Consider the following 115,343-nt stretch of genomic DNA (forward strand, 5'->3'; position numbering starts at 1 on the left):
GGAGGCACCGTCTCGTACGTCAAGCCGCACGGAGCGCTCTACAACACGATCGCCCGTGATGAGCGGCAGTCGAAGGATGTGGTGGCGGCCATCCGCGCGATCGATCCGAGTCTCGTGCTGCTGGGCCTTGCCGGTGGCGTCGTGCTCGACGTCGCCGAGCGCGCGGGCCTCGCGACCGCGGCCGAGGCCTTCGCCGATCGGGCGTATCAGCCCGACGGTCAGCTCGTCTCGCGCACCGAACCGGGCTCTGTGCTGCACGACCCCGCGGCCGTCGCCGAGCGCATGGTGCGCCTCGCGGGCGAGGGCGTGATCCGAGCGATCGACGGCACAGACGTTGCCGTCAGCGCGCAGTCGATCTGCGTGCACGGCGACAGCCCGGGCTCTGTGGCCATGGCCGCGGAGACCAAGCGGATGCTTCAGGACGCCGGCATCACGATCGCACCGTTCGCGGGGGTCTGACGTGAGCGTCGTCGCCACCGCCGGGCAGCTCGCCGACGCACGGGCGGCGCGTGCCGCGATCCGGGCGGGGCACGCCGCGCCGACGAGCGGTGTCGCGGTCGGGCTGACGCAGGCGAACCTGATCTCCGTGCCGGCCGACTGGGCCTTCGAGACACTGCTCTTCGCGCAGCGGAACCCGAAGCCGTGCCCCGTGCTCGAGGTCATCGAACAGGGCGAGGTCGAGTCGAGGCTCGCGCCCGGCAGCGACATCCGCACCGACATCGGTCGGTATCGCATCTGGCGAGACGGCGAACTGGCCGACGAGGTCGCCGATGCGACCGCGGCGTGGGCGGAACATCCCGACCTCGTCTCGTTCCTCATCGGATGCAGCTTCACGTTCGAGTCCGGTCTCGTGCAGGCGGGGATCCCGATCCGCCACCAGGAGCTCGGTCGCAACGTGCCGATGTACCACACCGCTGTGCCCTGCGCCCCGGCCGGCCGGCTGAGCGGCGAGATGGTCGTCTCGATGCGACCGATCTCGGCGGATCGCGTGGCGGACGCTGTGCAGATCTCCGGTCGAACCCCGGCCGTACACGGTGCTCCGGTGCACATCGGCGATCCTGCCTCGCTCGGCATCGCCGACCTGGCTCGTCCTGATTTCGGCGATGCTCCCGAGGTGCGCGAGGGCGAGGTGCCGGTGTTCTGGGCCTGCGGCGTCACCCCGCAGGCAGCGATCATGGCCTCGAAGCCTCCCTTCGCCATCACCCACGCACCCGGCTACATGTTCATCACCGACGTCCCCGATGCGGAGTACCTGGTCTGATGCGCATCCTCACCGCATCCGATCACGCGCTTCTCGTCGAAGCGGCCGACCTCGACGAGGCGATGCGTCTGAACCTCGCCTGGGACGCAGTGCACGGCGTGGTCGAGCGCATCCCCGGTGCCCGCACCGTGCTCGTGCGGTTCGATCCGCTGGCAGTGTCGGCCGCCGAGCTCGCCCATGCACTGGCCGCGACCGAGATCGACACGGCTCATCTGCCGACCACCGGTGAGGTCACGGTGCCGGTGAGATACGACGGGGAAGACCTCGACGAGGCCGCATCCCTGCTGGGCGTGTCTGCCGCTGAACTCGTGAACCGCCACCTCGCTGCCGACTGGAAGGTCGCCTTCTCGGGCTTCGCCCCCGGCTTCGGCTATGTGGTGGGCAGCGATCCGCTGTTCGACGTGCCCCGCCGCTCGTCGCCCCGCACCCGCGTGCCGGCCGGATCCGTGGCACTCGCCGGACAGTTCACCGGGGTGTACCCGCGCGAGAGTCCTGGCGGATGGCAGCTCATCGGTCGCACGGATGCTGTGATGTGGGACATCGACCGCGACCCTCCCGCATTGCTGTCGCCCGGCACGACCGTGCGGTTCGAACCCGAGCGCGAGCAGGTCGTGACGTCGGGCGCCGCAGATGACCGCGCCGCCGCACGGCCTGTCACCGATCGACCCGCCGCCGCAGGTGCGCCGGACCCGGGCTCTCCCAAGCCGGCCGCAGTCGAGATCGTGCGTCCGTCGCTGCAGCTGCTGGTGCAGGATGCCGGTCGCCCCGGTTTCGCGGCACTCGGTGTCTCGGCCTCGGGAATCGCCGATCGTCGTGCGATGCGAGACGCGAACCGTGCGGTGGGCAACGAGACCGGCGCCGCCGTGCTCGAGAGCGTCGGGGGTGTCGTCCTGCGCTTCCGCGGTCCGGGGGTCGCCGCCGTCGCGGGGGCCGTCGGCTCTCTCGACCTGATAGACGCCGAGGGCGTGACGCGTCGCATCGATCACGGAGCGCCTTTCGCCACGGTCGACGGTGACGAGCTCACGCTCGGGCATCCGACCAGCGGGCTGCGCTATGTCATCGCGGTCCGCGGCGGTGTGGACGTGGAGTCGGCCCTCGACAGTCGTGCGAGCGACACCCTCGCCGGCCTCGGACCTGCGCCGCTGGCCGCAGGCGACGTGGTCCGTGTGGGCGATCGCGCACCGCATCCTGTCGAGCCGATCGCCACCCCGCGCACGCTCCCCGCGCCCGGTGACGTCGTCGACCTCGAGATCACCCTCGGGCCCCGCGACGACTGGTTCACGGCGGCCGCCCTCGCGACCCTCACCGGCCAGGAATGGACTGCGACCCCGCGCTCGGATCGGGTCGGCATCAGGCTCGAGGGAGCCGTGCCCCTGGAACGGTCGGTCGGCGGGGAGCTGCCCAGCGAAGGGGCGGTGACCGGGGCGATCCAGGTGCCTCCGGACGGCCAGCCGGTGCTGTTCCTTCCCGACCACCCGCTCACCGGCGGGTATCCGATCGTCGGTGCACTCACCGACCGCAGCCTCGATCTCGCCGGGCAGCTGCCGCCGGGCGCGCGCGTCCGTTTCATCGTCAAGGAGACATCATGACCAAGGTGCTGATCGCGAATCGCGGAGAGATCGCCGTGCGCGTCATCCGCGCCTGTGCCGAAGCCGGATACACGTCGATCGCCGTCTATGCGGATCAGGACGCGGATGCCCTGCACGTGCGCCTCGCCGATGAGGCCCTGGGGCTGGGCGGGGACACCGCGGCGACCACGTACCTCTCCATCGACGCCCTGCTCGCGGCGGCGCGGACCGCCGGCGCGGATGCCGTGCACCCCGGCTACGGATTCCTCTCGGAGAGCGCGGAGTTCGCGCGGGCCGTCGAGGGGGCGGGCCTCATCTGGATCGGCCCCTCGCCCGAGAGCATCGACGCTCTCGGCGACAAGATGACCGCACGTCGGATCGCGCAGCGCGTCGGAGCGCCCTTGGCGGCCGGCACCGATCAGCCGCTGGCCGGGCCGGCCGAGGCGGTGTCGTTCGCCGAGGAGCACGGGCTTCCGATCGCGATCAAGGCAGCGTTCGGCGGTGGCGGGCGAGGGCTGAAGGTGGTGCGAGAGATGTCGGAGGTGGCGGATGCCTTCGACGCGGCGACCCGTGAGGCCATCGCTGCCTTCGGGCGCGGGGAGTGCTTCGTCGAGCGGTTCCTCGAGAGCCCGCGTCATATCGAGGTGCAGGTGCTCGGAGACGGACACGGCGGCGTCGTGGTCGTCGGCGACCGTGACTGCTCGATGCAGCGACGCAACCAGAAGCTCATCGAGGAAGCTCCGGCGCCGGGCCTGACGGACGACCAGCGCACGCGGTTCCACGATGCTGCCCGCGCGATCTGCGGCGAGGTGCGCTACCGGGGTGCGGGAACCGTGGAGTTCCTCCTCGCGGCCGACGGCACGATCTCGTTCCTCGAGGTGAACACCCGACTGCAGGTGGAGCATCCGGTCACCGAGGAGGTCACCGGCACGGATCTCGTGCGCGAGCAGTTCCGCATCTCCTTCGGCGAGGGGATCTCGTTCACCGAGACCCCGACACCGGTGGGGCATGCCTTCGAGTTCCGCATCAACGCCGAGGACCCGGGTCGTGGCTTCCTCCCCAGCCCCGGTCGGGTGGAATCGCTGCGGATACCCGGCGGACCCGGCGTGCGCTGGGACAGCGGCATCGAGGCGGGAGACGCCGTGCAGCCCGCGTTCGACTCGATGATCGCGAAGCTCATCGTGCACGCCGGCTCTCGTGACGCGGCACTCGTGCGGGCACGGCGGGCATTGCGCGAGCTCGTCGTCGAGGGGCCGGCCACGGTGATCCCGTTCGACCTGCTCGCCGTCGACGACGAGGCGTTCGCCACCGAGACCTTCGCGGTGCACACGCAGTGGATCGAGAGCACGCTGTTGCCTCGGCTGGAGCCGCAGCTGCGGCCGAGCCCCGCACCGGATGCGACCCTGCAGCGCTTCCCCGTCGAGATCGACGGACGCCGTGTCATGCTCGGACTCCCCGTCGCCCTGCTCGCGGGGCTCGGGGGGCTGAAGGATGCCGGAAGCACTGCGCCCGCATCCGATCCGACCGAGCTGCGTGCTCCGGCACCGGGCACGCTCGTGCGCTGGCTCGCCGACGACGGCGCGAGCGTCTCGGAGGGCGACCCGGTCGCGGTGCTCGACGCCATGAAGATGGAGACCACGGTCACGGCTCACCGGGCGGGCACGCTCTCGCACCGCGCCGAGCTCTCAGCGGCGATCGCGCCCGACGCGGTGCTCGCCGTCATCGCCTGAGCGCGACCCGCGCCCTGACGCGACGATCCCGGATGCCGCAGCTGCGGCATCCGGGATCTCGTGGTGGTGCGTGGTGCGTGATTACGCGGGGTCGCCGCCCAGCGGGCCCACGGCCTCGAGCGGCTTCGGGTCGTCGGCGCCGGTCTTGCGTGCGCGGGCGATGGCGTTGCCCAGGTGGTAGATCAGGAGTGCCGCGACCGTGCCCAGCACGATGCCGCCGAAGGCGAAGTCGCCGAGCTGCATCGAGAATCCGGCGATGCCGATAACGAGCGAGACGGCCGCCGTGTACTGGTTCACCGGGCGCGAGAAGTCGACCTTGCTGTCGACCCAGATCTTGATGCCGATGATGCCGATCAGGCCGTACAGCGCGGTGGTCGCGCCCCCGAGCACGCCGGCAGGGATCGAGTTGAAGACCTCGCCGACCTTGGGAGAGAAGGCGAGCAGGATCGCGAAGAGACCGGCGACCCAGTAGACCGCGGTGGAGTAGACGCGGGTGGCCGCCATCACGCCGATGTTCTCGCCGTACGTCGTGGTGCCCGAGCCGCCGAACCCGCCGGCGATGGTCGTCGCGACGCCGTCGGCGATGAGCGCGCGACCCGTGTGCTTGTTGATCGCCGGGTCCTCGGTCATGGTCGCGACGCCGCGCACGTGGCCGACGTTCTCGGCGACCAGCACCAGGACGACGGGCAGGAACATCGCGATGGTCGACCAGGTGCCGGGCTCGACGAAGTCGGGAAGCTGGAACTCGGGCAGGCCGACCCAGGGAGCATCCGCGATGAGCTCTGCGGGGGTCTTGCCTCCGCGCAGGGCATTGGGCACCTCGAACGAGCCGGTGAAGGCGGCGTAGATGAAGCCCACCGCGACGCCGAGGAAGATCGAGATGCGACCGAGGAAGCCGCGGAACAACACGGCGAACAGGATGATCGCGACGAGCGTGATGGTCGCGGTCACCGGGTCGAGCTGGAAGTTGTTCCACGCGGTCGGGGCGAGGTTGAAGCCGATCAGCGCGACGATCGCACCGGCGACGACCGGGGGCATCAGGGCGTCGACCCAGCGGAGCCCGGCGAACTGCACGACCAGGCCCACGACGGTCAGCAGGATGCCGACTGCGACGACGCCGGCCAGGGCGGAACCTGTGCCACCCGCCGCGACCGCAGCGGTGATCGGGGCGATGAACGCGAACGACGAACCGAGGTAGCTGGGCAGCTGGTTCTTGGTGATCAGCAGGAAGATGAGGGTGCCGAGACCGCTGAAGAGCAGCGTGGTCGAGACCGGGAAGCCGGTCAGCGTCGGCACGAGGAACGTGGCGCCGAACATCGCGACGACGTGCTGGGCGCCGATCGCGATCGTGGCGGGCCAGTTCAGGCGCTCATCGGGCTTGACGACGGCGCCGGGTTCGACCGTGCGGCCGTTTCCGTGGGTCTTCCACAGGGGCATGCGGGCTCCTCAGGATCGGGGGAGGGGAGTGCTGGAGCAACACTACCGATTCCTGAGTGTTGCCTGGGTGTGCGCGTCAGGCCCCGAGGCGCTCGATCAGCTCGCGGTAGCGGTCGGCGGTGCGCTCGACGATGTCGTCGGGCAGCACGGGCGGCTCGCCCTGCTTGTCCCAGTTCGCGGCCAGCCAGTCGCGCACGATCTGCTTGTCGAAGCTCGCCATGCGCTCCTTCGTCGTCGTGCCGGTGCGCCAGGCCTCGGCGTCCCAGTACCGCGACGAGTCGCTCGTGAGCACTTCGTCGGCCAGGTGCAGGATGCCCTCGGCATCCGTCCCGAACTCGAACTTGGTGTCGGCGAGGATCAGGCCCTTCTCCTCGGCGATCGCGGCCGCGCGGGAGTAGAGCGAGAGAGAGACATCGCGCAGCTCGGCCGCACGGTCGGCGCCGACGAGCTCGACTGTCTGCTCGAAGGTGATGTTCTCGTCGTGCTCGCCCATCGGCGCCTTGTAGGCGGGGGTGAACAGAGGCTCGGGCAGGCGGTCGCCGTTGTGCAGGCCCTCGGGCAGCGGGATGCCGCACACGGTGCCGCTCTCGGTGTACTCGGCCCAGCCGGAGCCGGTGATGTAGCCGCGCACGACGCACTCGACCGGCAGCATCTCGAGCGACTGCGCGAGCATGGCCCGGTCGGCGACGCTCGCGGGGATCTCGCCCTCGGCGAGGTGGTTCGGAACGTCGCTCAGCTGGCTGAACCACCAGCGACTGAGACGCGTGAGCAGCGCGCCCTTCTGGGGGATGCCCGGTGACAGCACGAAGTCGAACGCGCTCACGCGGTCGGACGCGACCACGAGGATGCGGGTGTCGGCGGCGTCATCCGAGGCATAGAGGTCGCGGACCTTGCCCGAGTAGATGTGGCGCCAGCCGGGGATGGTCTGCGCGTTGCTGTCCGAAGGTGTGCTCACCCGCCCATTATCCCGGTAGACGTCGCCGGTGTCGTGTCAAGGGCTGGCGCGAGCCCCGCGGCATCGGCGACCCTCGACGGGAGCGATAGGAGGGAACATGTCGAAGGACCTGTCCACGGGTGACCGGGTGAGCTGGAACACCCCGCAGGGGCGGACGCAGGGTACCGTCGAGGAGAAGCGGACGAAGGACTTCCGGTTCGCCGGGCAGAGCTTCACCGCATCCGAAGACGAGCCCGCGTTCATCGTGAAGTCGGAGAAGAGCGGAGACACGGCGGCGCACAAGGGGTCGGCTCTGCGCAGACTGAGCAGTTGAGCGCGCTGCGGTCGAATGGCCCGAGTGTCGGCGGGGCTGTCTAGCGTGGTGATGTGACTGACGACCTCCTCACCGATCGACTGCGGCTGTCGCGGGCTGTTCCCTCGGATCTCGACGCGGTGTTCGCGATCCAGAGCGATCCGCGGGTGTGGACGCACTATCCGAGCCTCAGGCACACCACTCCCGACGACACGATCCGGATGATGGAGCGGTGGGAGCGCAGTTGGAGCACCGCCGGGCTCGGGTCGTGGGTCGCTCGGCTGCGAGAGACCGGAGAGGTGATCGGCAACGGCGGATGCACGCTGCTCGGGGACGAGGTCTGGAACGTGGGGTACCGGATCGCCGCCGACCACCACGGACGTGGTTTCGCGACCGAGCTGGCCCGCGCAGGCGTCGCGCGGGCACGGGAGACCGACCTCGACCGGCCGGTCATCGCCTACCTCGTCGAGCACAACACCGGGTCGGCACGCGTGGCCGAGAAGCTCGGACTCGAACTCGTGCATCGGGCGCCGGACCTCGGCAATCCCGACCCGTCGGTGATGCGGCTCGTGTACGCAGACCGGGCACTCTCGCCGGCGCAGCTCCGGGCCGCTCTTCAGTGAGCGGAGGGACACCACCGCGACGTTGCCGGAGCACATATCTCGGCGTATAGTCCATATGGACTATTGGAAGGGATGCGCGTGCCGAACGACACCACCGACCGCCTGACCCCGATGGCCGTCATGATCCTCGCGCTGCTGCGCGAGGGCGACATGCACCCCTACGAGATGGTGCGGCTCATGCGAGCCCGGCGCGACGAACGCCTGCTCTCGATCACCAACGGCACGCTCTATCACACGGTCGGACGCCTCCAACGGACCGGTCTCATCGACGAGGTCGGCAGCGATCGTGACGGCAATCGTCCCGAGCGCACGACCTACTCGCTGACGGATGCCGGGCGAGACGCTCTCATCACCTGGCTGCGTCGAGAGCTGTCGATCATCGACCGGCCGACCGAGTTTCGCATCGCGCTCGCCGAGGCCCACAACCTCGAGAGCGCTGACGTGATCGAAGCGCTGCGTCTGCGGCGTGCGGCTCTCGATGAGGGGCATGTCTCGCATCGCGACGGGCTGGTCAGCGCGAGACGCGGCGGCGTCCCCGAGCAGGTGCTCGTCGAGTTCGAGCGTCAGGAGGTGCTGCTCGACGCCGAGCTGCGCTGGATCGACTCCCTCATCGACCGACTCGAGGCCGAGGAGTTCCCCTGGGGCCCCAGTGCCTTCGAGTACTCAGACCGCTACCGCGCACAGCGAAAGGCCGCACAGCAATGACCGATCCTTCCTCGACAGGACGCCAGCCCGTGGCATCCTCGTCCTCCGGTCCCTCGACCGGAACCTTCGCCGCAGGTCATCGACCTGCGAGCCCGTGGCCGGCGCTCTGGGCGCTCGTCATCGGCTTCTTCATGATCCTCGTCGACACGACGATCGTCTCGGTCGCGAACCCCGCCATCAAGGCGGCCCTCGACCCGACGACCAACAACCTCGACAACGTCGTGTGGGTCACCAGCGCCTACCTGCTCGCCTACGCCGTGCCGCTGCTGATCACCGGGCGGCTGGGCGACCGCTTCGGGCCGAAGAACATCTACCTCATCGGCCTCGCGATCTTCACGCTCGCGTCGCTCTGGTGCGGGCTGTCGGGCTCGCTCGAGATGCTGACAGCCGCACGCGCCGTGCAGGGTCTCGGTGCCGCATTCATGACGCCGCAGACGATGGCCGTCATCACCCGCACGTTCCCGCCCGAGCGCCGCGGCGCGGCCATGGGCCTCTGGGGCGCGACTGCCGGAGTCGCGACGCTGGTGGGTCCGCTCGTCGGCGGGCTGCTCGTCGACGGCCTCGGCTGGGAGTGGATCTTCTTCGTGAACATCCCCGTCGGCATCGTCGCGTTCGTGCTCGCCTGGCGCCTCGTGCCCAAGCTGCAGACGAGTCCGCATCGCTTCGACATCCTCGGTGTGATCCTGAGCGCCGTGGCACTGTTCCTCATCGTCTTCGGTCTTCAGGAGGGCGAGAAGTTCGACTGGGGTGTGATCTGGGGGCCGATCTCGGTATGGAGCCTCATCATCGTGGGACTCGTGATCCTCGCGCTGTTCATCGTGCAGCAGTCGCGGACGCGCAGTGAGGCGCTCGTGCCCCTCGCGCTCTTCCGCGACCGCAACTTCTCGGGGGCGAACGTGGCGATCGCCGCGGTCGGCTTCACCGTGACGAGCATGTCGCTGCCGATGATGTTCTTCCTGCAGACCGCGCGAGGACTCACACCGACGGAAGCTGCGCTGCTGCTGATCCCGATGGCCGTGCTGTCGGGCGTGCTCGCGCCGTTCGCCGGCAAGCTGCTCGACCGCGTCGACCCGCGCATCATCCTCATCCCCGGTCTGCTGTGCGTCGTCGTCGCCCTGATCTGGTACTCGGCGCTCATCAACATGGACACCCCGATCTGGATGTTCCTGCTGCCCTCGGCACTGATGGGCATCGGCAACGCGGGCATGTGGGGACCGCTCGCGACCACCGCGACGCGCAAGCTGCCTCCTCGCCAGGCCGGTGCCGGCGCGGGAATCTACAACACCACCCGCACCATCGGGTCGGTGATCGGCTCGGCGTCCATCGCCGCGTTCATGCAGTCGCGTCTCGAGGCGAACCTCCCGGGGCTCGCCGACGCTCCCGCGGGTATCGAGGGAGGCGGATCGCTGCCGCCCGAGGTCGCCGAGGGGTTCGCGGCCGGTATGTCACAGGCGATCCTGCTGCCGGCGTGCGTGATGGTCGTCGCGCTCGTCGCATCGCTCTTCCTCGGGCGCTACGACAAGGCGGATGCCACGGCATCCGCGCAGGCGGAGGCGCCCGCGCCCGCGGCGTGACCCGCCTCTGACGGCGAGCCGGGTCTTCTGCACGATGGTGCGGGAGGCCCGGCTTTCCCGGTTTGCGCAGGTCGCGCCGATGTGATCTCATCGGGCGATGACGATCGAGCTCACGAGGCCCACCACAGACCTGTTCGACTCCTGGGCGGCAGCTGTCGCCGAATTCGGTGACGGGCACATCGACGGGTCGGGTCTGCAGGCGCCTGTCACCCCCGACCGTGCGACGCTCGATGCTCTGATCGAGAAGTCGGACCTCCTCTCCGACACCACCGCCGAGCTGCCTGAGGATGCCGTGCACAACGACCTGTACTGGGTCGTCGACGACGGCGAGGTCGTCGGGTTCCTCTCGTTCCGGCACGAACTGAACGCCTACCTGCGCGAGGTGGGCGGTCACATCGGCTACGCGGTGCGCGAGTCACGGCGTCGTCAGGGGTATGCCGCGGCCGCGCTGCGCCTCGGACTCGAGCGGGCGCGCGAGATCGGACTCGAGCGCGTGATGGTGACCTGCGACGACGACAACGTCGGGTCTTTCCGCACGATCGAAGGTGCAGGAGGCGTGCTGCAGGACGTCCGCGTGCTGCCCGAACACGGCGTCGTCCCGGTGCGCCGGTATTGGATCACGCTCTAGCCGCGAGCGTGCGGTAGCCCTCAGGACACGGCGACACGCCGACGCCGGTTAGGGTGGATGGTCGACGACCATCCCGGTGGCAGCATCCTGTCGCCCATCCGATCCGAGGAGCATCCGTCGTGATCCGAAATCCCTCTTCCGCGTCTGCGCGTCTGCGCACGTTCGGACGCACCGTCGGGGCGATGGCGCTCACGGCGTTCATCGCGGCCGGTGCACTGCTCGGCGGCGCGTCCGCCGCCACTGCGGCCGACGACACCGAGACCTATGTCATCGGTACAGACACGACGTTCGCGCCGTTCGAGTTCACCTCGCCCGAGGGTGACCTCGTCGGCATCGACATGGATCTGCTCCGGGCTATCGCCGAGGACCAGGGCTTCGAGGTCGAGATCCGGCAGCTCGGTTTCGACGCAGCTCTGCAGGCTCTTCAGTCGAATCAGGTGGATGCCGTCATGGCAGGCATGTCGATCACCGACGAGCGTCAGCAGATCTTCGACTTCAGCGATCCGTACTTCACCAGCGGCATCCAGCTGGGCGTGCTCGATGCGAGCGACATCCAGTCGCTCGACGACCTCGACGGAGAGACGGTGGCGGTCAAGACCGGCACCCAGGGGCAGACGTTCGCCGAGGAGAACCAGGACGAGTACGGCTTCCGAGTCACGCCGTACTCCGACACGACGGACATGGTCGACGCCGTCAAGGCCGGTCAGGCCGTCGGCTACTTCGAGGACTTCCCGGTGCTCGCCTACGGCATCCAGCAAGGATCCGGCTTCCGCCTCGTCGGCGATCCCGAGCTCGGTGGCGAGTACGGCTTCGCGGTCAACAAGGGGCAGAACCCCGAGCTGATCGAGAAGTTCAACGCGGGACTCGCGAACCTCCAGGCCTCCGGCGAATACGACGAGATCGTCGACACCTACCTCGCCGGTGGCGAGGAGACCACGCAGGCGACCGATATCTTCTCGGTCGCCGTGAAGTACTGGCCCGCGCTCATGGAGGGACTGTGGCTGACGATCCTCGCGACGCTCGTCGCCCTCGTCGCCGCGTTCATCCTGGGCATCGTGTTCGGATTCGGGCGCATCTCGAAGTTCCTCCCGTTCCGCTGGCTCGCGACCGCGTACGTGTTCGTCTTCCGAGGCACGCCGATCCTCGTGCAGGCGTTCTTCGTGTTCTTCGCCATCCCGCAGCTGTTCCCCGGGCTCACGTTCAACCCGTTCGTCGCCGGAGCCATCACGCTCTCGCTGAACACGGGTGCGTACATGACCGAGATCATCCGCGGTGGCATCCAGGCCGTCGACCCCGGCCAGAACGAGGCCTCGCGCTCGCTCGGTCTCGGTCACTGGAAGACCATGCAGAAGGTCGTGCTGCCGCAGGCGTTCCGCATCATGATCCCGTCGTTCGTGAACCAGGGAATCATCACCCTCAAGGACACGTCGCTGATCAGCGTCATCGGCCTCGCCGAGCTGACGTTCGTGTCTCGCCAGATCATCGCCTCGACGTACCTGTCGGCCCAGGTGCTGACCATCGTCGCCATCATCTACTTCGTCGTGATCACGCTTCTCACGCTGCTCGCGAACCGCCTGGAGAGGAAGTTCAACGCATGAGCAAGATCGAGGTCAGAGACCTGCACAAGTCGTTCGGCGACAACCATGTGCTCAAGGGCATCGATCTGACGGTCGACGACGGCGAGGTCGTCGCGGTCATCGGTCCGTCGGGGTCGGGAAAGTCCACCCTGCTGCGCTGCCTCAACAAGCTCGAGGAGCCGACCTCGGGTCACGTCGTCATCGACGGTGTCGACCTGACCGACAAGAGCGTGAAGCTCGACGAGGTGCGCCAGCGCATCGGCATGGTGTTCCAGCACTTCAACCTGTTCCCGCACATGACCGTGCTCGAGAACATCACGCTCGCCCCGATCGAGCTCGGCAAGCTGTCGAAGGCCGCGGCGAAGGAGCGCGCGCTCGCTCTGCTCGATCGCGTGGGTCTCGCCGAGAAGGCGGATGCGAAGCCGGCATCCCTCTCCGGCGGTCAGAAGCAGCGTGTCGCGATCGCCCGTGCGCTCGCGATGGACCCCGAGATCATGCTCTTCGACGAGGCCACCAGCGCCCTCGACCCCGAGATGGTCGGCGAGGTGCTCCAGGTGATCCGCGACCTCGCGTCGGGCGGCATGACGATGGTCCTCGTGACGCACGAGATGGGCTTCGCCCGCGAGGTGTCGGGACGCACCGTCTTCATGGACGGCGGCGTCGTCGTCGAGGAGGCTCCGCCCGCCGAGCTGTTCGGCGCCCCGAAGAACGAGCGCCTGAAGGACTTCCTCTCGAAGGTGCTCTGAGACTGTCCACGCGGAAGGCCCCCACCCGATTCCGGGTGGGGGCCTTCCGCGTCGTCGGTCGGTGTTACTCCGCGACGCGAGCCGCGATGTCGGTGCGGAAGTGCGAGCCGTCGAGGCGGATGCGGCCGATGGCGTCATAGGCACGGTCGCGCGCGGTGCGGAAGTCGGATGCCACGGCGACGACGTTCAGCACGCGTCCGCCGGTCGCGATGAGCGAGCCTCCCGGGGCGTCAGGGCTGGCGGTCGCGGCATGCACGAGACGGACGCCCTCGACGGCCGCAGCGTCGGCGAGACCCTCGATCGGACGACCGGTCTGCGGTGCCTCGGGGTATCCCTCGCTGGCGAGCACGACGGTGATCGCGACGTCGTCGCTGAAGACGGGCTCCGGCTGATCTTCGAGGGTGCCGGATGCCGCGGCGAGCAGCAGCCCCGACAGCGGTGTGACGAGGCGCGGCAGCACGATCTGCGTCTCGGGGTCGCCGAAGCGGGCGTTGAACTCGATCACGCGAACACCCGCGGGCGTGAGGATGAGGCCGGCGTACAGCAGACCGATGAATGGGGTGCCCTCGCTGTCGAGCTGGCGGATGACGGGCAGCGCGACGTCCCGCGTGACCTCCTCGACGAAGTCCTGCTCGCTGCCGAACTGGTCGGCGAGCCACGGCAACGGCGAGTACGCGCCCATGCCGCCGGTGTTCGGACCCTCATCGCCGTCGAGTGCGCGCTTGAAGTCCTGCGCGGGGCTGAGGGCGCGCACCGTGTCGCCGTCGCTCAGGAAGAACAGCGAGACCTCGGGGCCCGAGAGGAACTCCTCGATCAGCACGGGGCCCGACGGCAGGTAGTGCTCGGCGTGGGCGAGCGCATCAGCGCGGTCGGACGTGACGATCACGCCCTTGCCCGCAGCGAGTCCGTCGGCCTTCACCACGTACGGGGCGCCGAGCTCGTCGAACGCGTCCTCGACCTCGGCGGTGGTGGTGGCGCGCACCGCGCGCCCGGTGGGTACGCCCGCGGCATCCATGATCCGCTTCGCGAACGACTTCGAGCCCTCGAGCTGAGCCGCGGCCTTGCCCGGGCCGAACACGGGGATCCCGTGCGCGCGCAGCACATCGGCGACGCCGGCGACCAGCGGGGCCTCGGGGCCGACGACCACGAGGTCGATGGCGTGCTCGTTCGCGAACGAGGTCACCGCGGCGCCGTCGAGCATATCGACTGAGACGGGAGTCGCATCCTGCGCGATCCCGGCGTTGCCGGGGGAGACGAAGATCTCGTGCTCCGCCTGCTCTGCTCGCAGAGCGAGGATGATCGCGTGCTCACGGGCACCGGAACCGAGGACGAGAATCTTCACGTATCCAGACTACCGACGAGGGCACGCGGGTTTCGGCGGGTTGCGACTCAGAGCTCGATCGGACGCTCGACCGAGGGATCCCACTCCGCCGTCCAGCCGGCTGCGTCGAACAGCGCATCGAGCACCATCGCTGTGAAACCCCAGACGATGGTGCCGTCGATGTCGAAGGCGGGGCCGCGCCAGGTGCGGCCCAGGCGGTGGATGGTCGAGGTGAATCGGATCTCGGGGTCGAGCAGCTGCGCCACGGGCACCCGGAACACGTCGACCGTCTCGGCGTGGTCGACGGCTGCGACCCGCGACGGTGAGCGCCACCAGGCGAGAACAGGCGTGACGACGTGGTTGCTCGCGGCGAGGGGCAGTTCGGGCAGCGTGGCCAAGACCTCGACGCCTGACGGGTCGAGTCCGGTCTCCTCCTCGGCTTCGCGCAGGGCGGTGGCGGCGGCATCCGCATCCTGGTCCTCGCGCCTGCCGCCGGGGAACGACACCTGGCCAGGGTGCGACGACAGAGTCGCGGCCCGGCGCTGCAGCAGCACGTCGAGGTCGGCCGCCACGGTCGCCTCGTCGGTCCGAGCGGGGACGCTGTCGAGTCGGCCGAACAGCACGAGCACGGATGCCGGGTGGGCGCTGCCGACGATCGGCGGGAAAGGTCGCGCCCAATTCTCGCTGCGCTGCGTCGCGGCGAGCAGCTCGGCCCGCGCGCCGTGCAGGGTATCGGGATTCTGGCTCATCGCCTCGAGCCTATGCCTGTGCGCGGGTATGCAGGCGGGCGGCGTGTCCGTCAGCGAAGGAGATCCGCGCTTCGGACGGCCGAATCCGGTGAATCCGTCCTTTCGAAGCGCGAACGTCCTCGCGAAACGCGCGTGCATCCTCGGCGAACGACCCCGGCGTACCCTGGTGCTCATGCCCTCCAGGAAGATCGACATCATCGACGGGCGCGCGGCTCTCGACGCGGTGACTCGCGCGGATGCCGCCGGCGACAAGCCGCAGCGCACCGACCTCGCGACGGCCGTGCGGTACCTGCTGCAGCTGCTCGACGAGAAGGCGCCCGGCAACAGCGTCGAGGTGCGGGTGCCGCCGTTCGGTGCGGTGCAGGTCATCCAGGGTCCCCGGCACACGCGAGGGACACCGCCGAACGTCGTCGAGATGGATGCGGCGACGTGGATCGCCGTCGCCATCGGCGCGGAGCATTGGGCGGATGCTGCGGCATCCGGTCGCGTCAGTGCCTCCGGCACGCGCGCCGACCTGTCGGACGTCCTTCCGCTGCGCCCCTGAGGCGACCGGGCCTGAACCGACCGGGTCAGAGCCCGCGGCGCGCGACCACCAACGGCACGCCCGTCATCGGATGCGGGAACACGTCGACCGGCTGACCGTAGACGTCTTCGATCCTCTCGGCCGTGAGCACGTCGGCGGCTGCGCCCGTCGCGGCCACCCGGCCCTCCGAGAGCAGCGTCACTCGATCTGCGTGCGCGAGAGCGGCGTTGAGGTCGTGCAGCACGATCGCGACGGCGATGCCGGCATCCGCCTGAGAGCGGATCAGGCGCATCACGTCCTCATGGTGTTTGAGGTCGAGTGCGGCGGTCGGCTCGTCGAGCAGCAGGATGCCGGTGCTCTGCGCGATCACGCGGGCCAGCGCCACGCGGGCGCGCTCACCTCCCGACAGTGAGGTCACCGCACGCGTGGACAACGACAGCACCTCGGTCGAAGCCATCGCTGCGGCGACGATCTCGTCGTCGTCCTCCGCGGCCCCGGTGCGTGCCCACGGCGCCCGGCCCATGCGCACGACCTGCTCGGCACTGAACGGGAACGACACCGCGTTCTCCTGCAGCAGCACCGCTCGCGCTCGTGCCATGTCCTGCGCGCGGATGCCGGTGATCGGCGAACCGTCGAGCAGCACCGCGCCCGCGCTCGGGGTCACGTCGCCGGCGAGAACCCCGAACATCGTCGACTTGCCCGCGCCGTTGGGCCCGACCAGCGCGTGGATCTCGCCCGCTCTGACCTCGATCGATGCGTCGTCGAGGATCGCGCGGTCGTCGCCCACGAGCACGGTGACGCCGCTCGCCTGCAGTCGGGTGGCGGTGTCGACGGCGCTCATGCCCATCCTCCCGAGCGTCGGCGCGTGCGCACGAGCAGCCAGAGGAAGAACGGTCCGCCGACGAGCGAGGTGATCATGCCGATGGGCAGATCGGCCAGCGGCACCGCCGTGCGGGCGACGAGGTCGGCGATCGCGATCAGCAGTGCGCCGCCGAACGCCGAGGCGATCGTGAGCGGAAGGTGCGCGGGGCCGATGATCATGCGCATCAGGTGGGGCACGACGAGACCCGCGAATCCGATGATGCCGGCGAAGGCGACGGCGGCGCAGACCAGCACCGCGACCGTGACGATCACGACCATCCGCAGCAGCTCGACGTTGACGCCGAGGTGTCGGGCGGTGCGCTCGCCGAGGGAGAAGAGGTCGAGCTGTGGCGACACGATGAGCGCGACCACGACACCGATGGCGACGAGCGGAGCGACCAGGGCCACGTTCGACCAGAGGGCGCCGTTCAGCGAACCGAGCTGCCAGAACACGATCTGCTCGCGTGTCGACGTCGTGCCGAGGAAGGTGAGGAAGGCCATGCCCGCGCCTGCGATCGCGTTGATCGCGATGCCGGTGAGCAGCAGGGTGACGACCTCGGTGCGCCCGCCCGATCGGCTGATGAAGTACACCGCGAGCACCGCGATCAGCCCGCCGAGGAAGGCGAACGCGGGGGTGGTCCACATGCCGAACGAGGCGAGGCCCAGCGTGATGCTCGCGGCGGCGCCGAGCGCGGCACCGGACGAGACGCCGACGACACCGGCATCCGCCAGCGGGTTGCCGAAGATCGCCTGCATGAGAACACCCGACACGGCGAGGGCCGCGCCGACGAGCAGGCCGAGCACGAGGCGGGGGAGGCGAAGGTTGTAGATCACGCCGTAGTCGGTCGCCTCGGTGGGGGCCCAGGCGGTGTCGATGCCGATGCCGCGCAGCAGCACGCCGATGAGGTCGGAGGGGGAGAGCGAATACTGTCCGCTCGTGATGGATGCGATGCAGGTCACGAGCAGGGCGGCGACGAGGCCGGCGATGACGAGCGCGAAACGCAGCCCGAGGTGTCTCGACGGCGTGCGGGTGACGACCTCGCGGCTCACTTCGCGGGCTCGGCGGTCGCGGATTCCGACGGGGCGTACAGGGCGCGGGCGATCGCCTCGATCACATCCGCAGATCGAGGGCCGAAGCCGAGGATCTCGCTGTCGGCCATGTCGATCACGCGACGGTTCGCTCCGGCGGGAGTCTCGGCGATCGCGGGGATGCGCTCGATGAGTCCGTCGATGCCGTCGACGGATTCGAGTCCGTCGGTCATCATCACGAGCACGTCGGGTCGGGCTGCGACGAGTGCCTCGGCAGTCATCGGCTTCATGCCCTCCCACCCGATCTCTGCGGCGACGTCGACCCCGCCGACGGCGTCGATCAGAGAGTCGGCTCCTGAGTCCTCGCCGAAGATGTAGTAGATGTTCGCGTTGCCGCGCACGTAGAGGAACAGCATCCGCGCGCGGTCGTCGACGTCGGTCGGCACGACCTCGGAGATCTCGGCCAGGGCATCTGCGAGGTCCGCGTCGAGGCGCTCGATCAGGGCCGCACCACGAGAGGGCACGCCGAGAGCCGTGGCGATCTCGGTGACCAGCTCGTCGGTGGTGTCGAGGCGTCGGTCGCTCGAGATGACGACGACCGTGATCCCGGCGTCGTGCAGCTGCTGGCGGATCTCCTTCGGGCCGATGGTCGTGTCGGTCAGGATGACGGTGGGGGCGAGCTCGAGGATCGCCTCGGCGTTCAGCGTGTGCCCCGTCTTCGTGACCACGGGGAGGTCTTCGGTGCCGGCGAACATCGTCGACGAGTCCCGGCCGACGACCTGGTCGCCGAGGCCCAGGGCGAAGACGGTCGAAGCGATCGTGCCCGAGATGTCGATCGGCAGGATGCGGTCGACATCGGTGATCTCGACCTCGCGACCCTCGCTGTCGGTGATCGTGACGGGAAGCGCGGGAGCTGCCTCGTCGGCCACCGGCTCGATCGCGCGGCTCGAGAGGCAGGCCGTGGATCCGCCGGTCGCGCTGCGCACGTCGTCGACGAGATCCAGATCGGCGAGCGGGACGGATGCCTGGGGGCAGGTGTCTGCGGCGTCACTCTTCTGCGGCGCGGCGGAGGCCCCCGGGCCTGCGCACCCGGCGAGGCCGACGGCCAGAACGGCTGCGAGAAGAAGGGCTGAGACGCGAAGCATTAGGCAAGGCTATCCTAAAACTTGACTCGCCCTCGCGACCGCCTCTATTCTCAGGAACGCGGCTTACTTAGCTAAGCCTAACCAACAATCACCCTCTCGCCCGACTGCATTGCGGCACCGCTGGCGCGTCCGTTCCTGCGCGCCCGGAGTCCTGGAGAATCGTGAACGCCACAGCCACAGCATCCACGGGGAGCGGCCGCATACGCGGGCTGCTCGCCGCCCTCGTATCCTTCGTCCTGATCGCGGCGGGCGCGGTGATCGTTCCTCCCGCGCATGCGGCCGGCGGCTCGGTCGCCGCTTCGGTGACATCTGCCGCCACCACCGGCATCACGGTGCAGGTCGATGCCTCGGGGCTTCCGGAGGTCGCGAGCGTCTACGCGGCGCTGATCGTGAAGGGCACCGAGAGCGGACTCTCCGGCCCCGGTGGCGGGTACGCCGCGTTCGCGCAGCCGTTCCCGGCGGTGGCCGCGGGAGCGAGCTCGTTCACGCTGACCGCTCCGGCAGGATCCCTCGATCGCACGAAGGTTTACGAGGTCCTGATCTGGCAGCAGCACTCGGTGCCCAACGCCGAGACGATCTACGCTCGCGGCGATGTCGCCATCTCGGGCGCGCAGTGGGATGCGGTCTTCGGCGCGGAGACGACCGACCCGGGTACGGACCCCGGCACGGATCCGGGCACTGACCCCGGCACGGATCCGGGTACCGACCCCGGCACGGATCCGGGAACGGACCCCGGCACGGATCCGGGCACTGACCCTGGAACCGACCCGGGCGAGGTCGAGCCAGCCGCTCCTTCGATCGAGGTGTTCCTGGCTGACGGCGCCACGCCTGCCGGCACGACCGCGCTGAAAGCCGGTGACAAGGTGGTCGTGAAGGGTTCGGGCTATGACCCGACCGCGAACGTCGGCGGCCGTGGTGTGCCGATCCCGGCGAACCTGCCCCAGGGCACGTACGTCGTGTTCGGCAACTTCGCCGCCACGTGGCAGCCGTCCGCGGGAGCTGCAGGCACCGCTCGCTCGGTCGGCGCGCAGGCGTGGGCTCTCTCGGAGTCCGTGCTCGACCAGGTCCCGACTCAGTACCAGGGAGCGATCCGCTCGCAGTGGGTCGACATCGCCGCCGACGGCACGTTCCAGGCGACGCTGACGCTGAAGGACACTGCGACCACCCCGGGCTCGTACGGCGTCTACACCTATGGTGCCGGCGGCGTCGTCAACGCGGCGCAGGAACAGAGCGTCGCCCTGAACTACACCATTCCGCCGAAGATCACCGTCGCGTCATCGCTCGCGGCGGGCGACCCCGGGATCACCACGAAGGTCACCGGCACCTCGTTCGGCTCGGCGACCGGCGTCTACGCCGCAGTGATCGAAGCGGGCACCGAGGCGAACGTGACGGCCGGCGGCGGATTCGCGGCGATGCAGTTCGTGCGTGGAGTCACGGGTGGAGCATTCACCGTGGACCTCACGGCCAAGGCGGCGGATCTCGATCGCACCAAGACCTACGAGGTGATCGTCTGGACGCAGCACACGCTGCCGAACGCCCAGACGATCCTCGCCCGCGCCGCCGTCACGATCAGCGACGCCGACTGGGACGCTCTCGAGCCTGTCGCTCCTTCGATCGAGGTGTTCCTGGCTGACGGCACCACGCCTGCCGGCACGACCGCGCTGAAGGCGGGCGACAAGGTGGTCGTGAAGGGTTCGGGCTACGACCCGACCGCGAACGTCGGCGGCCGTGGTGTGCCGATCCCGGCGAACCTGCCCCAGGGCACGTACGTCGTGTTCGGCAACTTCGCATCCATGTGGCAGCCGTCCGCGGGAGCTGCAGGCACCGCTCGCTCGGTCGGCGCGCAGGCGTGGGCTCTCTCGGAGTCCGTGCTCGACCAGGTCCCGACTCAGTACCAGGGCGCGATCCGCTCGCAGTGGGTCGACATCGCCGCCGACGGCACGTTCCAGGCGACGCTGACGCTGAAGGACTCCGCCACGACCCCAGGTTCCTATGGTGTCTATACCTATGGCGCTGGCGGCGTCGTCAACGCGGCGCAGGAACAGAGTGTCGCCCTGAACTACGGACTCGCGCCCGCGGTGACTTCGACGATCAAGAGCGCCACCGCGACCGAGGGATTGACGGTCACCGCCGCCGGGTCGGAGCTCGGTGCCATCACGGGTGCGTATGTGGCTCTGATCGAGAAGGGCACCGAGGCCGATGTCACCTCGGGCGGTGGCTTCCTCGGCATGCAGTTCGTGCGCGGCATCACGGGCGGTGCGTTCAGCGTCGACCTGAACGCTGCGGCCGACACGCTCGATCGCACGAAGACCTACGAGGTGATCGCGTGGCAGCAGCACACACTGCCCACGTCTGACACCGTCTACGCGCGCTCGACCGTCTCGATCACCGAGGCGCAGTGGGACGCACTGCTCGGAAAGAAACCCGAAGAGCCGAAGCCCCCGGTCACCACCCCGACGGCCCCTGCGGCGACGGTTCCGGGTGGCTCGATGCGCTGGGGCATCTCCACGTCGTTCACCCAGTACGTGGTCGGCGACATCGCCAAGGGTGCGATCGACGTCTCGGGAGGAGCGACCCGATCGGGCGGACTCTTCCAGTTCGGTCAGACGGTCGGCGGCGACTACAGCACGGCGACGGGCCTCGGCAGCGTCGTGTACCGAGGATCGGTGCGTTTCACCGGCCATGGCGGCGTGCTCGACGTCACCGTGTCGAACCCGCAGGTCAGCGTCACCTCCGCGGGCGCCGCGACCCTGTACGTCACGCACGCCGGCGCCCAGGTGGCGTTCGCGACGCTCGACCTGTCGCGGGCAGTCGTGACCACCGCGAACGGCGCCGTCACCTACTCGGGTGCCCCCGCCTCGCTCACCGCTGACGGACGCAACCGCGTGCTCGCCGGCTTCTCGACGAACCTCGACCCCGTGTCCTTCACGATCGGTTCGGTGGCGGCAGCGCCGTCGGGGACCACCGGCACGGTGGCGGCCGCGGCTGTGAAGGCGAAGGCGACGCTCCCGGCGACCCCGCCGGCGACCACGGGCATCGAGATCGACGAGCAGAGCCTGGCGGCATTGCAGTCCGGCAAGACGGCGACGTTCTCGGCATCCGGGTTCCAGTCGAACGAGACGGGCATCAAAGTCGTCGTGTACTCGACGCCCGTGCTGCTCGACACCATCTCGGCGGACGCCTCCGGCGTCGTGACCTGGACCGGAACGCTGCCGGCGAGCCTCGAGGACGGCGTGCACACGCTGACCCTGCAGGGGTCCGTCGCCCGAGGCCTCGAGTTCACGCTGGCGCGGGCGACCGCGGCGATCGGCGCCTGCACCGTCGACGGTGCCACGCTCGAGTGGGGCTACAAGGAGTCGTTCCGCACCTACATCGAGGGCATCGCCGCCGGTGGATGGACGCTCACCGACGTCGCCTACGACTACCCCGACTACGTGTGGTCGAGCGGCAGCGGCTCGTTCGACCACGAGACCCTCACCGGGCTCGTGACCTTCGGCGGCAGCATCGCCTTCACCGGTCACGGAGGCGCGCTGAACACCACGCTGGCGAACGCGCGCGTCGAGCTCGCCGGAGACACGGGCTACCTCGTGTTCGACGTTCTCGGCACCACGCAAGACGGTCAGGGCGTCGACCAGAAGGCTGTCCGCCTCGCGGAGTTCTCTCTGGGAGACGCGGCGCTGGTCGACGGAGAGCTCTCCCTCGAGGCGATCCCGACGACCCTCACCGAGGCGGGCGCTGCAGCATTCGGCACCTACGCCGCGGGTGAGGAGCTCGACCCGGTGACCGCGCAGCTTCCGGTCGCGGCCGAATGCGGTGTCTCCGTCGAGGAGGAGGAGCCGGCCGAATCCGAGGGCACAGCCGCCGCCGCATCCGTCACGGCCATGGCCGACACCGAGGGCGCCCCGGTCTGGCCGTGGATCGTCGGAGGCCTCGTGATCGTCGTGCTCGCCGTCGGCGGCGGCGTGCTGATCGGACGACGCACCAGGGCGACGGCCGAGAACGTCGAGGTCACGACCGAGCCCTGATCCACCGCAGAACGGCGACGCCCTCCCCGCAGCGGACGCGGGGAGGGCGTCGCTCTGCAGAGGAGGGCGCAACCCGCGGCCAACGGTGGGACAATGGATGCATGTCCTCCCACGATTCCCCCCAGACGGTCGAGGCGACCGTCCGACGCGTGCCGCGATTCGGCGTGTTCATGGGCATCGGCGTCGTGCTCGGCATCATCGCCGCCGGCATCCTGACGATGGTGGGCAGCTACGAGCCGTCCGACGCCGTCAACGTCGTCTACCCTCCCGGCCAGGTCTTCGGATTCCTGCTGCTGTGGACGGTGCCGATCGGCGTCGCGCTCGCGAGCATCGTCGCCCTCATCCTCGAGCGCGTCGCGCGACGCCACGACCATGTCGTGAAGGTCGAGCACGAGACGATCATCGAGAACGACTGACGGCCGCGGTCGGACCGCCGGTCCTGTGACTGCGGTCTCCCGCCCTACGCCAGCTCGGCGATGATCGGACGGATGGCGGCGTCGAACGACACCACGTCGCGACGCAGACCGTCGGTGACGGCCACGGTCAGCGCCCCGATCCACCAGATCCCGCGCTGTGAGAACGGGAGCACCTGCACATTCAGCTCGAACGAGTGCGCGCGTCGACCGATGTCGCGCTCGAACTCGGCGATCGCGCTGGCGTAGGCGCGATACGCCTCACCGCCGATGGTGCCGTTGCCCGACCTGCTCGCCATCGAACTGCGGATCGATGACACGTAGCGGTCGTGCGAGACGCGGGCGTAGTGCAGGGCGGATGCCGCGTGGGGGACGATCGCCTCGGACAGCTCCTCGGATCCCGAGGCGGGCAGAGCGACAAGCGTGTCGAAGCCCTCGATGAGCTCGAGCGGAACTCCGGACGGATGCGCGCGCGGCTCGACCGTCATGTCCCAGTACTCCCGCCACTGCTTCTCGAGCTCGGGGGTGACCTCGGCGGCATCGGGCGCCCTGACGGGCAGATCGCGCAGGCTCGGGAGGTCTTCGGGGGCACGGATTCCCAGCGATTGCCGCAGCGCGAGCGCGACGAGCACCGGAACGCTCGCGTCCTCGCGGATCAACCACTGCGGCTTGTCGGCCATGGCCCCATCGTAGGAGATGGAGGAAGGGGAGAGGAGGTCTCCGCGGGCGGTAGGCTGGACGCGTGGCTGCCTCCCCCACCAATCCCTATTCCGAAGCCGGCGTCGATACCGCTGCAGGCGATCTCGCCGTCGAGCTGATGAAGTCCTCCGTGCGCGCGACGCACGGCCCTGAAGTGCTGGGCGGTGTCGGCGGATTCGCCGGGCTGTTCGACGCGAGTGCACTGCGCGACTTCCGTCGCCCGCTCCTCGCGACCAGCACCGACGGCGTCGGCACGAAGGTCGCCATCGCGCAGGCCATCGACAAGCACGACACGATCGGCCAGGACCTCGTCGGCATGGTCGTCGACGACATCGTGGTGGTGGGTGCGAAGCCGCTCTTCATGACCGACTACATCGCGTGCGGGAAGGTCTTCCCAGAGCGCATCGCCGACATCGTGCGCGGTATCGCCGAGGCATGCACCGCCACGGGCACCGCGCTCGTCGGCGGCGAGACCGCAGAGCACCCCGGTCTCCTCGGCCCGCGCGACTACGACGTGGCGGGAGCTGCGACCGGTGTGGTCGAGGCCGACGGCATCCTCGGTGCCGACCGCGTGCAGGACGGCGACGTCGTGCTCGCCGTGGAGTCCAGCGGACTGCACTCCAACGGCTACTCGCTCGTGCGTCACATCGTCACGAACGCCGGCCTCGGCTACGGCGACAACGCCGCCGATTTCGGCACGACCTGGGGTGAGGCCCTGCTCGAGCCGACCCGTCTGTACACGCTTCCGCTGCTGCGTCTGATCGAGCAGCTCGGCGGTTCGACAGGCGTGGGCGGCGTCCACTCGCTGAGCCACGTCACCGGCGGCGGCATCGCGGCGAACCTCGCCCGCGTGCTTCCGCAGGGCAGCTGGGCCGAGGTCGACCGCAGCACCTGGTCGCCGAGCCCGGTCTTCCGCGTGCTCAGCGACATCGCGGGGTCGACGCTCGAGTCAGCCGAGGGCACCTGGAACCTCGGCATCGGATTCCTCGCGGTCATCGCGGCGGATAAGAAGGATGCTGCGATCGCGGCCCTCGCGGCCGAGGGCATGCCCGCATGGCAGGTCGGAACCGTGGGCTTCGGCGCGCGCCCGGCAGGAGAGTTCGAACAGGGCGCCAAGGGCGTCGACGGTGGAGCAGTGCGCCTGGTCGGCGCCTATGCGGACGGAGCGAAGTAAGAGCCCATGTGCGGCATCGTCGGAATGGTGGGCTCTGCCCCGGTCAATCAGGACATCTACGACGCACTCCTGCTGCTGCAGCACCGCGGCCAGGATGCGACGGGAATCGCCACCGCTGAGGCGAACGGCGTCATGCACAACGCCAAGGCGCAGGGTATGGTCCGCGAAGCGTTCCGCACCCGCGACATGCGCGGGCTCCTCGGGAACGTCGGGCTCGGTCATGTGCGCTACGCGACCAAGGGCACGGCCTCGAACGAAGAGGAGATGCAGCCGTTCTACGTGAACGCACCCTACGGCATCATCCTCATCCACAACGGCAACCTGACGAACACGCGCGAGCTCACGGCTGACATGGCCAAGCGCGACCGCCGTCATCTCAACTCCTCGAGCGACACCGAGCTGCTCCTCAACGTGCTCGCCGGAGAGCTCCAGAACACGACCTCGACTGTCGACCTCGACGCCGAGCGCATCTTCGAGGCCGTCGAGCGCACGCACGAGCGCATCGAGGGCGCGTACGCCGTCATCGCGGTGATCGCCGGATACGGTCTGCTCGCCTTCCGCGACCCGTTCGGCATCCGCCCCCTCATCCTCGGGCGTCGTCCCTCCACCGTCCCCGGCGCTGAGGGCCGCGACGAGTGGGTCGTGGCGAGTGAGTCCCTCGTGCTCGAGAACGCCGATTACGAGGTCGTCCGCGAGGTCGAGCCCGGTGAGGCGATCTTCATCACGAGCGAGGGTGAGCTGCACACCAAGCAGTGCGCCACCGAGACCACGCTCGCGCCCTGCGCGTTCGAGTACGTCTACCTCGCGCGTCCCGACTCGGTCATGAACGGCGTCTCGGTCTACGAGTCGCGCCTGCGCATGGGCGACCGCCTCGCCGACACCATCGCCAAGCACGTGCCGATGGACAAGATCGACGTCGTCATGCCGATCCCCGATTCGGCGCGCCCCGCTGCCATGGAGGTCGCCCGCAAGCTCGGCATCGAGTACCGCGAGGGCTTCTACAAGAACCGCTACGTCGGCCGCACCTTCATCATGCCGGGCCAGGCGGTGCGCAAGAAGAGCGTGCGACAGAAGCTCAACGCCATGTCGACCGAGTTCCAGGGCAAGAACGTGCTTCTGATCGACGACTCGATCGTCCGAGGCACGACCTCGAAGCAGATCATCCAGATGGCTCGGGATGCCGGCGCCACCTCGGTCACGTTCGCCTCGGCGGCGCCGCCCGTGCGGCACCCGCACGTGTACGGCATCAACATGCCGTCGCGTCATGAGCTCATCGCGCATGGCAGGACGATCCCCGAGATCGCCGAGGAACTGGGCTGCGACCATCTGGTCTATCAGGAGGTCGACGACCTCAAGGCGGCGATCATCGAGGGATCCGTGCTCAGCGATCTCGACATGAGCTGCTTCGACGGCCGGTACGTCACCGGAACCGTCTCGGACGAGTACCTGGCGTGGGTGGAGGGGTCGCAGACCTCGTGACCTCGCGTGCGCAGCCGCTCTGGCGCGGACGTGCGCTCGCGCTGATCGGCATCGTCCTGGTCGCGTTCTCGCTGCGATCCGCTGTCGCATCGCTGTCGCCGGTGATCGATCACATCGCCGAGGAGTTCACGGTGTCGTCGGTCGTGGTCGGATTGATCGGCGCCGCCCCGCCGGTGTGCTTCGCGGTGTTCGGCCTGCTCACCCCCATGTTCGAGCGTCGATTCGGGCTCGAACGCGTCGCGGTCGTCGCGATCGGTCTCATCGCGGCCGGGCTGCTGCTGCGAGGCCTCGCAGTCGATTCGACCTCGCTGCTCGCAGCGACCGCCGTGGTGTTCGCCGGCGTCGGTTCGGGCAACGTGCTGCTGCCGCCGTTGGTGAAGAAGTACTTCCCCGATCGGCTCGGGCTGATGATGACCGTGTACTCGACCACCATGGCGGTGTCGACCTTCGTGCCGCCACTGGTCGCGGTGCCGATCGCCGACTCGGCCGGATGGCGTGTGTCGCTGGGTCTGTGGGGCGTGTTCGCAGCGATCGCGCTGGTGCCGTGGGTGGCGATGCTTCTCGCTCATCGGACGGATGCCGTCGCCGCCGCGCCGACCGCATCGCGCACGCTCGAGTCCTCCGACGCCGCGGAGGCAGCAGACGAGTCCTTCGATGCGGCATCGATGGCGACGGGACCGATCGCCACGACCCCGGCGAACCCCCGAGTCTTCGGCCGGCTCTGGCGGCTGCCCATGGCCTGGTCGATCGCGCTGGTCTTCGCGTCCTCCTCGACCATCGCCTACGTGTCGTTCGCCTGGCTGCCCACGATCATGATCGATGTGGGTGGCGTGTCGCCCGCCAACGCCGGACTGCTGCTCTCGCTGTTCGGACTCATGGGTCTGCCGTGCTCGCTGCTGGTGCCGATCCTCATCGTGCGTTTCCAGGCAACACGTCCGGTCTTCTTCAGCGCGATCGCCGCCGGGCTCGTCGGCCTCTCGGGCATGCTGTTCTTCCCGACCGTGGGTATGCCGCTGTGGGTGGCGTTCTTCGGCCTCGCGGCCGCGCTGTTCCCGCTCGCGCTGGTGCTGCTGAGCATCCGTGCCCGCACTCCCGAGAGTGCTGTCGCGCTCAGCGGCTTCGTGCAGAGCATCGGCTACGCGGTGGCCGCGGTGTTCCCGCTGCTCATCGGACTGCTCCACGACGCGACCGACAGCTGGCTGATCCCGCTCTGGCTGCTCGTGGGCGTGCTGATCGCCGTGATCCCCGCGGGGTGGATCGCCGGTCGCCGACGCACGATCGAAGAGGACTGGGAACGCCGACACGGGCGCTGGTGAGCTCGCCGGACGGGTCGCGCAAGGAGCATCGCAGCGCCCGGTGACTTCAGCGGGGGATCACCTCAGTGAGCCGTGACCGCATCTCCGAGACGGATCGTGCCGCCCGCCCAGGGGGTCTGCCCGCCGTCTGATGCGGAGCCGGGGAGGAGCAGCCGCCCGAGGGTGGGCTCGGCCTGCGAGAACGCGGCGGTGAGGGTCGTCAGCACCTTGGCGTCTCGCACCCCGGTGTCGGGATTCGCGTGCGTCGCCAGGCACCGCACGATGGGGCCGGCCGCGTCGAACGAGACGTCCCCGACGGTCACCTCACCTGTCCAGTCGAGCTCCGACCACGCAGCGGCATCGTCGATGACGATGTTCGAGCGGAAGCGACGGTCATCGACATCCATGTCGAGAGCATCTCCCAGAGCGCTCACGCTGTCGCTGCTGTGCACGGAGACGTAGCCGCGCGGGCGATCCTGGAATCTCGAGGTCACGCCGTCTCCGAGCAGGACCAGAGGCAGCCGCCCGGGGCGACGGAGCCTGCGACCCTCAGCGCTCGCGAGGACGAAGTCCGTCACCGCATCCGCCAGCTGCGTGCGACCGTCGTCGTCGAGTCCCGCATCCACGAGGACGGACCCGTGATGTTCGATCCGCACGCGTCCGGCGCGGTCATCGAAGTGGGTGCGCAGCGCGGCGAGCGTCGGGAAGTCCTGAAGCGAGAGGCCCTTCGCCTTCGGCCAGTAGTCGAGGCCGTCGCGATCCTCCGGCGTCGTCGCGTCCGCGAAGCGGAACGCGAGGACTCTGTCGCCCGCGATCCGGCCGTCGGGCTGCACCGTGAGCTCGGCGACGGACTCGGCCGTGAAGCCCTTGATCGGATGCCGGTAGAGAGAGACGACGTGTGGCATGGGGCGATTCTCTCAGGTGCGAGATGCTGCACCGCGATCGACGACGCAGTCCGTGTCACGGTGTCCGGGATTCTGGACACGACGAAACCCCCGTGCGGTGCACGGGGGAGACGAGAGACGGACGAAAGGGCGGTCAGGCCTTTTCGAGTTCGTCCTCGTCTTCGTCTGCATATTCGTCGGCCCACTTGTCGACATATGCGTCTTCAGAGTCGCTCGGGTGCGCGAGTTCGCGCTCGAGCGCCGAGTAATTCACCGACGGACTGAACGACTTCAGTTCGCGGGCGATCTTGGTGTGTTTCGCCTTTTGACGGCCACGGCCCATGCCTGAGACCCCCTCACGAGTTAAGCTGCGGGCAACGACAGGCCCGAGTCATTCACGACACCGGCTGAGGGCCGGTAAGAGTAGCATTCAGAATAGCACGCGGCCAGACCGCACTGGCCCGTTGGCAGCTGGTGAAGGGAGCGATCCTCATGACCGACAACACCTCGACGCCCTCCGACGAGGCCGCGCAGAACGCGACACTGCAGAAAGCAGTGATCGTCGGAATGCAGCCGGGGCAGCCCGTGCGGGTGATCGAAGAGGCCGCACGGTTCGCGAGGCTCCTGCGCGTGCCGCTCGTGGTCGCCCACGTCGATGTCACGCGCTTCGTCACCTACGAAGATCCTGACGGCTACGTGCATTCGGCGCCCATCGACATCAACTTCGACGCCGGCACGGCAGAGTTCGAAGCCGTGCAGGTCGAAGCATCCGCCGCGCTCGACGGCACGGGCCTCACCTGGACGGCCCGTCAGCTGGTCGGTGACCCTGCGCTCGCCATCAAGGCGCTCGCGAACAAGCTCGACGCCCAGTTGATCGTGGTCGGCACGCGCAAGCGCGGCATCGGCGAGTCGATCCGCGAGTTCTTCACCGGGTCTGTCGCCGCCCGCCTGGCACACCGTCAGCACCGCTCGGTGCTGGTCGTCCCGCTGCAGGACCCTGTCCCCGACACGCAACCCGAGATCTGGACCGAGTAGGTCTCGGCATCCCTCGCTGAGCTCCGTTCGAGCGGAGGGCTGGCCGGCCCCCGCCCGGCTGGTCAGATCGGCCGGATGACACAGCCGAACGGGGCGACGCCAGCCGCCTGAGCGGCCGAAGCCCCTCTCGTCGTGTGACGGGAGGGGCTTCGAGTATCTCGGCAGATGTGAGCGGCCGAGCTGAACGGCTGAGGTCAGCGCCCGAGCGACGCCAGCGCGGTGGTGATGCCACGAGCGGCGGCATCCAGTCCGTCCTCCAGCTGCGTGACCACCGATGCCGGCAGCGTGCCGCCCTTCGCGATGTGCGTGCGCAGGTCGGTGCGCACCCGTGCACGGAAGGCGTTGATGACGGCATCCGCTCGGTGCATCTCCTCGCGCGTGATGATGCGCTCGTCGTCGCCCGCAGTGCGGGGGCGGGACTTGGAGGCCGCGCGGTCGTCCTTCTCGGCGGTGGCGAGATCGGCGCGGAGGCTCTTCATCGCTTCTTTGACGCTCTGACGCACCTCGTTGGCGATCAGGCGCACCGAATCGGTGAGCCCTGCCTCGATGCCCGCGAGATCGCCCTCGCGGGATGCGAGCTCTGTGCGTCCGGCGTCCGTGATCGCGTAGATCGTGGTGCGGCCGTCGACGGTCTTCGAGACGAGCCCCTCTTCCTCGAGCTTCGCGAGCCGGGGGTAGATCGTGCCGGCGCTCGGCGTGTACGTGCCACCGGTGCGGTCGGTCAGGGCCTGGATGATCCCGTATCCGTGCTGAGGAGCTTCGGCGAGCAACGACAGGAGGTACAGTCTCAGGTCGCCGTGGGAGAAGACTGCGGGACTCATGCTTCCCACTCCGCATCGTTCGTGATCGAGGCGGGGGTGCGGCGCAGAACGGTGACGCCGCCGGAGACGGAGTTGGCGCGCAGGTCGACGAAGCGTCCTGCGAGCTCGCCGGTGGAGCCCGTGTAGTTGCTGGGCCCGGAGGCGCTGCGCTCGATGCCGTCGATCAGCAGGCGCCCGCTCAGGGATCGCACGACGTAGTTGGCGGCGAGCGACTCGTCGAGGCGCACGGTGGTGCCGCCCGAGACCGAGTTGACGTTGATGGTGTTCACATCTCCCGCGGCATCGACGAGCGTGGAGCCCGAGACGATGTCGACGGTCGCGCGGCGGACGGTGCCGGTGACGGCCACGTCTCCCGAGACGCTGTTCGCGCTGATGGAACCGGTGAGACCGCGCACCTGCACGTCGCCCGAGACCGAGTTGACGGTGAGGTCGCCGATCAGGGTGTCGACGATGATGTCGCCCGAGACGGTGTTGAGGCGGGCATCGTTGCGGATGCCGGAGACCAGCGCGCCGGCGCTGACGACGCCGAGGTTGAGGGCGATCGAACGGGGGACCGCGACGCTGACCTCGGCCTTGGGGCCGCCTGAGCCGAAGTTGCGGAAGACCTCGAGGAAGTTGTCCCAGCCGAGCTGCGGGTGGTCGATCTCGACCTCGCCGTCGTTCGACTCGATGCGGAGGTCTTTGGTGGTGACGCCGTGGACCTCGATGCGGATGCCGGGTTCGTCGTGCGCGATGACGTCGACCTGGCCGCCGACCAGACCGATCTTCAGCCGGGTGACGTTCTCGATGTCGATCACGCGTTCTTCGCCCGGGGCGATGAGCCACTTCTCGGTCATGTCTGCTTCTCCTGTGTCGAGGGAACACGATATATCGTGTGTGGACAGAGTAACACGATATATCTCGACTTTGTCAAGAGGGCGGCCTCGACGCGGGTCACGCCGCCTCAGATGAGGGGCGGGGTGTGCCAGATACGGTCGATGTAGTCGCGGATCGAGCGGTCGGACGAGAAGAAGCCGGTCCGGGCGACGTTGAGGATCGCCGAGCGGGTCCAGGAATCCTGGTCGGCGTATGCGGCATCCACCCGATCCTGCGCGGTAATGTACGACGCGTAATCGGCGAGAACCATGAACCGGTCTTCGTAGAGGAGGTTCGAGACCACCGGCTCGAACACCGAGCGGTCGCCGCGCGAGAAGGCGCCCGATGCGATCAGATCGATCGCCCGGCGGAGGCCCTCGTCGGCCTGGTAGAACTCCTGCGGCCGGTAGCCACGGATGCTGAGCGCCTCGACCTCGGGCTCGCTCATGCCGAACAGATAGAAGTTGTCGTCGCCGACGAGTTCGCGGATCTCGACGTTCGCCCCGTCATCCGTGCCGATCGTGAGCGCGCCGTTCAGGGCGAACTTCATGTTGCCCGTGCCCGACGCCTCTTTGCCGGCGAGCGAGATCTGCTCCGACAGGTCGGCGGCGGGGATCACGCGCTCGGCGAGAGTGACGTTGTAGTTGGGCGGGAAGACGACCTTCAGCTTGCCCTCGAGGCGAGGGTCGGTGTTCACGACCTCGCCCACGGCATTGATGAGGTGGATGATGCGTTTCGCCATCGCGTAGCCCGGAGCTGCTTTCGCCCCGAAGATCGCGGTGCGAGGAATGACGTCCGACACGGCGATGCGCCCCGAGACCACGCCCTCGTAGGTCGTGACGACGTGCAGCACCTTCAGCAGTTGGCGCTTGTACTCGTGCAGGCGCTTGACCATGACATCGAGCATGTGGCCGTCGCCGATCTCGACGCCGTCGCGCTCGCGCAGCACCTCGCTGAGGCGGCGTTTGTTCGCCGCTTTGACCCCGGCGAACGCCGAGCGGAATTCGGCATCCTCGGCGAACGGCTCGAGCTCATGCAGCCGTTCGAGGTCGGTGGTCCAGCCTTCTCCGATCGCCGCGGTGATGAGCGACGAGAGCTCGGGGTTCGCGAGACGCAGGAACCGCCGAGGCGTGACGCCGTTCGTGACGTTCGTGAACTTGCCGGGGAAGAACGCGTCGAAGTCGTGGAGCACCTTGTCGCGGAGCAGCTGCGAGTGCAGCTCTGCGACGCCGTTGACCTTCGCGCCGGCGACCGTCGCGAGATACGCCATGCGCACCGAGCGGACCGGATGCTCGGCGATGATCGACATGTTGCGCACGAGCATCTCGTCGTCGCCGAAACGCTCGCGCACGGCCAGGAGGAATTCGTCGTTGATGCGGTAGATGATCTCGAGGTGGCGCGGCAGCAGTCTGCCCAGCAGCTCGACCGGCCAGACTTCCAGCGCCTCGGGAAGCAGCGTGTGGCACGTGTAGGCGAAGCACTGCTGAGTGATCGCCCACGCGGCATCCCACTCGAGGTGCTTCTCGTCGACGAGCACGCGCATGAACTCGGGCACCGCGATCACCGGGTGGGTGTCGTTGAGCTGGAAGATCACGCGTTCGGGGAGGTTCGAGAGATCGAAGCCGTCGGCGAGCATGTTGTCGAGGAAGTCGTGGATCGAGGCCGCGACGAAGAAGTACTGCTGCTGCAGCCGCAGCTCCTTGCCCTGCGGGGTGGAGTCCTCGGGGTAGAGCACCTTCGAGATGTTCTCGGCGAACGTCTGCGCTCGCACGGCCTCTTCGTAGTCGCCCGAGTTGAAGATGCGCAGATCGAAGGCGTTGGTGGCGACCGCGCTCCAGAGACGCAGCGTGTTGACCCGGCCGTTCCGGTACCCCGGGACCATGTAGTTGTACGGCACGGCCTGCACGTTCCACGCGGGCACCCAGCGGCTGCGGGTGATGCCCTCGTCGTCGTACTTCTCGGTGTGGCCGCCGAACGCGATGGTCTGCGCGTCTTCGGGGCGGGCGAACTCCCACGGGGAGCCGAGAGCGAGCCAGGCGTCCGGCTGCTCGACCTGCTGTCCGTCGACGAACGTCTGGCGGAAGATGCCGTATTCGTAGCGGATGCCGTAGCCGATGCTCGGCACGGCCATCGTGGCGAGCGAGTCGATGAAGCAGGCCGCGAGGCGCCCGAGTCCTCCGTTGCCGAGGCCGGGCTCGACCTCGTGGGCGCGCAGCTCGTCGAGGTCGATGCCACAGGAAGCGAGAGCCGCGCCAGCCACGTCGGTGAGGTCGGCCGCGAGCAGGTTGTTGTCGAGCTGACGGCCCAGCAGGTACTCGGCCGAGAGGTAGCAGACGCCCTTCGCCTGCACCTCCTTCTGGTGCCGCACATCTTCGAGCCAGCGCGCCATCAGGTAGTCGCGCACGGTGTGGGCGAGGGCGAGGTAGCGGTCATTGGCACTGGATGCCGACAGGGCGACGCCGCGCTCGAAGTTGAGGTTGTGCAGGAAGCGCTCCACGAACTCATCCGTGGTGCTCGGGGGAGCGATCACAGGAGCGAGGGCGAGCGGATGCAGGGAGGAGTGTGATTCGGGCACGTGACGACCGTAGCGAGCGCCGGGCCGATTCGTGTGACGGGCGGATGAAGAATATCGGTTGGGGTGATCGCTTGACCTTGACGCAGCGTCAACTTCTACCGTGGAGACATCGAGGAACGGATCCAACGGAAGGAGGACGCGATGACCGGTCGTGATTGGTCGATCCAGGAGATCGCCCGACTCGCGGGCACCACCAGCAGAACCCTGCGTCACTACGACGACGTCGGCCTGCTGCCGCCCTCGCGCATCGCGCACAACGGCTATCGCCACTACGACGAGGCCGCGCTCGTGCGTCTGCAGCGCATCCTGCTGCTGCGCGAGCTCGGACTCGGGCTGCCGCAGATCGCCGAGGTGCTGAGCCCGGTGACTCCGCGGCAGAGCGAGGAGTCCGCTCTCGAGACACACCTTGCGCTGCTGCGCGAGGAGCAGAACCGGCTGGCGCGGCAGATCGCGTCGGTCGAGAACACCATCAACGCATTGAAAGGAGGTGAAGAACTCATGGCAGAGAACATGTTCGACGGTTTCGACCACACCCAGTACAAGGACGAGGTTGAGCAGCGTTGGGGGCGCAAGACCTACGCCGACAGCGACCGCTGGTGGCGCGGGATGACCGACGCCGAACGCGCCGACTGGCAGCAGCGGGTGTCCGACCTCGGTCGCGACTGGATCGCCGCCGCCGAGAGCGGCATCGACCCGGCATCCGCCGAGGCTCAGGATGTGGCTCGTCGCCACGTCGAGTGGCTCACCGGCATCCCGGGAACCCCCGCCGCCGTGCCCGGCGGCGATGCCAAGGGATACGTGATCGGACTCGGTGAGATGTACGTCGCGGACCCGCGCTTCGGCGCGAACTACGCGACGTCGGCCGGCGGCACGCACGGTGCCGAGTTCGTCCGCGACGCGCTCCGCATCTACGCGGACGGCAACCTGTAGCCGGCTTCGCGGCGTCCGCCCCTTCGAGCGCACCCGACGGTGCTGCTCGAAGGGGTGCTTTGCACAGATCGAGACACCAGGGCAAGACCGAGATCGGATGCCGTGGCGGGGCGTATGGTCGGGACATGGCCCCCCGCCGCAGACGCACCGATGCCGCGCCGCTGTTCGCCGCAGCCGCCATCGCCTACAGCGCGAACGTCGCCCTCGGTTCGGCCGTCGCTGCGAAGGTCATCGATACGAGCAGCTTCCGCTGGCTGCACCACGCGATCTACATCGCCACGTGCGCCACCGCTGCGGCCGCGTTCTCGTCATTGCTCTGGGGCAGGCCGAAGCATGCGAGCCGCCGTGCCGCGCTGGCCCTCGCGCCGGCCGCCGCACCGCTCGCCGCCATCCCGTACCTCGGCACGCACAGCCGGCGGCATCCGCTGGTCGCGCTCGCCGCAGCCCCCTTCATCGTCGCGGGCCTCATCTGCTCGCGCCTCGCCACCGACCGGAAGTGAACGCATGGAACTGCTCGACGCCATCCGCCGCCGTAAGACCACGAACGGGCCGTTCCTGCCTGACCCGGTGTCGGAGGAGCATCAGCGCATCCTGCTCGAGGCGGCCGGCCGCGCACCCTCGCAGCTGAACAGCCAGCCGTGGCGGTTCGTGGTCATCGAGAACCGCGACACGATCGATCAGATCGCCCGTATCTCTGGCGACAGCATGACCGAGGCCATGTCGAACGGCACGTTCTTCGAGCGCTACAAGCCGTACTTCCGCTTCAGCCAGGCCGAGATGGAGGAGAAGCGCAGCGGGATGCTGTTCGACAAGCTTCCCGCGGCCCTTCGCCCGTTCACGAGCCAGGTGTTCACCAAGCGCGGTCAGAAGCTGATGAACACGTTCGGGGTGCCCAAGACCCTGGGCGAGGAGAACCACAAGCTCGTCGCCGGTTCACCGCTGCTGCTGGGTGTGATGCTCGACCGCAGCGAGTACCGGCCAGGCCAGCTGTCGTCGTTCTACTCGGTGTTCAGCATGGGCGCCGCGATGGAGAACGTCTGGCTCACCACGGTCGAGCTCGGCATGGGCATCCAGTTCATCTCGTTCCCGATGGAGGTCCCAGGGCGCTGGGACGAGATCGTGAAGCTGCTGCGGGTGCCCGACGACCTCGAGCTCATGGCCGTCTATCGCCTCGGCTACCTGCCGCCCGAGCAGCGGCGCCCGGCCATCGACTGGTCGAGCCACCAGCGCAAGCTCGCGTCGCAGTACGTGTTCCGCGAGAACTGCGACGAGCCCCAGCAGGGCTGGGACGCGCCGCCGCCGGGTGCGGGCGCCCCGCCGGCGAGCTGACCGTCAGCCCCCGCTCTTGCGGGGGAGGGCTTTCAGATCCTGCAGCGCCGGGCCCTCGATGCGAGTGCCGTCCGCTTCGAACCGAGAGGCGTGCAGTGGGCAGTCCCACGTGCACTCCGCGTCGTTCCACGCGAGCACGCCACCCAGGTGCGGGCAGACTGCCGAGACCGAGCGAGTGACCCCGTCGACGGTCGAGATGGCCACCGGGCGGCCACCGCGGTTCGCGACCACACCCTCGCCCTCCGCCGGTCTCGGCACAGGCACGGGTCGGCGCTCGGCCTCGACCCATCCGGTCGTCGCCGCGGCCGCCACCTTCGCGCCCTCGACGGCTCCTCGCGCGAGGTCGGCGGGGACCGTCAGCCTGGTCCCGATCTTGACCATCCACGACGGGCGGTCGTGCCAGTTGGCCCCGAGGATCTCGGCAGTCAGGCGCAGGGCGGCGGCCGGAGCGTTCGACAGCCCCCACTTCGCATAGCCCGACGCGAAGCGGATGACGCCGAGTCCGCGCGGCATCGCTCCGACGAACGGGATCTGGTTGTGCGACTCGTAGTCCTGCGCAGACCAGCGGTGGGTCTCCTCGGCGTCGGGGAAGTACTGTCTCGTCCACTCGACCAGGTCGTCGACCGCGGCGGCCTCGCTGTCGGAGCGCCCGACCGGATGCCCGTTGCCGCCCACGACGAGCCGCGCGTCGCCGCCGGGCCCGTCGGCGTCGGAGACCGGGCGGATCGAGCGGGTGGAGCCGTCGACCGAGATGAACGTCGACGTGGGGAGATCGCCGCTCACCCGGAACGAGACGCAGTACGAGCGGAAGGCGCGCATCTTGGTGAAGTACAGCCCGCGGTCGAGGATCGGATAGCCCGTCGCGATCACGATGTGCTCGGCGAACATGGGTCCGACCGGGGTCTCGACGTGCGGGTCGGGGAGGACGCGGGTGGCGGTGACCCTGACTCCGGTGTGCAGCGTCCCGCCCGCGGCGAGCAGCTCCTCCGCGAGCGCCTGCGTCACCAGCGCGGGGTCGATCGTCACCTGGTCGTCGAGCGCGACCGCACCGAAGACCGGGAACGCCATCGACGACAGCTCGTCGTTCGTGAGCATCCGGGTGGGGAGCCCCGCCTCTTTCGCGGCGTCATGCACCTCGCGCACCGCGTCCAGCCCGCTCGGGTCCTGCGCATAGGAGTGATCGGTGCGGCGTTCGTACGAGACGCCGGCGTGGTCGGCGAACGCGAGCAGCCACTCCATGCCCTCGCGATTGCCGTCGACGTAGGCGTGAACGAGCGAGGCGGGGTGGTGCGCGCGGATCTCGGCGAGGCGCTTGCCCTGCAGCAGCGACAGCTTGCCGGTGTTGCCACCGGTCGCGAGCTCGGCGACCTCTCCCGCTTCGATCACCGCGACGTCGAGACCCGCTCTGGTCAGCATGACGGCGGTGGTCAGGCCCGTGAGGCCCGCACCGACGATGACGACGTCGTGCCGCGCTCCCGGGTCGAACGGCGTGCCGGTGGGCGGGGTCCGGTCGAGCTTCCACAGTGGCTTCATGGCGTCAGTCTTCGCTTCGGCGCCGCTGCGTCACACCCGGTTGACAATCAGCGGATGCGTTGCAACGGCGCGGCTAGAGTTGTCGCGTGACTCTCCGCAGCCTCCTCCTCGTCTTCGCAGGAGGCAGCATCGGCACGGCGGCGCGGCTCGCGTTCGCACTCTGGATCCCGGATGCCGGGGGCTTCCCGGTCGCCACGCTCCTGGTCAATGTGCTCGGCGCGCTGCTGATCGGCATCCTCGCGGCTCGCCTACCACCGACCAACGGCCTGCGGGTGTTCCTCGGCACGGGTGTGCTCGGCGGTTTCACCACCTACAGCGCCTTCATGACGGGCACGGATGCGCTCTGGGCGGATGCTCCGCTGCTCGCGTTCTCGTATGCCGCGGGCAGTCTCGTGCTCGGCCTTGCCGCTGCGGCGCTCGGGCTGCGTCTCGGCCGCCCTCGTTCGATGCCACGTATCGAGGGAGCCCGCTCGTGACCCCGCTGCTGTTCCTCGGGGCCGCGCTCGCCGGAGGGGTGGGAGCCGTGCTGCGGTACCTCGTCGATCTCGGCGTCGCGAAGGTGGCCGGGCGACGCTTCCCCTGGGGCATCTTCGCTGTCAATCTCACCGGATCGTTCGCGCTGGGTGTCGTGACCGCGGCGCTGCCCGACCAGGCATTCCTCCTCGGCGCCGGTCTGCTGGGCGGTTATACGACCTTCAGCACCGCGATGCTCGACACGGTCGCGCTCTGGCGCGACGGCGAGCGCAGGGCATCCGCGTTCAACGCCGTCGGGATGCTGCTGCTCGGTCTGCTCGCGGCCGGCCTCGGGATCGCGCTCGGCTCGCTGCTCTGAGCACGCCGCTCTGACCTCGCCCCCGCGGTGACCTCGCCCCGCGGTGGAGATCCGTGCTTGCGCGCTCCACCTCGGTCGGGCTACTCTCGTGCTAATCGTTTAACTGCTAATCGTTTAACAACAAGATCTGGACGCAGCCACGATCCTTCGCACCCGTCAAAGGAGACACCGATGCCCCGCACCTCCCGTCGCGCCCTCGGCGCCCTCGCCGCCTCTGCGGCTGCCCTCCTCGCGCTCAGCGCCTGCTCGTCCCAGGCAGGGGGTGAGAGCTCGTCCGGTGGAGACGTCACCCTCAGCTACGCGATCTGGGACGAGAACCAGAAGCCCGCGATGGAGGACATCGCGGCGGCGTTCGAGAAGCAGAACCCGAACGTCACGATCGACATCCAGGTGACGCCCTACAAGGAGTACTTCACCAAGCTGCAGACCGCCGCCACCGGTGGATCCGCCGCAGACGTGTTCTGGATGAACGGCCCGAACTTCCCGCTGTACGCCTCGAACGGCCAGCTCGCCCCGCTCGACGACGCCGGCATCGATGCGGCCGACTACCCGCAGGGCCTCATCGACCTCTACACCTTCGACGGAAAGCTCTACGGGGCCCCGAAGGACTTCGACACGGTCGCCCTCTGGTACAACAAGGAACTCTTCGACGCGGCGGGTGTCGACTACCCGACCGCCGGCTGGACGTGGGACGACTTCACCGCGGCCGCCGCGGCGCTCACCGACCCCGCCACCGGGCAGTTCGGCGTCGCGGCGAGCCAGTACGGCCAGGAGAACTTCTACAACTCGATCGCGCAGGCAGGTGGCGAGGTCATCTCGGCCGACGGCACCGAGAGCGGCTACGGCTCGCCCGAGGCGCTCGCGGGCATCGAGCTGTGGACCGACCTGATCGAGGCGGGGTCGTCTCCGACCGCGCAGCAGATGACCGACACCAACCCCGAGGACTTCTTCCTCTCGGGCAAGGTCGCGATGTTCCAGAACGGCTCGTGGGCGGCCATCGCCTACGGGGACAACGCCGACATCGCCGACAAGGTCGACGTCGCGCCGCTCCCCGAGGGTCCGGAGGGCAATCAGAGCGTCATCCACGGTGTGGGCAACGTCGCCAACGCGAAGAGCTCTCATCCGGCCGAGGCCCAGGCGTTCGCCGCCTTCGCGAGCGGCGAGGAGGCGGCACGGATCCAGGCCGAGTCCGGCACCGTGATCCCCGCGTTCAACGGCACCCAGCAGGCGTGGGTCGACGCACTGCCGCAGTACGACCTGCAGGTCTACATCGACGCCCTCGACACCGCCGTGCCCTACCCGGTCTCGAAGAACACCTCGGCGTGGACGAGCATCGAGAGCGAGGTGCTCTCGCAGGTCTGGTCGGGCGCCGTCGCCCCGGCGGAGGGACTGAAGGACCTCGCCGAGCAGATGCAGACGGCGCTCGATGCCGAGCAGGAGTAACCGGACATGACAGCCGTCGCGTCACCCCCGCGTGCGCGGGCCGAGCGGATGCCGGAGGCCACGAGCCCCGGCATCCGCCGCCGCCGGCGCAACCCGGGCGCCTCCCCGTGGTGGGCTCTGGTGTTCATCGGGCCCACCGCTCTCGGCATCGCCGTCTTCTACCTGTGGCCGACCGTGCGCACGCTCATCATCTCGTTCACGAAGTCGGGGCCGTTCGGCGGCGCGGAATGGGTGGGGATCGAGAACTACGTCCGCCTGTTCCAGGACCCTGAGCTGATCGGGGCGCTGCGCAACACCGCCGTCTACACGATCATCGCCCTCATCGGCATCCCGCTGGCCGTCGGGATCGCCGCCCTGCTCAACACCGCAGGGCTCAAGGGGCGCAGCGCCTATCGGACGCTGTACTTCATCCCCGTCGTCACGATGCCCGCAGCGATCGCGCTGGTGTGGCGCATGATCTACAACGGCGACTACGGCGTGCTCAACGCCGCTCTCGGCTCTGTGGGCATCGAGGGCCGGAGCTGGCTCACCGATCCGAACACGGCGCTCGTGGCCATCGCGGTCGTGGGCATCTGGGCGGGCCTCGGCACCAACATCGTGATCTTCCTCGCGGGCCTCCAGGGCATCCCCGACACGATCATGGAGGCGGCCGACCTCGACGGTGCGGGCCCGGTGCGCAAGTTCTTCTCCATCACCATCCCGCTGCTGTCGCCGTCGATCTTCTTCGTCAGCGTCATCAGCGTGATCGGCGCGCTGCAGGTGTTCGACCTCATCTACATGATGCTCGGACGCAGCAATCCGGCCATGCCCAACACCCGCACGGTCGTCTACCTGTTCTACGAAGCGGGATTCCTCGACAACGACCGGGGCTACGCCGCCGCCGTCGCCTTCCTGCTGCTCGTGATCATCCTGGTGCTCACGGTCGTGCAGTTCCGTCTGCAGAAGAAGTGGGTGCACTATGAGTGAGGTCTCGCTCGACACGCGCGCCATCGTCGGCGCTCCGACCGGTCGCTCGGCCGCCCGTCCGGGAAAGCCTCGCAACAGGGGGCTCTGGATCGTCCACGTCGTGCTGCTCGTCGGCGCGATCCTCATGGTCTTCCCGTTCATCTGGCAGCTGCTGACGTCGTTCAAGACGCTGTCGGACTCGGTGCAGGTGCCGCCGAGCCTGCTGCCGCGCGAGTGGGTGTTCACGAACTTCGCCGAGGTCTTCGACTCGATGCCGTTCGCGCAGATGTTCGCCAACTCGGTGCTGCTCACGGTCGGCCGCACGGTCGGACAGGTCGTGCTGTGCACGATGGCCGGCTACGCCTTCGCCCGCATCCCTTTCCCCGGTCGCAACGCGCTGTTCGTGGTGTTCCTGTCGGTGCTCATGGTGCCCTCGCAGCTGTACCTGCTGCCGCAGTACGAGATCATCCAGTCGCTCGGGTGGCTGAACACCCTGCAGGCGCTGATCGTGCCCGGGATCTTCAGCGCATTCGGCACCTTCCTGATGCGCCAGTTCTTCATGTCGATGCCGGCGGAGCTCGAGGAGGCGGCACGCATCGACGGGGCGAATCCGTGGCAGACCTTCTGGCGGATCATGGTTCCGCTCGCGAAGCCTGGCATCATCGCTCTCGTGGTGTTCACTGTGCTGTGGTCCTGGAACGATCTGCTCTGGCCGTTGATCGTGACGACCGACCCCGCCAAGATGCCGCTGTCCGTCGGGCTCTCGCAGCTCGTCGGCATCCACGGCACCGACTACCCGGTGCTGATGGCAGGAGCGCTGCTCGCGACCCTGCCGATGCTGGTGACCTTCATGATCCTGCAGCGGCAGTTCATCCAGGGCATCGCCTTCAGCGGATCGAAGGGCTGACCGATGGCAGAGCGCAGGCAGCAGTCGACGACCTCACGGCGTCCGACTCTCAGGATGGTCGCAGAGCGTGCGGGCGTCTCGACCGCCACGGTGTCGTACGTGTTCTCCGGACGCTCGGGCGCGGCATCGGGGGCGGGCGTCGCCGAGGCCACGGCGGCGAAGGTGCTCGCAGCGGCCGACGAGCTCAACTACCGGCCCAACATCGCGGCGCGGACGATCCGCACCGGGCGCAGCGGCATGGTGCAGCTCTCGCTGCACATGCTCAGCGACCCGTGGTCGCTCGCGGTGGCCGATGCCGTGAACGTCGAGGCGAACAGGCACGGCCTCACGACGCTCATCCTCGCCGACGGGGACTGGCATGCGGCTCTCGACCGGGTCGAGAGCGATGTCGCGTACCTCGACGGCGTGGGGATCGACGAGGATGCCGAGCGCAAGCTCGCCGACCTCGTGCAGCGCGGGCAGCGGCTCGTCGTGTTCTCAGAGCACCTCGAACCCGCGGGCTTCGACGTCGTGCGCTCGGATGCGATCCCGGGGTGCGAGCTCGCGATGGAACACCTGCTCGAGCGCCACACGGCGATCGGGTGCCTTGCCGCGGAGGGCGCCGTGCGCCTCGCGCCGACGCAGGTCACCCGATACACGCCCTACCTCGAGAAGATGGCGGCTGCCGGACTCGAGGTCGATCCCGAGTGGACGGTGACCTACACCGAGGGGCAGGCGAGCGCCTTCGCCGCGGCGGTGCGGCTGCTCTCGCACGACGATCGACCGGATGCGATCTACGCGACGACCGACTTCGCGGCCATCGCGGCCATCAATGCGGCGCACATGCTCGGGCTGCGCGTGCCTCACGACGTCGCGGTGATCGGAGTGGGCAACACCCCCGACGCGCAGCTCATCGCACCCACCCTGACCACGGTCGGACCGACCGACTTCTACGACCGGCAGGCGCGCATCATCATCGACCGCGCGCTCGCGGCGGACGACGCACCCACGCGGCTGCACGAGTTCGCGTGGTCGCTGTTCCCCGGGGCGTCGACGGACCTCGACGCACCCACCGCTCTCGCGCGCTGACGCAGGCGTCCGCGCACATACGACTCGACTCTCAGAAGGACCACCGTGGATCTCACCATCGGAATCATCGGCTTCGGCGCGCGCGCCACACTGCGCGAGGAGGTGCACCGCCCCGGTCAGGGGTCGCGCATCACCGCGATCTGCGACCCGTCGGAGCGTGCGCGTGTCGACGCCCGGCGTCTGCTTCCCGAGGCGCTCGTCACCGACTCGCTCGACGAGCTGCTCTCCTCAGGAGTCGACGCCGTCATGGTGCTGACGCCCGACGACACTCACGCAGCTCTCAGCATCCGCGCCCTCGAGGCGGGTGTCGCGGTGTTCTGCGAGAAGCCCCTCGCCATCGACCTCGCCGACGCCGACGCGATGCTCGAGACGGCGCGGCGCACCGGCAGCCGGCTCTACATCGGTCACAACATGCGCCACATGCCGGTGATCACCCTGATGCGTCAGCTCATCCAGGATGGGCGGATCGGAGACGTCAAGGCCGTGTGGGTGCGCCACTTCGTCGGACACGGAGGCGACTACTACTTCAAGGACTGGCACGCCGACCGCCGCCGCACGACGGGGCTGCTCCTGCAGAAGGGCGCGCACGACATCGACATCATCCACTGGCTCGCGGGCGCCTATACCGAGCAGGTCGCCGCCATGGGCGAGCTCAGCGTCTACGGCGACATCACCGATCGCCGCGATCGCACCGGAGAGCGGATGCCCGACTGGTTCAGCGTCGACAACTGGCCGCCCGCATCGCTCACGGGCCTGAACCCGGTGATCGACGTCGAGGACATCTCGATGGTCAACATGCGCCTGTCGGGGGGCATCCTCGCCTCGTACCAGCAGTGCCATTTCACGCCCGACTACTGGCGCAACTACACCGTGATCGGCACCGAGGGGCGCATCGAGAACGTCGGCGACACCGCCGGCAGCGAGGTCAGGCTGTGGAACCGGCGTCACCGAGGCGCCGCAGACGCCGACGAGACGTTCGTCGTGCCCGCGGCGGAGGGCGCGGGGCACGACGGCGCCGATGCGCTTCTCGTCGCGGAGTTCCTGCGGTTCGTGCGCGACGGAGGGGTCACCGAGACGTCGCCCGTGGCCGCTCGCGAGGCGGTGGCCGCCGGCATCCTCGCGACGGAGTCGCTGCGCGCGGACGGCTCGGCGATCACGATCCCCCCGCTGGATGCCGACCTCGTCGCGTACTTCGAGCGCGGCCAGGTCGAGTAGACCGGATGCTTCCCGCTTCTGCCGGGCAAATCTCCAGGTTCTCGCGGCAGAATGTACAAACGTACATGTACGTGCGTACAGGCATGACAGCGCAGGGGGATCCGCATGAGCGAGGGCACACGCCGCCGCCGTGACCCTGAGGCGCGCCGTCTGGAGATCGTCACCGCCGCCGCAGAGCTCATCATCGAGATCGGCGTCGACGCCCTCACCCACCGCAAGGTCGCCGCCCGCGCGGGTGTGCCGCTCGGTGCGACCACGCAGTACTTCGCCACGCTCGACGACCTGCGCGAAGCCGCCATCGGCGCGCTCGCCGCCGAGATCGAGGCCCGCATCGACGAGACCCGCCGTGCGGTGGTGGTCGAGGGCGTCACGCCCGCCGGCCTCGCGAGACTGGTGCATCAGGGCCTCACGGATGCGCGGGCTATCCAGGCCGACCGTGCCGTCGTCACCGCCGCCGTGCACGACCCGCGTGTGCGGGCGTTCGCTAGGCAGTGGTCCGACGAGGTCGTGGGATTCATCGCACCCGTTCACGGACCCGACCGCGCCAGGGCCGCCGCCGTCTTCATCGACGGCGTACTCTGGCACTCTCAGATCCACGACGAGCCGCTCGACGAAGAGCTCATCCGCGACGCCCTCGCCGGGATCCTCACTCCTTCTCCGGCGTCCCCCTCCGCATCCGCTGCCGCAGCATCCGCCTGATCCGATCGAGAGAGAATCCGCCTTGTCGAACCTCGCCGTCCTGAGTCTCAAGAACCGCGCACTGATCGCACTGATCACGATCGTCGCGGCCGTGTTCGGCGGACTCGCTCTGACGAACCTCAAGCAGGAGCTCATCCCCTCGCTCGAGCTGCCCAACCTGATGGTCATGACGACGTACCCCGGTGCGTCGCCCGAGGTCGTCGAGAACGACGTCTCGACGCCGATCGAGTCGGCGATCCAGGGCGTCCCCGGACTCGAAGGAACCACCGCGACCAGCACGACCAACGCGTCGATCGTGCAGGCGACCTTCGCCTACGGCACGAACCTCGCGACCGCGGAGCAGAAGATCCAGCAGGCGATCAACCGCATCTCGGGTCAGCTGCCCGCCGACCTGAGCCCGCAGGTGCTCGCGGTGTCGATCGACGACTTCCCCGTGATCCAGGTCGCGGTGACCGGCTTCGACGACGCCGAGAACGCGCAGGCCCAACTCACGAGCGTGGCGATCCCCGAGCTCGAGGACGTCGACGGCGTCAACGCCGCGCAGCTCATCGGAGGGGTCGGCCAGCGCATCACGATCACGCCGGATGTGGCCAAGCTCGCCGCGGTGGGGGAGAGCACGCAGGCGATCAGCACGGCGCTGGAGCAGAACGGCACGCTGTTCCCCGGCGGCGACATCACCGAAGACGGTCAGACCCTGACGGTGCAGACCGGCGCGAAGATCACTTCCGTCGAGGAGATCGCAGCCCTTCCGCTGGTCGGCACGACCGCCAAGGTCGGCGACGTCGCGACGGTCGTGCAGGAGACCGACCCGATCTCGTCGATCTCGCGCGTCGACGGCGAGGACGCCCTCTCGATCTCGATCACCAAGCTGCCCGCCGCGAACACGGTCGAGGTGTCTCAGGGGGTCATCGCCGCGCTCGACACGATCGAAGAGGCCTTCCCCGACGCGAAGTTCACGATCATCTTCGACCAGGCGCCCTTCATCCAGCAGTCGATCGAGACGCTCGCGACCGAGGGGTTGCTCGGGCTCGTCTTCGCCGTGGTCGTCATCCTCGTCTTCCTGCTGTCGATCCGCTCGACGCTCGTCACGGCGATCTCGATCCCGACCAGCGTCCTGATCACCTTCATCGGGCTGCAGGCGTTCGGCTACTCGCTCAACATCCTCACCCTCGGCGCGCTCACGATCGCGATCGGACGAGTGGTCGACGACTCGATCGTCGTGATCGAGAACATCAAGAGGCACTACGTCGGCGATGCCGACAAGGGCGATGCCATCCGGCTCGCCGTGCGCGAGGTGGCGATGGCGGTGACGTCGTCGACCATCACGACGGTCGCGGTGTTCCTGCCGATCGTGTTCGTCGGAGACATGGTCGGAGAGCTGTTCCGGCCGTTCGCGATGACCGTGTCGATCGCGATGGTGGCCTCGCTGCTCGTGTCGCTGACGATCGTCCCGGTGCTCGCGTACTGGTTCCTGCGCCCGGGCAAGCCGCTGCTCGACGAGAGCGGCGTGCAGATCGACCCCGAGCACCCGGATGCTCCGCCCACGCGCCTCCAGAGCGCCTACCGCCCGATCCTCGGGTGGACCCTGAAGCACTCCGGTCTCACCGTGATCCTCGCGGTCGTGGTGCTCGGAGCCACACTCGCCGCGGCTCCGCTGATGAAGGTCAACTTCCTCAGCGACTCGGGTCAGAACACCATGACCGTCACGCAGGACCTCGGTCCGACCGCGAGCCTCGAGACCAAGTCGGAGGCGGCCGTCGCCGTCGAGGACGCACTGCTCGAGATCGACGGCGTCACCACCGTGCAGGCCTCGATCGGCTCGAGCGGATCAGCTCTGCGCGACGCGTTCTCGGGCGGCGCCGGCGTGACCTATTCGGTGCTCACCGATGCGGACGCCGACCAGGAGAAGCTCCGCACCGCGGTGCAGGATGCGATCGAGGACCTCACCGACGTCGGCGAGGTGTCGGTCGCCGCATCCGCCGGTCTCGGCTCCAGCGACATCGAGATCTCGGTCACCGCGTCGAACGCCGACGACCTGCAGACCGCCACCACCGCCGTGGTCGACGAGCTCGAAGGACGCGACGGCATCGGCAAGGTCACCGACAACCTCGCGGCCGCGCTGCCGTACCTCGCCGTGGTCGTCGACCGCGACGCCGCAGCCGCGCGTGGGCTGTCCGAGGTCGCCGTCGGCGCGCTCGTGTCGAACACGATGCGCCCCCAGCAGGTGGGCACGGTCGAGATCGACGACACCGCGCTGACGATCTACCTTGCAGCAGCCGAGCCGCCGACCACCGCGCAGGCGCTGCGCGAGCTCACGATCCCCAGTGCCCTCGGCGTCGTGCAGCTGCAGGACATCGCGACGGTCGAGGAACGCAACGGCCCGACCTCGATCACCACCGAGCAGGGACGCCGCACCGCGACGATCACCGTGCCCCCGGCATCCGACAACCTCGCCGTGGCGACGCAGTCGGTCACCGAGGCGCTCGCCGCCGTCGACCTGCCCGACGGTGCATCAGCCGAGGTCGGCGGCGTCGCGACGCAGCAGGCCGACTCGTTCTCACAGCTCGGTCTCGCGATGCTCGCCGCGATCCTGATCGTCTACGTCGTGATGGTGGCGACGTTCAAGTCGCTGCGCCAGCCGCTGCTGCTGCTCGTGTCGGTGCCGTTCGCGGCGACCGGTGCGATCCTGCTGCAGATCGTCACGGGCGTGCCGCTGGGCGTCGCCTCGCTGATCGGTGTGCTGATGCTGATCGGCATCGTGGTAACGAACGCGATCGTGCTCATCGACCTGGTGAACCAGTATCGCGAGAAGGGGCTGTCGACTCTCGACGCGGTCAAGGCCGGTGGAGAGAAGCGTCTGCGCCCCATCCTCATGACGGCGCTCGCGACGATCTTCGCGCTCACCCCGATGGCACTGGGCATCACCGGGCATGGCGGGTTCATCTCGCAGCCGCTCGCGATCGTCGTGATCGGCGGGCTCATCTCGTCGACCGTGCTGACGCTCATCGTGCTGCCGACGCTCTACAACCTCGTCGAAGGTGCGAAGGAGCGGCGTCGGGCCCGCAAGGCGGGATCCGGCGACGACGGGTCTGCGCCGGTCGACGGCGACGAGCCGTCCGACGGCCCGGCGCCTGCGGGTGATCTGGCGCTGGCCGGTGGAGGTGCCGGTGCCGGTGCCGGTGGGTCTGGTCTGCCGCACGCGCCGCAGCTGACCCGTCGGGAGCTCCGCGAGCGCGGAGACTGACCGCCGCCGCGTTCACAATTCAGCACGGCTGTACCCGATGCCCGCCCGGAAGCGATTCCCGGGCGGGCATCGGCCGTCTCATGCTGAATCCTGCACGCGGGCGTCAGGGGTCAGTCGAGCGTGATGCCCCACTCGAGGGTCCAGGTCTCGCCCGGTGCGAGACGACGGAGGCCCGTGCCGCTGTTCAGCGCATCGGCGGGGGCGGTCATGGGCTCGATCGCGACGGCGAGCGACTGCCCCGGGTACTTGTCGGTCGTGTAGACCTGAACGACGTCGAAGCCGGCGCCCTGCCAGAGCGTGACACGGCGTCCGTCGGGGGCGGTCAGCGAGTGCCGGACGAGCCCGTCGGCATCGCGCTCGAGGTCGGTGAATCCCGTGTCGAGCGTCACATCTCCGAGACGGGCGCCATCGCGAAGCGCGGCATCCGCGGGCCGGGTGCCGGTGGGCAGCATCCGCTCGTCGGTCGTGATCTCTGTCTGAGCCGGCACGCGCAGCACGAGATCGTGCGGGTCGACATCGCTGATCGTGAGGAACGGGTGCGTGCCGAGAGCGACCGGCGCCGCCGTCGCCGACCGGTTCGTCAGAGCATGCGTGACGTCGATGCCGTCAGCGCGCAGCACGTAGGTGACGCTCGTCTCGATCAGGTACGGGTATCCGGTCTGCGGCACGATCGTGGCGCTCAGCGTCGTCGCCGACGCTGACTCTTCGACGGCGTAGGCAGTGAAACGCAGCAGACCGTGGCTCGCATTGGCGAACTTCGGCTCGGTGATGGCCAACTGGCGGACGGTGCCCTCGTCGTCCCACCGGCCGTCGCGCACTCGGTTCGGCCACGGCGCGAGCACGACCCCCGAGCACGACGGGGTCGGAGAGTCGGCCGGATACGGCGAGATCAGATCGACCGAGCCGATGCGGAGCGATCGGAGGGATGCGCCGACCTGGGCGATCTGGGCGCTGACATCGCCGAGCTGGAGGTGCACCTGGGTGCCGGTGGGGGATGCGGAGTTCACCTCGCAATCGTATGGCGAGCCGCGAGGGACAGGGGGACTGGGCGGATTTTCAGGAGCGACCGCTACACTTGATGCGTCGGCTTCGGACACCCGCGCAGCGCGCGGACGTTTTTGTGTAAGAAGTGTGAGTCCAGGGGCCGATGGTGAGCGTCGCTCGACGCTAATCAACCATCACATGAATGGCCCCGGCCGCTGACAGTCCGGAACCCCGCCCGATCTCATCCGATCCGGCGCAGGGTGCTCGCGCGTGTGCGCAGCGCCGTTCTCGTGCGAGAACTCAGAAGGACACACCCATGCCCAAGAACAAGAAGCCGCGCGGCGGCCGTCCCGCCGCCAACTTCGAGCCGCGCTACGGCGCGAACAAGACCTCGTTCCACGACCGCCACGCCGGAGGCCGCGACGCAGGTCGCGACACGCGCGATTCCCGCGATGCTCGCGGCGGACGCGCGGATGCCGGTGAGCGCCGCACCGCGACCGCAGGTTTCGACCGTCGCCCCGGCAGCCGCAGCGCGAGCCACCGCGGCTACCGTCCCGCCGAAGAGGGAGCGCCCAAGCAGCGCTGGAGCGCTCAGGAGCGTGCGGGTCGCGACGAGTCGCGCGGCATCCGCAACCGTGCCGAGTCGGGTCGCCGCGAGGCGCCGCACAACCGCGACGAGCGTCCGCGCTACAACGACCGCTCCTCCTCGGGCTTCGACCGTCCGCGTCGCGATGACCGCGGCGGCCAGCGTCCGACCGGTCCCGGCACGTACCGCGATGAGCGCGGCGGCCAGCGTGACGAGCGTCCGCGCCGTGACGACCGCGGTGCGGGCACCCAGCGCCAGGGCTTCCGCGACAACGATCACCGCGATGGCGGACGGCCGGGTCGTGACGACCGCCGTGACCAGCGTTCCGGTGTCTTCCGCGATGATCGCGGCGGCCAGCGTTTCTCCCGAGACGACCGCCCGCAGCGCGACGACCGCGGTGCGTCCGAGCGTCCGCGCTTCAACCGCGACGACCGTCCTGCCCGCTCGGGCGACCGCACTGAGCGTCCGCGCTTCGACCGCGCAGCATCCGAGCGTCCGCGCTTCGACCGCGACGACCGTCCTCGTCGTGACGACCGTGGCGCAGGCCCGCGTCGTGATGACCGTGGCGGCGCCGAGCGCCCTGAGCGCTCCTACGACGCCGACCGTGCGCGTCGTGCCTTCGACCGCGACCGCACTCAGCGTTCGTTCGAGGGCGGCCGCGACGAGCGCGCGCGTCCGTCGACCGGTGGCGCGTACCGCACCGAGCGCCCCCGCCCGCTGACGTCGGACACCCGCGGGCGGCCGGCGCGCAACGAGCGCCCCAGCCGCAACGACTGGAACGCCACGTCGAGCGCGGCACCCGCCAAGAAGTTCGAGCCGACGGATGACGTCGTGCACGAGCGCCTCGAGGCCAAGTCCGTGGCTGCGGTCGAGGTCGACGGTGTGACCTTCGGCGACCTCGGTCTCGGATCGAACATCGTCGAGACCCTCGTCGGCATGGGCGCGGCGACGCCGTTCCCGATCCAGGCGGCCAGCATCCCGGCCGTGCTCGAGGGGCGCGATGTCCTCGCCCGTGGCCGCACCGGCTCCGGCAAGACCATCGCCTTCGGCGCACCGCTCGTCGAGCGCGTGCTGCAGTCGCAGGCGGGCAAGCGTCGTGAGTTCGGCCGGTCGCCCCGCGCGATCATCCTCGCTCCGACGCGCGAGCTCGCGCTGCAGATCGACCGCACGATCCAGCCGATCGCCCGCAGCGTCGGCCTCTTCACCACGCAGATCTACGGCGGTGTCCCCCAGGGTCGCCAGGTGGGTGCGCTGAAGAAGGGCGTCGACATCGTCATCGGCACTCCCGGACGTATCGAGGACCTCATCAACCAGGGCAAGCTCGACCTCTCGGACTGCCGCATCGCGGTGCTCGACGAGGCCGACCACATGTGCGAGCTCGGTTTCGTCGAGCCCGTGCAGCGCATCCTGCGTCACACCGCCGACGGCAGCCAGAAGCTGCTCTTCTCGGCGACGCTCGACCGTGAGGTCGCGGCTCTCGTCGACGAGTTCCTCGTCGACCCGGCCGTCTACGAGGTCGCCGGTGAGGACCAGGACTCGAGCACCATCGAGCACCGCGTGCTCGTGATCGAGCACCGCGACAAGGCCGACATCCTGACCTCGCTCGTCGACCGCGAGGGCAAGACCCTGGTCTTCGCCCGCACCCGTGCGTATGCCGACATGCTCGCCGAGCAGTTCGACGACGCCGGCATCCCCGCGGTCTCACTCCACGGTGACCTCAACCAGGCCAAGCGCACGCGCAACCTCGAGCGTCTGACCTCGGGGCGAGTCAACGTGCTCGTCGCGACGGACGTCGCCGCCCGCGGCATCCACGTCGACGACATCGACCTGGTCGTCCAGGCCGATGCTCCCGACGAGTACAAGACGTACCTGCACCGCTCGGGCCGCACGGGCCGCGCCGGTCGTTCGGGCCGCGTCGTGACGCTGATCACGCGTCAGCGCCAGCGTCGCATGACCGAACTGCTGGAGCGTGCCGAGATCGACGCCCCGTTCGAGAACGCCCGTCTGGACGACGACCTGATCGAGGAGATCGCCGGTCGCGTTCCGACCGCCGCAGACCTCACAGCCTGACCCGTCACGCTCGAAGGCCCCGTCCCTGCATCTGCGGGGGCGGGGCCTTCGTCGCGCGCGGATGCCGTGGGGATGCAGGCGCGTCAGCTGATCCCGAAGCGTCCGGTCGACTCAGCCGAGTTCGTGCTCGTGGATCGCCGTCGTCAGAGTCGTTCCGTTGAGGTCGAGGTAGAGCACCTGCTCGGTGACGGTGAGGGTCATGGTGTTGCGGCGCTCGATGAGCGGCGCGGCGGAATCGATGAAGCCGGGGTCGAAGCTGTAGACGCGGATGTCCTCGGAGCGGTGGATCCGCTTGTCGGCCCACGGGGCCATGACCTTCGCCGGGTCGCGGTGCGTGTAGACGACGGTGCGCTCGGCGAGCCGACTGCCGTAGTGCAGGCGCTCGGCGTCGGGGGCGCCGATCTCGATCCATGCGGTGGTCTGGCCGGTGAGGTCGCGCACCAGGACGGCGGGCTCGTCGGTCTGCGAGATGCCGCCGCCGAACGTGATGCCCTCGGTGAACTCGAGCCCGTAGGCCAGCACGCGGGTGAGCATGTACGCATCGGTCTCGGACGGATGCCGCGCCACGCGCAGCGAGAAGTCGTCGTACACACCGCGATCCATGTCGGCCAGCTGGACCTCGAACGTGTGCATTGTGGAGCCGATAGCCATAACGTCCGAGCCTACGCGCCCTGGAGGCACCCTCCGGACCTCGACCGATCGCTCTCGGCGCCTCGCCGAACGCGCCGATGCACGCTCAGAACAGCATCGGCTGCGCCGGGGAGGGCGCAGGAGCGAACGCGGGCGCCGGGCGTCCGTGCGGAGCGGACGACCGGATGCCGCGCACCGGGTAGTCGTCTTCGTGCTGCCCGTCGAGCCCGTGCAGCCGGATCAGAGGCCGAGCCCGTTTCGCGAGCCACTGCCGATATCCCTTCGGCGCCTCGGCCGAGACGCCGGGATAGAGCCCCCGATACGACGAGACGAGGTCGGGGCGGAAGTCGCCGAGCCACTGCATGAACCAGGGCTTCACGCCGGCGCGGAGGTGCAGAGCGCCGTAGATCACGCGACTCGCTCCAGCCTCCTTGATGCGGCGCAGAGCGGTGTCGATCGCCTCGACCGAGTCGGTCATGTGCGGCATGATCGGCATCAGGAAGACGGTGACCCGGAAGCCGGCATCCCGCAGCGCCCGTACGGTGTCGAGTCGCGCCTGTGTGGTCGGGGTGCCGGGCTCGATCGCCTTCTGCAGCTCGTCGTCGTACATCGCGATCGACATCTGGATGTCGACGGGCACCCGCTGCGCGGCCTTCACCAGCAGGGGGATGTCACGCCTGATCAACGTGCCTTTCGTGAGGATCGACATCGGCGTGCCCGAGGCGGCGAGGGCGTCGATGATCCCCGGCATCAGCCTGTAGCGACCCTCGGCGCGCTGATACGGATCCGTGTTCGTGCCCAGCGCGACGGTCTCGTGCTCCCAGCTGCCTTTGCGGAGTTCCTTCTGCAGTACTTCGACCACGTTGACCTTCACGACGATCTGCGAGTCGAAGTCGGATCCGCCGTCGAGGTCGAGGTACTCGTGCGTGCCGCGAGCGAAGCAGTACACACAGGCATGGCTGCATCCGCGGTACGGGTTGATGGTCCACGCGAACGGCATGCGCGACGCGCCCGGAACATGGTTGAGCGCGGACTTCGACAGCACCTCGTGGAACGTCATGCCCGTGAAATCGGGGGTCGTCACCGTGCGGAGGACGTTCGAGCGGTTCTCGAGTCCGGGCAGCGCCGCGGCATCCACGTCACCGAGCTTCTGTCCCTGCCACCGCATGACAGACATTCGAACATAGAAACGACAGTGGAGTCAACCCGTATGGGATATATGTTCTATCGGACTTAAGGGACAATGGGAGCATGTACTTCGCGCCGCAGCCTCAGCATGCGGCGCCGCGTTCCCCGATTCGCGGACCCGCGCTGCCCATCGGTCTTGCGGTGACCGCCGTCGGCATCCTGCTGTCGATCGCCGGCGCGCCCATCGCGAACTCGGCGGCGGAGGAGGCGGCGATGCCGCAGCCGCTCGTCGTTCAGGAGGTTCCCTCGGTCGAGGTCGGCGCGACCACGGCGGCCGACCCGTGCTCGGAACCGAGCGTGCTGGAGGCGATCGCGGTGGCCGATGATGCGGCGATCATCGCCGGCTTCGGCGGTGCGGAGAGCTTCCGCGCAGCCGTCATCGCCGGCAATGCGCCGTGCGTGGCGCTCGACGATCCCGCCCATGTCTGGGTGGTCGTGAACAAGGCGCGTCCGCTCGCACCCGTCGCCTTCGCCCCGCAGTCGCTCGCGGACATCCCGCTGCAGATGACGACCGCGTCCGGTCAGGCGCGCGCCGATGTCGCCTCGGCGGTGGGTGAGATGGCCGCTGCCGCGGCAGCCGAGGGTGCGGGGCGCATCGGGGCGAACAACGGCTACCGCTCGTACGATCTCCAGGTGGCGACCCATGCCTCGCACGTGCGCAACAGCGGGCAGGCCGGTGCGGATGCGTCGTCGGCGCGGGCCGGGCACAGTGAGCATCAGACCGGGCTCGCCATCGATCTCGTTGCCTGCGACGCCCGGTGCGGGGCGATCGAGGCGTTCGGCTCCACGGCGCAGGGGGAGTGGATCGCGGCGAACGCCTGGGAGTACGGATTCATCGTCCGCTACGAGCAGGTCGGCTCCGGCATCACCGGATACAAACCCGAGCCCTGGCACCTCCGGTACCTCGGGCGAGACCTCGCAGCCGCGTACCACCACGGCGGATACCACACGCTCGAGGAGTTCTTCGGGCTCCCCGCGGCACCCGACTACACGCACTGAAAGCAGGGCCGAACGTCGTCGGGACGGTCGCATTGCGGCATACGACAATCGCGGTACCGAGTCCCACCGAATGTGGGATGCATTCTCACAACGGGCTGTCCCGGTGTCGGTGAACCGGCATAGAATCGCCGGAGCAATGACGCACGAACGTTCAGGAGGACGCAATGGAACGCGACATCTACGAAGAGGATCACGAGGCATTCCGCGACCTCGTCAAGGATTTCGTCAAGCGCCACGTGACCAATGAGGCGATCGAGGGGTGGGACGCCGCGGGCGAGATCGACCGGGCGACCATGCTGGCAGCCGGCGAGGCGGGCCTGATCGGTCTGTCTGTCCCCGAGGAGTTCGGCGGCGCCGGGATGCTGCAGGACTATCGCTTCCGCACGATCGTGATGGAGGAGGTCATCGCCTCGGGCGCGGGTTCGCTGGCGGGCGCCTTCGGCATCCAGGACGACCTGGCCGTGCCCTACCTCGTGCACATGGGCACGCAGGAGCAGAAGGAGAAGTGGCTGCCCCGCATGGCCACGGGTGAAGTGCTCGGCGCTCTCGCGATGACCGACCCGGGTGCGGGCTCGGACCTCCGCGGCATCAAGACCAACGCCAAGAAGGTCGACGGCGGCTACATCCTCAACGGAGCCAAGACGTTCATCTCCTCCGGCACGACCGCCGACGTCGTGGTGACCTTCGTCAAGACCGGCGAGGGCAACCGTCCCGACGCGTTCAGTCTGCTGCTCGTCGAGAAGGGCATGGAGGGCTTCGATCAGGGCAAGAAGCTCAGCAAGATGGGGTTCCACGGCTGGGACACGGCCGAGCTCAGCTTCACCGACGTGTTCATCCCCGACGAGAACCTCATCAGCGGCAAGGAGGGTCAGGGATTCATCCAGCTGATGCTCAACCTGCCTCTCGAGCGCCTCTCGATCGGGGTCGCCGCGGCCGCGGCCGCGCAGGCAGCGCTCGACTGGACCGTCGCCTACACGAAGGACCGCGAGGCGTTCGGCGAGCGCATCGCGGACTTCCAGAGCACCCGCTTCCGGCTCGCCGACATGGCCGCGACCACCGACGCGATGTGGGCGTACATCGACCGCGCGCTGCTCGCCTACAAGAACAGCACGCTCACCGCCGAGGACGCCGCGAAGGTCAAGTTCTGGGCGACCGAGCGCGAGTGGGAGGTGCTCGACACGGGCGTGCAGCTTCACGGCGGCTACGGCTACATCATGGAGTACCCGATCGCTCGGGCCTTCACGGATGCCCGGGTGCACCGCATCTACGGCGGCACGAACGAGATCATGCGCGACCTCGTCGGTCGTCAGATCGTCGGCAAGCGCTGACGTATCGTCTGCAGAAGGGCCCAGGATGCCGTCATCCTGGGCCCTTCTCGTTGTGGCGGAATCAGCGGGGCAGGCGACCGCCGACACCCGCACGGCGCAGCCGATCGGCGATCAGGATGCCGAGTGCCGTGCCGCCGAGGCAGCTCGCGAGCGTGATCGCGAAGAACGTGATCTGCAGCCCCAGGTCGAAGGTGCCGAGGTTGAAAGACGTCCACGCGAGGATCGGATAGACGATGCCGACGATCGCCGCGCCGAGGTAGTGCAGCCAGGTTCCCCAGTACCGCCACAGCACGAACAGGAAAGGGAGCTCGGTGAAGGCCGCCCACCAGACGTTCGTGGCCACGCTGCTGAAGCCGTATCCGGAGAACGGGACGATCACGAGACCGGCGAGGAGGCCCACCAGCAGCCCGACCAGCGGGCGCCGCAACAGGCGCAGGGCGATCACCGAGGGCAGCAGCCAGAGCCCGGCCAGGCCCACACTGGCGAACGGGAGGCCGAGGAACAGGAGCGTCGAGATCCAGTTGGCGGGTGCGAGCAGGATGCCGCCGGCGACGCCGAGTGCGGCGCAGGTCAGCAGGATCGCAGTCGGGAACCGGAAGCGCGAGCGTTCACCGCCGCTGCGGGGTCGATTCTGCACCTCAGGAGACGTTTTCGGATGCGTTTCTGACCCCGCACCGGGCGCCGACCCCGCACCGGTCGGCGACCCCGCGTAGGGGTTCGGGCGCGCGTCATCCGACCCGCTCATGCGAGGGGCTCCGCAGCGGCGTCGCGGGCGGTCTTCGAGGCCGGCGAGGATGCGCCGACCTTCCAATAGCCGCAGAAGCTGACTGCGTTCTTGTCGACCCCGCGCTCGCCGACGAGGTGTTTGCGGGCGCCCGAGGCGAGCGACTGCTCGCCCGCGGCATAGGCATGGAACGGCGCATCGGGCAGCGACAGCTCTCCGAGCCGGGCGAGCGCGAACGAACCGGGGGCGAACTCATGCGGACGTACGAGCCAGACGACCTCGACTCCGACGGGGTGCGGGAACTCCAGTGCATCCTCTTCGGTCGGCACCTCGATGAGCGCCGTGCCGGTCGCATCAGCGGGGAGCGACGCGCAGATCGACGCGATCGCCGGCAGCGCGGTCTCGTCGCCGACGAGCACGACCCGCTCGGTGCCGCGCTGCGGATTGAAGGTGAGTCCCTCGTCGATGATCAGCACATGCTCGCCGGGCTCGCACGTCTCGGCCCATCGGGATGCGGGGCCTGCTGTGCCGTCGGCCGCGGATCCGTGCAGCACGAAGTCGACGTCGATCTCGGCGCCGGCCTCCGCGGTCGCCGGGCGATACGACCGCACGCTGTAGTTGCGCATCACCGGACGCTCGCCGTCGGGGATCCGCAGGAACTTGAGATACCCGAACATCTTGTTGGCCTTCGCCGGCACTCGGTCGAGTCCGGCATCCCCGCCGATCGGCAGGAAGAGTCGGAACCACTGATCGAAGCCCATCGGCCGGAACTTCTCGATCTCGCCTCCGCCGAGCGTGACTCTGATCCAGTGCGGGGCGAGCCGTTCGGTGCGCACGACGTTGAGGTGGATGAGCTCGGACGACTCGGGCTTGACCAGTTTGCTGAATGCCATGCGGGCGCCTTTCAGGGCAGCTGCCAGGGGAAGAACAACACGAAGATCGCGGTGGATGCGGCGATCGAGGCGATGACGAAGACGGTGTCGCGCGTGCGGAACGGCACGAGGTGGCGTTCGGTGCGCGAGGGGTGGGCGCCGAAGGCACGGGAGTCCATCGCGAGAGCGACGCGCTCGGCATGACGGATGGCTCCAGCGAGCAGCGGCACGATGTAGCCCCATCCTCGAGCGATCCTCGCGAACGGTCCGCTGCCGCCGTGATGACCGCGCACACGGTGCGCTGCTCGGATCACGGACAGCTCATGCCCGAACCGCGGCACGAACCGGAAGGCGGCCAGCGCCGTGTAGCCGATCCGATAGGGCACCCGCAGCTGCTGCACGCTCGCGCGCACGAGGTCGGGTCCGGTGGTGGTGAGGCCGCCGATCAGCGCCAGGGAGACGATCGCGCCGAGACGGAGCGCTGTGGCGAAGCCGATAGCGAGCGCCCCTTGGTAGAGCGTCCAGTCGCCGATCTGCACAGCCGGCGGGGTGTCGCCGACGATTCCCGCGTCGACCCACAGCGAGAATCCGAGACCGATCGCGAGCATGCCCACGGGCAGTGCGAGCAACAGCAGCGCTGCGGTGCGCACCGAGAGCCGGGCCCCCACGACGATCAGAGCGAGCGACAGCACCAGGAAGGCGGCCGGGGTCGCGAGATCGCGCACGAAGATCAGCACCACCATGGCCGGCGCGACGCCGGCGACCTTGGCCAGAGGATTCAGGGCGTGGAGGAACTGGCGGCGAGAGGACGCGGTGACCGCGGCATACGGGTCGAACGTCTGCGCGCTCATGCGATCGCCCGCCCGGCGGCGGCGAGCACGCGCTGGAGCGCCGGGAGCCGGAGCCCGGCCTCGACGAAGGGCGTCTCGTCGCGGAAGAGCACGTCGGTTCTGTCGGCGGCGTGCACGCGACCGTCCTTCAGGATGACGATGTGCGAGGCGTGCTCGGCGACGAGCTGCAGGTCGTGTGTCACGATCAGGATCGTCGTTCCCTCGTCGCGCAGGTCATGCAGCAGCGCGAGCAGCTCGGATGCTCTGGCGCGGTCCTGTCCGAACGTCGGCTCGTCCAGCGCGAGCACCTGCGGGCGGGTGATCAGCGCCGTGCCGACCGAGAGCCGTCGCTTCTCTCCGCCCGAGAGCAGGAACGGGTGCACGTCGGCTTTGGTCTCGAGCCCGAACCGCGCGAGCATCGAATCGACGCGCTCGGTGATCTCGACATCAGGCGTGTGTCTCAGTCGCAGGCCGTGGGCGAGTTCGTCGAAGACCGTGTGAGCGATGAACTGGTGCTCGGGATTCTGGAACACGAAGCCGATGCGGCTCGCGAGCTCTCTCGGTGACGCCGCCCCTGGGTCGACGCCGTCGACGTCCACCTGCCGCTTCGGCGGCGGAACGACCCCGGCGAGCGATTGCAGCAGCGTCGTCTTGCCCGCACCGTTCGTGCCGACGATGGCGGTAAGGGTGCCCGGCGCGACGTCGAGGTCGATGCCGTGCAGGATCTCAGTGCGATGGCGGCGGATGGTCAGACCGCGGGCGCTGATGATCGGTGTGCCCGTGGCCGGGGAGCCGGGGCGTCTCGTCTCGTCGCTGCGCTCCTCGCTCAACGAACCGGTGCTGTCCTCGGTCGTCGGGCGGGTGCTGTCCCCGGTCGTCGCGCGAGAGGGTCGAGTCGAAACGGAGTGGACAGTGGCTGCGGCCAGTGCGGTGGCGAGCTCGTCCGGCGTGAGGGGCAGCTCGTCGAAGTGCGCGCCGGCATCCTGCATCCGGAGTGCGGCGAGCGTCGCTGCAGGCAACCAGACCCCCATGGCCATGAGCTCGGGGGCGTGCGTGCGGATGATCTCGGCCGCCGGGCCGTCGAACACGACGCGTCCGGCACGGTCGAGCACGATCGTGCGGGTGACGAAGCCCATCGCCGCGTCGAGGTTGTGTTCGACGAGCAGGATGGCCCGGTCGCCGGCGGCGACCACATCGTTCAGTGCGGCATAGACATCGTCGATGCCCTGCGGGTCGAGGTTCGCGGTCGGCTCGTCGAGCACGATCAGGGGCGATCCCATGGCCAGTGCGCACGCGATCGCGAGGCGCTGACGCCCGCCGCCCGACAGTCGGTCGGGGTTCTCGTGGCGCCTGTCCCACAGGCCGACGCGACCGAGCGCGTCCGCCGTCCTTGCGTGCACCTCGTCGAGGGGGAGCAGCAGGTTCTCGGGTCCGAACGCGACCTCGTCGTAGACGGTGCCGGTGACGATCTGCGCATCCGGGTCTTGGAAGACCATCGCGACGTGGGTGCTCAGCGTGGCGGTGAGAGTGTCGGCGGTGTCGAGCCCACCGGCTTCGACCGACCCCGTCATGGTCGCGGGCACGGCATGCGGGACGAGCCCGTTGAGTGCGAGCGTGAGCGTCGACTTGCCCGAACCGGAGGGGCCGAGAAGCAGCACGACCTCGCCGGGGTGGACGTCGAACGTGACGTCGAGGGGCGAGGGGCGCACCGCATCGGCGTGCGTGATCGAGAGGTCACGCACGCCGAGAAGGGGCGCGGATGAGCGCACGGCATAACCCCGGTTTCGGCGGATCGGTACCGTTCTAACTTAGCTGAGCCTTACCTGAATCGCCACGCGCCGGATTGCGCGCGATCGGCGCTCAGCGCCGGGCTACGCCTGCCCGGCTCAGGGCGCCGCCGATCGCCAACCCCACGGCCGTCCAGGCGACGGGGCCGAGCACCGAGATCACGAGATAGGCGATCTGCGCCCATGGCGGCAGCACGGCCAGGTGAGCGGCGAAGAACACCACGACCGCCACGATGACCCCGATGACCCCGGCTGAGATGAAGAAGCGCCACGGCCCCCACGAGCGGTACCGAGTGAGTGCGGCGATGCCCTCCTGGATCGCGCCGAACAGCAGTGCGGTGCCGATGAAGCGCAGCGTCCAGGCCGGGTTGAAAGCGCTCGAGATGAGCGCGGCGATGACGTGCGTGACGAGTGCGACCAGGGGCCGGCGCAGCACCTCCTGCGCGATGATGCCCGGAAGGACGTGCGAGCCGAGGACGAGGCCGTAGAGGAATGCCGGTCCCGCGAGAACAGGGAGAGTGATCCAGCCGGCGATCCCCCCGAGCATGCCCGTGGCGACGCCGATCGCGGCGCAGACCAGCAGCACGCGGGTCGTCAGGACGGGGGAGGATGCCACTCCTCCAGCCTACTGTCGACCATTGGCGAGTCGGCTGGCCGTTCGGCCAGGAATAATCCCCGACTCTGGTGTGTAGACGGAAGCCCGGCGTAGCTTGAGCGGCGGTGCGGCAACGCAGTCGCACGAAGATCATCGGGAGAAGCACATGGGTCGAACACCCCTCCGGATGGCAGCGGCCACCACCTTGGCAACGCTGTTCATCGCATCGACGGCAACCGCGGGCTACGCAGGCACGGAGGAGGTGACACACCCCACTCCGGTCGAAGGCACGCCCGGGCACTACATCGTCGTGCTCAAGTCCGATCCTCTCGCCAGCTACACCGGCGACGTCAACGGACTCAAAGCCACGAAGCCCGCCGAGGGCGAGCAGCTCGAGACGCAGTCGCAGGACTCGCAGCGCTATGTGCAGCACCTCGAGACCGAGCAGCAGACGGTCGCCCAAGAGGCAGGCGTCACTCCCGAGAACACGTATCAGGTGGTGCTCAACGGCTTCAGCGCCGAGCTCTCGGGCGAGCAGGTCGACAAGCTCCGTGCCTCGAAGGACGTCTACGGCGTCTACCCCGACTTCATCCGACACCCTGACGCGCAGACCTCGACGGACTTCCTCGGACTCGGTGACGACAAGAAGGGTCGCGGCGGCGTCTGGCAGCAGACCGGCGGCGTCGACAAGGCCGGCGAGGGCGTCGTCGTGGGCGTCATCGACACCGGCATCGCTCCCGAGCATCCGTCGTTCGAGGGCAAGAAGCTCAAGAAGCAGCCGAAGAACGACAAGCGTCACAAGGGCGGACAGCCCTACACCGACGGCACCTTCGTCTACTTCGACAAGTCGGACGGCGGTCAGTTCCGGGGCACGATGGTCGAGGCCCAGGAATGGGACAAGGGCGACTACTCGTCGAAGCTGATCGGAGCCCAGTACTTCTACACCGGCGCCGAAGCGGCAGGCTTCGACTTCCAGTACGACTACCTCTCGCCGCGCGACGGCGACGGTCACGGTTCGCACACCGCGAGCACCGCGGCCGGCAACTTCGGTGTGAAGGCATCGATCGAGAACGTCGACTTCGGCAAGGTCTCGGGCGTCGCGCCCGGTGCCAAGGTCGCGGCCTACAAGGCCTGCTACGTCGGTCCCGACGAGACCGTCACGACCGACGACATCTGTGCCGGCAGCGACCTGATCGCCGCGATCGACCAGGCGGTGGCCGACGGTGTCGACGTGATCAACTACTCGATCGGCGGCGGTGCGGCCTCCACAGTGCTCGCCCCCGAGGACATCGCGTTCTTCAACGCGGCAGCGGCCGGCGTCTTCGTCGCCACCAGCGCCGGCAACGACGGACCCGACTCCGTCACCGCCGACCACGCCTCACCCTGGTACACGACGGTCGCGGCATCCACGATCCCGACCTGGGAGGGCACCGTGCAGTTCGACGGCTTCGCCCAGGCCGGCGCATCGGTGAGCGTGCCGTTCGGCACCACTGTCACGGGTCCCTCGATCTACGCCGGTGACGCACCCGCCGCCGGTCAGGCGGCCGCCGACGCGGCGCTGTGCCTTCCGGGCAGCATCGATCCGGCCAAGGTCACCGGCCACATCGTGGTCTGCGACCGCGGCGGCAACGCCCGCGCCGAGAAGTCGCAGGTCGTGAAGGATGCCGGCGGCATGGGCGTCGTGCTCGTGAACGTGCCCGGTGGCGCGGACTCGCTCGACAACGACTTCCACGCCGTTCCGACCGTGCACCTCGCCTCGGCGCACCGCGCCGCGGTGCTGGCCTACGTGCAGGGCGGCACCGACCGTCCGATCACGCTCGTGGGCGAGAACACCACCGGTGTCGTGACGCCGGTGCCGCAGATCGCCGGATTCTCGAGTCGCGGACCGATGCTCGCCGACGGCAGCGACATCATGAAGCCGGACATCGCGGCCCCCGGTGTGGCGATCCTCGCGGCGACGCAGAACGCTCCGGGCGAAGCACCGACCTTCGGCATCCTGTCGGGTACGTCGATGGCCTCGCCCCACATCGCCGGTCTCGCCGCGCTGTACCTCGGTGAGCGCCCGAACGCCAAGCCCGCCGAGATCAAGTCCGCGATGATGACGACCGCGTACGACACGGTCAACGCCGACGGCTCTGCGAACAAGGATCCGTTCCAGCAGGGTGCCGGTCAGGTCGATCCGAAGCGCTACTTCAGCCCTGGCCTGCTCTACCTGAACGACGTGCCCGACTGGGCGGCGTTCCTCGAGGGCAAGGGTCTGGCGGAGTTCGACGGCGTCGAGCCGATCGACGGCAGCGACTTGAACGTCGCCTCGTTCTCGATCGGATCACTGGCGAGTGCGCAGACCGTCACCCGCACGGTCACCGCGACCGAGAAGGGCACGTTCACGGCATCCGTCGATCTGCCCGGAGTCGCTGTCACGGTGCAGCCGTCGACGCTGACCTTCGACAAGCCGGGCCAGACGGCGACCTACACGGTCACGTTCGACAACCAGAGCGCCCCGGTCGAGCAGTGGGCGACCGGATCGCTCACCTGGACGAGCAAGAAGAACACGGTGCGGTCGCCGATCGCGGTGTTCCCGGTCACGGCGGATGCCCCTGCCGAGGTCGAGGGCACAGGAGTCGACGGATCGACCACGGTCGACATCACTCCCGGCGTCGACGGCGCGCTCGCTCTCGCCCTGTCGGGTCTCACGCCGTTCTCGCTGCTGGAGGACCCGGACGGACGCGTCGTCGGCCACTCGGGTGACGAGGCATCCGGAGACGCGAACAAGGATGTGTCGTGGATCGTCGACGTTCCGGAGAGCACGACGCTCTCGCGCTTCGACCTCGACTCGTCTGATGACACCGGCAGCGACCTCGACCTGACGGTCTATCGGGTCGTGAGCGCCGACGATCTGCGCTACTACGAGCGCTGGCAGTCGGCGACGGGGTCGGCTGACGAGCAGGTGACGCTGGCGGCTCCGACGGCCGGCACGTACCTGGTCGTCGCGAACGTGTACTCGACGTCGGCGCCGATGACGTGGGACATGACCTACGCCAACGTGCAGCCCGCAGGCGAGGGATCGCTGGCCGCGACCCCGAACCCGATCGACGCCGTTCGCGGTCAGGCGACGAGCTACGAGCTCAGCTGGACCGGCCTGACCGCCGGCACCCGCTACCTGGGACTCGTGCAGTACGGCGAGTCGGATGTGCGGACGATCGTCACGGTCGACGCGCAGTAGCAGTGGACAGCGGCGACGCCCCGTGCTCTCCGGAGCGCGGGGCGTCGCTCTGCGTCCGGCTGCGTGTCAGATCCTGCGGCCGCGCGGCATCAGGCGCACGTCGGGCAGGGGCGGAGCGGGGATGCGCACGTCGTGCCCCTCGACGATTCCGAACCGCGCGGAGGCCGCCTCCCACTCGGTGCGCGCCTCGACGATCTCCTCGTGGGTGCGGCCGGCGAAGTTCCACCACATGACGATCTCGTCGGCGAACGGCTCGCCGCCGATCAGGAAGAGCAGGGCGCCCTCCGTGCTGGCGACCTCGATGCCCTCCCTCGAATCGCCGAGGTAGAGCATGTCGTTCTGCGTCATCTCATGTTCCGCGACCGAGACGTCTCCCTCGACGAGCATGATCGCGTGCTCCCAGTCCTCCCGCAGAGGCAGTCGCACGTGGGTACCGGCGGGGATCACGATCTCGGCGCCGACGATCGGGGTGTGCACTGTCGCCGGCGAGGTCGTACCGGCGAATTCGCCGAGCACGACGGTGGCCGCGGCATCCGCACCCCGGTGGGCCGAGAGGGCGACAGCCGGGAGATCTGTGTGCCGTTCGAAACCGCCGGCCCCCTGACGTGCACCGTCGGGGAGCACGACCCAGAACTGCAGGGCGTCGAGCGGGATCGGGCCATCGCCGATCGAGTACTCCGAGTGCGAGATGCCATTGCCGGCGGTCATCAGGTTCAACTGGCCCCGACGGAGGTCGGCGTCGCTGCCGAGCGAATCGCGGTGACGGATCTCGCCGACGAGCGGCCAGGTGACCGTCTGCAACCCGATGTGCGGGTGCGGCTCGACCCGCATCCTGGTGTCCGCCGGTCCGAAGCGGTCGAGGAAGCACCAGGCGCCGATCGTCGGCAGGTTGCGATGGGGGAGCACGCGCAGCACGTTCATCCCACGCACTCCGCCGAGCGGAACCTCTCGCGGCTCGAGCACGAGTCGGCGTTCGCCGATCGTCGGTGCGGCGCCGTGGGCGTCGGCGGATCCGCTCGCGATCTCGGTCATCCGATTCTCCTTCGCTGGGGTGCGTCTGCGCATGGTCGCGCGAGCGGACTCATAGGCTCGGCGGATGAACGCTCGTCGCTCTCCCATTATCCTGCTCGCCCTCGGCGCATCGGCGGTGCTGCTGTCCGGGTGCGCCACCGGCGGAGACGCCGGCTTCTGCGGCCCGCTGATCGATGACACCCAGACGTCGGCGGCGGCCTTCTCGCCGCTGATCCCCGGGATGAACACCGAGGGAGACGTCACGGCGCGGCTCGCGCTCATGGAGAAGGTCGAGCCGACGCCCGAGCTCGCCGACGACCTCGAGACGTGGAAGGGATACCTGACGGTGGCGTCGGAGTCGATCACCGATGACGTCACCACGATGATCACCGCCTACGACGACGACGTCAAGGCGGCGGGCGAAGCGCTCTTCGACTACTACACCGGCACCTGCATGCGGTAGCCGGAGATCTGCGGTCGGTGTGCTCAGGCCTCGGTCGGCGCGGTGCCCGGCCGCTTCGGCCACCGGATCTCGGCCCCTGCGATCTCATGGGTCGTGAGGTACTTCGCGATGTACGGGCACAGGGGCACGATCGCGTCGCCGGTTGCCGCGGCATCCGTCAGCGCCCGCTCGGCGAGGATGCTCGCGAGGCCCTGCCCCTGGAAGGCGGGGTCGAGTTCGGTGTGGATGAAGCGGATCGCCCCGGGCCGCAGCTGGAACTCGGCGTAGCCCGCGAGTGCGCCGTCCGTGCGGATCTCGTAACGGGACTCGTCGTCGTTGCGGGTGACGGTGATATCGGTCATCGAGCGCTCCTTCGGGTGTCTGCGTCTAACCTACGCCCGCTGAGTCGCGCACGGGCGGGCCGAGGTCGGCGGGGGTCGTTACGCTGGAGGGATGCCGCAGACTCCCCGTGACCCGTACGAGGATCTGCCGTACGCAGACGAGCCGTGGGGCGGCGCCGAGTGGGAACCCTCGGAGCCGCCGGAGCCCATGGACTGGGTGCCGCAGGGTGCAGGGTACGAGCCGTCGCTCGATTGGGGGCCAGGACCGGTCACGCCAGTGGGACAGACGACGACGGCGTTCGCCGCGCCGGCTCGACGCGCTGCGCCCAGCCGCTACCCGAGCGCGGGTGAGGCGCTGCACACGGTCTTCGGATACGACGAGTTCCGCGGTGACCAGGCGGCGATCGTCGAGCACGTGATCGGCGGTGGCGATGCCGTCGTGCTCATGCCGACCGGTGGCGGCAAGAGCGTCACGTACCAGGTGCCCGCACTCGTCCGCGAGGGCACGGGGCTCGTGATCAGCCCGCTGATCGCGCTCATGCACGACCAGGTCGACGCACTGCGGGCGAACGGCGTCAGTGCGGCGTATCTCAACTCCACGCAGTCGATCGACGAGCGCCGTGACGTGGAGCGCGCGTATGTCGCGGGCGAGCTCGATCTCATCTACGTCGCCCCCGAGCGGCTGTCGTCGCCGCAGACGACGGCTCTGCTGCAGCGGGGAACCCTCAGCGTCATCGCGATCGACGAGGCCCACTGCGTGTCGCAGTGGGGTCACGACTTCCGCCCCGACTACCTCGCACTCGGCGACCTCGGCGAGCGGTTCCCCGGGGTGCCGCGCATGGCGCTCACGGCGACCGCAACGCGCGCGACGCACAAGGAGCTCACCGAGCGGCTGCGCCTCGGCGACGCCGAGCACTACGTGGCGAGCTTCGACCGCCCCAACATCCAGTACCGCATCGTGCCCAAGGTCGATCCGCGCAAACAGCTCGTCGCTTTCATCCGTGCGCAGCCCGAGGGCTCGGTGGGCATCGTCTATGCGCTGAGTCGCAAGTCCGTCGAGCAGACGGCGACCTATCTCGCGGCGCAGGGCTTCGATGCCCTGCCGTACCACGCGGGTCTCCCCGCCGAGGTTCGTGCGAAGAACCAGTCGCGCTTCCTCCGTGAAGACGGCGTCGTCATGGTCGCGACGATCGCGTTCGGCATGGGCATCGACAAGCCCGACGTGCGTTTCGTCGCCCATATCGACCTGCCCAAGTCCGTCGAGGGGTACTACCAGGAGACCGGGCGCGCGGGTCGAGACGGCGAACCGTCGATCGCCTGGATGGCCTACGGCCTGGGCGACGTGGTGCAGCAGCGCCGCATGATCGATCAGAGCCCGGGCGACCGCACCTTCAAGATGCGAATGGGGCAGCATCTCGACGCGATGCTCGCCCTGTGCGAGACGGTCGAGTGTCGGAGGCAGAACCTGCTCGGCTACTTCGGCCAGGAGTCCCAGCCCTGCGGCAACTGCGACACGTGCCTGGAGACCACCGAGACCTTCGACGGGCTCATCCCCGCGCAGAAGCTGCTCTCGACGATCGTGCGGCTCAAGCGTGAGCGCAACCAGTCGTTCGGCGCCGGACACCTGATCGACATCCTCCGGGGAGCCTCGACCGAGCGCATCCGGCAGCAGGGACACGAGAAGGTCGCGACCTACGGCATCGGCGCCGACCTCTCGGACCAGGACTGGCGCAGCGTCGTCCGGCAGCTGCTCGCCCGCGGCATCGTCGTGGCACAGGGAGACTACGGCACGCTCGCCCCGGGCGAGCAGTCGGCCGGCGTGCTGAAGGGCGAGACGCCCGTGCCGCTGCGCAAGGACACGATCGGCCGACCGGCATCCACCCCGCGGGCTCGCAAGGCGAGTGCGGCGGATGCTCTCGACGCCGGCGACCGTCCGCTGTTCGAGGCGCTGCGCGCGTGGCGTGCCGAGACCGCACGGGAGCAGGGGGTTCCCGCCTACATCGTCTTCGGCGATGCCACGCTGCGCGCTCTGGCCGAGCACCGGCCGGCCTCGCTCGCCGACCTCGACGGCATCACCGGCATCGGCGCCAAGAAGCGCGACGCCTACGGCGAGGGCGTGCTCGCGGTGATCGCCGCGGCCTGACGCCGTCTGAGGCCTCCGGCAGGACGTCGCACGCGTCAGCGCAGCGGAAGAACGTCGTCGAGATGGGCGCGCAGGTGGGCGGTGATGTCGACTGCGTCCCTGTCGTACAGCCATTGATACTGCAGCCCGTCCCACATCGCGACGAGCCAGACGGCCTCGTGCTCGGGGTCGCGATGCTCCGACAGGTCGCCGTCGACCTGGGCGAGCCGGAAGAGCTCGGCGAAGTAGCCGATGACCTCCTCGAAGCGCTCCGTGAAGTAGTCGTGGGCGGGGTGCGTCGCGGGAACGGCCTCGCACGACAGCACCGCATACACCTCGATCAGGCCCGGCTCGTCGAGTGCGCTGACGCGCGCGCCGGTGGGGAGATCACGAAGTGCGGCCCCGGCGCGTTCGGGATGCTCGTCCTCGCTGCGCTCCTGAATGGTGCGGTCGCGCTCGGTGAGCACGGCGCTGAGCAGCAGCTCCTTCGAGGGATAGTGGTGCAGGAGCGTCGACTTCGACACCCCGACAGCCTTGGCGATGTCGCTGAGACTCGTGTCGCCGTATCCTCCCCGCGAGAACAGATGCATCGCGTCCGCGAGGATCTGCGCCCGACGGCGTCGACCGACTGCATAACCGGGCTCGTTGTCGCCAGCGCCCTCGACGACCGCCGCCGACATGGCGGGCAGTGGACCCGCGGCCACCTCTGCGGGTGCGGGCTGGGAAGGGTCGCGCCAGCCGACGGGCAGCGCCCACAGCGATTCGCGCTCCTCGAGCATCTGCACGACGTCGACCCGGTCGGGAAGGTACTGCGAGATCAGCTGCAGCCCGTCCCAGCCGGCCATGTGACGGGTGGTCTCGTCTGACACATCCCTGCCGGCGTCGATGGTGCCGTGCAGCGCCGCATCCTCGAGCACCTCCGAGCTCAGCTCACGCAGGCGGGCGTATCGCTGTCGCATCCGCTCGTGGGCCGGATGCTCGGGGGCCGACGCCTCGCCCGTGAGTGCGGCGAAGAGCTCCAGGTAACCCGGGGTGCGCGCGTTGCGCCGTGCGACGTCGGCGAAGATCAGCTCTCCCGAGTCCGATGCCGCCCCGACCAGATCGAACGCCCTCTCGTTCTCCTCCTCGAATCCGGCGACGACTTCGGCGAGCAGGTCGTCCTTCGAGGCGAAGTGGCCGAGGAGGCCGGGGTGGCTCACGGATGCCGCGGCGGCGATGTCGCGCAGGGACGTCGAGCGGTACCCGTTCGAGATGAACAACTCGCGGGCGGCGTCCACGATCCGCTGGCGCGTGGCCGCGGCGCGCGCCTGACGCGAGCCGGTCGTCGTCGCTGTCGTCATCGCTCCCCCTTCCCCCTCATTCTCTCTCATTACCACTCGGTCGATATTCACTTACCAAACGGTCGAGATTCCGGTATGGTGTTCCTCACGCCAGGTCGCGGATGACCGGCGAACCTTGCCCGAAAGGACCCCCCATGACAGAGCTGTCATCGGCCGCCACCGCAGCGGCCGTCGGAACGACCGGCTTCAAAGCCCCCGGCACCACGCCTCTCAAGACCCCGCGCGGCTACACCCCCGGACTCGCCGCCGTGAACTTCGGCGTCTACCTGGCACTGCTCACCCCTGTGATGGTGTCGATGGCGTTCAAGATCCAGCGCCTCGACCCCGTGAACACCGAGGGCAGCCTCGGCCTCGTGATGGGGGTCGGCGCCGCCTTCGCCCTCATCGCGAACCCGCTGGTCGGCCGCCTCTCCGACCGCACCACCTCCAAGTGGGGCATGCGTCGCCCGTGGATCCTCGGCGGAGCGATCGTCGGGCTCGGCGGCTTCGTGATCATCGGCGCCGCGACCTCGGTGCTCGTCGTCCTGCTGGCCTGGTGCCTGGTGCAGGCGGCCATGAACGCGGTGCTCGCCGCCGCCAACGCGACTCTGCCCGACCAGGTGCCCGTCACCAGCCGCGGCAAGGTCTCGGGCATCATCGGCATCACGACTCCCATCGGCATCCTCGCCGGAAGCTTCATCGTGAACTTCCTTCCCGGAGACTTCGAGCGCTTCGTCGTGCCCGGTGCGATCGCCCTGATCCTGGTCGTCGTCTTCGTGCTGACGCTCAAGGACCGCCGCCTCACCGAGAAGCCGGCCACGCGCTTCACGATCGGCACGTTCTTCGGCTCGTTCGTCTTCAATCCCCGCAAGCACCCCGACTTCGGCTGGACCTGGCTGACCAAGTTCTTCGTCATGTTCGGCTACGCCGGAATCGCCACCTTCCTGCCGCTCTACCTCGTCAACAAGTTCGCGCTCGACGAGCAGGGCGCCGTCGGCACGATCCTCATCGCGAACCTCGCCTCGATGGCCGCGATGGCGATCTCCGCACCGCTCGGCGGGTTCCTGTCCGACAGGATCGGCAAGCGTCGTCCGTTCGTCGCGATCGCCGGCATGATCATGGTGGTCGGGCTCGTGATCCTCGCGATCGCACCCAGCATCGAGATCGTCATCGTCGCCCAGGCCATCATCGGACTCGGCGCCGGATCGTTCCTGTCCGTCGATCTCGCCCTCGCCACCGAGGTGCTGCCCAACCCCGACGACGTGGCGAAGGACCTCGGCGTGCTCAACATCGCCAACGCCCTCCCGCAATCGATCGCCCCCGCGATCGCTCCGAGCATCATCGCCCTGGGTGCTGCCACGCCACTCGGCGGATACACCACCTGGTACCTGTTCGGTGCGCTCGTCGCACTCGCCGGCGCCGTCCTCGTCTACCGCATCAAGGGAGTCAAGTGACCATGACAGACGTGACCACCGCCCGACCGTGGCTCGACACGAGCCTCCCCGTCGACGACCGTGTGCAGCTGCTTCTCGACGAGATGAGCATCGAGGAGAAGGCGGGGCTGTTCTTCCACACGATGATCGCGATCGGCGACCTCGACGAGGCGAACCCGGTCTTCGCGACCCCGAGCGCGCGTGAGTTCGTGCACGTCAAGCACATGACGCACTTCAACCTGCTGGGTGCGGCACCGACCGGACGCGAGATCGCCGAGTGGCACAACGCCCTGCAGCGTCTCGCGGCAGGCACCCGGCTCGGCATTCCGGTGACGCTGTCGACCGATCCGCGCCACTCGTTCAGCGAGAACCCGGGCGCATCGATCCTCGCCGGTCCCTTCTCCCAGTGGCCCGAGACGCTGGGGCTCGCCGCCACGCGCGATCCCGAGCTGGTCGAGCGTTTCGCGGATATCGCGCGTCAGGAATATACGGCCGTCGGCCTGCGCGTCGCGCTGCATCCGCAGGTCGATCTGGCCACCGAATCGCGCTGGGCTCGTCAGACCGCGACCTTCGGAGAGGATGCCGAACTGTCGGGCATTCTCGGAGCGGCATATATCCGTGGGTTCCAGGGCGAGTCCTTCGGCCCAGGATCGGTCTCGACGATGACCAAGCACTTCCCCGGGGGTGGCCCGCAGAAGGACGGCGAAGATCCGCACTTCCCGTACGGCCGCGAGCAGGTGTACCCGGGCGGCCAGTTCGAGCTGCACCTCAAGCCGTTCGAGGATGCGCTCGAGGCGGGCACGCGGCAGATGATGCCGTACTACGGAATGCCGGTCGGCACCGAATACGAGGAGGTCGGATTCGGCTTCAACCGGTCGGTCATCACCGGGCTGCTCCGCGAGCGCTACGGCTTCGACGGCCTCGTGTGCACGGACTGGGGCCTGATCAACGACGCCGAGATCTTCGGCCAGCCCTTCCCTGCCAGGGCGTGGGGCGTCGAAGACCTGACACCGCGCGAGCGGATGCTGAAGGTGCTCGATGCGGGCGCGGATCAGTTCGGCGGCGAGGACTGCCCCGAGCTGCTGCTCGAGCTCGTCGCGAACGGATCCGTGTCGGAGGAGCGCCTCGACGTCTCCGCCCGCCGCATCCTCCGCGAGAAGTTCGAACTGGGGCTCTTCGAGAACCCGTACGTCGATGAGGACGCCGCAGACGAGATCGTCGGACGGGCGGAGTTCCGCGCCGCCGGCGAGGCTGCTCAGCGGGCGTCCGTCACCGTGCTGACGAACGACGGATCGCTGCCGTTCTCTGTCGGGATCAAGCTCTACGTCGAGGGGATCGATGCCGATGCGGCCTCGGCGTACGGCACGGTCGTCGCGACACCCGCCGAAGCCGATCTCGCGATCATCCGACTGCAGGCGCCGTTCGAGCAGCGGGAGACCATGTTCGAGAACTTCTTCCACGCGGGCTCGCTCGACTTCGCCGACGACGTGATCGCCCACGTGGGCGAGGTGGCGCGCGCGGTGCCGACCGTCGTCGACGTGCTTGCGGATCGCCCGCCGATCCTCCAGCCGATCACTGACGCGGCGGCCGCTGTCACGGTCAACTGGGGCGTCTCCGCGGCCGCGCTGCTCGACGTTCTGAGTGGCGTCGTGAGCGCGCAGGGCAGGCTCCCGTTCGACTTGCCGAGATCGATGGCGGCGGTTGAAGCCTCGCGTCCCGACGTCCCCTTCGACACCGCCGATCCGCTGTTCCGGTTCGGCCACGGCCTGTCGCTCTAGCGCCCCGGCCGCACACGAGAGCGCCCCGCAGGCACCGCCTGCGGGGCGTTTTCGCGTGTCCCGACCGGCCGTCGATTCGTCCTGTCAAACCGCACCGCAGAACGTGCCTGTAGGGCGGTTCGAGAACACGGTGACGAAATGTCTCAGATGGTGACCATTCTGGAACGAAGTCTGGACGTTGGCTGGACTTAACAATCTCTATCCCGCAATACTGTCTGGACATGCGCTCGGTCGACTCGTGTCGACGCCTGGGGAGGGCCTTGTGACGCGGAACATCTGCATCACGGGAGAGGCGAATGGAATTTCTGAGGGGGAAGACTCTGCGGCGACGCAGAGCCATCGGAGGAGGCATCGCCGGCGCAACCGCCGGGGCTGTGATCCTCGCGAGCGCGTTGGTGCCCACAGCGGCGAACGCATTGGATGCGGCGGAGCCCACCGATCCGTCGGTGGCGCAGGGCCAGATCATCCAGCTGCCCGCCGATCTGCTCGGCGGCCTGGACATCGCAACGCTCGGTCACACGATCACCAGCAACCCCGCCGCCCCGGGGTCTGAGCTCGGAGGGCTGGACGTCGGTCTGCTCGAGGCGCTCAACATCGATGTCGGGACACTGAACATCGCGCTGCTGACCGACGGCACCACGCCCGGTCTCCTGCAGCTCGGCGATCTGGGGGCGACGCAGAGCTTCAGCTCCTCGCCCCTGCAGACGCAGTCCATCGCCTCATCGGGTGTCATCACCTCGGGTGGTGCGATCGACACCGGCGCCATCGACGGCAGCACGAACCCGGCGACCCTCGAACTCACGGATCTCTTCGACCAGCTCGCGGTCGCCGGCCTCACCGACGCTGTCCTCGATGAGGCATCCGTCGGCATCGGAGCACTCGCCTCGCGCGCCGAGTCGACGGCCGGAACGGTCGCGTCGGAGTACCGCATCGCGGATCTGGACCTCGACCTGCACAGCAACCTGGTCGCCGGCCTCGCGACGACTCTGGGTTCGGCCATCCAGGGCACTGTGACGCCTGTCAGCGACCTCGCCGGTCCCGGCGGAGCACTCACGGGGCTCGTCACGACTCTGGTGAACACGATCAACGCGATCCCCGACGTCCCGCTGGTCGCGGCCTTCGAGGCCACCGGTGGCACCGTCGCGATCGACGGCATCGACACCGTCGGTGACACGGTCGTGGCCGAGCTGCTGACGGAACCCGTCGAGAACACCACCGGATCGGTCCTCGTCGACCTGAGCGACGGGACGATCTCGGTCGACCTCGCGCAGATCCTCGTCGAGACGGGCGCCGGTGCGGACCTCAACTCGCTCCCGGCGAACACGCCGGTGCTGTCCGCGACGACTATCGCGGCCATCCAGCAGGGCATCACGACGGCGCTCACCGGGACGCACCCGAACAGCCTCAACGGCAAGGTCTCCACAATCCTCGCCTCGACGCTGGATTCGCTGGCGGTCACGCTGACGGTCGGGGTGGACCTCACCAACCCGCTCACCGGAATCGACCTCGTCTCGGGCGACGTCACGGTCGCCGGAACCCTCGCGCAGTTCGCGGGCACGGCGGCTCCGGCTCCGGCAGTGACGACCGACATCACGCTCGCCGGGCTCAACATCGGCGTGCTGCTCAACCCGGTGGTGAGCGCCGTCACGACCGCCGTCGCCACGACGACCGGGCCGTTGGTGAACACCGCGCTGAACAGCGTCATCCCGCTCGTGCAGCCGGCGCTCGCCGCGCTGACCGGTCCTCTGCTCTCGACGCTCGACCCGGTTCTCCAGGGCGTGCTGTCCGGGGTGGCCACCATCACGATCAACGAGCAGTCCGAACCTGGTGACATCCCCGGTGACAGCTTCACCGTGCGTGCGCTCGGCATCGATCTCCTGCCTGCCGTCGGAGGCGGGGTAGAACTCGATCTCGCCTCGTCGACGGTGAAGGCGGCTGCGGCCGCTGTCGCTGCGATCGACGCGGCGGCCACCGTGCAGGCGGGTACTCCTCTCGCCGTGACCGGGTCGGGTTGGCCCGCGAACACCGACGTCACTGTCGAGGTGACAGCGCCGGGTGGTGCTCCGGTCAACGATCCCGTGGTCCTGACGACAGACCCGTCTGGCGCTTTCACAGGAACCGTCTTCATCCCCGCGGGCACGGCACCCGGCACCGGTTACACGGTGACCGCGACCGACGGAGCGAGCACCGCTGAGGACACGACCGAGGTCACCGCCGCGGCGACGATCGACGCCGCACCTGCCGTGCAGGCCGGAACCGATCTCGGAGTCTCGGGAACCGGCTGGCCCGCGAACACCCAGCTCTCGCTGCAGCTCGCCGCTCCCGGCGGCGGCGCGAACGTCGGTGGCCCCGAGCTCGTGACGACCGACGGGTCGGGAGCGTTCACGTTCGCCTATCCGGTGCCGGCGGGAACACCCGCAGCGGCCGGCTACACGATCACGGCGACCGTGGGAACCCAGACGGCGACCGACACGACCGAGGTGACGGATGCTCCGGTCGCGTCGATCGACGCCGCGGCGACCGTGCAGGCGGGCACCAGCCTTCCTGTCACGGGCGCGAACTGGCCCGCGAACACCCTGGTGTCCGTGCAGCTGACCGCTCCCGGCGGCGGCGCGGACGTCGGCGGCCCTGAGACGGTCACGACCGACGGCACGGGTGGGTTCACGCTGAACTACCCGGTCCCGGCATCAGCTGCTCCCGGAACCGCGTACACCGTGACGGCGACGGCGGGCGCGGTCACGGCGATCGACACGACCGAGGTGACGGCCGCGGCTGCGGTCGATGCCGCGGCGACCGTGCAGGCGGGCACCAGCCTTCCTGTCACCGGCACCGGCTGGCCGGCGAACACCGAGGTGACGGTGCAGCTGACCGCGCCCGGTGGCGGCGCGAACGTCGGCGGTCCTGAGACGGTGACGACGGACGGCACCGGCGGCTTCACGTTGAGCTACCCGGTTCCCGCCTCGGCGGCTCCCGGAGCGGGCTACACGGTCACTGCGACCGTGGGCACCCAGACCGCGACCGACACGACCGAGGTGACGGCCGCTGCGGCGATCGATGCCGCGGCGACCGTGCAGGCGGGCACCAGCCTTCCTGTCACGGGTACCGGCTGGCCGGCGAACACCGAGGTCTCGGTGCAGCTGACCGCCCCCGGTGGGGGAGCGAACGTCGGCGGTCCTGAGACGGTCACGACGGATGCATCGGGCGGGTTCACAGTGGACTACCCCGTTCCCGCATCGGCTGCCCCGGGTACCGGATACACGGTCACGGCGAATGTCGGCACGCAGACCGCGACCGACACGACCGAAGTGACCGCCGCGGCGACGATCGACGCGGATGCGACGGTCGAAGCCGGCACGAGCCTCAGCGTCGCGGGCACGAACTGGCCGGCGGACACCGAGGTGACGGTGCAGTTGACGGCACCGGGGGGCGCTCTCATCGGCACACCGCAGACGGTGACGACGGGTGGACTCGGCGGATTCACCCTCGAGTACCCCGTGCCAGCCGGCACTCCCGCAGGCACCGGATACACGGTCACGGCGAATGTCGGCGCGCAGATCGCGACCGACACCACCGAGGTCACAGCGGCACCCGTCGTCGTGGATGCGGCTGCATCCGTTCCCGCGGGCACCAACCTGGGCGTCACCGGAACCGGCTGGCCCGTGAACTCCACGGTGTCGCTGCAGCTCACGGCACCCGGCGGGGGTGCGAATGTCGGAGGTCCGGTGTCCGCGACCACCGACGCGTTCGGTGCGTTCACGGAGAACTACCCGGTTCCCGCTGATGCGGTGCCGGGCACGGGATACACGCTCACGGCCACGTCTGGCGCGTTCAGTGACACGGACACCACTGAGGTGACCGCGGGCGACCCCGGCGATGTCAACACGAACGCGGCGGCTTCGGCATCCGCGTCGGCTGATGCGACCGCAGACGGCGATCCGTCGGCTCAGGCGGCGGCAGAGGCTGCGGCGTTCTCGGATGCGACGGCGATCGCCTCGGCGGCTGCTGATGCCAGTGCGGAGTCGGCGGCCGAGGCCGCGGCACTCACGGCGGCATCGACGGACGCGTCGACGACCTCCACCTCGACGGCCAACGCCTCTGCAGCAGTGGCTGCTCAGGCGGCGGCTCAAGCGGATGCCTCTGACGACGTGAACGCGGATGCCTCGACGGCGGCGGATTCGAACTCGGCGGCATCGTCGGAGTCGGCGGCGACGGCGGACTCGTCGACGGATGCCTCCTCCGAGGCTTCGGCCAACACGAACGCGGCGGCTTCGGCATCCGCATCTGCGAGCGCCGACGCCTCGACCGATGCGATCGCGGAGGCGGCGGCTCAGGCTGCGGCATTCGCCGACGCCACGGCGGAGGGTTCGGCCGCGGCCGATCCGTCAGCGGAAGCGGCGGCTGAGTCGGCGGCGACGGCGACGTCGTCGACGGCTGCCACCGCGGACGCCACCTCCGAGGCGAACGCCGGTGCGGCGATCGCGGCTCAGGCGGCGGCACTGGCAGACGCGTCGACCGACACCGCGGCCGAGGCCTCGGCGACGTCGGACGCCAGCACGAGTGCGGCATCGAACGCGAGCGCGGCGGCGATCGCCAGCGCTTCGACCGATGCCTCCTCGGATGCGGTCGCCACGGCGGACGCATCGGCAGCGGCCGACCCGTCCGCTGAGGTCAACACCAACGCCTCGGCATCCGCGTCGGCATCGGCCCAGGCCGACGACGACAGCAACGCCTCGGTGGAGGCGGCGGCAGTCGCTGCGGCACTCGCCGATGCGACGAGCACCGCCTCGGCGGCTGCGGACGTGACGGCGGATGCAGCGGCTTCGGCCGCGGCGACCGACGACGCCTCGACGGATGCCTCGACCACGGCCACCACGGACGCGAACGCCTCCGCGGCGGTTGCGGCTCAGGCTGCGGCGCAGACCGATGCGACCTCGACGAGCGCGGCGGACGCGTCGGCTTCGGCCGACGCCGACCCGAACGCGTCGGCGGCCGCGGCGGCCAACGCCTCGTCGTCCGCAACGGCCTCCGCGTCGGCTGCCGCTGATGCCTCGGCCGAGTCCGCCGCAGAGGCTTCGGCCTCGGCGACGGCTGAGGCTTCGGCCTCTGCGGATGCAGCGGCCGATCCGACCGGCAAGATCGCCATCGCGATCAGGGTCCCGGTTCTCGAGCGCGGCTCGCAGCAGACCGCGGTCGGCACCGGATTCGCGCCGGGTGAATCCGTCAGCGGTGTGATGACCTCCGCCCCGATCGCACTGGGGACCCAGGTCGCCAACGCCCAGGGAACGGTCACCTTCACCTGGACGGTCCCGTCCAGCACCGATCTCGGAACCCACACCGTGACCCTGACCGGAGTGAGCTCCGGCAGCGTGGCGGCCACGTTCCAGGTCGTGGCCTCGGGCCTCGCCACCACCGGCGGGGAGATCCAGGGCGGATGGATCGCTCTGGCGGCCCTGCTGCTGATGCTCGGCCTGGGGGCTACGCGGATCGCACGATCCCGCCGGCCGATGGTCCAGGCGGAGTAGAACGCAGTGCACGAACGCTGAGAGGTCGGGGCCGTCGCTGAGGCGGCTCCGACCTTCAGCGGTGAGAAGGATGTGAATGAGCACGATGACTGAGACCTCACCGGAAGAGCAGACGGCTTCGGCTTCCGTCGCCCAGGCACGACCCCGTCCGACCTGGTGGGTGAAGCTCATCGCGTTCGCGGCGTGTCTGCTGACCCTGTGGCATGTCGGAGCGTCGTTCCTGTGGATCGCGCCCTACTCGGCGCTGCGGGAGATCCCCACTCAGGAGGTGCTCGCCGGCTACATGCTGCCGATGTTCGGTCAGTCGTGGAGCGTCTTCGCTCCCGAGCCGATCAACGGGGACTACCACTTCAACGTCCGTGCCGTCATAGAGAAGGACGGCGAGGAGATCGAGACCGGATGGGTGAGCGCCACCGACGTCGAGCTCTCGATGATCCGGTACAACCTCATGCCGCCACGCGCAGGCATCCAGTCCAGCGAGGTCGCCAGCGGTCAGATGAACGCGTTCAACAAGCTGAACGAGGACCAGAAGGCCGTGGTCGGGCTCGACTTCGCCGAAGGCGACTGGGAGGAGTGGATGGTGCGCTCCTTCGACGAGCTCGAGGGGGACAACCCGTCGACCGAGGCGTACATGGCGGAGGAGCACCTCTCGACCGCCTACGCCACTCAGGTCGCCTATGCGATCTGGGGCGCCGACGCCGTCATCAAAGTGCAGTACCGCGTGAGCAGGCAGAACGTGGTCCCCTATGCGGATCGCAACGACCCCGGCGCGCAGCGCCCCGACCCGACGTTCTCGACCACGGGCTGGCGGCTGCCTATAGAAGAGGAAGGCCAGAGTCGCGAGAACTTCGCCGACACCTTCCGCGCACAGTTCGAGAGGATCCAGCCGTGAGCGCGCCGATCAAGACCGCGGCGCCCCGGGCGAACGCGAAGAAGAAGGCGGCCGCGAAGAAGAATGATGCTGCGGATGCCCGCGCGACGACCACGGCCCCTGCTCCGGCATCCGCTCCCTCGGCACCGGAGCGGGCGCCGGCACCGGCACCCGCTCCGGCACCCGCGCCGCCGAAGTCCTTCATCACGCGACTGCTGACTTTCGCGTCGTCGATGATCGCGGGGCTCTGGGCGATGGTGCTCTCGGCCATCGACCGCATCTCGGCCTTCGTCGGCGACTGGCTCTTCAACGGAAAGAAGGCTCTCTACGGGCTCGCGGTCACGCGGATCCTCTTCGGCGTCACGGCGATCGGCCTGCTCGTGGCGAACTTCGGCACTCGTCTGTACACGTTCGGATCCGGGTCCGCGTGGAACGGCGAGATGGCTGGGCCCGTCAGCGAATTCCCCAAGATCTGGATCTTCAGCGCCTTCCACGCGGCGATGGGAAACGACGTCCTGTACACGGCGCTGTATCTGCTCCTCGGCGTCCTCGCCGTGCTGTTCGTGCTCGGATGGCGCTTCCGCATCGTGCTGCCTGTCTTCTTCTGCCTCTGGGTGGGGTTCATCGAGGCGAACGACATGGTGGGCGATCAGGGCGACAACATGTTCCGCATCGCGTTGCTGCTGCTGTTCTTCGCCGATCCCGCCGCCCGGTGGTCACTCGATGCCAAGCGTCGAGCGAAGAGCGGCGAATGGTTCGCTCCGAACAGCCAGCCGGCGCTGCTGGGAACGGTGTTCCACAACCTGGCGCTCGTGGCGCTCACCGCACAGGTGTGCTTCGTGTACGCCTCCGGTGCGCTCTACAAGGCGGGCGGTGCTCCCTGGGAAGAGGGGTACGCGGTCTACAATCCGCTGCAGACGGCGCGGTTCGGCACCTGGCCGGTGCTGAGCGACCTCGTCACGACGTGGGGGCCGATGGTCGTCGCGGCGACGTGGGGGTCGATCATCCTGCAGGTGGCGTTCCCGCTCATGCTGCTGACCCGACCGACGCGTCTGATCGGCCTGATCGGCATCCTCTCCTTCCACATCGGCATCGGCGTGCTCATGGGGCTGCCCTGGTTCTCGCTCACGATGATCGCGATCGACTCGATCTTCATCCGCGACCGCACCTGGGCTCGGCTCAGTTCCGGGACCAGGAGGCGGTGGGAGCAGACGAAGACGGCGCCTCCGCCCGGAGCGAGCGTCGAGGTCTGACGGGTCTCGCGTGGTGCCGACTGTGGTCTGACGACAATGCGGCGGGGCGCCGTGCCCGCTCGTTGTTAGAGGATGACCACAGGGCAGTTCGCCCCTGGTTGTGGCAGACCTACCATGGAAGCATCTTTACTTCCCTCTGAGAGGAATGCTCATGGTCGACGCCGCCGTCCGTCCGAAGACGACTCGCCCCCACACCGACAATGCTGACGCGAACCTGACGTTCGACGTCGCCAGGGTCACCGATCTGCTGATGGGCACCTGGGCCGACACCCGCCGCGAGGCGCGCGAGATGATCAAGGACTCGGCGTTCTGGCGCAAGGACGAACTGGGCAAAGACGAGCACCGCGAGCGCGTGCTCAGCCAGCTGCACCTGCTCGTCGAGAACAAGGCCGTCCATCGCGCGTTCCCGAAATCGCTGGGCGGCGAGGAGAACAACGGCGGCAACATCGCGGGCTTCGAGGAACTGGTCGTCGCCGACCCGAGCCTGCAGATCAAGTCGGGCGTGCAGTGGGGGCTCTTCGGCTCCGCCATCCTGCAGCTCGGCACCACCGAGCACCACGAGAAGTGGCTGCCCGGTGTCATGGACCTCTCGATCCCCGGCGCGTTCGCGATGACCGAGATCGGGCACGGATCCGACGTGGCCGCCGTCGGCACGACCGCGACCTACGATCCCGAGACCGAGGAGTTCGTGATCAACACGCCGTTCCGCGGCGCCACGAAGGAATACCTCGGCAACGCGGCCCTGCACGGGATCGCCGCGACCGTGTTCGCACAGCTCATCACGAACGGCGTCAATCATGGCGTGCATTGCTTCTACGTGCCGCTGCGCGGAGATGACGGCGTCGACCTGCCCGGCATCGGCCGGGAGGACGACGGACTCAAAGGCGGCCTCAACGGCATCGACAACGGACGCCTGAGCTTCGACCACATCCGCATCCCCCGCACGAACCTGCTGAACAAGTACGGCGACGTGGCCGCCGACGGCACGTACACGAGCGCGATCGACAGCCCGGGTCGTCGCTTCTTCACGATGCTCGGAACGCTGGTGCAGGGGCGGGTCTCGCTCGACGGCGCTGCCTCCTGGGCATCCGCTCTCGGTCTGAAGATCGCGATCACCTACGCCACCCAGCGCCGCCAGTTCGACGGAGCCGACGGGCAGGAGGTCGTGCTGCTGGACTACGGCAAGCACCAGCGCCGACTGTTCCCGCGCCTCGCGACGACGTATGCGCAGATCTTCGCGCACGACGAATTCCTGCAGAAGTTCGACGGAGTGTTCTCGGGTCGCACCGACACCCCCGACGACCGCGAAGACCTCGAGACTCTGGCCGCGGCGCTCAAGCCGCTGTCGACCTGGCATGCGCTCGACACGCTGCAGGAGGCTCGTGAGGCCTGCGGCGGGGCGGGATTCATGTTCGAGAACCGCCTCGTCGGGCTCCGTGCCGACCTCGACATCTACGTCACGTTCGAGGGCGACAACAACGTTCTGCTGCAGCTCGTCGGTAAGCGTCTGCTCACCGACTACGCCAAGCAGTTCACAGGCAAGGATGCTGCGGCGCTCGCGAAGTTCGCCGTCGGGATGACCGCGGGCAAGGTGTTCCACGGTGCGGGGTTGCGCCAGTTCGGTCAGTCGGTCGTCGACCTCGGTCAGGTCGCGCGTTCGGTCGAGAACGGTCTGCGTGAGGAGCAGCAGCACCAGCTGCTCGCCGAGCGTGTGCAGCAGATGGTCGCCGACGTTGCCGGTCGACTCCGTCCGGCGGGCAAGGACAAGGTGCTCGGCGCCCAGCTGTTCAACGAGAACCAGGCCGAGCTGATCGAGGCCGCGCGGGCCCACGGCGAGCTGCTGCAATGGGAGGCGTTCACCGACGCCGTCCACCGCGTCGACGACGCCGACACCAAGAAGGTGCTCACGTGGCTGCGCGACCTGTTCGGCCTGCAGCTCATCGAGAAGCACCTCGCGTGGCACCTCATCAACGGGCGCCTGTCGACACAGCGCGCGGCCGCGGTGTCGCGCTACATCGACCGGCTGTGCACGCGGCTCCGCCCGTACGCGCTCGACCTCGTCGACGCGTTCGGTTACGAGCCGGAGCATGTGCGCGCACCCATCGCCTCCGGTGCCGAGCGCGAGCGTCAGGACGAAGCGCGCGAGTACTACGCGGCGCTCGCTGCATCCGGAGATGCTCCGGTGCTCGAGAAGGTGCTGAAGAAGAACGCCAAGCACTGACGCGGAGTTCGCGACTGTTCTGACACCGGCCGGGATCGTGGGATCCCGGCCGGTGTCGTCTGCCGGTATAGGAGCCGGTGTCGTCGGTTCGGTTGCGCGCTCAGGCCCCGGGCTGAGGCGGGTACGGTGCGGGAGGCGGCTGATGCCCGGGAGCGGGGTGCTGTCCGGGCGACGGCGAGTACGGATGCCGCGTCGCGGAAGGTGGGAACTGCGCCGGCGGGTACTGCGTCTGAGCGTTCTGTGCGCCGGGATGCTGTGCGCCGGGATACTGCGCATCCGGATACTGCCCCGCCGAGTACTGTGCCTGTGCGGATGAGGCGTCTCCCGAGTGCGCTGAACCGTCGGGAGTGAGCCGCGACTGGGTTCGGACGCGCAGCAGCACGACGGTGAAGGCGAGATACAGCAATCCGGCTGCGGCCCCGCCGCCATAGAGGAGCAGGGTCGGAACCACGGTGATCAGTCCGCGCGGCAGCTCGGACAGCACCCGGAACGCGGTCTCGGGAGCGGCGATCAGCAGAATGCTGGCGACCAGCAGCGCGAGTGCCGGAAGCACGAGCGCAAAGGGAGACCATCTCGTCACGGCGATGCCCGCGATCACGAGCAGCGCGCCGGCGAAGACCGCCGATGCCGCACCGGGGCGTAGATCGAACTCGAATCGCTGCAGGGCGAAGAGCGCTCCGTCGGCGATGCCCCAGGTGAGCGCCCAGGCGCCGGCGGTCAGCAGCAGCGGCGCGGCGACGATGCCGATCACGCTCAGCGCGGTGCCCCTCGCTCGCGGGTCTCGGCGGACGAGAGCGAGCACCAATCCCATCGCCCCGAGGGGCGCGAGCACGACGAGAGGCACTCCATAGACGAGCCCGTCGCCCCAGTCCCGTGGCTGGATCCGGATGATCCACGACAGCGTGACGGGGAACACGGCGACGATCAGGGGAACGATGCTGAGGATTCCGGCGACGATCAGGCCGGCGGAACTCCAGATGCCGGTGAGCACCACCAGGATGAGCAGCGCGAGACCGAGAGCCTGAAGAAGCAATGGCCCGACCAGGGGCGCCAGCGAGCCGTCGAATCCATAGGCGAAGAGTGTCAGGTTCACCGTCTGTCCGCCGACGGACAGCAGTATCAGGGCTATCGGCGTCAGTATGAGAGCGATCAGGATCGTGATCAGGCGGGCGGTCAAGGATGATCGGCGCATAGGACTTCCCCTCCGGAGTCGTAGCCCCACGGTACCGATCCGAGCGCCGGAACGACACAGGTTCACCCCGTAGTGTCGGTCTGCCCCACCCGAACCGACCCGAGGAGTCTTCGATGACCCGTGTCCACGCCTACGCCGCACCGAGCGAAGCCGCGCCGCTCGAGAAGACCGTGATCGAGCGCCGAGAGCTCGGTGCACACGACATCCTGATCGACATCGCGTTCGCCGGCATCTGCCACTCCGACATCCACACCGTCCGCGGAGACTGGGGCCCGCAGAGCTATCCGCTCGCACCAGGGCACGAGATCGCCGGAACGGTGGCCGCCGTCGGCTCCGAGGTCACGAAGCACGCGGTCGGAGACCGCGTCGGCGTCGGATGTCTCGTGAACTCCTGCGGTGAATGTCGTAACTGCCTGCGCGGAGACGAGCAGTTCTGCTCGAACGGTGCCGTCTTCACTTACGGAAGCACCGACCGCGACGGCACCATCACCCAGGGCGGCTACTCCGAGCAGGTCGTCGTGACCGAGTCGTTCGCCGTGCGCATCCCCGATGCTCTCGCCCTCGATGTCGCCGCTCCTCTGCTCTGCGCCGGCATCACCACGTACTCGCCGCTGCGGCATTGGAATGTCGGACCCGGCACCCGCGTCGCCGTCGTCGGGCTCGGGGGACTGGGCCATATGGGCGTGCAGATCGCGCATGCTCTCGGAGCCGAGGTGACCGTGCTGTCGCAGACCCTCAACAAGAAGGACGACGGGATCCGGCTCGGCGCCGACCACTACTTCGCGACCAGCGACCCCGAGACCTTCCGCTCGCTGCGCGGGTCGTTCGACATGATCCTCAATACGGTCAGCGCAGTGGTCGACCTGCGCGCCTACCTCGGCCTCCTCGACGTCGGCGGGTCGATGGTCTGCGTCGGTGCGCCGGCCGAGCCGCTCGCCGTCAATGTCTCCTCGCTGATCGGCGGACGCCGCTCGCTCGCCGGATCCAACATCGGCGGCATCCGCGAGACGCAGGAGATGCTCGACTTCTGTGCCGAGCACGGCATTGCGTCGGAGATCGAGGTCATCACGGCGTCGCAGATCAACGAGGCTTACGAGCGCGTTCTCGCCTCGGACGTGCGCTACCGCTTCGTCATCGACGCCAAGACCATCGCGGACTGATAACTCCGCGGTTGTGTGGAAGAGGTGGCCCCGTTCTTCGAGCGGGGCCACCTCGGCGTTCGGGGAGGGCTGTCGTTCTCCCGCTGTTCTCCGTGTCGCACGCTCGGCTTTCCCGGGTTTGGCTTCTCCGGGGCAAGTGCTTTTCTGCCGGGGTTCCTCGTCGGGGCGTGTGCCTTTCTGCTCGGGTTGCCTATTCGGGGCGTGTGCTTTTCTGCTGGGGTTGCCTCTTCGGCTCGCGCATCTTTAGCCCTGGGCTGTCTCTTCGGCTCGCGACCCTCTGTCAGTGCCGCCACCCTGTGCACCCTTGGTGAGCGTCTCTCGCTGCATCATTCTGAGAGATTGGAATACGCCTCTGGTCTGGGATAATTCGGGGTTGTTTCGGGGCGTGAATGTCGGTGGTTGCGGGTTGACTTGCGGGTATGAACAGCACGGTGGAGCTTCTGGATCGGGTCATCGCCGACCTCGACACGGTGCTGTCCGATGACGCGCTCGCCGGGTTGTCGGATGCGGATCGGGTCACCGTGTTGCAGGGTGCGGGGGCTGTCTTCCGGCGTGCGGAGGCGGTGATCGTCGAGACCGTTGCGACGGGTGATGCGGGGGACTTTCCGCATTCGGTGGGGTGTCGGGGTGTGAATGAGTTGTTGCAGCGGACGGTGCGGGTGGATGTGCGGGGTGCGTCGCGGGTCGACACGGTCGTCGATCTGGTGCGGCGGCCGGTGAGTCTGGCGGGGGAGCGGATGCCGGCGCGGTGGTCGGAGTTGCGGCTCGCGCTGTTGGATGGGGTGGTCGGGGTGGCGGGGTTTCTCGCGGCGACGGGTCCGATCGAGCGGGTGTGGGATCGTCTCAGCGTGGATCAACGGTTGGCGGCGGATGTCGCGTTGGCGGGGTGCGCGCGCGGGCACGGGGTCGACACGGGCGTCGAAGAGGGCGAATCGGGTCCGGCGCCGACGGCGCAGGATTTGAAGGCTCTTGCGGAGGATCTCGCGTCGATGTTCGACCCGGACGGGGAAGAACCGAAGGATGAGGACTCCCGCCGTCGCCGAGGCATCACGATCGGCCGGTTGACGGACGGTGTGCATGCGATCCGGGGGTATCTGACCCCGGACGTCGCGGCGCAACTGCAGCTGATCATGGACGCGATCCTCAACCCCAAGGGTGACGGCCCGCCGATGCCCGGAGTCCACTTCGCCCCCAGCGACGGCGACGGCGACGGCGACGATGCCGACGCGGGTGCGGGTGCGGGTGCGGGTGCGGGTGCCCGTGCGGGGGCGGGTGCCGATCCGTTCAACTCGGATCCGCGGTGCGTGCTCGATGATCGCACCGCGTCGCAGAAACGCCACGATGCCCTGGCGATGGTGTTCGCGATCGCGGCCCGCCACAGGGACATGCCCACCCTTGGTGGGTCATCACCGGTGCTCGTCGTCACCGTCGACGCGAAAGACCTCGCCGCTCACGGCTCGCACGCAGCCGGTGCGGCCTTCGGGAACGCTGCGTCCGGAACGGGCGGAGCGGGCGGCAACAACGGCTGGGCGACGATCCCCGGATCCGGTGCTCACATCCCTGTCCCGGTCGCCGCGCACGTCGCCTGCGCCGGGACCATCCAACGGGTGCTGATGGATGAGGGCCGGATCATCGGCATCACCACCACGGACCGGGTGTTCACCGTGCACCAACGCCGGGCGATCATCGCCCGCGACAAGGAATGCTTGATCCCCGGCTGTCATGTTCCCGCGTCGTGGTGCGAGATCCACCACGTCACCGAACATGCGAGGGGTGGGCCGACGCATACGGACAATGGTGTGCCGTTGTGCTGGTGGCATCACCGATCCCTCGGATCCTCCGGGTGGGAGATCCGCATGGACGACGGCCTCCCGCAGGTGCGAGGTCCGCGATGGTGGGACCCCGACCAACGATGGCGCACCCCGAGACTCAGCCTCCCGCGGATAAGCCACGCATCGCTGAAACCGGTCCTCACCGGCTGACCCCCCGCCACCGGGTGGTTCAGCATGCACCGCACCGCATCCACTACTGAGCGCCGAGCGCCGAGCACTGACGCTTACACACCGACTACTGGTAGTCGGCTCACCGCACGCGCACGCGCACCCGTGATGCCACCGGAGGCCCGTCGCGGGAGGTTGGCTGGTGCATGTCGGCCGACGTCCTTCTTCCTGAGGGCATTCGCACGACCGAGCAGACCTCCGCTCACCAGCGTTCCGCACCATGAGAAAGGCATGACCATGTCGATGGGTTCCCTCGAGGAACAGCTGCGACCTCAACTGCTCAGCGGACTCGCATACGAGCGCCTGCTCGCAGAGATCGTCAGCGGCAGGCTCGCACCCGGTCAGCGTCTTCGTCTCGATCTGCTCGCTCACAGCTGGGCGGTCTCGCGCACCCCCGTCCGAGAGGCACTCACGCGACTCTCCGACATGCGATTCGTGCATGTCTCCCCGAATGCCGGAACGCGCGTCGCGGACTGGTCGCGCGTCGACATGATCGAGCGCGCCCGCGTCGTCGATCGACTGATCGTCAAGGACTCACTCACGCGCTCGCTGGCCGGCTCATCGGCCGACTCGCTGCCGGGGGCACTGGCCACGCGCGCCCCGCTCGCCGACACCGATTGCGAACTGGCCGCCTATCTCGACCTCGCCGAAGCACTCATCTCCCGCGAGTTCGGCCGCCTCGGCTCCCTGATCGTCGGGGATCACATCGAACCGCTTCGGCTCTTCGTCGACCCCGACACGGCCCGCCGTCACGGGGTGGATGTCGACTCGGGTCGCCCACGCAGGCGCGCACTCCTCACCGCGGCGCGCACAGCCCTCGCGCAGGGCGCACACGGTGCGGCCTCCGAGGCGCTCGACGCCTTCGGAACCTCCCTCCTCGAGATGCTCGGGTCAATGCCCGCAGCATCCCCCAGACGGGGTGCGGAAAGCGAACCTCCCCTTCGCTGATCGCCACCCTTCGATCGGCGCCCCACGCCGATCGAGAAATCTGCAACGCCGGTTCTGATCTGGCCGATCTCCCCATCGGTCTGGTCGACATCGCACAGCGATCCCCCGACCGGCGCAGCAGGACACCGGGTGTGGGCGAGCGCATGCTCGTCCACACCTTTCGCACCAGCAGCAACACGTCCGGCCGGCATGCGTACGAGCGTCCCTGAACCCCGGCCGGTGTCGGTGCGCCCGGATAACGTGAGGACATGACGTCTCTGATCGCCGGGCCCGACCACCGCGAACGCTGCGCATGGGTGGGTGACGATGCGGAGTACCGCCGCTACCACGACGAGGAATGGGGAACCCCGCTGCACGGCGACCGCGCGCTGTTCGAGAAGATGGCACTCGAAGGCTTCCAGGCAGGACTCTCCTGGATCACCATCCTCCGCAAGCGCCCTCGATTCCGAGAGGTCTTCGGCGGATTCGACGTCGAGACGGTCTCCGAGTTCGACGAGTCCGACATCGAACGGCTCATGGCGGACGCCGGGATCATCCGCAACCGCGCCAAGATCGAGGCGACGATCGGCAATGCCCGCTTGGTAAGAAAAATGGCAGAGGGTGAGCTCGACGAGCTGATGTGGTCGTTCGCGCCCACCCCCGGCATCCGCCCCGCCTCCTTCGCCGACGTCCCCGCGGTGACTCCCGAGTCCACGGCCATGAGCAAAGAGCTGCGCCGCCGCGGCTTCCGCTTCGTCGGACCCACCACCATGTACGCGCTCATGCAGTCAGCAGGAATGGTCGACGACCACATCGAGGGATGCTGGCGGGCCTGACCCCACCCCGCGCAGCCTGCCGCGCCCGGCCATGACTTCGAGTGACCCTCGGGATCGTCGATCCCCTCGATATACTCGGTGATCGGGGGGAACGCCCAGCGCAGCGCGCCGGGTTCATGCAGGGCGCGGTCTCCCCATCCGACCGTGAGGAGCATGAGTGGCAACGCGCATGGCATCGACACCGCCGACGCTGGCGGGGTACAGCTACGTGCGTCCGCTCGGTTCCGGCGGCTTCGCCGACGTGTTCCTCTACGAGCAGGACATGCCACGTCGCGTCGCCGCGGTGAAGGTCCTTCTCGCGGATGCAGTCAACCGTGAGGTGCTGCGCACCTTCAACGTCGAGGCCGACATCTCCGCCCGCCTCAGCGCACACCCGTCGATCGTGACGATCTACCAGGCGTCGATCTCGGCGGACGGTCGCCCGTACTTCGCGATGGAGTACTGCCCCGACACCATGAGCGCCCGCTACAAGAAGGCGCCGCTCGCGCTCGCGGAAGTTCTCGACACCGGCGTGCGCATCGCCGGTGCCCTCGAGACCGTGCACCGGGCAGGGCTGCTGCACCGAGACATCAAGCCATCGAACGTCCTCATCAACTCCCTCGGCGCTCCCGTGCTCGCCGACTTCGGCATCGCTGCCGCCGTGATCGACGAGGGCGACGGAGAGACGATCGCGATGTCCGTGCCGTGGAGCTCGCCCGAGGTGCTTCAGGAACGCGTCTCCGGCTCCGTGCCGAGCGAGATCTGGAGCCTCGGCGCCACCCTGTACACACTGCTCGCCGGTCGGAGCCCGTTCGAGCGGCCCGACCGCGGCTCGAACTCACGCGACCAGCTCACCGAGCGGATCATCAAGGCCCGCTACACGGCCGTGCCCGTGCCCGGCATCCCGCCGATCATCGACGAGATCTTCGCGACCGCGATGCACCGCGATCCCGCCAAGCGGTTCGCGAGCATGGCCGACTTCGCCGAGAGGCTGCGCTGGGCGCAGTACGAGCTGGGCATCCACCCGACAGCCTTTGAGGCGGCATCCGCCGAATGGGCGGCCGCCGCCCCGGTGAGCTTCTCCGACTCCGCGCCGCGCGGGCCCGTGATCACCACGGTGGCCCCCGACTCGCGTCGGGCCGTCCGCGCCGCACGCCAGCAGGCCGCACCCCGCGACCGCGACGACCTGCCCGCCGCCCGCACCAAGACCCGCTCGCCCCTCGTCGCGGGCGTGATCGGCGCGCTGATCGGCGCCGCCGTGCTCGCCGGAGTCGGCATCGCGGTCCTCTACCTGACAGGGATCCTCTGATGGCCATCGGCGACCGCAACCGCGCGGAGACCAAGCCCCGGTCGCGAAGCCGTCTGATCGCCGCGATCTCGGGTGTCGCAGCCCTCGCCGTGGTGGTCACCCTCGCCGTCACAGCGCAGGGATACCAGTCGCAGGAGGTGCCCCGACTCGAATCCGCGGTCTGGGTGATGCGAGACAGCGGCCAGTACGCCCGAGTGAACACCGAGCTCGCCGAGATCGACACGGTGCGCAACGTCGACGATCCCGAGGCCGTCTGGCAGAGCGGATCTGCCGCGGTTCTGTACGCGCAGGGCAACAGGCAGCGCTGGGATCTCGACCCGGCCAGCCCGACCGATCTGCTGTCCGACTCGTCCGACGCGGGAACCCCGCTCGCCTCCGAGCCGACCCCTGCGGGCACGAGGGAGATCCTCTCCGCAGGCCCCTACGTGGCCTACCGCACCGACACCGGTCAGGTCTCGGTGACGACGCTCGACCGGGGTGCGGCCACCGCGCTGGTCGACCCGTTCGCGGGCGTCGAGGTCGAAGAGGGCGAGGACCCTCCGACCTACACGGCGGATGCGATCGGGCTCTCGCCCGAGGGTCTGCTCGTGCTGTACTCGGCCGATGAGGGCGCGGTGCGCCGATTCGACATCGACGAACACCGATTCCTCGGAGATCCGGCATCCGTCTCCTCGGCTCCCGAAGCGGGCGAGGGGCTGTCCGTGACCGTCGTGGGCGACCGCTGGGCGATGCTGCAGACGGGGTCCGGTGAGCTGTGGCTCCAGGGTCGCGACGAACCCGTCGAGCTCGATGTCGCCGACGATGCGCGCCTGCAGGAGGGTGCCACCGCGGGCGAGTCCCTGTTCATCGCCGACTCCGACGGACTCGTGTCGGTCGACCTCGACTCGGGAGAGTCCGAGCGCGTCGCGGACGCCACCGGTGTTCCCGCGGCTCCGGTGGTCGTGGGCGACGATACTTATGCCGCCTGGCTCGACACCGGCGGTGGCACCCTGTGGGTCGATGGCGAGACCGTACCGTTGCGGGTCCCCGACGAGGCACTCGACTCCGCGACGATCGAGCCGGTCTTCCAGGAGAACGGCGACCGCGCAGTGCTGAGCGAGACCGGAACGGGACTCATCTGGACGGCGCCAGACGGTGAGTTGATCCCGCTCGAGCAGTGGGCCATCGAAGACGAGACGGAGCAGCAGGAGGGCACCATCATCGTCGAGGACGTGGCGGAGCAGCTGCCCCCCGTCGCCGTGGACGACGCGTTCGGCGTCCGCGCCGGCGAGCAGGTGATCCTCCCGGTGCTGCTCAACGACCACGATCCGAACAAGAAGGACGTCCTGACGATCGACCCCGACTCGGTGGCAGGCGGTCTCGGGGATCCCGCATTCGGCGACCTGACTCTCGTCGCCAACGGGCAGTCCCTCGTCGTCAACGTCAAGGCGGGATCCGGCCAGACCTCCTTCACCTACGCCGTGACCGACGGTGCGGCGGTGTCACCGCCCGCGACCGTGACCCTGACCGTCGTCGACGCGGGCGTCAACTCGGCACCCGTGTGGTGCGGCGTCGACGCCTGCCAGCAGGAGTGGCCGACTCCGCAGCTCCTTCCCGGTGGCAGCACCGTGGTCTCCGCACTCTCCGGCTGGGTCGACCCCGAGGGCGACCCCTTCGTGCTCAGCGACGCCTACGAGACCGACTCGTCATCGCCCGTGATGGTGGTTCCGATGGCGGACGGTCGTGTGGCGATCCGTCACACCGACCCGAACGCGGCGGATGCGGTGATCGCCGTCACCGTGGTCGTCGAGGACGTGCACGGCGCGACAGCCGAGAAGACCCTCGACGTGCAGGTCACCGGCAGCCCGGCCCTCGTGGCGTCGCCGGTCGCGCTGACAGCCCGCGTGGGTGAGCTGCAGTCCATCCGCATCTCCGATCACCTGTCCGGCGGCTCCGGTTCGTACCGACTGGTCGATGCTGTGCAGACGGCCGCCACCGCGCAGGGCCTCGAGGTCACCCCGAATGCGGCCTCGGGCACGGTCGAGCTGACCGTCGCAGAGCCGGGGCAGTATGTCGTGACGTACACCGCCCAGGACGTCTCGACGCAGGCCGAGCAGTCCGCGGTCATCCGCATCACCGCCGTCGACGGCTCATCCGGGCTCGCGATGGCTCCCCTGACCGCCTTCGTCCGCGAAGGTGAGGACACGACCGTCGACGTGCTGCGTGCGGTGCAGAACACCAGCGGCCGGGTGCTGATGCTGTCCGACGCCGTGAGCTCGACTCCGCAGCTGAACGTGCGGGTGGTCGGCAACGAGAGCATCCGCGTGAACGGCACGACCGAAGACGGCGAGCCCGGAGTCATCGGCAGGGCCACGGTGACCGTCGCCGACGGTTCCGGAGCCGCGGTGCAAGGCACCGTCACGGTCTTCCTCACCCCGCCGTCGACCGTGACCCGCCCGATCGTGTTCCCGGATGCGATCACGGTGCGCGCAGGCTCCCTCACCCGCATCGCCGTCACGGCGAACGACGTCGCTCCGCGAGGTGAGCCGCTGGTCGTGCTCCCCGAGGTCACCGGATCCGGCGAGGCCGGCGAGCTCGTCTTCGCCGACCGCAACGCGCTGCGGTACCTCGCACCGACCACGCCGGGCACCTACCGGCTCACGTACTCCGTCTCGCTCGAGCGCAATCCGTCGCTCTCCGACAACGGCACCGTGACGGTCACGGTCGTGCCCCCGGGGACGAACCGCGCGCCGACGCCGACCACTCTGACCGGTCGGGTGCTCAGCGGCCAGACGGTCTCGCTGCGGGTTCCGGCGAACGGGATGGACAGCGACGGCGATCGTGTGGTGCTCACCGGCATCGAGCAGCCAGAGAAGGGCGCGGGCACCGCGACGATCTCGGCGAGCGGCGAGTCCATCGTCTACCGGGCTCCCGCGGCCGGTGTCCAGGGCGGCCAGGCCAGCTTCCGCTACACCGTGCGCGACCCGCAGGGTGAAGAGGGTTCGGGTCTGGTCCGCATCGGAGTGCTCGACGCGGACGTCGACGACACAGCCCCCGTGACCTTCAGCGACTACGTGCGCGTCGAGGCGGGTTCGAAGACCCCGATCGTGCTCGACCCCCGTTCGAACGATCTCGACCCCGCGCAGAGCGAGCTCGAGATCACCGAGCTGGTGCCCAACGCTCCACCGGTCAAGGGCAACCCGCTGTACGACCGACTGAATGCGCTGATCGATTCCGACACCGACCTCGACGAGGGACGGGTCGTGCTGCGTGCGGGAGACACCGCCGGCACCAACTCCTACTTCTACACGGTCAAGTCGAAGCGCACCTCGAGCACCGCGCAGGGCCTGATCGTGGTCACGGTGACCGACGGTGCCGTCGCCGATCAGCCGAGCGTCGCCGACACCGTCCTCACCGCACGCGACCGCGATGACCTCGCGGACCGCGGCATCGACGTCGTGACCGATCGCGTGAGCTGGCCGTCGGGAGACACGTCGTCGCTCACCCTGAGCCTGTGGGGCGACCAGCCCGGGTACACCGTGCAGGGCAACCGCATCGTGGGCACCGCTCCGACCGAGGGCGCGCTCGTCCCGTTCCAGCTCAAGGGCAAGGGGTCGGGCGGACGCGACGTCGTCGCGTACGGATTCCTGCGCATCCCCGCCTTCGATGACATGCAGGTGCAGCTCAAGCCCGGGTCCACGCCCGTCGTGGTCGACGAGGATGCCGCGGCATCGTTCGACGTGGGCGACTACGTCGATCTGACGGCATCGGATGCCATCGAGGTCGGCAGCGGTCAGTTCGGCGCCCAGCGTGCGGCTGCGTCGTGCGTCGCGGAGGGATCCGGTGGCGCGACCTACCGGGCGGGCCGCGAGGCGCCGTGGTCGGACACCTGCCTCGTGCCCGTGCGGCTCAAGGGGCAGGAGCGCTGGTCGTACATCGACGTGCCCATCAGCATCCGTCCGGCCGAGCCGCAGCTGCTGCTCTCGTCCATCTCGCACACGATCGCCCCCGGTGCCACCGCGACGATCGACATGTATGCCAACATGGCCGCCTGGGAGGGCGGGCGCGAAGGCAACGCGGGGTCGCTCGTGTACCGGGTCGTGTATTCCGGGTCGGCGTTCATCGTGACGCCCAACGGCAAGACCCTCACGATCGAGGCCCGCGCCGATGCGAAGCCGGGCAACAGCGAGAACATCAGCGTCACGGTCGAGCAGTACGGGCAGCCCTCGGCATCCGTCCGTCTCGTCGTCGGCGCGGCACCGCCGGATGCTCCGCGAGGGGCCACCTTCACGAAGCAGTGCATCGTGACGAGCCCGAACTGCACGATCGACGTGGTCGACGTGGCGGGCGAGTACGACCCCTTCGCGGGCAAGCCCGGCTCCGGGCTGCGCCTGATGTCGCTCGGCGCGGGAGCGCGCTGCGACGTGGCCTCGATCTCGACGTCGAACAGCAAGTCGATCACGGCGAGCTGGCCCGGCGGCGGACAGGCGCCCGGCGGGCAGTGCGTCATCCCGTTCGTGGTCTCGGATGCGCAGGGGCGAACCGGAACAGGAACCCTGACGCTCGACCTGCAGGGCTTCCCGCAGGCGCCCGCGAGCGTCACCACGGTCGGCTTCACTCGCACCACCGTGGTGCTCGAGGTGCCCCTCGGCGAGGCCGGGCGCGCACACCCGAGCGTCTCGGGAGTGACGATCATGCAGGACGGATCGCCGGCGAACGCCTCATGCAGTCCCGCGGGAGGCGCGTACCGCTGCACCGTGAACGGGCTCGTCAACGGAGCGCCGCACGTCTTCACCGCAGCCGCAGTCAACGCCGTCGGCACGTCGGCCACGACCTCGCCCCTCACGAGCTGGGCGTATGCGGCGCCGGTCGTCTCGAACGCGACCGCGACGCCGGTCTACCGCCCGGGAGGCTCCGACCGCGGTCGAGGCATCGTCGCGCTCGCGATCGACGCATCGGATGACGCGCTGGCCTTCCGCATCGAGGAGACCGGCGAGATGATTCCCCGGAACGGGGGCACGACCCAGGTGGAGATCGGTCTGTCGCCCGGAGCGCAGAACCTCACGATCGTCCCCATCAGCGAGTTCCAGCCGCCGAACGGCGAGGGTGGCAACGAGGGCGGCGCCTTCCGCACCTCGGTGACGGTGGCGGGCTCTCCGTACTTCGATCCGTCGTGGACCAACGCGAGCTCACCGACCAACACGTCGATCGACGTGTCGGGCATCGCCGCGCAGGCCAACGGCAGTGCCCAGGGCCTAGACGTCGTCTACGTCGCGTGGCGCTCGGGCAATGCCAGCTGCAGCGCCGACGGCAACGGGCGGCTCTCGGTATCCGGCGCCGAGGTGCAGTCCGCCTCGCCGTCGATTCAGGGTCTTCAGCAGTATCAGGTCTACAACGTGAAGGCCTGCGCCTCGAACGGTTACGGAGTCGCGGAGTCGTCGACCGCGACGGTGTTCACCTTCAGGTCCGTCGACGGCCCCAGCGGCAACACCACGTACACTGTGGCGACCTCGCCGGCGAAGAACGGCAACCGGTACGAGTACGGTCTGTCGTCGGCTCCGGCACTCAATGTCGAAGAGGGCTTCGTCGCGCGATACAACATGTACGGGGATTGGCGAGGAGACTTCTGGCTCACCCCCGACTCGTCCCCGGGGCAGGTGCGAGCGCAGGCCTGCCACGCGCAGCAGACGGGCTCGTGCTCGGGCGCGGTGAACATCACCGCCACGACGGCGCCGACGATCGTGAATGTCGATTTCCAGGCGTGTATGCCCGCGCGTGAATCCGATGTCGTCACGGTGTCGGGAGCGGCCAGCGGGTCGTACGACCGGGTCGTCACACCCGTGGTCGACACCCCCGGTGCCTTCGACGTGAAGATCACCTGGAAGGGCGCGTACGCGACCCTGTCACCCATCACCCATCGAGTGACGGGCGCCTGCCCCTGAGGCGGGTCTCCCGATCACCACACAACCAACGAATACTCTTTCCTTATGCCTGCTCCCACAGCTGCTCCCGTCACCCTCGCTCCCGAACAGGCCGCCTGGTTCGCGGAGACCTTCTCGATCCTCAGCGGCAACGTCGAGCAGGCGATCCTCGGCAAGCGGCACGTGGTCGAGCTGGTGCTCGCCGCGGCCGTCAGCGGGGGACACGTGCTGCTCGAGGACTTCCCCGGCACAGGCAAGACGGCGCTTGCGCGCGCCATCGCCCAGACGGTGACCGGCACGAGCACCCGCATCCAGTTCACCCCCGACCTGCTGCCGGGTGATGTGACGGGCATCACGGTCTACGACCAGAAGGAGGGCGCCTTCGAGTTCCACGCCGGCCCCGTCTTCGCGAACATCGTGCTCGCCGACGAGATCAACCGCGCGAGCCCCAAAACGCAGTCCTCGCTGCTCGAGGTCATGGAAGAGGGAACCGTCACGGTCGACGGTGTCACCCGCCCGGTGCCTTCGCCGTTCCTCGTGATGGCGACGCAGAACCCCATCGAGCAGGGCGGCACCTACCGTCTGCCCGAGGCGCAGCTCGACCGGTTCATGATCAAGACGTCGATCGGCTACCCCGACGAGGCGGCCACCATGCGCATCCTCCAGGGGGCCGCGCAGCCGAAGCACGTGCTCGACGGCATCGTCGGCACCGACACCATCCTCACGATGGCCGAGATGACCCGCGGCGTCTACGTGAACCCGCTCGTCTCCGACTACATCATGCGCATCGTCGACGCCACGCGTCGGGCCTCCGAGGTCCGTCTCGGCGCGAGCGTGCGAGGCGCGATCGCGCTGTCCCGACTGGTGATGACCTGGGCCGCCAAGAACGGTCGAACCTTCGTCACGCCCGACGACGTGCGCGAGCTCGCGGTCGTGGCGCTCGCCCACCGTCTCGTGCTCGAGCCCGAGGCCGAGTTCGACGGCGTCACCGCCGTCGCCGTCGTGGGCCAGATCCTGCTCGACGTCGAGCCCCCGCGCGAGAACGGCACTGCGTGAGCTTCAGCACCGAGTCCCGTCTGACGCGCACGACGGCGGGCACGAGCACGTCGACGCGCACGTCGACGGTCACGCGCTACGACCGCACGCGCCGCGGCCCCGTCCGCGGCGCGGTCTTCGGCGTTCGTCGCGCGGCTCGCAACACGGGGCGCGCGGCGCGCGCATCCGTCGCCTGGGTGCGCGAGACGGTCACGGCGGCAGGGATGCTGGTGGCCGTGGCGCTCGTTCTCGGTCTCGTCGCCGGACTGCTGTTCGGCTGGGTCGAGGCCTGGGCCGTGGCTGCGATCGCTCTGGTGCTGCTGGTCGCCTGCATCCCGTTCATCCTCGGCACCCACGACTACCGGATCGACCTCACCCTCGATCGTGATCGGGTGGTGGCCGGAGCGGAGATCGGGGCCACCCTCGACGTCCGAAACAACGGCGAGCACCTCTCGCTCCCCGGCGTCGTCGATGTGCCGGTGGGGGAGGGGCTCGTGGAGGCGCACGTCCCGCTGCTGCGCCCCGGCTCCCATCACCGCGAGCAGCTCACGATCGCCGCTCACCGCCGCGGTGTCATCGACGTCGGTCCCATGACCATCACGCGCGGCGATCCGATCGGCATCCTCCGGCGGGAGCTCCGATGGCCAGACGTGCAGCGGATCCACGTGCACCCGGTCACGGTTCGTCTTCCCAGCACCAGCGCGGGCCTCATCCGCGACCTCGAGGGCACTCCCAGTTCGGTCCTGGTCGACGCCGACCTCTCGTTCCACGCCGTGCGCGAGTATGTCGTCGGCGATTCGCAGCGGCACGTGCACTGGAAGTCGACGGCCAAGACCGGCAAGCTCATGGTGCGCCAGTACGAGGAATCGCGGCACGCCCGCATCGCGATCATCCTCGACCTCGACGCCGAGTCGTACGAGACCGACGAGGAGTTCGAGAACACGGTCAGTGCCGCAGCATCCCTCGCACTGCAGGGCGTGCGCGACGGCCGTGACGTGCTCTTCTCGGTGAGCAACGAGATCCCCGAGCACAGCCGCGCCGAGGTGCTCTCGATCCGCACGCTGCCGACTGTGACCCCCAAGGCTCTGCTCGATGCCACTTCGACGATCGACGCGGCCGACCGGGTCATGCGTCTCGAGGCGGTCACCGCTCTCACCGTGCAGTCGTATCCGGACCTCTCGATCGGATTCCTCCTGACCGGGTCTCGGATGCCGCTCGATCGTCTCCGGCTCGCAGCGGTCAAGCTGCCCGCCTCGGTCGAGGCGGTCGCCGTGCGCAGTGAACTCGGCGAGCAGCCCACCATGCGCGCGGCCCGCGAACTCGCGGTCATGACCCTCGGCGCCCTCGGCGACCTGCCGCAGATGCTCGCGCGCGGAGCCCTCCGATGAGCACGGCAGGCGCGAAGCGGGGCGTGGCCGGGTCGCGCCGGTCGTTCGTCCTCTCGGCCCTCACCTTCTGGTCGCTCGGCTACGTGCTGGTCGGTGTCGGCCTCGCGACCGCGGCGGTCTGGCCGGTATACGAATCGCCGCGCGCCCTGGCGGTCGGCCTCGTCGGCGGTCTGCTCGGCATGGCCGTCGCCGTGCTCACGCGACTGCTGCGCTGGGGGATGCTCTTCGGCGCCCTCGCGGCGGTCGGCACGTATCTCGTGGTCGCGGTGCCGCTCGCGATCCCCTCGGCGTTGTCGTCCGTCCCTGCCTTCATCGGGGGCCTCCGCGATGCGGTGCTCGGTGTCGTTCTCGGCTGGAAGCAGATGCTGACGCTCAACCCGCCGCTCGGCGAGTACCAGGCCGTTCTCATCCCTTATCTCGTCGTCATGCTGTTCGGTGCGTTCGTCGCGACCGTCCTCGTGCTCGAGAACGGACGCCGCGCCACGATCGCCGTCCCCGTCGTGACGGCGATGAGCGTGTTCGGCATCGCCTTCGGCGTGAGCGGCACCACATCGCCCGTCTCGATCCTCGGTGTGGCGCTTCCGGCTCCCCGGGAGTGGCTGATCGGCGTCGCCCTCTTCGTCTCCGCCCTCGTCTGGCTGGTCGGTCGGGCCCGGCTGCAGCGTGCCCAGGCATTGCGCACGGTCGCCGCCGCCAACATCTCGCGCCGGGCCACCCCGGTGTGGTTGACCGTGCGCAGGCACCTCCTCTCGGCGGCGCTCGCGGTCGTCGCGCTCGTCGCCGGATTCGCGATCGCCCCGGCAGCGGCCGGCTGGTCGGATCGTTCGGTGCTGCGCGACGAGGTCGAGCCGATGATCGTCGTGCAGCAGCAGGCGAGCCCGCTCAGCGCCTACCGCTCGTGGTTCGCCGGCGGCACGCTCGACCAGACCGTCCTGCGGGTGCAGGGTGACCCGGGTGCGGTCGACCGCATCCGCCTCGTCACCCTGGATTCGTACGACGGCGAGGACTTCCACATCGACCCCGACGACCGGTTCAGCCGCCTCCCGCGCACGGCGCTCCCCGCAGCCGGTCGGGTGACGCTCGACATCACGATCGGCGACGCCTACCGCGGCATCTGGGTGCCGGCACCGGCCGGCCTCGCGGAGGCGCCGGCCTTCTCCGGCACCCGTGCCGATGCGCTCGCCGACGGGTTCCACGTGAACGAGGGCGGCGACACGGCGATCACGATCGCCGAGACCTCCGACGGCGACGAGGGACTCATCCCCGGCGACCGCTATACGGTGCTCGCGGATGCCCCCGGCGATCAGGGAGACATCACCGCACTGCAGGGCGGAGCGTCGAACCTCGACACCGATCGGTACCCCGCCCTCGTCGAGTGGGCCGAGATGCAGGAGCAGCCTCGCACCGGTGCGGGGTATCTCGAGATCATCGATCGTCTGCGCTCCCGCGGATACCTCAGCCATGCCCTGCTCGACGACGAAGCGGCAGCGGGGTGGATCGCGTCGCTCAAGGAGTCCGAAGGGTACGCGTTCGCACCGAGCTACGCCGGCCACTCCGCGGCTCGCATCGAAGAGCTCTTCACAGACATGGTCGAGCAGGAGCGGCGGGCGGGAGCGGATGCCGCACCCGAACTGCTCGTCTCGGCGGTCGGCGACGACGAGCAGTTCTCGGTGGCGGCCGCGCTTCTCGCCGAGCACTGGGGTCTCGAGTCCCGCGTCGTGATCGGCACGCGTCTCGCCGCGGCCGAGGAGGTGCCCGGGATCCCCGCGTGCACCGAGACGTGCACGGGGGCGAACATGAGTGCCTGGGTCGAGGTGCGTGCCTCCGGCGCTGACTGGATGCCGGTCGACACGACACCGCAGTATGCGATGCTGCCGAGCTCGATCACAGAGGGCGAGCAGCTGCCGGAGCATCCCACGGTCCCCGAACAGCCTCGCTCTGAGGCGCTGGACCCTCCTCAGGCGCAGAGCGACTCGAACAACGACGCGCCTCCGCTCGAGGACCCGCAGTCGGAGGTGCTGGCGATCCTGTTGCCGATCCTGCGGGCGGTGGGTCTGAGCCTGCTCGGACTCGTGTTGCTCGCGCTGCCCTTCCTCGTGCTCGTGCTCGCCAAGCGGCAGCGAGCCAGAGCTCGACGCACGGCCGCCGAACCCGAGGTGCGTCTCGCCGGGGCGTGGGAAGAACTCGTCGACGTGTATGCCGACCACGACGTCGCGATGGAGACGCAGGGCACGCGCACACAGCGTGCACTGTCGACCGACCGCGAGGCGGCGGACCGTCTGGCGGCACTCGTCGACCGAGCGGTGTTCGCCGAGCACCCGCCGACGAAGGACGAGGCGAGTGCCGCGTGGGAGATCGTGGATGCGGAGCGCGCGGAACTCGCGCATGCCGGTCGATGGTGGCACCGCCTCATCATGCGGGTGCGACCGGCATCGTTCGTCGGTCGGGTGAGGTCGGCGGGCGGCATCCGGTTCTTCGGGCTTCGGCCCGCGCTCGGTACGCTCGGACTGACCGGTTCGCTCGGCGACCGGAAGAAGGGGGACTCATGATCGCGCCCGTGGATACCGGCTACGCGACGATGCTCATCATCGTGGGCGTTCTCGGTGTGCTCATCGGCATCGCCATCTACGTCTGGTACGCGTATGCGCTCTCGCGCCTGTTCCCGCGTATCGACGGCGAGGGGTGGAAGGGCTGGGTCCCGATCCTCAACGAGGCCGAGATCCTCGCGCGAGGTGGGGTCCCCGCCTGGTCGGTCGTGTTCTACTTCATCCCGATAGTGCAGCTGTACGGCATCTACCTCAAGGTCGTCGCGACCCACCGCATCAACCAGCGGTTCGGGCGGGGCGCCGGCATGACGGTGCTCGCGATCCTGCTTCCGCCTGTGTGGGCGACCGTGCTCGCCTGGGGCGCCCCGCCCTACCCCGAGGGCGACCGCCTGGCCGCTCTGCAGCCCGGGCCGCGTCGCACCTCTCAGCCCGCTGCGGCGCCCGCTCGTGATGCGTCGGGCTACACGATCCCGTCGCTCGCGCCGCACGCTCAGAGCCAACCGGATGCTCCCGCGCTCATCTTCCCCGACTATGCGGCCCCGCCTCGAGCGACCGAGACGTCGGAGTCGGCGGCGTCCGTCGCGCCCGCTGCACCGTCCGCATGGGGCGCGCCGCCGCAGCCGCCATCCGCTCCGGCGTCGGCACCGGGCGCGCCGGTCGGCCCGCCGCCCGTTCCCGGCGCTCAGTCTCCGTCGTACCCGCCCACCGGGGGGCAGTCGCCGAACATCGGAGCGCCTGCCGCGTCGTTCGCTCCGCCCGCATCACAGGCCGCACCGCAGCCGCCCGCCCCGGTGGCGTCGCCGCAGCCTGCGGCACCACAGCCTCCGGCGCCGCAGCCTCCGGCGCCGCAGCCTCCGGCGCCGCAGTTCGCCGCGCCGCCGGCCGCGCCGGTGGCGTCATCCGCTCCCCACCCGCCCGCTCCTGTCGAGGCGCACCCGACGACCGGGATCATGGCCGCGATGGGCGGAGAGCCGGTGGCCCCGCAGCCATCCGCGCCCGTCGCCGCGCCGCAGCCTCCTGCCGCGCCGCAGCCGCCCGCTCCGTTCGAGGACGCGCCCGCCGCGCCGACCGCCGACCCGCAGCGTGTCGTACGACCCGCCCCGCCGTCCTTCCGCGACGGTGCCTCCGACCTCGAGCCGCAGGCGCCCGTCATCCGTCCGGCGCCGTCCGCGGCAGCGGACTCGCCCGAGACGCCGGCGGCGCCGGTGGTGCCCGCCCCCGTCGACCCCGCCCCCGTCGACCCTGCGCCGGTCGACCCCGCGCATGCTGCCGCGCCCTCGGCCGCTCCGATGCCGCTCGGCGGACTCGTCGCCGACGTCGACAAGACGGTCGTCACTCCGCGTCCGGCAGAGATCGACGTCGACGACTTCGATGCCACGGTGGTCGTTGCGCGCAAGCGCGGCATCCGTCGTTCGCTCGTGCTCGACGACGGTCGCACCTTCTCGCTCTCGGGCGCGAGCGTCGTGATCGGTCGCAATCCGATCGGCGAACCGGGCGAGCAGCGACTCGCCATCTCCGACACCACACGCACGTTGTCGAAGACGCATGCGCGCCTCGTCGTGCACGACGACGAGTGGCGCCTCACCGATCTGCACGCCACGAACGGCGTGGTCGTGGTCGAGGAGAACGGCACGGAGACCCTGCTGGACCCCGGCGAGAGCGTCACCGGCAACGGGCGCTTCATCCTCGGCGAAGTGGGCATGCACGTCATCGCGGAGCGCGATTCGTGACTCTCTCTTCGGTGGTCCTCAACGTCGCGTCACTGACCGACACCGGTCTCAAGCGCGCCTCGAACGAGGATTCGGTGCTCGTCGCCTCGCCGGTCTTCCTGGTGGCCGACGGCATGGGCGGGCACGAGGCCGGCGATCGGGCCAGCGCTGCGGTGGTCGAGGCCTTCGAACCGTTGCGAGGACGCACAGTCGAGGTCGCCGACATCGGCGAAGCCCTGAGCCATGCTGCGGCCGTGGTCGAGGACATCTCCGCCGAGCACAAGCGCGGGGCGGGCAGCACCGTCACGGGCGTCGCACTCGTCGAGCACGACGGTGCACCGCACTGGCTCGTGTTCAACGTCGGCGACTCGCGCGTCTATCGGCACCACGGCAACGACCTGGCCCAGCTGACGATCGACCACTCGCTGGGTCAGGAGCTCGTGGATGCCGGGGAGCTGCGCCCCGAAGACCTCGCGTCGTTCTCGCAGCGCAACGTCATCACGCGGGCCATCGGGGCACCGGACAGCACGGCCGACAGCTGGCTGCTTCCCGTGGTCGACGGCGAGCGGCTGCTGCTCTGCTCCGACGGACTGAGTGGCGAGGTCAGCGATGAGGCCATCCGGGCGACCCTGACGATGAACGGACGCCCCGAGACCGCCGCCGCGGCGCTGGTGAGTCGCGCGCTCAAGGCGGGCGGCCGCGACAACGTCTCGGTCGTCGTGATCGACGTGGTCGCCGGGGGCGCGCGCACGCGACCCGACGACAGCACGGCCGGCCGCATCGCGGCATCCGCTTCTCTGACCGACTCGATGCTCGAGGGCACGACGATCCCGGTGCGGGCGCGATGACCGACGTCGAGAACGACGGCGAAGAGACCGTCATCCTCACTCGCCGCGACCGGCGTCGAGGGGGCGCGGTCGCGGAGGAGCCGCCAACGCAGCCAGAGCCGACCGACGGTGCGGACGTGGTGGACGTGGTGGACGAAGATGCGGGGGCCGCGGATTCGACGGATGGCACCGACGCCGACGCTCTCGATGACGCGACGGTCGTCGTCGACCGGAGTGCTGGGCCCGTGCAGGAGCCTGCGGATTCTCTCGATGACGCGACGGTCGTCGTCGACCGGAGTGCGGGGCGCGTCGAAGAGCCCGCTGGTTCTCCCGACGCCGACGTTCTCGATGAGGCCACCGTCGTTGTGGACCGCAGCGCCGGAGCCGCCGAGGAGCCCGGCGACACTTCCGACGAGCAACTCGTCGAAGAGGCGACGGTCGTCGTGTCCCGGCCGCCTCGACGTCTGCGTCGCAAGCGGGCGAAGGGCGCCGACGAGCAGGACGATGCTTCGGTCGATCCCGCGCCGACCGCCGCGCCCATGTCTTTCGAGGCGCCGACCGATGGTCCGGCGCCGGAGATCTACCGTCCGCGTCCGGCCCCGCTCGGCCCCTCTGCGCCGCCGGTCGTGGTCGGCGCCGCCGCCCCCACCAGGGCGGTGGATCCGGACCTCCCCTCCGTCGCCAAGCAGGGACTGCGCTGGAGCATGGCGACCCTCCTCGCCTTCGCGGCTGCCTGCGCCGTCTCCGTCGCCGGTCTGGTCACGCTGGGTTTCGTCGTCTTCGCCTGAAGTCTCGCCCCCTGCGCGTCGGCTTCTGCGGAGAGGTGCTGTGTGCCATAGGGTCGGAATCAGTCTTTGAGGGGGGATCACCTATGTCGTACCACCGCATTCCGGGATCGCTGCGCGCGCCGCTTGTGAGGGGTGCGGCCGGGGCCACGATCGTCCTGGTCGCGCTCGCCGCGACAGGATGCTCGTTCGGAGCCTCGGAGCACGACGAGGATTCAGCGCTCGTCATGGAGTTCTTCGATCGGCTGATCGAGGGGGACGCCGTCGGTGCGGGCGCCCTGCTCAGCGACAGCTCCATCGTCAGCCCCGCGGCGCTCGACGACGACATCTACGCCGAGGCGGCGCGCCCCGTGGAGGCACGGGTCACCGTCGTCACGGGATCGCCGTCCGACGCCTCGGTCTCGGTGGAGTACCGTCTGGACGGCGAATCCGAGCCCCGCGAGATCGACGTGAGAACGACGACCGCCGAGGGTGAACTGCGGATAGCGCAGTGGGGTGACCTCGGCGTCTACTTCGACGGGCAGGGAGTTCCCGGTGTTCTGGAATCCGCCGGAGTCACCGCGTTCGACCTGACGACGACTGACTCTCTTCGGCTTCTGCCGGGTATCTATGACTTCGAGTACACCGACGAACAGGAGCTCACGACCATCGATCCCGGCGGTGGGGATGGCGAGCCGTTCGCGCTGGAGTTCCCTGCGGAGGCGTCGACGATCGAGCCCCCGGCAGGGGCGGAGATGGTCTCGAAGATCATGGTTCTCCACCCGGTGCTGCGCACGGAGGTCGCAGACGACGCGCAGGCCGAGGTCGACCGGCTTCTCTCCGCGTGCACCGCGAGCGGGCTCACGGGGAGCGATTGTCCGTCCGTGATCGCGGACGGTACTGCGAGGCGCGCGTGGGAGGGAGCCGTCGACGTGAGCTCGGTCGTGTGGCGTCAGAACGAGCCCTTGGCCCTCGTACGCGGAGACGGCGTCCGTGCGGGGGCGCCCTTCACCGTGAACTTCAGCTGGCCGAGCGGTCCCCAGGAGGTGACCGTCGACGTCGCAGCGGCCGTGCAGCGCGACGCATCCGGCGCGGTCGCCGTCGACTTCGATTGAGGGCTTCGCGCACCTGACCCGGCCGGTCAGCCGACGGACTCGGCGCCTGTGTCCGGCGTGTGCAGCAGTCCGCCCTCGCGCTCGGCCTCTCCTGGATCGTCGACGGGTGCCTCTCTGCGGCGTCGCAGCACGATGAGGATGCCGAGCACACCGAGCAGGCTCGCTCCGCCGATCGCGGTGAACAGCGCCGCTTCACGCGTGAGGAGGAACGGCGAGGCTCCGTGGTCGGGGTCCACCGTGGCGACGGGCGGTCGTGCCGCGCTCTCGGTGGTGTCGAAGTACGGGCTCACCGGTCCCCGCGTGGTCTCGTCGGGGAGCAGTTCGATCGCGGCGAACGGCTGGATGAAGCCCCATCCGTTCACGTCGTCGCGGTTGTCGGCGTCTGCTCGCAGCCCCGTCGCGGTGAGCCGATAGGCCCATCCTGCCGGAGGATCCTCGGGGTGCGCCTCGGCGACGAGGGCCGCCGCAGCGCTGGCGTATCCGGTGGCGTAGCTCGATGCCGGGGCGTCGCCGGCGAAGATGCAGTCCCCGCCGCCGGCCGCCGCCGTCAGCACGTTGCCACCGGGAGCCGTCACATCGACCTGGGGGCCGTGGATCGAGCTCTCGGTGGCTCGGCCGTTGCTGTCGGCCGCGCTGACCCCGAGCGCCTGTTCGTAGGCTGCGGGATACCGGGCGGCGTCCGCCGCGTCCGCGTCCGATGCCCGGTTGCCGCCGCTCGCCACGACCAGGGCTCCGACCGCGGCAGCGTGCTCGACGGCGGCACGGAGCTCGGCGGTGTCGCTGTCCTGCGACATCGAGACGTTGATGATGTCGGCGCCGTTGTCCGCCGCCCAGTGGATGCCGTCTGCGAGGCGCTGCGAGGTCGGGCCGTAGCCCTTGTCGACGTCCTGCTGCTGGGTGCTGCGGAATGCCCGCACCGACAGCAGCCGCGCGTCGGGTGCGAGCCCGACCACGCCCGAGCCCGGGACGGGCTGCGCTGCGATCTGACCTGCGATCGCGGTGCCGTGACCGGTCGTGTCGCTCATGCCGTCGGCGCGCTCGCCGTCGCCGACGAGATCGACGCCGCCGATCACGACACCGGCGAGGTGCGGATTGCTCGCGTCGATCCCCGAGTCGACGATCGCGACGACGATGCCCTTGCCCGTGGCGAGCCGGTTCGCTTCTTCGGCGCCGAGCTCAGCCAGAGCGATCGGAGCCTCGGGGCTGAAGACCACGGTGCCCGGGGTGCACGCCTGCCCCGCGGTCGCGGTCGACACGATCGACGACGAGGGGGCGGTCGACGCCAGCGCCGTCGACGGTGCGCCGAGCATCGCGGCGCCGATCATGACGGACGCGAGGGCTGCGCTGCGACGACGCATCAGTTCGTCCCGGAGCCGGGCGACTCTCTCGCGGCTTCGGTGGTCAGGGCGGGCCCCGCGGCGAAGAACTCGAGCCACGCGTCCGAGACTCGTCCCACATCGTCGGGTGAGTAGCCGAGCTGCGCGATCGGGCCGCTCGCGGCATCTTCTGCGCTCTGCTCGGCGACAGCCCCGGGGATCGCGTAGGCCGTGCCGGATTCGTCGATCAGCACGGCCATGCCGACCGCGTCGTCCGATGCGGCGCTGACCTGAACGAGAGCTCCGCCACCCACCTTGACGTCGACCGTGGAGCGCTCTTCGGGCAGTGCGGTGGTGGTCCCTCCGAGCACGGTGTGAGCGTCGTCGGTGAGCACGGCACACGGAGACTCGCCTGCCGCGAGAGGCTTCAGCGGCAGAGTGGGCCAGTCCTCGCCTCCGATGTACGACACCGTCGGCACGTCTCCGGTCTCCGCGGGAGACACCTCTTTCTCAGACGCCTCCTGGCCGCTGCCGAGGAGGTAGAGCTGGTAGGCGAGGGGGCTGAGGCGTGCGAGCTCGCCGGTCGCGAGAGCCACATAGCGCTCATCGGCGGGGGTGCCCTGCGTGTGCACGATGGTCCCCGCCGTGAGGTCCGTGTCGGGCACGGGGGCGCCCATGGCGTTGAGCCTGATCGGCTCGAGCTCCTCGCCGGACTCGAAGAGGTTGAGCCAGCGGCCGTCGACCTCGAGGATGTCGCTGGTGCCGAGGCCGACCGCGCGGAGCACGGCGTTCGCGTCATCGGCCGACACCGCGTAGCGCAGGCCGTCGGCGATCACGAAGAGCTCGTCGCCGCGCTCGACCACCGCTCCCGTGCCCGTCGATACGTCGGCGACGGGGGAGGTCGACAGGGAGACGGCGGCGCCTTCGGCGTCGTCGACGCATGCGGTCCACGAGGAGTTGATCAGAGCGTTCGGTGCCGGGAGGTCGTCGGGGGCGCCGAGAATTCCGATCGCGGGCCCGACAGGGATCCCGTCGAGCGCGGCCTGGTCGGTGCGCACCACCTTGAACTCGCCGGAGGGGATCAGCAGGCGTGCGCTGGCGGTGTTGATCACCGGGTAGAGCGTGCCGTCGACCGAGACGTAGCGGGCCCCGGTGTCGGTGGCCACGATGAGCCGGTTGTTCTGCCAGTCGCCCGGAAGCCCCGGCTGCATGATGCCCCAGAACACCCCGACGAGGATGACGCCGACCGTGAGCGCGACGCCGGCCACGACAGCGCGCAACGGCTTCGCGGGGTCGAGCTCCTTGCCGCCGGGGGCGCCTCCGGTGAACGCCGAGAGCAGTCGACGCCGGCTGAAGCCCTGCGCCTCGATCAGATCCTTCTTGGTCGCCATCGGTCAGACGAGCCCCGCCGTGGTGACGCCGAGCGGCAGCAGGAGCGCGAGAGCGATGACCTCGACGGTGTCGCCGAGGCGGGTCAGCCGCAGGCGGGCCTTCGGAGTCAACAGCGTCAGTCCGACGAGGATGACGGTCGCGACGACGAGGATGAGGAGCATCCAGGTGCGGACGTCGGGAAGCGCGAGCGCCACCGTCACACCCGTCGTCGCGAGGCCGATGGCTCCGATCGCCATGAGCACGAGCACGCCGAGGCGGGCGTGGATCTGCCGCGACTGGAACATCATCCCGACGAACGCGAGCACGCAGAGCAGGGCGCCGAAGACTCCGCTGGCGGCGACCAGGGGCGTCGCGATCAGGGCGGCGAGACCGAGGGCTGCCCGCAGCGCGATGAGGGTGCGCGTGCCGGCCGCCGCGCGACGCTTGACCTCGTCGGCGTCGATCGGCTCGGGAGCTGCGAACATGTCGGCGTCGCTCTGCGGCGAGATCACCCGGATGCGGGTGGTGGTCAGGGCGAGCCACGGGATGCCGTTGGCGAGCAGCGCCGTGGTCGCGAGCATGATCGCGTAAGGAGCGAGAGCATCTCCGAAGATCGCGGCGCTCGTGGCGGTGACACCGATCGATGCGCCGAGGGCGATGGGCACGAGGTGGACCTCGGGCTTGTCCTGGGTGACCGCCAGCCCGACGCCGCCCACGATGACGAGTCCGAGACCCAGAGCGGCGAGCGGCCACCCCCAGATGCTCTGCACGGGCACGGCGAGGTACCCCGCGAGCCCTCCGTATGCTGCGGCGGCCAGTCCGAGTGCGTGGCCTGCCTCGGGCTGACGGAGACGCATGAGAACGGCGGCGGCGACACTGAGCACGATGGCGCCGGCCCCGGCGATGATGGCGGGCAGGAGCGACGTCGGCGGGGTCGCGACGAGCAGGAGCGCACAGAGCGCGAGGAAGGTGAGGCTGACGAACAGGGCGGTGCGCGAGCTGTCTGCCGGGGTCCACGAGCCGTGCTGCTCGGCGGTGGCGTCGATGACCGCCTCGACGACGTCGTCGTAGACGCGCGGCTCCTTCATGAGGCCGCCGCGCACGAGGGTCAGCAGCTCTCCGTCGTGCACACCCTGGGCTGCCGCTCCGCGAGCAGGGTCGAGCGGTGTGCCGTCGGCCCGCTGCAGGGAGTAGCCGCCGTGCGTGAGCGTCGGGTCGAGCACGCCCAGGCTCCGAGCGAAGCCGGGGATGATCTCGACGAGGGGGACCTGCGACGGCACGCCGACGTCGAGCCGGCGGTCGTCGCTGACGACGGAAAGCCGCAACACGGTGCCTGCCGCTGTGCTGCTCTGAGTCATGGAACGATGCCCCCTCCATGGTTGCCGCCGGTCGGGAGGAGACCCGTGGCTGCGCATTCCGCCTTTCACCCTAGTTGAGGCGTGCGACTACGCGTAGTCACGGGATGGGGTTTTGTCCATCGTTTGCATGATCTCTGTGGGGTGTGTGGTGATTGGGGGCGATCTGATCTAGCCTGTGTCGTGAAACGAATCGTGGGGGGTTGTTTCGAAGTCGTCCCAATACTGGGATGCGCTCCCCGCACGTGTGTCCTTTGTGGACCGGAGGGAGTGAGTTATGGCTGATGTCATCTCCGCTGAAGAGGGGGCTCTGCGCCGCGGAGCCCAGGCGGTGCGGGAGACGAAGTCCGGGATCGATCAGCAGACCAAGAAGGTCCGTGGTGAGATCGAGCAGCTGCGTGGTTTCTGGACGGGTGCGGCTGCCGCGTCGTTCTCGACGCTGATGTCGCGGTGGGACGAGCAGGCTCGTCAGCTGAACGAGGTCCTCGTGACGCTCGAGGATGCTCTTGCGGGCACTGAGCGTGACCAGGCTGCGACTGAAGAAGCTCACCAGCAGACCATCTCGGGCCTCGGCTCGATGATGGGTTCCTGAGCGTAGACCACAGAGATTTCAAGGAGGACATGATGCAGTCGATGTCAGTTCGTCCGGAGCAGGTCAATGCTCTGGCAGGGCAGATCCGTAGTGGGTCGCAGGCTATTCGTTCGGAGCTCGATCGTCTCGAGTCCGAGGTCGGGAAGCTGCGTGCGGCGTGGGATGGTTCCGCGCAGCAGGCGTATGACCAGGCGCAGGCGAAGTGGAACCGTTCGCTGAGTGAGATGCAGCAGCTTCTCACGCAGATCGCGGGCAAGACCGAGGAGATCTCGGGTCAGTACGTGCAGACCGACAAGTCGGCTGCCGGGCGGTTCGGGGCGTGATCCCGTGACGCGGGCCCGTCGCAGCGATGCGTCGGGCCCGCGTCGTCTGCTCTGCCCTCCGCCCTGGTCGGAGGACGGTGCAGACGAGAGGGGAACCGTCGTCGCACCGCCGACGGCATCGAGCCGACGCCAGGGAAGATGACGAGAGGGCGGCATGAGCGACACCGATTTCTGGCTGAATCCCGCGGGGCTTCGTGTGCAGGCCGGCGTGTTCACCCAGTATGCGGATCAGGCGGCGAGTGCTCGCGCCTGGTTGGAGGATCACACGATCACCGACGACGGCAGCTTCGACGCCTACACGCGGGTCGCGGGTGCCGCGATCGAGATCAGGTCCTCGCTGATCGAGTGGTTCGAGCACCTGGAGCAGGTGCTCGACGGCACCGCCACCGAACTGATCGCCGTCGCCGACGAGGGCGAGGGCATCGACATGGAGCAGGCCGCGCTCATCGACGCGACCGACCCCGACGAGTACAACGACAACACGCAGTCGCCCTCGGGCCCGGCCGTGATCGCGCCCAGTTACGACCGCACAGACGATCCGTTGCCGGTGTGGGGTCCGCCGACCGGGGGAGCCGCCTTCTTCTGCGACCTCGGCAGCCGTGACGAGCTGAATCAGCTGAGCACGAACCTGGTGCCCGGCGATCTGCTGAGTCCGAGCGAGTGGATCGACACCGTGCTCGGCTGGCTCGGCGCTCAGACTCTGCCGCAGCGCGTGCTCGAGACCTACGGCGGTCGCTGGGGCGACATCGCGCAGTTCGCCGACACGATCAACGGCCTCGCGTCTCTCGTGGAGGACATGCGCGGTCACCTGTCCAGTGCCGCCGCGAACGCGGGCATCCAATGGCAGGGGTATGCAGCCAACAGTGCACAGGCCTACCTCGAAGACCTGCTGAACGCGCTCTCGGATGCGCAGAGCGCCCTCGCGGACGCAGGAACGGTCTTCTCCGACTACTGCACCGGTGTGATCCAGTCCGCCGAGCAGATCGCCGGAGCGATCTACGGGCTCTACGACGCGGTGCTCGTCGCTGCTGCGGGTGCAGCCTTCGGCACCGGCACGGTCTGGACGGGCGGTGGCGGCCTCGTCGGCTACGGCACGGCCGGCGTCTCGCTGCTGTGGGCCTTCAAGAAGCTCGCTGACGTGAACGACATCCTGCAGGATCTCTCGAGCCTGTACTCGATCCTCGAAGCCCTGGGCAATCTGTCGGGTGATCTGTCGAACTTCGCCGCGACCATGCCCGTGCCGATGATGGAGCAGACCTCATGAGACCGGATGCTGACGCGAACAGCGGTTCCGAGCCGCTCGACCCCGATGCGGCATTCGCCGGTCGGGTGAACTCCGAAAGGGCTCCGTTCGCACTTTCGACGGTCGCTTCGAGCGCCCCGGTGCTCGTGCAGCTCGCGAGGCAGATGCGGGAGGTGCGCGCACGAAGCGATGACCCGCAGCTGCGCGAGGTGCTGGACGGGATCCTCGACGGACGTGCGCCGCTGTCGGCAGTGCTGGCGAATGGAGTGCTGCCCTCGCCGCCCGCCGCCATGCCGGATGCGCTGCGGGAGATCATGGAGACGAACGAGGAGACGCAGCGATGATCGGTCTGAAGGTATCGACCGCCAAGGGCGCGCTGGCGAGCGTCGACGGAGGCATCGACGAGATCGCCCGCATCCTCGATGCGCTCCGTGACGAGACCGCGAAACTCGAGTCCCGCTGGGACGGTGAGGCCCGCGAGGCCATGTCCGTCGCGGTGCACGACTGGAACGAATCCATCGAACGGCTGCGGCTCATCGCGCGTGAGGCGAGTCGCGTCGCGGGGCAGACGGTCGACCGGGTCGATGCCTTCGACCGCCGCCGAGCCGGCGCGTGGCACCGTTGAGGCTGCGGTCGACGACGGCCCTCCTCGCCGCGGCGACGATGATGCTCGCGCTCGCGGGTTGCGCTCCCGGCGCCTCGACGGGGCTCACGGTGACCTACGAGGTCGACGGCGCTGAACGCACCGTGACTCTCGACCCCGACCAGATCACCTGCGATGACGGCAGTGTGCACGGTCTCGCGATCTCCAACGATCCGCAGGGGCGGTTCTCGATCGGACTCGACGGGCCTCGTCGAGGTTCGGTCGGCGTCGGAAGCGACGACGGGCTGGTGCTCTTCGAAGCGACCGGGCTCGATCTCTCCGCATCCGGCGCGGAGCTCACCGTCGGCGCGTCCGAAGGCGAGGTGTCCCTCGTCGAGGGATGGGCGCCCGGCGACGATGTGAATGCCTCGGGCGATGACGCCGAGCAGTACTCGGCGGTGCTCTCCGGCTCGATCAGCTGCGACGATCCCGTGACCGTGCCGACGCCCGAACCGGAATCGTCCGGGTCGGCGCCGCCCGTCGGGGTGAGCGTGAGATTCACAGCCGGAGACACGGTGCACCTGGCGGCGTTCGTGCCGGGCGACGTCTCGTGCGGCGCACGCGTCTCCGCGACCGGTGTCGACCCGAATCCCGGCACGATCTCCTTCGATTCCTCCGGTCGGGTGCAGATGACCGTGACCGATGAGGCGGGGACGACCGAGTTTCGCGCGGACGGTGTGGATGTGGCCGCCGAGAGCGACGGCTCCTACTGGCTGCGCGACATCGAGGGCGACGTGAAGTTCTGGGAGGGGCAGACAGGCGGGACGCTCTCTCAGGATGATGCGGAGTCCGGCACCGGCACGCTCAGTGCGCTGATCGTCTGCCCGTAGTCCGCCCGGCGGTGGGAGCGGCGCATCGCCCTGCGGGTTTTGTCCATCGTTTGCATGATCTCTGTGGGGTGTGTGGTGATTGGGGGCGATCTGATCTAGCCTGTGTCGTGAAACGAATCGTGGGGGGTTGTTTCGAAGTCGTCCCAATACTGGGATGCGCTCCCCGCACGTGTGTCCTTTGTGGACCGGAGGGAGTGAGTTATGGCTGATGTCATCTCCGCTGAAGAGGGGGCTCTGCGCCGCGGAGCCCAGGCGGTGCGGGAGACGAAGTCCGGGATCGATCAGCAGACCAAGAAGGTCCGTGGTGAGATCGAGCAGCTGCGTGGTTTCTGGACGGGTGCGGCTGCCGCGTCGTTCTCGACGCTGATGTCGCGGTGGGACGAGCAGGCTCGTCAGCTGAACGAGGTCCTCGTGACGCTCGAGGATGCTCTTGCGGGCACTGAGCGTGACCAGGCTGCGACTGAAGAAGCTCACCAGCAGACCATCTCGGGCCTCGGCTCGATGATGGGTTCCTGAGCGTAGACCACAGAGATTTCAAGGAGGACATGATGCAGTCGATGTCAGTTCGTCCGGAGCAGGTCAATGCTCTGGCAGGGCAGATCCGTAGTGGGTCGCAGGCTATTCGTTCGGAGCTCGATCGTCTCGAGTCCGAGGTCGGGAAGCTGCGTGCGGCGTGGGATGGTTCCGCGCAGCAGGCGTATGACCAGGCGCAGGCGAAGTGGAACCGTTCGCTGAGTGAGATGCAGCAGCTTCTCACGCAGATCGCGGGCAAGACCGAGGAGATCTCGGGTCAGTACGTGCAGACCGACAAGTCGGCTGCCGGGCGGTTCGGGGCGTGATCCCGTGACGCGGGCCCGTCGCAGCGATGCGTCGGGCCCGCGTCGTCTGCTCTGCCCTCCGCCCTGGTCGGAGGACGGTGCAGACGAGGGGGTCGGCAGCGTATAAGGAGGGGGCGATGATCGCGCTCCTCGAGAGTCCACGGCGTCGGCCGTGCAGGGCGGATAGGGTTCAGGTGTGACAGTCGAGACGGTAGAGCGGCGTCGGATCGTTCTTCAGAGTGAGGATCGTCGCTTCGACCTCTCGCTTCCTTTCGACGAGACCCTCGACGACGCTCTCGTCCTCAGCGGGCTGTCGACGGCCGATCGCTTCGTCACGATCGGGCCGGGGGGCTTCGAGATCCCGGGCGAGACCGAGTGCGAAGACCTCATCGACGGAGGACTGTACGCGCTCATCGACCGCACGGCGCTCGCCCCGCAGGCCCGGCGCGCAGGTGCGACCGCAGGCCCCACGCGCGCCGATCACGGCGCCCGATGGTGGATGCTGGCCGTCAGCGGTCTGCTGCTGGTCGCCGTCTTCGCGCAGGGAGCAGGGGATCCTCTGCTCAGACTGCTGATCGGTCTGCTGCTCGTGGTCGGCGCGATCAGCGGAGCGGTGGCCTGGGCACGCCGGGATTCGGCGGCGGGGGTGCGCGGAATCCTCGGGGTCCTCGCTCCGATCCTGCTGTCGTTCGCTGCCGGGGCGCTGCTGATCCCTGCGGGGTTGGAGGAGAGCGCTCATCTCTCCGCGGCCACCGGATTCCTCGCCGCCGGTGTCACCACCGCTGTGATCGCGGTGTCAGCCCGCGCCCGTCCGATGCGCGCGGCCGCCGGCACGGCGACGGTGCTGCTCGTCGCCCTCGCCGCCATCTGGGGACTCGCTCTGCTGCTCCGCTGGGGGCAGGCCGAGGCGGCGGCCATCTCGCTAGGACTCGTCCCGCTGGGGCTCCGAGCCCTGCCGAGCAGTCTGGTGAACCTCCCAGAGGGCTACTTCATCGACTACAAGCACTTCATGACCAGCCGATGGACCGTTCGCGGAGCGATTCCGGAATCGGTCGGGCTGCTGCGCCCGGAGCGCATCACAGCGGTGGTCGACGACTCCTCCGCGCGGCTCATCGCCGGGACGGCCGTGCTCAGCCTCGTCGCCGTTCTGATGACCCCGCTCGCGTTCCTGCGCGAGTGGCCGGACGACCCGATCGTGATGTCGGGAGGAATCGCCCTTCTCGTCTGCGTCGGCCTCGCGCTGCTGCTGACTCCGCGGCACACGACTTCACGCATCCTGCGCTGGCTTCCGCGTGCGGCCGCCGCCGTGGTCTTCGTGATCGCCGGCATCCAGGCCTCCGTGGCTCTCGGCGCGGGTTTCCAGGTGGTCGGCGCGGCAGCGCTGTTCGTCGTCGGTCTCACCGCGGTCGCGGTCATCATCCCGATCTCGCGCGGTGCGAGCTCGCTCATCTGGTCGCGATTCGGCGACGCGTTCGAGTGGCTCGCCGTCGCGCTGGCGCTGCCGGCGGCCCTGCTCTACGCGAATGCGCTGTCGCTCGTTCGTGGAATGATGGCGGGATGAGCGGGAACGGCGAACCACAGCCCTGGCCGGCAGGTGGACTGATCCCCCCGGTGCAACCGGGACCGGGTCAGCACGGCGAGATCCCGGCACTCCCACCGGCACTGATCGCGGCGCCTCCCGGAGTCGACGGGGCGCCGCTGCGTTCCGCACCGACACCTCCCGCGCCCACGCCGATCGTCTCGACCCGCACACGCGCCAGGCAGCCCGCCGACGGTCTGGGGCCCGCATTCGTCGGCTCGCCGGCGGGAACAGGTCAGCGGATCGCCGCCTTCACGCTCGATGTAGCCGCTGTGGTCCTCGTCGCGGCCATCGTGCTCGTCACCACGCGCAGCATCCTCCTCGCCGGCCTGA

Annotated in this window: 94 protein-coding genes (1 of these 94 running past the window's edge); 65 read left to right on the forward strand and 29 right to left on the reverse strand. The window is 69.1% G+C overall.

What is annotated here, in order from left to right; all coding sequences use genetic code 11:
* The 4 genes from MRBLWH13_RS00005 to MRBLWH13_RS00020 form a co-directional block, all read left to right on the forward strand.
* Positions 1 to 459 (forward strand): LamB/YcsF family protein (locus MRBLWH13_RS00005; RefSeq protein ID WP_341956316.1); only part of this gene is annotated, 459 nt, incomplete at its 5' end.
* A gap of 1 nt (position 460) precedes the next feature.
* Complete coding sequence (locus MRBLWH13_RS00010) at positions 461 to 1,261, forward strand: putative hydro-lyase (RefSeq protein ID WP_341956317.1); 801 nt, start codon at positions 461 to 463, stop codon at positions 1,259 to 1,261.
* The gene (locus tag MRBLWH13_RS00015; protein ID WP_341956318.1) at positions 1,261 to 2,850 is read left to right on the forward strand and encodes an urea amidolyase family protein; all 1,590 of its coding nucleotides are present in this window, start codon (positions 1,261 to 1,263) and stop codon (positions 2,848 to 2,850) included. The genes MRBLWH13_RS00010 and MRBLWH13_RS00015 overlap by 1 nt, the downstream gene beginning before the upstream one ends.
* The gene (locus MRBLWH13_RS00020) at positions 2,847 to 4,559 is read left to right on the forward strand and encodes a biotin carboxylase N-terminal domain-containing protein (protein WP_341956319.1); all 1,713 of its coding nucleotides are present in this window, start codon (positions 2,847 to 2,849) and stop codon (positions 4,557 to 4,559) included. The genes MRBLWH13_RS00015 and MRBLWH13_RS00020 overlap by 4 nt, the downstream gene beginning before the upstream one ends.
* Positions 4,560 to 4,640: 81 nt before the next feature.
* Here the strand turns inward: MRBLWH13_RS00020 and MRBLWH13_RS00025 are convergent, their stop codons facing one another.
* Positions 4,641 to 5,996: a solute carrier family 23 protein gene (locus MRBLWH13_RS00025; RefSeq protein WP_341956320.1), complete on the reverse strand. Its 1,356-nt coding sequence runs from the start codon at positions 5,994 to 5,996 to the stop codon at positions 4,641 to 4,643.
* A 76-nt stretch (positions 5,997 to 6,072) separates the two neighbouring features.
* Positions 6,073 to 6,951 carry a phosphoribosylaminoimidazolesuccinocarboxamide synthase gene (locus MRBLWH13_RS00030; RefSeq protein ID WP_341956321.1) on the reverse strand — a complete coding sequence of 293 codons (879 nt, stop codon included), beginning with the start codon at positions 6,949 to 6,951 and terminating at the stop codon, positions 6,073 to 6,075.
* A gap of 97 nt (positions 6,952 to 7,048) precedes the next feature.
* On the opposite strand from MRBLWH13_RS00030, the gene MRBLWH13_RS00035 reads away from it, so the two are divergent.
* From MRBLWH13_RS00035 to MRBLWH13_RS00065, 7 genes are all read left to right on the forward strand, one after another.
* Positions 7,049 to 7,264, forward strand: coding sequence for a DUF2945 domain-containing protein (locus MRBLWH13_RS00035; RefSeq protein WP_341956322.1), 216 nt, complete (start codon positions 7,049 to 7,051; stop codon positions 7,262 to 7,264).
* A gap of 53 nt (positions 7,265 to 7,317) precedes the next feature.
* Positions 7,318 to 7,866 (forward strand): GNAT family N-acetyltransferase, encoded by a 549-nt coding sequence (locus tag MRBLWH13_RS00040; protein WP_341956323.1) that lies wholly within the window; start codon positions 7,318 to 7,320, stop codon positions 7,864 to 7,866.
* 78 nt (positions 7,867 to 7,944) lie between these two features.
* Positions 7,945 to 8,571, forward strand: coding sequence for a PadR family transcriptional regulator (locus tag MRBLWH13_RS00045; RefSeq protein ID WP_341956324.1), 627 nt, complete (start codon positions 7,945 to 7,947; stop codon positions 8,569 to 8,571).
* A 131-nt stretch (positions 8,572 to 8,702) separates the two neighbouring features.
* Positions 8,703 to 10,145 (forward strand): DHA2 family efflux MFS transporter permease subunit, encoded by a 1,443-nt coding sequence (locus tag MRBLWH13_RS00050; protein ID WP_341958353.1) that lies wholly within the window; start codon positions 8,703 to 8,705, stop codon positions 10,143 to 10,145.
* A gap of 97 nt (positions 10,146 to 10,242) precedes the next feature.
* Positions 10,243 to 10,773: a GNAT family N-acetyltransferase gene (locus MRBLWH13_RS00055; protein ID WP_341956325.1), complete on the forward strand. Its 531-nt coding sequence runs from the start codon at positions 10,243 to 10,245 to the stop codon at positions 10,771 to 10,773.
* Between the two features lie 119 nt (positions 10,774 to 10,892).
* Positions 10,893 to 12,371, forward strand: coding sequence for an amino acid ABC transporter substrate-binding protein/permease (locus MRBLWH13_RS00060; RefSeq protein ID WP_341956326.1), 1,479 nt, complete (start codon positions 10,893 to 10,895; stop codon positions 12,369 to 12,371).
* A complete protein-coding gene (locus MRBLWH13_RS00065) occupies positions 12,368 to 13,096 on the forward strand; it encodes an amino acid ABC transporter ATP-binding protein (RefSeq protein ID WP_341956327.1) in 729 nt (242 codons plus the stop codon). The genes MRBLWH13_RS00060 and MRBLWH13_RS00065 overlap by 4 nt, the downstream gene beginning before the upstream one ends.
* A 64-nt stretch (positions 13,097 to 13,160) precedes the next feature.
* On the opposite strand, the gene purD is transcribed toward MRBLWH13_RS00065, so the two are convergent.
* A complete protein-coding gene (gene purD, locus MRBLWH13_RS00070) occupies positions 13,161 to 14,438 on the reverse strand; it encodes a phosphoribosylamine--glycine ligase (protein WP_341956328.1) in 1,278 nt (425 codons plus the stop codon).
* A 47-nt stretch (positions 14,439 to 14,485) separates the two neighbouring features.
* A complete protein-coding gene (locus MRBLWH13_RS00075) occupies positions 14,486 to 15,166 on the reverse strand; it encodes a CoA pyrophosphatase (RefSeq protein ID WP_341956329.1) in 681 nt (226 codons plus the stop codon).
* A gap of 172 nt (positions 15,167 to 15,338) precedes the next feature.
* Between MRBLWH13_RS00075 and MRBLWH13_RS00080 the strand changes: the two genes are divergently transcribed.
* On the forward strand, positions 15,339 to 15,710 hold the full coding sequence (locus tag MRBLWH13_RS00080) for a sterol carrier family protein (protein WP_341956330.1): 372 nt from the start codon (positions 15,339 to 15,341) through the stop codon (positions 15,708 to 15,710).
* Positions 15,711 to 15,735: 25 nt separating this feature from the next.
* Here the strand turns inward: MRBLWH13_RS00080 and MRBLWH13_RS00085 are convergent, their stop codons facing one another.
* Genes MRBLWH13_RS00085 through MRBLWH13_RS00095 form a run of 3 tightly spaced genes read right to left on the reverse strand, consistent with a single transcriptional unit; the run spans position 15,736 to position 18,724 of the window.
* Positions 15,736 to 16,530 carry a heme ABC transporter ATP-binding protein gene (locus MRBLWH13_RS00085; protein ID WP_341956331.1) on the reverse strand — a complete coding sequence of 265 codons (795 nt, stop codon included), beginning with the start codon at positions 16,528 to 16,530 and terminating at the stop codon, positions 15,736 to 15,738.
* Positions 16,527 to 17,600 carry an iron ABC transporter permease gene (locus MRBLWH13_RS00090; protein ID WP_341956332.1) on the reverse strand — a complete coding sequence of 358 codons (1,074 nt, stop codon included), beginning with the start codon at positions 17,598 to 17,600 and terminating at the stop codon, positions 16,527 to 16,529. The genes MRBLWH13_RS00085 and MRBLWH13_RS00090 overlap by 4 nt, the downstream gene beginning before the upstream one ends.
* On the reverse strand, positions 17,597 to 18,724 hold the full coding sequence (locus MRBLWH13_RS00095; protein WP_341956333.1) for an ABC transporter substrate-binding protein: 1,128 nt from the start codon (positions 18,722 to 18,724) through the stop codon (positions 17,597 to 17,599). The genes MRBLWH13_RS00090 and MRBLWH13_RS00095 overlap by 4 nt, the downstream gene beginning before the upstream one ends.
* 161 nt (positions 18,725 to 18,885) lie before the next feature.
* Between MRBLWH13_RS00095 and MRBLWH13_RS00100 the strand changes: the two genes are divergently transcribed.
* Both MRBLWH13_RS00100 and MRBLWH13_RS00105 read left to right on the forward strand, forming a co-directional pair.
* Positions 18,886 to 22,749: an HtaA domain-containing protein gene (locus MRBLWH13_RS00100; RefSeq protein ID WP_341956334.1), complete on the forward strand. Its 3,864-nt coding sequence runs from the start codon at positions 18,886 to 18,888 to the stop codon at positions 22,747 to 22,749.
* A 101-nt stretch (positions 22,750 to 22,850) separates the two neighbouring features.
* Complete coding sequence (locus MRBLWH13_RS00105; RefSeq protein ID WP_341956335.1) at positions 22,851 to 23,165, forward strand: potassium transporter Trk; 315 nt, start codon at positions 22,851 to 22,853, stop codon at positions 23,163 to 23,165.
* A 44-nt stretch (positions 23,166 to 23,209) separates the two neighbouring features.
* On the opposite strand, the gene MRBLWH13_RS00110 is transcribed toward MRBLWH13_RS00105, so the two are convergent.
* Complete coding sequence (locus tag MRBLWH13_RS00110; RefSeq protein ID WP_341956336.1) at positions 23,210 to 23,842, reverse strand: zinc-binding alcohol dehydrogenase; 633 nt, start codon at positions 23,840 to 23,842, stop codon at positions 23,210 to 23,212.
* Between the two features lie 62 nt (positions 23,843 to 23,904).
* Here MRBLWH13_RS00110 and purM point away from each other — a divergent pair, with 62 nt between their 5' ends.
* The 3 genes from purM to MRBLWH13_RS00125 are packed head-to-tail and all read left to right on the forward strand — an operon-like array spanning position 23,905 to position 27,830.
* Positions 23,905 to 25,035, forward strand: coding sequence for a phosphoribosylformylglycinamidine cyclo-ligase (gene purM, locus MRBLWH13_RS00115; protein ID WP_341956337.1), 1,131 nt, complete (start codon positions 23,905 to 23,907; stop codon positions 25,033 to 25,035).
* Between the two features lie 6 nt (positions 25,036 to 25,041).
* The gene (purF, locus tag MRBLWH13_RS00120; protein WP_056510395.1) at positions 25,042 to 26,514 is read left to right on the forward strand and encodes an amidophosphoribosyltransferase; all 1,473 of its coding nucleotides are present in this window, start codon (positions 25,042 to 25,044) and stop codon (positions 26,512 to 26,514) included.
* Positions 26,511 to 27,830, forward strand: a complete 1,320-nt coding sequence (locus MRBLWH13_RS00125; RefSeq protein WP_341956338.1) for an MFS transporter — start codon at positions 26,511 to 26,513, stop codon at positions 27,828 to 27,830. The genes purF and MRBLWH13_RS00125 overlap by 4 nt, the downstream gene beginning before the upstream one ends.
* 62 nt (positions 27,831 to 27,892) lie before the next feature.
* On the opposite strand, the gene MRBLWH13_RS00130 is transcribed toward MRBLWH13_RS00125, so the two are convergent.
* Together MRBLWH13_RS00130 and MRBLWH13_RS00135 are read right to left on the reverse strand one after the other, a co-directional pair.
* Complete coding sequence (locus MRBLWH13_RS00130) at positions 27,893 to 28,714, reverse strand: MOSC N-terminal beta barrel domain-containing protein (RefSeq protein WP_341956339.1); 822 nt, start codon at positions 28,712 to 28,714, stop codon at positions 27,893 to 27,895.
* Between the two features lie 133 nt (positions 28,715 to 28,847).
* On the reverse strand, positions 28,848 to 29,036 hold the full coding sequence (locus MRBLWH13_RS00135; protein WP_045254362.1) for a DUF3073 domain-containing protein: 189 nt from the start codon (positions 29,034 to 29,036) through the stop codon (positions 28,848 to 28,850).
* Positions 29,037 to 29,185: 149 nt separating this feature from the next.
* Here MRBLWH13_RS00135 and MRBLWH13_RS00140 point away from each other — a divergent pair, with 149 nt between their 5' ends.
* The gene (locus MRBLWH13_RS00140) at positions 29,186 to 29,728 is read left to right on the forward strand and encodes a universal stress protein (RefSeq protein ID WP_341956340.1); all 543 of its coding nucleotides are present in this window, start codon (positions 29,186 to 29,188) and stop codon (positions 29,726 to 29,728) included.
* Positions 29,729 to 29,922: 194 nt separating this feature from the next.
* Here the strand turns inward: MRBLWH13_RS00140 and MRBLWH13_RS00145 are convergent, their stop codons facing one another.
* The 3 genes from MRBLWH13_RS00145 to MRBLWH13_RS00155 form a co-directional block, all read right to left on the reverse strand.
* Positions 29,923 to 30,549 (reverse strand): PadR family transcriptional regulator, encoded by a 627-nt coding sequence (locus MRBLWH13_RS00145; protein ID WP_341956341.1) that lies wholly within the window; start codon positions 30,547 to 30,549, stop codon positions 29,923 to 29,925.
* Entirely contained in the window at positions 30,546 to 31,385 is an 840-nt protein-coding gene (locus MRBLWH13_RS00150; RefSeq protein WP_341956342.1) for a DUF4097 family beta strand repeat-containing protein, read from the reverse strand. The genes MRBLWH13_RS00145 and MRBLWH13_RS00150 overlap by 4 nt, the downstream gene beginning before the upstream one ends.
* A gap of 107 nt (positions 31,386 to 31,492) precedes the next feature.
* The gene (locus tag MRBLWH13_RS00155; RefSeq protein ID WP_341956343.1) at positions 31,493 to 33,979 is read right to left on the reverse strand and encodes a glycogen/starch/alpha-glucan phosphorylase; all 2,487 of its coding nucleotides are present in this window, start codon (positions 33,977 to 33,979) and stop codon (positions 31,493 to 31,495) included.
* A gap of 141 nt (positions 33,980 to 34,120) precedes the next feature.
* Here MRBLWH13_RS00155 and MRBLWH13_RS00160 point away from each other — a divergent pair, with 141 nt between their 5' ends.
* From MRBLWH13_RS00160 to MRBLWH13_RS00170, 3 genes are all read left to right on the forward strand, one after another.
* Positions 34,121 to 34,909, forward strand: coding sequence for a MerR family transcriptional regulator (locus MRBLWH13_RS00160; protein WP_341956344.1), 789 nt, complete (start codon positions 34,121 to 34,123; stop codon positions 34,907 to 34,909).
* Between the two features lie 125 nt (positions 34,910 to 35,034).
* Positions 35,035 to 35,409, forward strand: coding sequence for a hypothetical protein (locus MRBLWH13_RS00165; RefSeq protein WP_341956345.1), 375 nt, complete (start codon positions 35,035 to 35,037; stop codon positions 35,407 to 35,409).
* Positions 35,410 to 35,413: 4 nt separating this feature from the next.
* Complete coding sequence (locus tag MRBLWH13_RS00170) at positions 35,414 to 36,238, forward strand: nitroreductase family protein (RefSeq protein WP_341956346.1); 825 nt, start codon at positions 35,414 to 35,416, stop codon at positions 36,236 to 36,238.
* A gap of 3 nt (positions 36,239 to 36,241) precedes the next feature.
* On the opposite strand, the gene MRBLWH13_RS00175 is transcribed toward MRBLWH13_RS00170, so the two are convergent.
* On the reverse strand, positions 36,242 to 37,771 hold the full coding sequence (locus MRBLWH13_RS00175; RefSeq protein WP_341956347.1) for an FAD-dependent oxidoreductase: 1,530 nt from the start codon (positions 37,769 to 37,771) through the stop codon (positions 36,242 to 36,244).
* Positions 37,772 to 37,857: 86 nt separating this feature from the next.
* Between MRBLWH13_RS00175 and MRBLWH13_RS00180 the strand changes: the two genes are divergently transcribed.
* From MRBLWH13_RS00180 to MRBLWH13_RS00220, 9 genes are all read left to right on the forward strand, one after another.
* Complete coding sequence (locus MRBLWH13_RS00180; protein WP_341956348.1) at positions 37,858 to 38,247, forward strand: CrcB family protein; 390 nt, start codon at positions 37,858 to 37,860, stop codon at positions 38,245 to 38,247.
* Complete coding sequence (locus MRBLWH13_RS00185) at positions 38,244 to 38,603, forward strand: CrcB family protein (RefSeq protein ID WP_341956349.1); 360 nt, start codon at positions 38,244 to 38,246, stop codon at positions 38,601 to 38,603. Before MRBLWH13_RS00180 ends, MRBLWH13_RS00185 begins: the two co-directional genes overlap by 4 nt.
* A gap of 171 nt (positions 38,604 to 38,774) precedes the next feature.
* Positions 38,775 to 40,046: a sugar ABC transporter substrate-binding protein gene (locus MRBLWH13_RS00190; protein ID WP_341956350.1), complete on the forward strand. Its 1,272-nt coding sequence runs from the start codon at positions 38,775 to 38,777 to the stop codon at positions 40,044 to 40,046.
* A gap of 6 nt (positions 40,047 to 40,052) precedes the next feature.
* Positions 40,053 to 41,012 (forward strand): sugar ABC transporter permease, encoded by a 960-nt coding sequence (locus tag MRBLWH13_RS00195; protein ID WP_341956351.1) that lies wholly within the window; start codon positions 40,053 to 40,055, stop codon positions 41,010 to 41,012.
* Entirely contained in the window at positions 41,005 to 41,898 is an 894-nt protein-coding gene (locus MRBLWH13_RS00200; RefSeq protein WP_341956352.1) for a carbohydrate ABC transporter permease, read from the forward strand. The genes MRBLWH13_RS00195 and MRBLWH13_RS00200 overlap by 8 nt, the downstream gene beginning before the upstream one ends.
* Positions 41,899 to 41,901: 3 nt before the next feature.
* Positions 41,902 to 42,966: a LacI family DNA-binding transcriptional regulator gene (locus tag MRBLWH13_RS00205; protein WP_341956353.1), complete on the forward strand. Its 1,065-nt coding sequence runs from the start codon at positions 41,902 to 41,904 to the stop codon at positions 42,964 to 42,966.
* A gap of 45 nt (positions 42,967 to 43,011) precedes the next feature.
* Positions 43,012 to 44,181: a Gfo/Idh/MocA family oxidoreductase gene (locus MRBLWH13_RS00210; protein WP_341956354.1), complete on the forward strand. Its 1,170-nt coding sequence runs from the start codon at positions 43,012 to 43,014 to the stop codon at positions 44,179 to 44,181.
* A gap of 105 nt (positions 44,182 to 44,286) precedes the next feature.
* On the forward strand, positions 44,287 to 44,880 hold the full coding sequence (locus MRBLWH13_RS00215; protein ID WP_341956355.1) for a TetR family transcriptional regulator: 594 nt from the start codon (positions 44,287 to 44,289) through the stop codon (positions 44,878 to 44,880).
* A gap of 22 nt (positions 44,881 to 44,902) precedes the next feature.
* A complete protein-coding gene (locus MRBLWH13_RS00220; RefSeq protein WP_341956356.1) occupies positions 44,903 to 48,124 on the forward strand; it encodes an efflux RND transporter permease subunit in 3,222 nt (1,073 codons plus the stop codon).
* A gap of 110 nt (positions 48,125 to 48,234) precedes the next feature.
* Here MRBLWH13_RS00220 and MRBLWH13_RS00225 read toward each other — a convergent pair whose 3' ends face one another.
* On the reverse strand, positions 48,235 to 49,131 hold the full coding sequence (locus MRBLWH13_RS00225) for an aldose 1-epimerase family protein (protein ID WP_341956357.1): 897 nt from the start codon (positions 49,129 to 49,131) through the stop codon (positions 48,235 to 48,237).
* A 293-nt stretch (positions 49,132 to 49,424) separates the two neighbouring features.
* On the opposite strand from MRBLWH13_RS00225, the gene MRBLWH13_RS00230 reads away from it, so the two are divergent.
* Positions 49,425 to 51,764: a DEAD/DEAH box helicase gene (locus tag MRBLWH13_RS00230; RefSeq protein WP_341956358.1), complete on the forward strand. Its 2,340-nt coding sequence runs from the start codon at positions 49,425 to 49,427 to the stop codon at positions 51,762 to 51,764.
* Positions 51,765 to 51,875: 111 nt separating this feature from the next.
* Here MRBLWH13_RS00230 and MRBLWH13_RS00235 read toward each other — a convergent pair whose 3' ends face one another.
* Both MRBLWH13_RS00235 and MRBLWH13_RS00240 read right to left on the reverse strand, forming a co-directional pair.
* Positions 51,876 to 52,415: a YaeQ family protein gene (locus MRBLWH13_RS00235; protein ID WP_341956359.1), complete on the reverse strand. Its 540-nt coding sequence runs from the start codon at positions 52,413 to 52,415 to the stop codon at positions 51,876 to 51,878.
* A gap of 85 nt (positions 52,416 to 52,500) precedes the next feature.
* Complete coding sequence (locus MRBLWH13_RS00240) at positions 52,501 to 53,562, reverse strand: Rv2578c family radical SAM protein (RefSeq protein WP_341956360.1); 1,062 nt, start codon at positions 53,560 to 53,562, stop codon at positions 52,501 to 52,503.
* A gap of 83 nt (positions 53,563 to 53,645) precedes the next feature.
* Here MRBLWH13_RS00240 and MRBLWH13_RS00245 point away from each other — a divergent pair, with 83 nt between their 5' ends.
* Entirely contained in the window at positions 53,646 to 54,581 is a 936-nt protein-coding gene (locus MRBLWH13_RS00245) for a M15 family metallopeptidase (RefSeq protein ID WP_056510349.1), read from the forward strand.
* Between the two features lie 164 nt (positions 54,582 to 54,745).
* Positions 54,746 to 55,909 (forward strand): acyl-CoA dehydrogenase family protein, encoded by a 1,164-nt coding sequence (locus tag MRBLWH13_RS00250; RefSeq protein WP_341956361.1) that lies wholly within the window; start codon positions 54,746 to 54,748, stop codon positions 55,907 to 55,909.
* Positions 55,910 to 55,970: 61 nt separating this feature from the next.
* Here MRBLWH13_RS00250 and MRBLWH13_RS00255 read toward each other — a convergent pair whose 3' ends face one another.
* The 5 genes from MRBLWH13_RS00255 to MRBLWH13_RS00275 all read right to left on the reverse strand — a co-directional run bounded on the left by MRBLWH13_RS00255 (position 55,971) and on the right by MRBLWH13_RS00275 (position 60,738).
* Positions 55,971 to 56,546 (reverse strand): ECF transporter S component, encoded by a 576-nt coding sequence (locus MRBLWH13_RS00255; RefSeq protein ID WP_341956362.1) that lies wholly within the window; start codon positions 56,544 to 56,546, stop codon positions 55,971 to 55,973.
* Between the two features lie 104 nt (positions 56,547 to 56,650).
* Positions 56,651 to 57,526: a siderophore-interacting protein gene (locus MRBLWH13_RS00260; RefSeq protein ID WP_341956363.1), complete on the reverse strand. Its 876-nt coding sequence runs from the start codon at positions 57,524 to 57,526 to the stop codon at positions 56,651 to 56,653.
* An 11-nt stretch (positions 57,527 to 57,537) separates the two neighbouring features.
* Entirely contained in the window at positions 57,538 to 58,356 is an 819-nt protein-coding gene (locus tag MRBLWH13_RS00265) for an energy-coupling factor transporter transmembrane component T (protein ID WP_341956364.1), read from the reverse strand.
* Positions 58,353 to 60,104, reverse strand: a complete 1,752-nt coding sequence (locus tag MRBLWH13_RS00270) for an ABC transporter ATP-binding protein (RefSeq protein ID WP_341956365.1) — start codon at positions 60,102 to 60,104, stop codon at positions 58,353 to 58,355. The genes MRBLWH13_RS00265 and MRBLWH13_RS00270 overlap by 4 nt, the downstream gene beginning before the upstream one ends.
* A gap of 91 nt (positions 60,105 to 60,195) precedes the next feature.
* Positions 60,196 to 60,738 carry an ECF transporter S component gene (locus tag MRBLWH13_RS00275; protein WP_341956366.1) on the reverse strand — a complete coding sequence of 181 codons (543 nt, stop codon included), beginning with the start codon at positions 60,736 to 60,738 and terminating at the stop codon, positions 60,196 to 60,198.
* A 166-nt stretch (positions 60,739 to 60,904) separates the two neighbouring features.
* Between MRBLWH13_RS00275 and MRBLWH13_RS00280 the strand changes: the two genes are divergently transcribed.
* Complete coding sequence (locus MRBLWH13_RS00280; protein ID WP_341956367.1) at positions 60,905 to 63,940, forward strand: S8 family peptidase; 3,036 nt, start codon at positions 60,905 to 60,907, stop codon at positions 63,938 to 63,940.
* 66 nt (positions 63,941 to 64,006) lie between these two features.
* On the opposite strand, the gene MRBLWH13_RS00285 is transcribed toward MRBLWH13_RS00280, so the two are convergent.
* The gene (locus tag MRBLWH13_RS00285; protein WP_341956368.1) at positions 64,007 to 64,972 is read right to left on the reverse strand and encodes a pirin family protein; all 966 of its coding nucleotides are present in this window, start codon (positions 64,970 to 64,972) and stop codon (positions 64,007 to 64,009) included.
* A 64-nt stretch (positions 64,973 to 65,036) separates the two neighbouring features.
* Here MRBLWH13_RS00285 and MRBLWH13_RS00290 point away from each other — a divergent pair, with 64 nt between their 5' ends.
* Entirely contained in the window at positions 65,037 to 65,414 is a 378-nt protein-coding gene (locus MRBLWH13_RS00290; RefSeq protein WP_341956369.1) for a hypothetical protein, read from the forward strand.
* A gap of 23 nt (positions 65,415 to 65,437) precedes the next feature.
* On the opposite strand, the gene MRBLWH13_RS00295 is transcribed toward MRBLWH13_RS00290, so the two are convergent.
* Complete coding sequence (locus MRBLWH13_RS00295) at positions 65,438 to 65,755, reverse strand: GNAT family N-acetyltransferase (protein WP_341956370.1); 318 nt, start codon at positions 65,753 to 65,755, stop codon at positions 65,438 to 65,440.
* Between the two features lie 91 nt (positions 65,756 to 65,846).
* On the opposite strand from MRBLWH13_RS00295, the gene recQ reads away from it, so the two are divergent.
* Positions 65,847 to 67,877 (forward strand): DNA helicase RecQ, encoded by a 2,031-nt coding sequence (gene recQ / locus MRBLWH13_RS00300; RefSeq protein WP_341956371.1) that lies wholly within the window; start codon positions 65,847 to 65,849, stop codon positions 67,875 to 67,877.
* Between the two features lie 35 nt (positions 67,878 to 67,912).
* Here recQ and MRBLWH13_RS00305 read toward each other — a convergent pair whose 3' ends face one another.
* Positions 67,913 to 69,196 carry a TetR/AcrR family transcriptional regulator gene (locus MRBLWH13_RS00305; protein ID WP_341956372.1) on the reverse strand — a complete coding sequence of 428 codons (1,284 nt, stop codon included), beginning with the start codon at positions 69,194 to 69,196 and terminating at the stop codon, positions 67,913 to 67,915.
* 134 nt (positions 69,197 to 69,330) lie between these two features.
* On the opposite strand from MRBLWH13_RS00305, the gene MRBLWH13_RS00310 reads away from it, so the two are divergent.
* The 6 genes from MRBLWH13_RS00310 to MRBLWH13_RS00335 all read left to right on the forward strand — a co-directional run bounded on the left by MRBLWH13_RS00310 (position 69,331) and on the right by MRBLWH13_RS00335 (position 82,253).
* Positions 69,331 to 70,629 carry an MFS transporter gene (locus tag MRBLWH13_RS00310; RefSeq protein ID WP_341956373.1) on the forward strand — a complete coding sequence of 433 codons (1,299 nt, stop codon included), beginning with the start codon at positions 69,331 to 69,333 and terminating at the stop codon, positions 70,627 to 70,629.
* 2 nt (positions 70,630 to 70,631) lie between these two features.
* Positions 70,632 to 72,386, forward strand: a complete 1,755-nt coding sequence (locus tag MRBLWH13_RS00315; protein WP_341956374.1) for a glycoside hydrolase family 3 N-terminal domain-containing protein — start codon at positions 70,632 to 70,634, stop codon at positions 72,384 to 72,386.
* A gap of 296 nt (positions 72,387 to 72,682) precedes the next feature.
* Positions 72,683 to 77,908, forward strand: coding sequence for a choice-of-anchor G family protein (locus tag MRBLWH13_RS00320; protein WP_341956375.1), 5,226 nt, complete (start codon positions 72,683 to 72,685; stop codon positions 77,906 to 77,908).
* Positions 77,909 to 77,984: 76 nt separating this feature from the next.
* Entirely contained in the window at positions 77,985 to 78,800 is an 816-nt protein-coding gene (locus tag MRBLWH13_RS00325; RefSeq protein WP_341956376.1) for a DUF5819 family protein, read from the forward strand.
* On the forward strand, positions 78,797 to 80,032 hold the full coding sequence (locus tag MRBLWH13_RS00330) for an HTTM domain-containing protein (RefSeq protein ID WP_341956377.1): 1,236 nt from the start codon (positions 78,797 to 78,799) through the stop codon (positions 80,030 to 80,032). Before MRBLWH13_RS00325 ends, MRBLWH13_RS00330 begins: the two co-directional genes overlap by 4 nt.
* Positions 80,033 to 80,183: 151 nt before the next feature.
* On the forward strand, positions 80,184 to 82,253 hold the full coding sequence (locus MRBLWH13_RS00335) for an acyl-CoA dehydrogenase (protein WP_341956378.1): 2,070 nt from the start codon (positions 80,184 to 80,186) through the stop codon (positions 82,251 to 82,253).
* Positions 82,254 to 82,353: 100 nt separating this feature from the next.
* On the opposite strand, the gene MRBLWH13_RS00340 is transcribed toward MRBLWH13_RS00335, so the two are convergent.
* Entirely contained in the window at positions 82,354 to 83,445 is a 1,092-nt protein-coding gene (locus tag MRBLWH13_RS00340) for a hypothetical protein (RefSeq protein ID WP_341956379.1), read from the reverse strand.
* 113 nt (positions 83,446 to 83,558) lie between these two features.
* Here MRBLWH13_RS00340 and MRBLWH13_RS00345 point away from each other — a divergent pair, with 113 nt between their 5' ends.
* The 13 genes from MRBLWH13_RS00345 to MRBLWH13_RS00405 all read left to right on the forward strand — a co-directional run bounded on the left by MRBLWH13_RS00345 (position 83,559) and on the right by MRBLWH13_RS00405 (position 104,940).
* Positions 83,559 to 84,605, forward strand: a complete 1,047-nt coding sequence (locus MRBLWH13_RS00345; protein WP_341956380.1) for an NAD(P)-dependent alcohol dehydrogenase — start codon at positions 83,559 to 83,561, stop codon at positions 84,603 to 84,605.
* 419 nt (positions 84,606 to 85,024) lie between these two features.
* On the forward strand, positions 85,025 to 86,587 hold the full coding sequence (locus MRBLWH13_RS00350; protein ID WP_341956381.1) for a DUF222 domain-containing protein: 1,563 nt from the start codon (positions 85,025 to 85,027) through the stop codon (positions 86,585 to 86,587).
* A 249-nt stretch (positions 86,588 to 86,836) separates the two neighbouring features.
* Positions 86,837 to 87,553, forward strand: a complete 717-nt coding sequence (locus MRBLWH13_RS00355; protein ID WP_341956382.1) for a GntR family transcriptional regulator — start codon at positions 86,837 to 86,839, stop codon at positions 87,551 to 87,553.
* A gap of 248 nt (positions 87,554 to 87,801) precedes the next feature.
* Complete coding sequence (locus MRBLWH13_RS00360) at positions 87,802 to 88,368, forward strand: DNA-3-methyladenine glycosylase I (protein ID WP_341956383.1); 567 nt, start codon at positions 87,802 to 87,804, stop codon at positions 88,366 to 88,368.
* A gap of 157 nt (positions 88,369 to 88,525) precedes the next feature.
* Positions 88,526 to 89,656: a serine/threonine-protein kinase gene (locus MRBLWH13_RS00365; protein WP_235560702.1), complete on the forward strand. Its 1,131-nt coding sequence runs from the start codon at positions 88,526 to 88,528 to the stop codon at positions 89,654 to 89,656.
* Entirely contained in the window at positions 89,656 to 95,577 is a 5,922-nt protein-coding gene (locus MRBLWH13_RS00370) for an Ig-like domain-containing protein (protein ID WP_341956384.1), read from the forward strand. Before MRBLWH13_RS00365 ends, MRBLWH13_RS00370 begins: the two co-directional genes overlap by 1 nt.
* Before the next feature lie 45 nt (positions 95,578 to 95,622).
* Complete coding sequence (locus MRBLWH13_RS00375; protein WP_341956385.1) at positions 95,623 to 96,612, forward strand: MoxR family ATPase; 990 nt, start codon at positions 95,623 to 95,625, stop codon at positions 96,610 to 96,612.
* Positions 96,609 to 97,979: a DUF58 domain-containing protein gene (locus MRBLWH13_RS00380; RefSeq protein WP_341956386.1), complete on the forward strand. Its 1,371-nt coding sequence runs from the start codon at positions 96,609 to 96,611 to the stop codon at positions 97,977 to 97,979. The genes MRBLWH13_RS00375 and MRBLWH13_RS00380 overlap by 4 nt, the downstream gene beginning before the upstream one ends.
* Positions 97,976 to 100,528 (forward strand): transglutaminase domain-containing protein, encoded by a 2,553-nt coding sequence (locus MRBLWH13_RS00385; RefSeq protein ID WP_341956387.1) that lies wholly within the window; start codon positions 97,976 to 97,978, stop codon positions 100,526 to 100,528. The genes MRBLWH13_RS00380 and MRBLWH13_RS00385 overlap by 4 nt, the downstream gene beginning before the upstream one ends.
* Positions 100,525 to 102,255, forward strand: coding sequence for a DUF5684 domain-containing protein (locus tag MRBLWH13_RS00390; RefSeq protein WP_341956388.1), 1,731 nt, complete (start codon positions 100,525 to 100,527; stop codon positions 102,253 to 102,255). Before MRBLWH13_RS00385 ends, MRBLWH13_RS00390 begins: the two co-directional genes overlap by 4 nt.
* On the forward strand, positions 102,252 to 103,082 hold the full coding sequence (locus tag MRBLWH13_RS00395; RefSeq protein WP_341956389.1) for a protein phosphatase 2C domain-containing protein: 831 nt from the start codon (positions 102,252 to 102,254) through the stop codon (positions 103,080 to 103,082). Before MRBLWH13_RS00390 ends, MRBLWH13_RS00395 begins: the two co-directional genes overlap by 4 nt.
* Positions 103,079 to 103,849: a hypothetical protein gene (locus MRBLWH13_RS00400; protein WP_341956390.1), complete on the forward strand. Its 771-nt coding sequence runs from the start codon at positions 103,079 to 103,081 to the stop codon at positions 103,847 to 103,849. Before MRBLWH13_RS00395 ends, MRBLWH13_RS00400 begins: the two co-directional genes overlap by 4 nt.
* 83 nt (positions 103,850 to 103,932) lie before the next feature.
* The gene (locus MRBLWH13_RS00405) at positions 103,933 to 104,940 is read left to right on the forward strand and encodes a hypothetical protein (RefSeq protein ID WP_341956391.1); all 1,008 of its coding nucleotides are present in this window, start codon (positions 103,933 to 103,935) and stop codon (positions 104,938 to 104,940) included.
* A 26-nt stretch (positions 104,941 to 104,966) separates the two neighbouring features.
* Here MRBLWH13_RS00405 and MRBLWH13_RS00410 read toward each other — a convergent pair whose 3' ends face one another.
* Genes MRBLWH13_RS00410 through eccD form a run of 3 tightly spaced genes read right to left on the reverse strand, consistent with a single transcriptional unit; the run spans position 104,967 to position 108,985 of the window.
* Positions 104,967 to 106,298, reverse strand: coding sequence for a S8 family serine peptidase (locus tag MRBLWH13_RS00410; protein WP_341956392.1), 1,332 nt, complete (start codon positions 106,296 to 106,298; stop codon positions 104,967 to 104,969).
* The gene (gene eccB / locus MRBLWH13_RS00415) at positions 106,298 to 107,647 is read right to left on the reverse strand and encodes a type VII secretion protein EccB (RefSeq protein ID WP_341956393.1); all 1,350 of its coding nucleotides are present in this window, start codon (positions 107,645 to 107,647) and stop codon (positions 106,298 to 106,300) included. The genes MRBLWH13_RS00410 and eccB overlap by 1 nt, the downstream gene beginning before the upstream one ends.
* 3 nt (positions 107,648 to 107,650) lie before the next feature.
* Positions 107,651 to 108,985 (reverse strand): type VII secretion integral membrane protein EccD, encoded by a 1,335-nt coding sequence (gene eccD, locus MRBLWH13_RS00420; RefSeq protein WP_341956394.1) that lies wholly within the window; start codon positions 108,983 to 108,985, stop codon positions 107,651 to 107,653.
* A 274-nt stretch (positions 108,986 to 109,259) separates the two neighbouring features.
* Here eccD and MRBLWH13_RS00425 point away from each other — a divergent pair, with 274 nt between their 5' ends.
* The 10 genes from MRBLWH13_RS00425 to MRBLWH13_RS00470 all read left to right on the forward strand — a co-directional run.
* A complete protein-coding gene (locus tag MRBLWH13_RS00425) occupies positions 109,260 to 109,574 on the forward strand; it encodes a WXG100 family type VII secretion target (protein WP_056510271.1) in 315 nt (104 codons plus the stop codon).
* Between the two features lie 41 nt (positions 109,575 to 109,615).
* Entirely contained in the window at positions 109,616 to 109,897 is a 282-nt protein-coding gene (locus MRBLWH13_RS00430; RefSeq protein ID WP_056512674.1) for a WXG100 family type VII secretion target, read from the forward strand.
* A gap of 154 nt (positions 109,898 to 110,051) precedes the next feature.
* Entirely contained in the window at positions 110,052 to 111,161 is a 1,110-nt protein-coding gene (locus MRBLWH13_RS00435; protein ID WP_341956395.1) for a hypothetical protein, read from the forward strand.
* A complete protein-coding gene (locus tag MRBLWH13_RS00440; RefSeq protein ID WP_341956396.1) occupies positions 111,158 to 111,484 on the forward strand; it encodes a hypothetical protein in 327 nt (108 codons plus the stop codon). The genes MRBLWH13_RS00435 and MRBLWH13_RS00440 overlap by 4 nt, the downstream gene beginning before the upstream one ends.
* Positions 111,481 to 111,765 (forward strand): WXG100 family type VII secretion target, encoded by a 285-nt coding sequence (locus tag MRBLWH13_RS00445; RefSeq protein WP_341956397.1) that lies wholly within the window; start codon positions 111,481 to 111,483, stop codon positions 111,763 to 111,765. The genes MRBLWH13_RS00440 and MRBLWH13_RS00445 overlap by 4 nt, the downstream gene beginning before the upstream one ends.
* Positions 111,753 to 112,613 carry a hypothetical protein gene (locus tag MRBLWH13_RS00450; RefSeq protein ID WP_341956398.1) on the forward strand — a complete coding sequence of 287 codons (861 nt, stop codon included), beginning with the start codon at positions 111,753 to 111,755 and terminating at the stop codon, positions 112,611 to 112,613. The genes MRBLWH13_RS00445 and MRBLWH13_RS00450 overlap by 13 nt, the downstream gene beginning before the upstream one ends.
* A 201-nt stretch (positions 112,614 to 112,814) precedes the next feature.
* On the forward strand, positions 112,815 to 113,129 hold the full coding sequence (locus MRBLWH13_RS00455) for a WXG100 family type VII secretion target (RefSeq protein WP_056510271.1): 315 nt from the start codon (positions 112,815 to 112,817) through the stop codon (positions 113,127 to 113,129).
* Positions 113,130 to 113,170: 41 nt separating this feature from the next.
* Complete coding sequence (locus tag MRBLWH13_RS00460; protein WP_056512674.1) at positions 113,171 to 113,452, forward strand: WXG100 family type VII secretion target; 282 nt, start codon at positions 113,171 to 113,173, stop codon at positions 113,450 to 113,452.
* Positions 113,453 to 113,627: 175 nt separating this feature from the next.
* Entirely contained in the window at positions 113,628 to 114,992 is a 1,365-nt protein-coding gene (locus MRBLWH13_RS00465; RefSeq protein WP_341956399.1) for a hypothetical protein, read from the forward strand.
* Positions 114,989 to 115,343 carry the start of an FHA domain-containing protein gene (locus tag MRBLWH13_RS00470; RefSeq protein WP_341956400.1) on the forward strand. 893 nt of this gene lie beyond the right edge of the window, so only the first 355 of its 1,248 coding nucleotides appear in the window; its start codon is at positions 114,989 to 114,991; its stop codon lies beyond the right edge, outside the window. The genes MRBLWH13_RS00465 and MRBLWH13_RS00470 overlap by 4 nt, the downstream gene beginning before the upstream one ends.

Origin of the sequence: Microbacterium sp. LWH13-1.2 (assembly GCF_038397735.1) — a bacterium.
Lineage (GTDB): Bacteria > Actinomycetota > Actinomycetes > Actinomycetales > Microbacteriaceae > Microbacterium.

What these genes read in the sequence shown, in the direction of transcription:
- MRBLWH13_RS00015 (WP_341956318.1), top strand. Translation starts at nt 1,261, where the DNA reads ATGCGCATCCTCACCGCATCCGATCACGCGCTTCTCGTCGAAGCGGCC.
- MRBLWH13_RS00020 (WP_341956319.1), top strand. Translation starts at nt 2,847, where the DNA reads ATGACCAAGGTGCTGATCGCGAATCGCGGAGAGATCGCCGTGCGCGTC.
- MRBLWH13_RS00025 (WP_341956320.1), bottom strand. Translation starts at nt 5,996, where the DNA reads ATGCCCCTGTGGAAGACCCACGGAAACGGCCGCACGGTCGAACCCGGC.
- MRBLWH13_RS00035 (WP_341956322.1), top strand. Translation starts at nt 7,049, where the DNA reads ATGTCGAAGGACCTGTCCACGGGTGACCGGGTGAGCTGGAACACCCCG.
- MRBLWH13_RS00050 (WP_341958353.1), top strand. Translation starts at nt 8,703, where the DNA reads ATGATCCTCGTCGACACGACGATCGTCTCGGTCGCGAACCCCGCCATC.
- MRBLWH13_RS00055 (WP_341956325.1), top strand. Translation starts at nt 10,243, where the DNA reads ATGACGATCGAGCTCACGAGGCCCACCACAGACCTGTTCGACTCCTGG.
- MRBLWH13_RS00065 (WP_341956327.1), top strand. Translation starts at nt 12,368, where the DNA reads ATGAGCAAGATCGAGGTCAGAGACCTGCACAAGTCGTTCGGCGACAAC.
- MRBLWH13_RS00075 (WP_341956329.1), bottom strand. Translation starts at nt 15,166, where the DNA reads ATGAGCCAGAATCCCGATACCCTGCACGGCGCGCGGGCCGAGCTGCTC.
- MRBLWH13_RS00080 (WP_341956330.1), top strand. Translation starts at nt 15,339, where the DNA reads ATGCCCTCCAGGAAGATCGACATCATCGACGGGCGCGCGGCTCTCGAC.
- MRBLWH13_RS00085 (WP_341956331.1), bottom strand. Translation starts at nt 16,530, where the DNA reads ATGAGCGCCGTCGACACCGCCACCCGACTGCAGGCGAGCGGCGTCACC.
- MRBLWH13_RS00095 (WP_341956333.1), bottom strand. Translation starts at nt 18,724, where the DNA reads ATGCTTCGCGTCTCAGCCCTTCTTCTCGCAGCCGTTCTGGCCGTCGGC.
- MRBLWH13_RS00105 (WP_341956335.1), top strand. Translation starts at nt 22,851, where the DNA reads ATGTCCTCCCACGATTCCCCCCAGACGGTCGAGGCGACCGTCCGACGC.
- MRBLWH13_RS00110 (WP_341956336.1), bottom strand. Translation starts at nt 23,842, where the DNA reads ATGGCCGACAAGCCGCAGTGGTTGATCCGCGAGGACGCGAGCGTTCCG.
- purF (WP_056510395.1), top strand. Translation starts at nt 25,042, where the DNA reads ATGTGCGGCATCGTCGGAATGGTGGGCTCTGCCCCGGTCAATCAGGAC.
- MRBLWH13_RS00130 (WP_341956339.1), bottom strand. Translation starts at nt 28,714, where the DNA reads ATGCCACACGTCGTCTCTCTCTACCGGCATCCGATCAAGGGCTTCACG.
- MRBLWH13_RS00135 (WP_045254362.1), bottom strand. Translation starts at nt 29,036, where the DNA reads ATGGGCCGTGGCCGTCAAAAGGCGAAACACACCAAGATCGCCCGCGAA.
- MRBLWH13_RS00140 (WP_341956340.1), top strand. Translation starts at nt 29,186, where the DNA reads ATGACCGACAACACCTCGACGCCCTCCGACGAGGCCGCGCAGAACGCG.
- MRBLWH13_RS00145 (WP_341956341.1), bottom strand. Translation starts at nt 30,549, where the DNA reads ATGAGTCCCGCAGTCTTCTCCCACGGCGACCTGAGACTGTACCTCCTG.
- MRBLWH13_RS00150 (WP_341956342.1), bottom strand. Translation starts at nt 31,385, where the DNA reads ATGACCGAGAAGTGGCTCATCGCCCCGGGCGAAGAACGCGTGATCGAC.
- MRBLWH13_RS00160 (WP_341956344.1), top strand. Translation starts at nt 34,121, where the DNA reads ATGACCGGTCGTGATTGGTCGATCCAGGAGATCGCCCGACTCGCGGGC.
- MRBLWH13_RS00165 (WP_341956345.1), top strand. Translation starts at nt 35,035, where the DNA reads ATGGCCCCCCGCCGCAGACGCACCGATGCCGCGCCGCTGTTCGCCGCA.
- MRBLWH13_RS00170 (WP_341956346.1), top strand. Translation starts at nt 35,414, where the DNA reads ATGGAACTGCTCGACGCCATCCGCCGCCGTAAGACCACGAACGGGCCG.
- MRBLWH13_RS00175 (WP_341956347.1), bottom strand. Translation starts at nt 37,771, where the DNA reads ATGAAGCCACTGTGGAAGCTCGACCGGACCCCGCCCACCGGCACGCCG.
- MRBLWH13_RS00190 (WP_341956350.1), top strand. Translation starts at nt 38,775, where the DNA reads ATGCCCCGCACCTCCCGTCGCGCCCTCGGCGCCCTCGCCGCCTCTGCG.
- MRBLWH13_RS00195 (WP_341956351.1), top strand. Translation starts at nt 40,053, where the DNA reads ATGACAGCCGTCGCGTCACCCCCGCGTGCGCGGGCCGAGCGGATGCCG.
- MRBLWH13_RS00200 (WP_341956352.1), top strand. Translation starts at nt 41,005, where the DNA reads ATGAGTGAGGTCTCGCTCGACACGCGCGCCATCGTCGGCGCTCCGACC.
- MRBLWH13_RS00205 (WP_341956353.1), top strand. Translation starts at nt 41,902, where the DNA reads ATGGCAGAGCGCAGGCAGCAGTCGACGACCTCACGGCGTCCGACTCTC.
- MRBLWH13_RS00215 (WP_341956355.1), top strand. Translation starts at nt 44,287, where the DNA reads ATGAGCGAGGGCACACGCCGCCGCCGTGACCCTGAGGCGCGCCGTCTG.
- MRBLWH13_RS00230 (WP_341956358.1), top strand. Translation starts at nt 49,425, where the DNA reads ATGCCCAAGAACAAGAAGCCGCGCGGCGGCCGTCCCGCCGCCAACTTC.
- MRBLWH13_RS00235 (WP_341956359.1), bottom strand. Translation starts at nt 52,415, where the DNA reads ATGGCTATCGGCTCCACAATGCACACGTTCGAGGTCCAGCTGGCCGAC.
- MRBLWH13_RS00240 (WP_341956360.1), bottom strand. Translation starts at nt 53,562, where the DNA reads ATGCGGTGGCAGGGACAGAAGCTCGGTGACGTGGATGCCGCGGCGCTG.
- MRBLWH13_RS00245 (WP_056510349.1), top strand. Translation starts at nt 53,646, where the DNA reads ATGTACTTCGCGCCGCAGCCTCAGCATGCGGCGCCGCGTTCCCCGATT.
- MRBLWH13_RS00250 (WP_341956361.1), top strand. Translation starts at nt 54,746, where the DNA reads ATGGAACGCGACATCTACGAAGAGGATCACGAGGCATTCCGCGACCTC.
- MRBLWH13_RS00260 (WP_341956363.1), bottom strand. Translation starts at nt 57,526, where the DNA reads ATGGCATTCAGCAAACTGGTCAAGCCCGAGTCGTCCGAGCTCATCCAC.
- MRBLWH13_RS00265 (WP_341956364.1), bottom strand. Translation starts at nt 58,356, where the DNA reads ATGAGCGCGCAGACGTTCGACCCGTATGCCGCGGTCACCGCGTCCTCT.
- MRBLWH13_RS00280 (WP_341956367.1), top strand. Translation starts at nt 60,905, where the DNA reads ATGGCAGCGGCCACCACCTTGGCAACGCTGTTCATCGCATCGACGGCA.
- MRBLWH13_RS00285 (WP_341956368.1), bottom strand. Translation starts at nt 64,972, where the DNA reads ATGACCGAGATCGCGAGCGGATCCGCCGACGCCCACGGCGCCGCACCG.
- MRBLWH13_RS00290 (WP_341956369.1), top strand. Translation starts at nt 65,037, where the DNA reads ATGAACGCTCGTCGCTCTCCCATTATCCTGCTCGCCCTCGGCGCATCG.
- MRBLWH13_RS00295 (WP_341956370.1), bottom strand. Translation starts at nt 65,755, where the DNA reads ATGACCGATATCACCGTCACCCGCAACGACGACGAGTCCCGTTACGAG.
- recQ (WP_341956371.1), top strand. Translation starts at nt 65,847, where the DNA reads ATGCCGCAGACTCCCCGTGACCCGTACGAGGATCTGCCGTACGCAGAC.
- MRBLWH13_RS00305 (WP_341956372.1), bottom strand. Translation starts at nt 69,196, where the DNA reads ATGACGACAGCGACGACGACCGGCTCGCGTCAGGCGCGCGCCGCGGCC.
- MRBLWH13_RS00310 (WP_341956373.1), top strand. Translation starts at nt 69,331, where the DNA reads ATGACAGAGCTGTCATCGGCCGCCACCGCAGCGGCCGTCGGAACGACC.
- MRBLWH13_RS00315 (WP_341956374.1), top strand. Translation starts at nt 70,632, where the DNA reads ATGACAGACGTGACCACCGCCCGACCGTGGCTCGACACGAGCCTCCCC.
- MRBLWH13_RS00320 (WP_341956375.1), top strand. Translation starts at nt 72,683, where the DNA reads ATGGAATTTCTGAGGGGGAAGACTCTGCGGCGACGCAGAGCCATCGGA.
- MRBLWH13_RS00325 (WP_341956376.1), top strand. Translation starts at nt 77,985, where the DNA reads ATGAGCACGATGACTGAGACCTCACCGGAAGAGCAGACGGCTTCGGCT.
- MRBLWH13_RS00335 (WP_341956378.1), top strand. Translation starts at nt 80,184, where the DNA reads ATGGTCGACGCCGCCGTCCGTCCGAAGACGACTCGCCCCCACACCGAC.
- MRBLWH13_RS00340 (WP_341956379.1), bottom strand. Translation starts at nt 83,445, where the DNA reads ATGCGCCGATCATCCTTGACCGCCCGCCTGATCACGATCCTGATCGCT.
- MRBLWH13_RS00345 (WP_341956380.1), top strand. Translation starts at nt 83,559, where the DNA reads ATGACCCGTGTCCACGCCTACGCCGCACCGAGCGAAGCCGCGCCGCTC.
- MRBLWH13_RS00350 (WP_341956381.1), top strand. Translation starts at nt 85,025, where the DNA reads ATGAACAGCACGGTGGAGCTTCTGGATCGGGTCATCGCCGACCTCGAC.
- MRBLWH13_RS00355 (WP_341956382.1), top strand. Translation starts at nt 86,837, where the DNA reads ATGACCATGTCGATGGGTTCCCTCGAGGAACAGCTGCGACCTCAACTG.
- MRBLWH13_RS00360 (WP_341956383.1), top strand. Translation starts at nt 87,802, where the DNA reads ATGACGTCTCTGATCGCCGGGCCCGACCACCGCGAACGCTGCGCATGG.
- MRBLWH13_RS00370 (WP_341956384.1), top strand. Translation starts at nt 89,656, where the DNA reads ATGGCCATCGGCGACCGCAACCGCGCGGAGACCAAGCCCCGGTCGCGA.
- MRBLWH13_RS00375 (WP_341956385.1), top strand. Translation starts at nt 95,623, where the DNA reads ATGCCTGCTCCCACAGCTGCTCCCGTCACCCTCGCTCCCGAACAGGCC.
- MRBLWH13_RS00385 (WP_341956387.1), top strand. Translation starts at nt 97,976, where the DNA reads ATGAGCACGGCAGGCGCGAAGCGGGGCGTGGCCGGGTCGCGCCGGTCG.
- MRBLWH13_RS00390 (WP_341956388.1), top strand. Translation starts at nt 100,525, where the DNA reads ATGATCGCGCCCGTGGATACCGGCTACGCGACGATGCTCATCATCGTG.
- MRBLWH13_RS00400 (WP_341956390.1), top strand. Translation starts at nt 103,079, where the DNA reads ATGACCGACGTCGAGAACGACGGCGAAGAGACCGTCATCCTCACTCGC.
- MRBLWH13_RS00405 (WP_341956391.1), top strand. Translation starts at nt 103,933, where the DNA reads ATGTCGTACCACCGCATTCCGGGATCGCTGCGCGCGCCGCTTGTGAGG.
- MRBLWH13_RS00410 (WP_341956392.1), bottom strand. Translation starts at nt 106,298, where the DNA reads ATGCGTCGTCGCAGCGCAGCCCTCGCGTCCGTCATGATCGGCGCCGCG.
- eccB (WP_341956393.1), bottom strand. Translation starts at nt 107,647, where the DNA reads ATGGCGACCAAGAAGGATCTGATCGAGGCGCAGGGCTTCAGCCGGCGT.
- eccD (WP_341956394.1), bottom strand. Translation starts at nt 108,985, where the DNA reads ATGACTCAGAGCAGCACAGCGGCAGGCACCGTGTTGCGGCTTTCCGTC.
- MRBLWH13_RS00425 (WP_056510271.1), top strand. Translation starts at nt 109,260, where the DNA reads ATGGCTGATGTCATCTCCGCTGAAGAGGGGGCTCTGCGCCGCGGAGCC.
- MRBLWH13_RS00430 (WP_056512674.1), top strand. Translation starts at nt 109,616, where the DNA reads ATGTCAGTTCGTCCGGAGCAGGTCAATGCTCTGGCAGGGCAGATCCGT.
- MRBLWH13_RS00435 (WP_341956395.1), top strand. Translation starts at nt 110,052, where the DNA reads ATGAGCGACACCGATTTCTGGCTGAATCCCGCGGGGCTTCGTGTGCAG.
- MRBLWH13_RS00440 (WP_341956396.1), top strand. Translation starts at nt 111,158, where the DNA reads ATGAGACCGGATGCTGACGCGAACAGCGGTTCCGAGCCGCTCGACCCC.
- MRBLWH13_RS00445 (WP_341956397.1), top strand. Translation starts at nt 111,481, where the DNA reads ATGATCGGTCTGAAGGTATCGACCGCCAAGGGCGCGCTGGCGAGCGTC.
- MRBLWH13_RS00455 (WP_056510271.1), top strand. Translation starts at nt 112,815, where the DNA reads ATGGCTGATGTCATCTCCGCTGAAGAGGGGGCTCTGCGCCGCGGAGCC.
- MRBLWH13_RS00460 (WP_056512674.1), top strand. Translation starts at nt 113,171, where the DNA reads ATGTCAGTTCGTCCGGAGCAGGTCAATGCTCTGGCAGGGCAGATCCGT.